This is a genomic window from Corynebacterium mendelii, assembly GCF_017307055.1.
Taxonomy (GTDB): Bacteria; Actinomycetota; Actinomycetes; order Mycobacteriales; family Mycobacteriaceae; genus Corynebacterium; species Corynebacterium mendelii.
This window is the reverse complement of sequence record NZ_JAFLEQ010000003.1, coordinates 87,725-181,729: the sequence shown is the minus strand read 5'-3', so window position 1 is coordinate 181,729 and position 94,005 is coordinate 87,725. Positions and strand designations below refer to the sequence as shown.

At 63.4% G+C, this 94,005-nt stretch carries 60 protein-coding genes and 1 CRISPR repeat array; of the genes, 16 read left to right on the top strand and 44 right to left on the bottom strand.

Going from position 1 to position 94,005, the window contains the following annotated elements; all coding sequences use genetic code 11:
- The 9 genes from JZY06_RS00760 to JZY06_RS00720 form a co-directional block, all read right to left on the bottom strand.
- On the bottom strand, nt 1-963 hold a 963-nt coding region (locus tag JZY06_RS00760; protein WP_207117572.1), incomplete at its 3' end, for a nucleotidyltransferase domain-containing protein.
- 39 nt (nt 964-1,002) lie between these two features.
- The gene (locus tag JZY06_RS00755; RefSeq protein WP_207117571.1) at nt 1,003-1,341 is read right to left on the bottom strand and encodes a P-II family nitrogen regulator; all 339 of its coding nucleotides are present in this window, start codon (nt 1,339-1,341) and stop codon (nt 1,003-1,005) included.
- 236 nt (nt 1,342-1,577) lie between these two features.
- Nucleotides 1,578-2,861 carry an ammonium transporter gene (locus JZY06_RS00750; RefSeq protein ID WP_242516488.1) on the bottom strand — a complete coding sequence of 428 codons (1,284 nt, stop codon included), beginning with the start codon at nt 2,859-2,861 and terminating at the stop codon, nt 1,578-1,580.
- A gap of 582 nt (nt 2,862-3,443) precedes the next feature.
- Nucleotides 3,444-5,057: a CRISPR direct-repeat array (repeat unit 28 nt; unit sequence GTATTCCCCGCGCGAGCGGGGCTGATCC).
- A gap of 58 nt (nt 5,058-5,115) precedes the next feature.
- A complete protein-coding gene (gene ftsY, locus JZY06_RS00745) occupies nt 5,116-7,491 on the bottom strand; it encodes a signal recognition particle-docking protein FtsY (RefSeq protein ID WP_377768958.1) in 2,376 nt (791 codons plus the stop codon).
- Between the two features lie 223 nt (nt 7,492-7,714).
- A complete protein-coding gene (locus JZY06_RS00740) occupies nt 7,715-11,575 on the bottom strand; it encodes a hypothetical protein (protein WP_207117569.1) in 3,861 nt (1,286 codons plus the stop codon).
- A 273-nt stretch (nt 11,576-11,848) separates the two neighbouring features.
- Entirely contained in the window at nt 11,849-12,601 is a 753-nt protein-coding gene (locus JZY06_RS00735; protein WP_207117568.1) for a TSUP family transporter, read from the bottom strand.
- Nucleotides 12,602-12,648: 47 nt separating this feature from the next.
- On the bottom strand, nt 12,649-12,960 hold the full coding sequence (locus tag JZY06_RS00730) for an acylphosphatase (protein WP_207117567.1): 312 nt from the start codon (nt 12,958-12,960) through the stop codon (nt 12,649-12,651).
- Between the two features lie 91 nt (nt 12,961-13,051).
- On the bottom strand, nt 13,052-16,537 hold the full coding sequence (smc, locus tag JZY06_RS00725; RefSeq protein ID WP_207117566.1) for a chromosome segregation protein SMC: 3,486 nt from the start codon (nt 16,535-16,537) through the stop codon (nt 13,052-13,054).
- A 117-nt stretch (nt 16,538-16,654) separates the two neighbouring features.
- The gene (locus tag JZY06_RS00720; protein ID WP_207117565.1) at nt 16,655-16,837 is read right to left on the bottom strand and encodes a hypothetical protein; all 183 of its coding nucleotides are present in this window, start codon (nt 16,835-16,837) and stop codon (nt 16,655-16,657) included.
- A 266-nt stretch (nt 16,838-17,103) separates the two neighbouring features.
- On the opposite strand from JZY06_RS00720, the gene JZY06_RS00715 reads away from it, so the two are divergent.
- The 5 genes from JZY06_RS00715 to JZY06_RS00695 all read left to right on the top strand — a co-directional run bounded on the left by JZY06_RS00715 (nt 17,104) and on the right by JZY06_RS00695 (nt 27,876).
- A complete protein-coding gene (locus tag JZY06_RS00715) occupies nt 17,104-20,052 on the top strand; it encodes a PD-(D/E)XK nuclease family protein (RefSeq protein ID WP_207117564.1) in 2,949 nt (982 codons plus the stop codon).
- Entirely contained in the window at nt 20,049-23,483 is a 3,435-nt protein-coding gene (locus JZY06_RS00710; protein WP_207117563.1) for a UvrD-helicase domain-containing protein, read from the top strand. The genes JZY06_RS00715 and JZY06_RS00710 overlap by 4 nt, the downstream gene beginning before the upstream one ends.
- Nucleotides 23,484-23,598: 115 nt before the next feature.
- Nucleotides 23,599-25,701, top strand: a complete 2,103-nt coding sequence (locus JZY06_RS00705) for a sigma factor-like helix-turn-helix DNA-binding protein (protein ID WP_207117562.1) — start codon at nt 23,599-23,601, stop codon at nt 25,699-25,701.
- Between the two features lie 168 nt (nt 25,702-25,869).
- On the top strand, nt 25,870-26,856 hold the full coding sequence (locus JZY06_RS00700) for a hypothetical protein (RefSeq protein ID WP_207117561.1): 987 nt from the start codon (nt 25,870-25,872) through the stop codon (nt 26,854-26,856).
- Nucleotides 26,857-27,189: 333 nt separating this feature from the next.
- Nucleotides 27,190-27,876, top strand: coding sequence for a DUF6796 family protein (locus JZY06_RS00695; protein ID WP_207117560.1), 687 nt, complete (start codon nt 27,190-27,192; stop codon nt 27,874-27,876).
- A 227-nt stretch (nt 27,877-28,103) separates the two neighbouring features.
- Here JZY06_RS00695 and JZY06_RS00690 read toward each other — a convergent pair whose 3' ends face one another.
- The 4 genes from JZY06_RS00690 to JZY06_RS00675 all read right to left on the bottom strand — a co-directional run bounded on the left by JZY06_RS00690 (nt 28,104) and on the right by JZY06_RS00675 (nt 31,584).
- A complete protein-coding gene (locus JZY06_RS00690) occupies nt 28,104-28,433 on the bottom strand; it encodes a Swt1 family HEPN domain-containing protein (RefSeq protein ID WP_255568394.1) in 330 nt (109 codons plus the stop codon).
- 558 nt (nt 28,434-28,991) lie between these two features.
- The gene (locus tag JZY06_RS00685) at nt 28,992-29,456 is read right to left on the bottom strand and encodes a type III secretion system chaperone family protein (RefSeq protein WP_207117558.1); all 465 of its coding nucleotides are present in this window, start codon (nt 29,454-29,456) and stop codon (nt 28,992-28,994) included.
- 83 nt (nt 29,457-29,539) lie between these two features.
- Nucleotides 29,540-31,150 (bottom strand): hypothetical protein, encoded by a 1,611-nt coding sequence (locus tag JZY06_RS00680; RefSeq protein ID WP_207117557.1) that lies wholly within the window; start codon nt 31,148-31,150, stop codon nt 29,540-29,542.
- The gene (locus tag JZY06_RS00675; protein ID WP_207117556.1) at nt 31,150-31,584 is read right to left on the bottom strand and encodes a YbjN domain-containing protein; all 435 of its coding nucleotides are present in this window, start codon (nt 31,582-31,584) and stop codon (nt 31,150-31,152) included. Before JZY06_RS00675 ends, JZY06_RS00680 begins: the two co-directional genes overlap by 1 nt.
- 772 nt (nt 31,585-32,356) lie before the next feature.
- On the opposite strand from JZY06_RS00675, the gene JZY06_RS00670 reads away from it, so the two are divergent.
- Entirely contained in the window at nt 32,357-33,388 is a 1,032-nt protein-coding gene (locus tag JZY06_RS00670; protein WP_207117555.1) for a DUF3427 domain-containing protein, read from the top strand.
- Between the two features lie 178 nt (nt 33,389-33,566).
- Here the strand turns inward: JZY06_RS00670 and JZY06_RS00665 are convergent, their stop codons facing one another.
- The 7 genes from JZY06_RS00665 to JZY06_RS00635 form a co-directional block, all read right to left on the bottom strand.
- Nucleotides 33,567-35,054, bottom strand: coding sequence for an alanine/glycine:cation symporter family protein (locus tag JZY06_RS00665; RefSeq protein WP_207117554.1), 1,488 nt, complete (start codon nt 35,052-35,054; stop codon nt 33,567-33,569).
- Nucleotides 35,055-35,204: 150 nt separating this feature from the next.
- Nucleotides 35,205-36,092: a bifunctional DNA-formamidopyrimidine glycosylase/DNA-(apurinic or apyrimidinic site) lyase gene (gene mutM / locus JZY06_RS00660; RefSeq protein WP_207117553.1), complete on the bottom strand. Its 888-nt coding sequence runs from the start codon at nt 36,090-36,092 to the stop codon at nt 35,205-35,207.
- A 101-nt stretch (nt 36,093-36,193) separates the two neighbouring features.
- Nucleotides 36,194-36,985 (bottom strand): ribonuclease III, encoded by a 792-nt coding sequence (rnc, locus tag JZY06_RS00655; protein ID WP_207117552.1) that lies wholly within the window; start codon nt 36,983-36,985, stop codon nt 36,194-36,196.
- Entirely contained in the window at nt 36,982-37,533 is a 552-nt protein-coding gene (locus tag JZY06_RS00650) for a YceD family protein (protein WP_207117551.1), read from the bottom strand. The genes rnc and JZY06_RS00650 overlap by 4 nt, the downstream gene beginning before the upstream one ends.
- Before the next feature lie 169 nt (nt 37,534-37,702).
- Nucleotides 37,703-38,524 (bottom strand): DivIVA domain-containing protein, encoded by an 822-nt coding sequence (locus JZY06_RS00645; RefSeq protein ID WP_207117550.1) that lies wholly within the window; start codon nt 38,522-38,524, stop codon nt 37,703-37,705.
- A 291-nt stretch (nt 38,525-38,815) separates the two neighbouring features.
- Complete coding sequence (gene gdhA, locus JZY06_RS00640) at nt 38,816-40,159, bottom strand: NADP-specific glutamate dehydrogenase (RefSeq protein ID WP_207117549.1); 1,344 nt, start codon at nt 40,157-40,159, stop codon at nt 38,816-38,818.
- A 305-nt stretch (nt 40,160-40,464) separates the two neighbouring features.
- Nucleotides 40,465-41,553 (bottom strand): esterase/lipase family protein, encoded by a 1,089-nt coding sequence (locus JZY06_RS00635; RefSeq protein WP_207117548.1) that lies wholly within the window; start codon nt 41,551-41,553, stop codon nt 40,465-40,467.
- A gap of 348 nt (nt 41,554-41,901) precedes the next feature.
- Here JZY06_RS00635 and JZY06_RS00630 point away from each other — a divergent pair, with 348 nt between their 5' ends.
- Nucleotides 41,902-43,023 (top strand): glycerate kinase, encoded by a 1,122-nt coding sequence (locus JZY06_RS00630; RefSeq protein WP_207117547.1) that lies wholly within the window; start codon nt 41,902-41,904, stop codon nt 43,021-43,023.
- Between the two features lie 69 nt (nt 43,024-43,092).
- On the opposite strand, the gene JZY06_RS00625 is transcribed toward JZY06_RS00630, so the two are convergent.
- On the bottom strand, nt 43,093-43,491 hold the full coding sequence (locus JZY06_RS00625) for a hypothetical protein (RefSeq protein ID WP_207117546.1): 399 nt from the start codon (nt 43,489-43,491) through the stop codon (nt 43,093-43,095).
- A 308-nt stretch (nt 43,492-43,799) separates the two neighbouring features.
- Here JZY06_RS00625 and JZY06_RS00620 point away from each other — a divergent pair, with 308 nt between their 5' ends.
- A complete protein-coding gene (locus tag JZY06_RS00620) occupies nt 43,800-45,155 on the top strand; it encodes a DUF4921 family protein (RefSeq protein ID WP_207117545.1) in 1,356 nt (451 codons plus the stop codon).
- Nucleotides 45,156-45,377: 222 nt separating this feature from the next.
- Here JZY06_RS00620 and JZY06_RS00615 read toward each other — a convergent pair whose 3' ends face one another.
- The 4 genes from JZY06_RS00615 to ilvA all read right to left on the bottom strand — a co-directional run bounded on the left by JZY06_RS00615 (nt 45,378) and on the right by ilvA (nt 50,490).
- The gene (locus tag JZY06_RS00615; RefSeq protein WP_207117544.1) at nt 45,378-46,172 is read right to left on the bottom strand and encodes a hypothetical protein; all 795 of its coding nucleotides are present in this window, start codon (nt 46,170-46,172) and stop codon (nt 45,378-45,380) included.
- 83 nt (nt 46,173-46,255) lie between these two features.
- Nucleotides 46,256-47,089, bottom strand: a complete 834-nt coding sequence (locus JZY06_RS00610) for a hypothetical protein (protein WP_207117543.1) — start codon at nt 47,087-47,089, stop codon at nt 46,256-46,258.
- 170 nt (nt 47,090-47,259) lie between these two features.
- Complete coding sequence (locus JZY06_RS00605; RefSeq protein ID WP_207117542.1) at nt 47,260-48,771, bottom strand: MFS transporter; 1,512 nt, start codon at nt 48,769-48,771, stop codon at nt 47,260-47,262.
- A 429-nt stretch (nt 48,772-49,200) separates the two neighbouring features.
- Nucleotides 49,201-50,490 carry a threonine ammonia-lyase IlvA gene (gene ilvA / locus JZY06_RS00600; RefSeq protein WP_207117541.1) on the bottom strand — a complete coding sequence of 430 codons (1,290 nt, stop codon included), beginning with the start codon at nt 50,488-50,490 and terminating at the stop codon, nt 49,201-49,203.
- A gap of 186 nt (nt 50,491-50,676) precedes the next feature.
- Between ilvA and JZY06_RS00595 the strand changes: the two genes are divergently transcribed.
- The 3 genes from JZY06_RS00595 to JZY06_RS00585 all read left to right on the top strand — a co-directional run bounded on the left by JZY06_RS00595 (nt 50,677) and on the right by JZY06_RS00585 (nt 55,606).
- Nucleotides 50,677-51,012: a hypothetical protein gene (locus JZY06_RS00595; RefSeq protein ID WP_207117540.1), complete on the top strand. Its 336-nt coding sequence runs from the start codon at nt 50,677-50,679 to the stop codon at nt 51,010-51,012.
- 1,078 nt (nt 51,013-52,090) lie between these two features.
- Complete coding sequence (locus JZY06_RS00590; RefSeq protein ID WP_207117539.1) at nt 52,091-53,995, top strand: choice-of-anchor I family protein; 1,905 nt, start codon at nt 52,091-52,093, stop codon at nt 53,993-53,995.
- 171 nt (nt 53,996-54,166) lie between these two features.
- On the top strand, nt 54,167-55,606 hold the full coding sequence (locus tag JZY06_RS00585; protein WP_207117538.1) for a GuaB1 family IMP dehydrogenase-related protein: 1,440 nt from the start codon (nt 54,167-54,169) through the stop codon (nt 55,604-55,606).
- 340 nt (nt 55,607-55,946) lie between these two features.
- On the opposite strand, the gene JZY06_RS00580 is transcribed toward JZY06_RS00585, so the two are convergent.
- From JZY06_RS00580 to dnaE, 6 genes are all read right to left on the bottom strand, one after another.
- Nucleotides 55,947-56,825 carry an isopeptide-forming domain-containing protein gene (locus JZY06_RS00580; protein ID WP_207117537.1) on the bottom strand — a complete coding sequence of 293 codons (879 nt, stop codon included), beginning with the start codon at nt 56,823-56,825 and terminating at the stop codon, nt 55,947-55,949.
- Nucleotides 56,826-56,971: 146 nt separating this feature from the next.
- The gene (locus tag JZY06_RS00575) at nt 56,972-57,967 is read right to left on the bottom strand and encodes a class C sortase (RefSeq protein WP_207117536.1); all 996 of its coding nucleotides are present in this window, start codon (nt 57,965-57,967) and stop codon (nt 56,972-56,974) included.
- Nucleotides 57,968-58,385: 418 nt separating this feature from the next.
- Nucleotides 58,386-60,029: a SpaH/EbpB family LPXTG-anchored major pilin gene (locus JZY06_RS00570; protein WP_207117535.1), complete on the bottom strand. Its 1,644-nt coding sequence runs from the start codon at nt 60,027-60,029 to the stop codon at nt 58,386-58,388.
- A gap of 108 nt (nt 60,030-60,137) precedes the next feature.
- The gene (locus tag JZY06_RS00565; protein WP_207117534.1) at nt 60,138-65,009 is read right to left on the bottom strand and encodes a prealbumin-like fold domain-containing protein; all 4,872 of its coding nucleotides are present in this window, start codon (nt 65,007-65,009) and stop codon (nt 60,138-60,140) included.
- Between the two features lie 124 nt (nt 65,010-65,133).
- Nucleotides 65,134-65,292 (bottom strand): hypothetical protein, encoded by a 159-nt coding sequence (locus JZY06_RS00560; protein ID WP_207117533.1) that lies wholly within the window; start codon nt 65,290-65,292, stop codon nt 65,134-65,136.
- Between the two features lie 424 nt (nt 65,293-65,716).
- Complete coding sequence (gene dnaE, locus JZY06_RS00555) at nt 65,717-69,274, bottom strand: DNA polymerase III subunit alpha (protein ID WP_207117532.1); 3,558 nt, start codon at nt 69,272-69,274, stop codon at nt 65,717-65,719.
- Between the two features lie 343 nt (nt 69,275-69,617).
- Here dnaE and rarD point away from each other — a divergent pair, with 343 nt between their 5' ends.
- Nucleotides 69,618-70,520 (top strand): EamA family transporter RarD, encoded by a 903-nt coding sequence (gene rarD / locus JZY06_RS00550; RefSeq protein ID WP_207117531.1) that lies wholly within the window; start codon nt 69,618-69,620, stop codon nt 70,518-70,520.
- 49 nt (nt 70,521-70,569) lie between these two features.
- Here rarD and JZY06_RS00545 read toward each other — a convergent pair whose 3' ends face one another.
- From JZY06_RS00545 to lspA, 3 genes are all read right to left on the bottom strand, one after another.
- A complete protein-coding gene (locus JZY06_RS00545) occupies nt 70,570-71,181 on the bottom strand; it encodes a hypothetical protein (protein ID WP_207117530.1) in 612 nt (203 codons plus the stop codon).
- A gap of 307 nt (nt 71,182-71,488) precedes the next feature.
- On the bottom strand, nt 71,489-72,367 hold the full coding sequence (locus tag JZY06_RS00540) for an RluA family pseudouridine synthase (RefSeq protein WP_207118290.1): 879 nt from the start codon (nt 72,365-72,367) through the stop codon (nt 71,489-71,491).
- A 44-nt stretch (nt 72,368-72,411) separates the two neighbouring features.
- Complete coding sequence (gene lspA, locus JZY06_RS00535; protein ID WP_207118289.1) at nt 72,412-72,903, bottom strand: signal peptidase II; 492 nt, start codon at nt 72,901-72,903, stop codon at nt 72,412-72,414.
- Nucleotides 72,904-73,054: 151 nt separating this feature from the next.
- Here lspA and JZY06_RS00530 point away from each other — a divergent pair, with 151 nt between their 5' ends.
- Nucleotides 73,055-74,176 (top strand): hypothetical protein, encoded by a 1,122-nt coding sequence (locus JZY06_RS00530; protein WP_207117529.1) that lies wholly within the window; start codon nt 73,055-73,057, stop codon nt 74,174-74,176.
- 141 nt (nt 74,177-74,317) lie between these two features.
- On the opposite strand, the gene JZY06_RS00525 is transcribed toward JZY06_RS00530, so the two are convergent.
- Nucleotides 74,318-75,001 carry a hypothetical protein gene (locus JZY06_RS00525; RefSeq protein WP_330616991.1) on the bottom strand — a complete coding sequence of 228 codons (684 nt, stop codon included), beginning with the start codon at nt 74,999-75,001 and terminating at the stop codon, nt 74,318-74,320.
- 487 nt (nt 75,002-75,488) lie between these two features.
- On the opposite strand from JZY06_RS00525, the gene JZY06_RS00520 reads away from it, so the two are divergent.
- Nucleotides 75,489-76,433, top strand: coding sequence for an asparaginase (locus JZY06_RS00520; RefSeq protein ID WP_207117528.1), 945 nt, complete (start codon nt 75,489-75,491; stop codon nt 76,431-76,433).
- A gap of 83 nt (nt 76,434-76,516) precedes the next feature.
- Here the strand turns inward: JZY06_RS00520 and JZY06_RS00515 are convergent, their stop codons facing one another.
- Both JZY06_RS00515 and JZY06_RS00510 read right to left on the bottom strand, forming a co-directional pair.
- Nucleotides 76,517-77,764: a hypothetical protein gene (locus JZY06_RS00515; RefSeq protein WP_207117527.1), complete on the bottom strand. Its 1,248-nt coding sequence runs from the start codon at nt 77,762-77,764 to the stop codon at nt 76,517-76,519.
- 460 nt (nt 77,765-78,224) lie between these two features.
- Entirely contained in the window at nt 78,225-79,631 is a 1,407-nt protein-coding gene (locus JZY06_RS00510; RefSeq protein ID WP_207117526.1) for a DNA polymerase IV, read from the bottom strand.
- Between the two features lie 113 nt (nt 79,632-79,744).
- On the opposite strand from JZY06_RS00510, the gene JZY06_RS00505 reads away from it, so the two are divergent.
- Nucleotides 79,745-80,755, top strand: coding sequence for a YeiH family protein (locus JZY06_RS00505; RefSeq protein WP_207117525.1), 1,011 nt, complete (start codon nt 79,745-79,747; stop codon nt 80,753-80,755).
- Between the two features lie 566 nt (nt 80,756-81,321).
- Here JZY06_RS00505 and JZY06_RS00500 read toward each other — a convergent pair.
- The 3 genes from JZY06_RS00500 to JZY06_RS12515 form a co-directional block, all read right to left on the bottom strand.
- Entirely contained in the window at nt 81,322-82,620 is a 1,299-nt protein-coding gene (locus JZY06_RS00500; RefSeq protein ID WP_207117524.1) for an ABC transporter permease, read from the bottom strand.
- A complete protein-coding gene (locus JZY06_RS00495) occupies nt 82,621-83,298 on the bottom strand; it encodes an ABC transporter ATP-binding protein (protein ID WP_207118287.1) in 678 nt (225 codons plus the stop codon). It abuts the gene before it with no gap.
- A gap of 92 nt (nt 83,299-83,390) precedes the next feature.
- Nucleotides 83,391-85,298: an efflux RND transporter periplasmic adaptor subunit gene (locus JZY06_RS12515; RefSeq protein WP_207117523.1), complete on the bottom strand. Its 1,908-nt coding sequence runs from the start codon at nt 85,296-85,298 to the stop codon at nt 83,391-83,393.
- A gap of 687 nt (nt 85,299-85,985) precedes the next feature.
- Here JZY06_RS12515 and JZY06_RS00485 point away from each other — a divergent pair.
- On the top strand, nt 85,986-87,722 hold the full coding sequence (locus tag JZY06_RS00485) for a hypothetical protein (protein WP_207117522.1): 1,737 nt from the start codon (nt 85,986-85,988) through the stop codon (nt 87,720-87,722).
- 184 nt (nt 87,723-87,906) lie between these two features.
- Here JZY06_RS00485 and ileS read toward each other — a convergent pair whose 3' ends face one another.
- The 4 genes from ileS to JZY06_RS00465 form a co-directional block, all read right to left on the bottom strand.
- On the bottom strand, nt 87,907-91,092 hold the full coding sequence (gene ileS, locus JZY06_RS00480) for an isoleucine--tRNA ligase (RefSeq protein WP_207117521.1): 3,186 nt from the start codon (nt 91,090-91,092) through the stop codon (nt 87,907-87,909).
- 422 nt (nt 91,093-91,514) lie between these two features.
- Entirely contained in the window at nt 91,515-91,733 is a 219-nt protein-coding gene (locus JZY06_RS00475) for a hypothetical protein (protein WP_207117520.1), read from the bottom strand.
- 237 nt (nt 91,734-91,970) lie between these two features.
- Entirely contained in the window at nt 91,971-92,960 is a 990-nt protein-coding gene (locus JZY06_RS00470) for a DivIVA domain-containing protein (protein ID WP_207117519.1), read from the bottom strand.
- A gap of 591 nt (nt 92,961-93,551) precedes the next feature.
- On the bottom strand, nt 93,552-93,845 hold the full coding sequence (locus JZY06_RS00465) for a YggT family protein (RefSeq protein ID WP_207117518.1): 294 nt from the start codon (nt 93,843-93,845) through the stop codon (nt 93,552-93,554).
- Between the last annotated feature and the right edge of the window lie 160 nt (nt 93,846-94,005).

The following is a 94,005-nucleotide window of genomic DNA, read 5'->3' as shown; positions in this document are numbered from 1 at the left end:
GATATCCGGGTCGACGTCACGGGCACGGGAATTTTTCGCTTCCGCCGGTATTTTGTCGGTGATGGTGACATATCCCCCGGCGTCGACGACACCGACATCCAGCCGCTGGCGGCGTTTGCCGGAAAACACCGATCCCCGCGGCAGCAGGCTGCGGGCGGTCAGCAGGCCCTGGGCGACCGCTTTGTCGATGTCCCGCCCCGCCTGGGCGATCGCCGCGGCCAACTCGTAGCGGTCGGCGTAGCCGAGCTGGCGGGCAATGTCGACGGCGAATTCCGGGTCGAGGATTTCCCGGGAGCGCCGGGTGGCCACATGCAGCAGGGTGCGCACATCCAGCAGCAGACGGCGTTGCCCGCTGAGATCGGGGGTGTCGCACAAATTGGCCAGCGACAAAGCGCGCAGGAACTCGTGGTCGCGCAGTCCCCCGCGGCCGTGTTTGATATCCGGCCTGGTCATGGTCACCAGTGATCCGCTGCGCGCCCAGCGGGCAATGGCAGTGTCGGTGACCTGCTGGAAATGTTTGGCGCAGTGCCGCCGCCAGGCGGCCAGCACCGCTGTGCGGGTGGCCGCGGTCAACGCTTTGTCACCGCTGATGTGCACCAGATCCAGCAGCGCGAAACCGGCGGTGGCGTCCTCGATGGTCACCGCCACCGCCTCCGCCGGGGTGCGCACCGAATGATCCACCCGCCACGGCCCGTCCCACAGGGCGTAGCCGACAGCCGCCAGCTGTTGATCACCCGATGCTGAGCGGGGGAAGTTCTCCGGGCGGATGAGCATGACATCAATGTCGGAATACGGTGTCATCTCCGCCCGGGCCAGCGAGCCGGTGGCGGCCAGGGCGCACCCGGGCGGAACCGTCACGGCGCGCACGAAATCCATCGCCGCAGCGACAGTGTGGCGGCGGATGTCGGCGGGGGCCGGTGCAGCGGTGTCACCGACAGGCTGTGTGCCGGATATGGGATCCACGGGAAGAAACCAGGCTCCTTGTGAAAAAAGGGGCCGCGGCTAGACGGCGCTCTCGCCGGATTCACCGGTGCGTACGCGCACCAGCTGCTCGACGGGGGTGACCCAGATTTTGCCGTCGCCGATTTTTCCGGTGCGGGCGGCGTTCATGATCGCGTCAACGACATCGGCGGTCGCATCGTCGCCGATAACAACCTCGACTTTGACTTTCGGCACGAAGTCGACGGCGTACTCGGCACCGCGGTAGACCTCGGTGTGGCCTTTCTGCTGGCCGAAGCCCTGGGTTTCGGTGACGGTCATCCCGTGCACGCCCAGCTGTTCGAGGGCTTCCTTGATGTCGGTGAGGGTGAAAGGTTTGACAATGGCGGTTACAAGTTTCATGGTGCTTTCCCTGGCCTAGAGCGCTCGGTGGTGATCTGTGTCGTGGTCATGGACGGTTGTGCGGCAACCCGGATGGACAACAACCCGGAAGGGTGACGGTGCTGCCGCCGCCCGGCGGCAGTGGTGGTTGCGTTGTCCAAGTCTATCGCCTTGCCGCGCCCCGCGAAGCCGATGCGATGGTGCAAGCCGCAGCCCGGCGGCCGCGGGGCGTCGCCGATGTTTTTGCCCATCTGCGGCTACCTGACATCGGCGCCGGCATGGTCGTAGGCGGTTTCGCCGTGCTGGGCAAAGTCGATGCCGTTGAACTCGTGCTCGCGGTCGATGCGCCAGCCGAGACCGGCTTTGATGGCGTAGGCGATGATCGCGGTGACAATGGCGGTGAACACCATCGCCACCACAGCGATCACAATCTGCACGACAGTCAGCTTCAGCCCGTACATCCCGCCGCCGGTGAACAGCCCCCTGTCGGTGGCGAACAATCCGATGGCCACCGTCCCCCACAGTCCGGCCATCAGGTGCACCCCCACCACATCCAGCGAGTCGTCGAATTTGAAGCGGTATTTGATCCCCACCCCCAACGCCGCCACCGCGCCACCGATCACACCGGCGGCAATGGAGGTCACCGGGGTCAAATCCCCGGCCGCCGGGGTGATGGTGACAAGACCGGCCACCACACCGGAAGCCGCGCCGAGAGAAGTGGCGTGACCGTCGCGCACACGCTCGACAATCAGCCAGCCGGCGGTGGCGGCGGCAGCGGCCACCGCGGTATTGACCCAGGCCAATGCAGCCAGGCCAGTGGCGCCGAAAGCGGAACCACCGTTGAAACCGGCCCAGCCGAACCACAGAAGCGACGCCCCGAGCATTGTCAGCGGAATGTTGTGGGGACGGTGCGGGGAACGCAGGAAACCATTGCGGTGGCCGACAATGTAGGCCAGCACCAGTGCGGCGGTTCCCGCTGAGATGTGGACAACCACACCACCGGCAAAGTCAATGGGATGAACAGCCGCGGAGACCTCACCGTGGACAGTGTCGGTACCGAACATCATCGCCGGAACGGAGCCTTCGGCGTGGCTGAGCAGCCCCCCGCCCCACACCATGTGGGCCAGCGGGAAGTAGGCGAAGGTGGCCCACAGTCCGGCGAAAACAAGCCAGGAGGCCCATTTGACACGTTCGGCCAGCGCCCCGGAGATCAACGCCACCGCAATAACGGCAAACGTCATCTGGAAGCCCACATCAAGAATCGTGGCATAACCGTTGGGGCCGATGGCGATCGAACCATCAGCGGCGAAAATGGTGTCTTTGAGTCCGAAATACTGGAAGGGATTGGCCACAATCCCGGCAATCGACTGATCACCGTAGCTCATCGACCACCCCCAGCCGACATAAATCATGATCACGACCATCAATGAGCCAAAGCTCATCATCATCATGTTCAGCACAGACTTCTGACGGGACATCCCGCCGTAGAAGAAGGCCAATGCCGGAGTCATCATCAAAACGGCTGCCGCTGAAAACAGCATCCAGGCGGTGTTGGCGGCGGATACACCCGCCGAATCGGCGGACGACTCCGCGAGAAGCAGGGTCTGGGCTACATGGGCTGTCACATCTGACATAGGAAACTCCGTCGATGAAGGAAAAAACGGACAAAAACAAAAATACCCGCAGACGATTCCCCCACCTCACTGTGACGGGAATTACGCTGCGGAAATTAACTATAGGTCAATAGAAAACAGTTTTTCTATTGACTGACAGGTTTACTCACAAATAACCCCCCATGGCCACCATTTACCAGGCAAATTGACGATCCGTCACAGGGTGACACCACCCCCGGCCGCAGGTGAAAACATCACCATCCCCCAAGGACGAGACATCAATTCCGCACCCACATCAACCGACCCCCGTTTCAGGGCAAAGTCCGTACACTGCTGCCCCACCCACCACACCCGAAACCCCGAGATCGGGCGAGGCCAGCATCTCCTCGGCCAGGACACCACAGATGATGTCTCCTCAACAGGAAAACTCCTGAAATGCGAAAAAACCTAACTCAGACTAAAGTGAAGTAAAACCGCATAGAGTAGCTGCATAATCCCAGCTTAAAAAGTGTATTCCCCGCGCGAGCGGGGCTGATCCGTCGGGTTTTTCCGGCGGGTTCGGGCCGGTTGAGTATTCCCCGCGCGAGCGGGGCTGATCCTTGATTCGGTTACGGGGCGTCAAAAGATCGGCAGTATTCCCCGCGCGAGCGGGGCTGATCCCGTGGACCGCCCCTGCCGCAGCCTTACACTCCGGTATTCCCCGCGCGAGCGGGGCTGATCCCCACACCCCGGCCCATCACCACCAAACCCGCGGGTATTCCCCGCGCGAGCGGGGCTGATCCGTTCGAGCATGGTGTTCCGAGCGGCGGGAGCGCGTATTCCCCGCGCGAGCGGGGCTGATCCGGAACCCCACATGGCTATCTACAATCGCCAGGCGTATGCCCCGCGCGAGCGGGGCTGATCCTCTTCACCGGTGCCTGGGACTGGATCAAAAATGGTATTCCCCGCGCGAGCGGGGCTGATCCCCAAATGGCCTGGGCTTTTCCGCTTGTCGGATTGTATTCCCCGCGCGAGCGGGGCTGATCCCGACGAACGTATTCTTCCGGTGCGGTCAGGTGGGTATTCCCCGCGCGAGCGGGGCTGATCCTGGAAGGTTTGAAAATGGAACTGACGGCAACAAGTATTCCCCGCGCGAGCGGGGCTGATCCTGAATAATCCGGCGGCGTTTCCTGCGGACTATTGTATTCCCCGCGCGAGCGGGGCTGATCCTGGGCGCAGAATGGCGCAAAACCACGAAACTATGTATTCCCCGCGCGAGCGGGGCTGATCCCCTAGGAAGAGAACCACGTTGCCGTCCCGGAGGGTATTCCCCGCGCGAGCGGGGCTGATCCCGACACCGTCACGGCGGGGCGGGCGCTCACTTTGTATTCCCCGCGCGAGCGGGGCTGATCCTTCATGGCACGCGAATGATGGTCGGCCACCGGTGTATTCCCCGCGCGAGCGGGGCTGATCCTGGGTGCACCCGATAGTGGTGAAAAAGGTTGCAGTATTCCCCGCGCGAGCGGGGCTGATCCTCGTTCAACCCCGGTGTGCGGAAGAACGAACTCGTATTCCCCGCGCGAGCGGGGCTGATCCTACCGATATCGCGGACGGAAAGGATTTGGGGGCGTATTCCCCGCGCGAGCGGGGCTGATCCGGGGTCGATCCAGCTTGCCGGGGCAGCGCAAATGTATTCCCCGCGCGAGCGGGGCTGATCCTGCATCGCGCACGCCCTCGGCTACGTCTTTGTAGTATTCCCCGCGCGAGCGGGGCTGATCCTAGCAGGCGGTCGCGTACCGGTGCCGGAGCGTAGTATTCCCCGCGCGAGCGGGGCTGATCCCTGGAAATAGTGCGCACCTCGGAGCCTTACACCGTATTCCCCGCGCGAGCGGGGCTGATCCCGTCAGCTCCATGTCCCGGCCTTCCAGCTTGTCGTATTCCCCGCGCGAGCGGGGCTGATCCGGGGGCCTTTGCGGTGTCACATCTGACCACCCCGTATTCCCCGCGCGAGCGGGGCTGATCCCTGGAAATAGTGCGCACCTCGGAGCCTTACACCGTATTCCCCGCGCGAGCGGGGCTGATCCCCGCGGTCGTGCGCCTGTGTCGTCGACCCCTGCGTATTCCCCGCGCGAGCGGGGATGATCGGAAAATCCCCGCTACCACAATCTTGTGGGTAGCGGGGATTTATTCGTTGAAGCGGGTTTTAACCGAGAAGCGCGTCCACGAAGGACTCGGGTTCAAACGGTGCCAGGTGGTCCGCGCCTTCGCCAAGGCCCACCAGTTTCACCGGGACTCCGAGCTCTTCCTGCACCTGGAAGACGATTCCGCCCTTGGCGGTGCCGTCGAGCTTGGTCAACACCACACCGGTGATGTCGACGACATCCCGGAAGATACGGGCCTGGTTGACTCCGTTCTGCCCGACAGTGGCATCCAGAACCAGCAGTACCTCGTCGACATGGGTCTTTTTCTCCACGACACGCTTGACTTTTCCGAGCTGGTCCATCAGCGAGGTGGAGGTGTGCAAACGGCCGGCGGTGTCGATGAGAACAACGTCAAGACCGTCTTCGACGCCTTTGGCCACGGCATCAAAGGCGACCGATGCAGGATCGGCGCCTTCTTCACCGCGGACGGTTTCAGCACCCACCCGGCGGCCCCAGGTATCGAGCTGATCGACGGCAGCGGCACGGAAGGTGTCGGCAGCCCCCAAAAGCACGGTGTGCCCCATAGAGACCAGCACGCGGGCCAGTTTGCCGGTGGTGGTGGTTTTACCGGTGCCATTGACACCGACCATCAAAATAACCGCGGGCTTGCCGTCATTGGGCATGGCCCTGATTGAGCGGTCCATTTCCGGTTTGCAGGCGTCGATGAGGGTTTCCCGCAGCATGGCACGGGCGTCGGCTTCAGAAGACACACCGCGCTCGGCGATGGTGTCGCGGAGTTTGTCCACCACGCGCATGGTGGTGGCGGTGCCCAGATCCGCCATCAGCAGGGTGTCCTCAATTTCCTCCCAGGCATCCTCGTCAAGGTCGCCCGCGGACAAAATACCCAGAACACCCTGACCGATCACGTTCTGGGAGCGGGCCAGCCGGCCCCGCAGCTTGCCCAGACGGCCCTTGGCCGGGGCAATGTCACCACGAGCCGCGGCCTGCGCTTCAGCCGCGGTTTGGGCCGCCGGGGTGGGGCCGACCGGGGCAGGTGTCTGCTGTTTGGCGTCGCCTGCTTTTTCCGCTGCTGCGGCTGCGGCGGCCGCGGCTTCCGTTGCTTCTGCTTCGGCTTCGGCCTGATCAGTTGTTTCCGGTTCGGCGGTGTCGTCTGTGGCAGCCGTCTGGCTGTCGACGGCAGTATCGGCGGCGGGGGTATCCGGTGTGTCGGCGCCGGATTCGGCTACTGGTTGTGCCTTGTCGGACTTAGCGTCGCCCTCGGCGTTCACCCGGTGGGGACGATCTCCTTCGGCGGCGTCATCGGTGTCAGCTGCCGGGGTGGTTTGGTTGGTGCCGTCTTGTCCGGCTTCCGCGTCCCCGGACACCTCGGTGTGGGGGTCTGCCTCGGCAGGCGGGGTTTTGTCCCCGGCCGGTTCCGGCGACTGCGGGGTGGTGAGGTCATCGTCAAGATGCAGCGTGCTCAGATCCGCGGTGAGTGGATCATTGTCGCGGCTGTCCGGTCCCGGGGTCTTTTTCGCCGGGGCCGGGTAGGAGCCGACGGACATGCCGCCTTTGTTGTGGGCCAGCTGGCTGAAGATCGATCCCGGTTCATCGTCGAGATCATCGACCGGGATTTCCGGTGCGGTCAACGGTGACTCGTCGCGGTCATCAGACTCATCGGCCTCGGTGACGGCGCTGTGGTAGCTGCTGGCCACCAGCGTGTCGTCTTTGTCTTCTTCTTCGCGTTGTTTTTTGCGGGCTTCCTCTTCGGCTTTGGCGCGGCGTTCGGCTTCGCGCTGCCGGATATTGGCCTCGGATTCGGCGGAACGACGCTCGATCTCCTCGTCGGTCAAATTACCCATCCCCAGGCGTGCCCGGGAGGGGGTGTGCTCACTGTCGCCGTCATCATTGCCGTTGTCCCCGGCAGTGTCATCGGCGGTGCCATCGTCCGGCGGGGTCGTTTCCGGTTTGGCGTGCCGTGCAGGTGCCGTGGCATCCTCCCCGGCGCCAATCGTGGTACTCGGGGTGGTCTGCCCACCGTGGGCGGCATGCCGGCCGGTGTCGGCTTCGGCGGTATCGGCTTCACGGCCGGTCCCGGCCGCTGTATCCGGAACCGCTGCAGCGGCAGCTGTGGTGCCCGCGGCGGCCGCCGCCGGTGCGTTGCTGTGGGGCTGTTTGACGGCCGGGGCGAAATTGAAACCACCGTGCGCCTGGTAGTTGCCGGATTTCTGCTCCTGCGTGAGTTGCTTTGTCTCACCCTGTTCCACAGCATCATCGTCGTCATCGCCGAAAGAGACCATTTTCGCTTTGCGGCGCTTCAGGCCGACGATAACCACGATCGCCAGAAGAAGAAGCACAAGCACCACCACGGCAGCAATCTGCCAGGTGGGGTTGGCCATGAATTGGTCGACGATGCCCTGCGAGTCGTTGGAGTCCATGGCAACTATGTTTGCACATTGTGCCCTGGCTTGGCACGGCGAACCCGCCTTCCGCTGTGACGGCGGGGGGCCTGGTCGTTACCACCTGCCGTTTTGATTCGACGGGCAGGGGACCGCACACCCCGTTCACCAGCAGATGAGCCGGTCAACGGGGTGGTGGCGGTATCCGGTGTGACGTGCCGGGAAGTGAACCAGGCAACATCATGCGGCCAGGGGTGATGTTTTACCCGGCGATACCCGGGTGCAGGCTGGCCAGCACCATGGCTTCCGCGGCGATGAGATCGCCGACCACCAGATCGGGGACCACATCCGCCAGGGCCGACCATCCGGCGGCAGCCTGGGTGAGCAGTTTCGACTTCTCCATTTTTCCGTGGGCGTGCAGCCGGGCTGCCAGTGCGAACACCAGGGACACCACCGGGGCCAGTGCCCAGATGTTTTTCTGCTCCCCGGTGTCGGTGTCGCCCAGTTTGTCGAAACGGACCCTCGCCGCCTGGTAGAGATGCCGGTTGGTCCCGCGCAGCGCCTTGAGCAGTTTCACCGCCGCGGTGATCAGCGTCCGGTCGGCCAGCATCCGCGACAGCTGCTCATTGCGGTTGAAGGTTTCAAACACCGCCAGGATGCGCGCCTCATCGTCCATGATCGGGCCGGGAACGATCTCCGCACGGTTGAAAAACATGTCCAGCAGGGCGTCCTGCTGGGCTTTGTCCATTCTGGCTATCGCCACGGTCTGCTGGTCGACACAGGCGGTTTCCAGGGTGTGGTCCCGGCCGGTGGCCAACGTTTCGATCAACCGCTTGCCCGCGGTGCGCTCCAGATGGTCGAGGACCTCCCGCCAGGCGTCGACGGCCTGACGGCGGGTGGCGGGAGTGGAAGCCCCGGCCCCGCCGTCGGTCCCGTCGTCTTCGGCCCCGGCCGCTTTGTCCCCGCCGCCGGATAATCCGTCGGTGGCCCCGTCGCCGAATTCCTCGCCACCGTCATCGGCGGCGCTGAACAGGCCGGGCAGGGCACCGAGTGCCACCAGGGTGCTGATCCAGGGGTTTTTGTGGTCGTCGGTGATATCGACCGGATCGTCGAAGGTGACTGTCACCAGTGAGGAGCTGATCAGCCTGCCGGGCAGGAGATTGACCGGCACCAGGGAATCGGACAGTCCCTTCAATGCTGCGGCCGGGTGGGCTTTCAGTGCCGTCAGCACCGCCTGCCGGGGATCAACAGGCACCGGCCCGGCGGTACTGTCACCGTCCGTGGCTGCTTGTCCGGCGTGGTCGTCGGGGTGTGCCGCGGCCTGGCCGGGAGTGACGGCCGGCTCACCGTGGGCTGCCGGGGTGAGCTGCCCGTCGGCGGTGGCGGGCAGTGATTCATAGACCTCCCACAGAACCGGCATGACCGCCGGATCGCCGGGCACCCGGTCACTGGCACCGGCCAAAAAGGCCGACAGCTGGTTCATTTCTTCCCGGCCCGCGGTGTAGTGGCCCGGCTGGGCGGCAAGAAATGCCGTCGGTCCGGGGACCAGGGGGGCGCGCAGATTGGTGAAGGGATCACCCGAGTGCGGCTGCACGGTCAACGGACCGGCCCCGGCGAAGACATCCGGAAGGCGGATGCGGCCATCAGCGTCGGCGACAAAGGTGCGGCCGAACTCCCAGGGCGCGGTGGCCGGCCACACCCAGCAGCCGGTGGGCCGGGCCGGGTCGGTGCCTTCCAGGGTGAGCACACCATCGCTGATGCTCGCCCCCGTGGCCAGCGGTTGGCCGCTGATCACCGCCAGGGTGACCGAGATTTTGTTGCCTGAGTTGGGGTCGGTCCATTCCGCTTCCAGCGATCCCCGGCCGGTGGCGGCGCAGGCCTGCACCAGCCGTTTCGTCGGCGCGGTGTAGGTGACGTCATTGACGGTGGAAAGAGTGACCGTGGCCAGCGGGGAGCCGTGGGCATTGCGCACCTGCACCCGGGGTGCGACCATCGATGTCGCGCAGCGGATACGCAGGACCGCCTCGCCGTCGATCTGCCCGGGGGACAAAAACATCCGGGAGGTGCGCCACATCGGCGGGGAGGTGACCACCGGCACGCTAAACAGCAATTTCGGCGGAATCCAGCGCACCGGCAGACTGTCACCGGAATCGGTGGATATCACCGACACCCCGGCCGGCTGGCCGGGGTCGACGGTGATGGTGCGCGGGGAGGCGGCAAAGGGTTTACCCCCGGCCGCAAGCGCCATCGCCGCCCGGGTCAGCCCACCTTCGGCGGGGATGCGGACCGACACTTCCCCGCCGCCGACTGACCCGGTGGCCACCAGGCCTTCCACAATGGCGTACTGGTGGCGGAACGATTCGTTGCGCGGGCCGCGCAGCCGCACCAAATATTCACCCACCCACGGGTCGTCGTAGGCCTCGGGGTCGAACACATCGAACAGTCCGCCCTCGGCCGGCACATCCAGCGGCTCCGGGTCGGAGATTTCCTCCCCCGCCTGCCCCGGTCCGGCATAGGCGGAAATCGACAGCCACCAGCGTTCATCGGTACCCGACAGGGTGGGCGGGAATTCGGCGACCAGGCTGTCCGGGTGGACGGCAAGACCGGAGGAACTCACCAGTCCGCCGGCCGCGGGTGTGGCGGAGGTGAACACCGCCCGGCGGCGGGCATCAATACAGCGGACCTGCGTGGCCGGCGACGGCTGGGTTCCGGCACGCACCACCTGGATGCCTTCCGCGGCGGAAACATCCACCGTGGAAACAACCCAGCCTTTCCAGCCCTTCAACTCCCGGGTGGACGAGACAGTGATGGACCGGCCCGTCACCGGATCGGTGATGGTGGCGTCATGGGGGTGGACCACCACCAGCTGCCGGTAGTGCAGGGAGGCTTTGTCGGTGATGTTGAAGCCTTTGGTGGTAAACAGCAGCACCGGGTCGTCGTTGTCGACCACCGGCAGCACCCAGTGGGCGTTGTTGGCGGTGTCGGTGACCGCGATCTCCCGCACCTGCTTGTCGACGGCCAAATCGAGGGCCTCCGAATAGGGTGAGCTTGATCCCCAGGCCGGCCCGGTCCGGTGGATGCGGGTGGTGCCGCCGACACTGACCCGCCAATGGATGTCGGAACCGTCTTCGGGCAGCAGCTGTTCGGGAAGCCGCAGGCACACTTTTTCCCGCACCGGGTCGAAAATGATCCGCGGCTCCCATTCCCGGGTGGCCACCCCCACAGCCCACGACCGGTGGGCGGTGCCTGCGGGGCGTTCCCGCAGTTCGGCGAAAGCCGCATTGAACACCAGGGCGGGCAGGGCGACATCGGTGTGGCTGATTTTACGCAGCCAGCAGACCGGATCGGCCACTGTTTCGGTGCGCAGCGCCATCAACCCGGCGATCAGCGGCTCATAAAATTCCGGGGCGTGGGCGGCGATTGTCTGTGAAACCGTCAGGTCGTGTCCGATATGCGGGTAGCAGTCGGCCTCGGGGTGGTCGGCCGGGCCGATGTAGTCGGCGGCCGCGCCACTGGCCAGCATCCCGACGACATCCCGGGCACTGTAGCTGCCCGCCCGGGCGGCCGACACATCGTCAATGGTGTGGATGTGGCCGCGGGGAACCTGCGCCACCTTCTCCCCCGACGCTTCGGCCAATCCGTCGAGCAGCTGCAGAATCCACGGGATTTCCCCGGCGGTGATCCCGGCGTGCAGCGCGAAGAGGCTGACCGGATCATCCAGCCCTTCCGGGGCGGTGAGACCGGTGGAGGCCACCAGATCAACCGCCGTGTTTTCCACCTCGGCAATAAATTCCGTGTCCTGTGAAATCCCCAGACCACCGGCCCATTCGGTGAAAAAACTGCGGCGGTCGATCATTCTGGCGGCCCGGCCGACCAGGGTCGCCACTGCCAGTGTCGGGGTGATGGCGAGCAGATCCTTCGCCCCGGCCCCGGCCGCCCGCTGCCGGGTGATGAAGGTGCCGTAGAAACGCTCGATGCGTTCAAGTTCGTCGTCGGTGAAGTCGAGGCAGCAGAACAACGACACCGTGGAGCATCCGTGCCCCAGTTTCAGTTCGGTTTCGCTGGCCCAGCCTAAAAGCGAGTCTGCGGGATCGGCAATTGGGTTGGCACCGCCGGTTGGCAAGGAACATGCACCGCCTTGGGGATTAGCACGAGTAGTTGATGCGGTTGTTTCCCACCGGCCCGCCTCACCGGGTTTCTCCCGGCGCGCCGGGCCACCGATTGCCGGGCGGGAACAACCGGAAAAGGCCAACCTAGCTGATGCGCAGGGCTGATGCCGGCTATCCGCGGCTGACCCGGGGCGTGAAAAACATCCGTTGCCACAGCATACCGGCGATCGGGTTCCGTATGGCGGCTTTGCGGTGCCGGGTTGTGCGGATCCCGGCGGACATCCCGGCTAGCCTGCGGCCACCGCCGCAGCCCCCTGTGCCACCACCGCCAGGGCACCGACGGCAGCCAGCAGCACCGTCACAGTGAACGCCCTGTTTTCGTCGACTTTTCCGGCGATCACGGTTCCCGCGGCCAGGCCGGTGACCATGCCGAGACTGCCGGTGACCCACACCCACCACGGGATGACCGACACATCAACCAGCCCCGCCCCGCCTTTGGCGGCCAGGGTGGCCAGCGTGGTCACCGTGAACACCGGCTGCAGCGACGCCACGAAACCGGGGCCTTTCCAGCCGGTGGCCTGCGCGTAGACGGTCAGCGGCGGCCCCGGCACACCGGCGACGGTGGCAGCCAGACCAGAAGCCGTCCCGGCGGTGATCGCCGCCCACCGGCTGCTGGTGGGTCTGATCCGGTTGCGTCCGACGGTGACCACCGCCAGGGCCGCCACCAGCACCACCCCGACGATGACCTGCAGCACAGCGGTGGGGGTGACGGTTATCAGCCAGGCCCCGGGAATGGTGGCAGCGGCTGCCCACGGGGCCAGAAGCGCCACTTTCGACCAGCTGATCTCCCGCCAGACCTGGCGGATCATCACCAGGTTGAACACCAGTCCGACCACGTTGAGCAGCACTATCCCGCCGACCGGCCCGAGAACCAGGCTCAAACCGGTGGCGGCCACCAGGCCGAAACCCAATCCAGTGACCCGCTGCACACCCGCCCCGAGCATCATCATGACGAACACGACGCAGGCGAGAACAATCATGTCGGCCAGCCTATCGGCTCATCCGGTTTTGCTCTGCCGGGTGCCGGTCAGCGTGCGACGAAACCGGTGGCGCCTTTCGGGCTGCCCCACGTGGTGAACACCTGCCCGACCCGCCCCGGCCTGCCGGCGGTCGACGGTTGCTGTGAAAGCAATTCCACCAGCCTTTCACACTGGGCGCGGGGTCCTTCCGCGGCAACGAGCACCCGCCCGTCGGCGTAGTTGGTGGCAGACCCCGACAGCCCGAGTTCCAGTGCCCGGCTTCTGGTCCACCAGCGAAAACCCACCCCCTGCACACGCCCGTGCACCCAGGCGGTCACGCGCACGACAGGACCTGGTTCGCCGTCACATTGGTCTGACATGGGGTTCTCCTTGTTTCAGGGCAGCGGCACAACAGCCGACGGCACTAAGGGTGGGCAGCTCACCCGGCGACGCGGCCGGGTCCCGGCGGACCTACTCATCTTTGGTCTCATCCGCGGGCGGATTCATCCGCTGGGAGATCACCCGGGTAACCCCGTCGCCGCGCATGGTCACCCCGTAGAGCACATTGGCCACTTCCATGGTGGGTTTCTGGTGGGTGATCACGATCAGCTGGGAGTCGTGGCGCAGCTGCTTGAGCAGGGCGATCAGGCGGCGCAGGTTGACGTCGTCGAGGGCGGCCTCCACTTCGTCGAGCACGTAGAAGGGACTGGGGCGGGCTTTGAAAATCGCCACCAGCATCGCCAGGGTGGTCAGGGATTTCTCCCCGCCGGACAGAAGTGTCAGGCGGGTGACTTTTTTGCCCGGCGGGCGGGCCTCCACCTCGATGCCGGTGGTGAGCATATCGTCCGGGTCGGTGAGCACCAGCCGTCCGGTACCGCCCGGGAAGAGGGTTTCGAACACGGCCGGGAATTCTTTTTCCACGTCCCGCCACGCGTCGGTGAACAGGGTGAGGATTTTCCCGTCGACTTCCTCGATCACCCCGCGCAGATCCGCCCGGGCCTGTTCCACATCGGCCAGCTGCCCGGCCAGGAAGGTGTAGCGCTCCTCGAGGGCTTTATACTCCTCCAGCGCCAACGGGTTGACTTTCCCCAGGGACGACAACGATTTCTCTGCCCGGGCCAGCCGCTGCTGTTCTTCTTCCCGGTCGAAATCTTCCGGCAGCCGGTGGCTGTCCAGCAGTGCCGCCGGCGGGATCCCCATCTGCGAGTGCACGGCCTGTTCGGCCTGTTCGAGGCGCACCGCGGCGGCGGAGGCCGCAAGGTCGGCCTTGTGCGCTGCCTCGGTCAGTCCGGCCAGCTGCTGGCGTTTGTAGCCCACCGCGGTTTTCACCCGGGCCTGTGAGTCACTGGCCTGTTTTTTCTCCTCCGCCAACCGGTCACGGCGCGTCGCCGCCCGGGCGGTGGCATCGGCGACCCGGTCCCCCAGCTTGAGGGCATGCCCGTGGACGGCCGCAGCCACCGCGGCATACTGCTTCCGGGCCTCCATGGCTTTGTCGTGGCGTGCTTTGGCCTGCGCTTCGGCTTGTGCCCGCCGCCGCAGACTGTCGCCGCGTCCTTTGATCTGCCCGGCGCGTTCCTCGGCGGTGCGCAACGCCAGGCGGGCTTCCACCTCCATGGCGGTGACTTGTTCGAGTTCCTGCTGCGCCCGTTCTTTGTCCCCGGTGTCCGGTTCATCCAGCTGGTCGGGATCGTCGGCTCTGGCCAGCCTGTCGAGGGTGTCGGCGAGTTCGGCGCGCAGTGCCTCCAGCTGCTCTCCGGCGCTGTCACGCCGCTGTGCGGCCCGGTCCCGTTCCGCTTCGGTGGCCCTGGCCTGGGCTGACAGCCGGTTGGCGTCCCGGGTCAACTGTTCGACGGTGATGTCGTGCTCCCGCAGCGCGGCGGTGGCCGAGGCCTGGTTGACCCGTGCTTCACCGGCGGCTGTCGCCGCACCTTCCAGGGTGCCCGACAGTGTGCCGAGTTCTTTTTCCGCCTGTGCCAGGTGTTTTTCCGCGTCCGCGATCTGCGCCCGGGTGGTCACCGGGTTGGTTGCGCCCTGCCCGATCTCCAGCCAGCCGTGGCCGCGCAGTGTGCCGGACAGATCCACTGCTTTCAGCCGCGGGTCGGCGGCCACAACAGCCTGGGCGATCTCCGGTGAATCAACCACCACCACATCGGCCAACAGCCGGGTGATCGGGGCGCTGATCCGGGCATCGATGTCGATGTGGTCGAGCAGCCAGCCGGCCCCGGCGGGAAGATCGGCGTCCAGCCGCCACCGCCCCCCGGTGGTGTCGCTAGTGGTTGCCACCACGGTGGTGCGGGCAATCCCGGTGTGGTCGATACCGTCAAGCTCCGGGATGTCGATTGCTCCGGCCAGGGCGCTGGCGTGGGTGCCCAGCGCTGCCGCGCAGGCGGTGGCGTAGCCGTCCTCGACGGTCATCAGCCCGGCCAGGTCGCGGTAGTCGCCGATCCCGGCCAGCACCTGTGCGGCGGGGGCTTTCGGCATCGTCGACGACAGTGTGTCAATCCTGGACGACAGCCGGGAGACATGACGCTCCAGGTCTTTTTCTTTCTCCCGCAATTGTTCCAGGCGGGCTTCGGCTTCGTCGGCTTCCTGGGTGGCCTGCCGGAGTCTCTCGGCCAGAGGTTCCCGGTTGCGGGTCGCCTGGGTGAGGTCATCGGCCGCGGTGACCGCCTCCAGGCCGGTCAGGCGCACCCGTTCATCGAAGTCGGCGACCGTGGTGGCCAGTGTTTCGGCGTCATGTTCCAGCCGGGCTATTTGGGCGCGCTGGGATTCTTCGGCGGCCAGAAGACGCACCACGCCTTCCCGCCGGTCGGCGATGGCCCGCAGGCGTCTGGACAGCTCCGCTTCGGCGTTGCGGGCGGCTTCTTTTTTCGCCTCGACACTGTCCCGAATCGATTCCAGTCGTTCGGCGGCGATGTCCACCTCTTCTTCCAGGCGCTCAAGCTCCGCGTCGGCCGCTGCTGCCCGGGCGGCCAGCTCCTCGGGATCTTCCCCGGTGAAAGCGGTGGCCTCCGACTGGTTTTTCGCCCGGTCCGCGGCAATGCGGGCCGTCGCCGAGACCCGTTCAGCCAGGGATGACAGGTCGAACCACAGTTTTTGGGAGGCGTCCGCCCGGGGGATGATCTCGGCGAGCGTGGTGGCGATGTCTTCTTCTTCCGCCTCCAGGCCGGCCAGGTCTTTTTCTGCCTGCGCCAGCTCGGCGGCACGCGCGGAGGCGGTCCGGCGCGCCGCGGCAGACTCTTCGGTCAAGTGCAAAAGCTTGTCGACGGCGAGGTTGGTTTTCGCTTCCCTGAGTTCTGCTTGCACGGTGGCGGCTTTCTGCGCCGCCTGCGCCTGCCGGGCCAGGGGTTTGAGCTGCTTTTTCAGCTCCGCGGTCAAATCCTCCAGCCGGTCCAGGTTGGCCTGCATGCCGACCAGTTTGCGCTGCGCTTTTTCTTTGCGCCGCTTGTGTTTGAGCACGCCTGCGGCCTCTTCGATGTAGGCGCGGCGTTCCTCGGGCCTGGACTGCAGAATCTCGGCCAGCCGACCCTGGCCGACAATAATGTGCATCTCCCGGCCGATACCGGAGTCGCTGAGCAGCTCCTGGATATCCATCAGCCGGGCCTTGGAGCCGTTGATCTCGTATTCACTGGCCCCGTCGCGGAACATCCGGCGGGTGATCGAGACCTCCGAATAGTCGATCGGCAGCGCCTGATCGGAGTTGTCGATGGTCAGCGTCACCTCTGCCCGGCCCAGCGCTTTGCGTGATCCCGCGCCGGCGAAGATCACGTCCTCCATCTTCCCGCCGCGCAGGGTTTTCGCCCCCTGCTCCCCCATCACCCAGGCCAGGGCATCAACCACATTCGATTTACCGGAGCCGTTGGGGCCGACGACACAGCAGATGCCCGGCTCGAATTTCAGGGTCGTCGCAGACGCGAAGGACTTGAATCCTTTCAGCGTCAACGATTTCAAATGCACCGGGGGATTTTAACATTTGCCGCCCACCCCGCACGGTGGTTGCCGCACCTTCCCGGCGCCCCCGGCATCACCGGCAGCGGCCATTACGGTGAGTGCTTCACCCCTGGGCCGGTGGTGTCAGGGGGTTTTGCCCTCGATCTGCTCGGTGAGACGCAGTAGTTTTTCATGCCCCTGCTGCATGATGGCGATGATCTTCCGGCCGCGTTCAACTTCGGCGGTCAACTCGGCGATGCGCCGGTCTTTGTCATCGATCTCCGCGGTTAAGCGACGGATTGTTTCTTTGTCGTCGGGTGTCGTCATGGTGGCTTGTGCTGTTGGTTGTCTTCCGGCTCCGGCGGGAAAAGCCCGCAGGGGGCCGCCGGTGGTTATCCCCCGGCAATATCCGGGGCGTCGCACACGGCAGGCCCTCCGGTTGGATGGTGTCCCCCCAAAATACCCCGGCGTCCCGGTGCTGCCCCACGCCCGCCCCGCCCGGAACCCGGCGCTGCGCCCGGGAACGCACAACACCCATGGACGGGGGCAGAGAACCGACACTGGTCTGGCAGCGGTTTTCTATTGTGGGTGGCATGAAAATTTTCTTCGGGTGGAATGCCGATGGTGCCCCCTGGTCAACCGATGCCTCGTTGGGCAAGATCACCTGCGGCCAGCGTCAACTGGCGGATCTTCTGGCCACACGACTGGGCCTGGCGGCTGCCTGTGCGGCCACCCCGCTGCGGATAGCCGCCTGGCAGAAAGCCATCGACTACACGGTCAACACCGTCAACCACCCGCACGCGGCCTGGTGCGCCCGGTCCTTCGAACTCGACCCGTGGTCGGTGGCCACAACCACGCTGAAGCTGCGTGATCTTTTGGTTGGTGCCGGCTGGTACCCGGACACCACCGCCGATGTGGGGGAACACTCCCCCCGGATTGCCGCGCTCACCGCCATTGAGAAGCATCTTCCGCAAGCCCTGGCCGGGCAGGCGGATACGGGCGCAACGGGTGAGGGCCATGATGCTGCCGCAGACCACCGGCCGCAGGAGACGACCGGCACGATCGCGGCGGATCCGACCCGCACCTCGATTGTGGGCCCGGCCGATGTGGTCCGCGACATTGACCGTGTGCTGGCCGAACTCGTCGACGCATCGGTGCCCTGGGACACCCAGATCGAACAGCTTGTCGTCGGCCAGCCGATTGCCGGCCTGCCGCCGATCTGGCAGCGGATCCTCGGCAACCTGGCCACGCTGGGTGTGCCGGTGACCGAGGAGACCGGCCCGGACAGCATCGGCGAGCTGACCATGGTGAAAACCAACACCGAGTGGGAGGCCGCCCGGCTGGTGGCCTCCCACTGCCGCCGCCTCACCGACCGGGACGGGCGCTACTGGCTGGTGGCCGGCAATGCCACCGACGTATTGGACGGGGCGTTGGCCGACCGGGGACTGGCCGCGACCGGGGTGCGCAACACTTCCGCCGACCGGGCTGTCGCCCAGCTGCTTCCGGTGTTCATCCGGGCGGTGCAGCAACCCGTCGACCCGGATCAGCTGATTGCTTTTCTCACCCTGGAACTGGGCACCGTGGACATCGAATCCGCCAACGGCGGGATGACCTCTGTTGCGCTGGCGGTTGTTCCCGGGCAGCTGAAAAGAAAACTGCTCACCGCCCTGCACCGGCAGCGCGGGATCGACACCCCCGCGTGGCGTGACGCGATCGCCGGGGAGATTCGCGACAGCGACGGCACGGTCACCGGCTCCCTGTGGGATGAGGCCACCGCCGGGCTGGCGGCAAGCCTGGATGATCTGGTGCGGAAAAACCCGCTGGAAGCAATCGACGGCAGTTTGGGTAAAACCGGGGGCGCCGGGGCGATCTACCGGTGCGCGGACATCAACCGGCGCCTGGCCTGGCTCGCCGCCCGGCTGAACAAGCTGTTTGTCTCCCCGACCTCCCGGCAGGCGGCGTCGGCGGTGGATACGGCCATGTCCGTGATCGGCATGCATGACACCCTCACCGCCCACCAGCTCGACCAGATCATCACCACTGTCGCCGACAGCCTCACCACCCCCTACGGGTTGACTGAGGCCAGCGACAATGCGGCGGTGTGCCACACCCCCGCCACCCTGGGCTGCGGCAGCGGCGAAGTTGTGTGGTGGCTGCCGCAGCATCCCCCGCAGCCGGTCACCGGGCGGCTGCGCACCGGTGAAAGGGCACTGCTGGCCGACAGGGGAATCCATCCCATCGACGGGGCGATCGCCCACACCGCAGCCATCGAATCCGATCTGGCGGCTCTGCGGCGGCGCGGCAAAGTCACCGCCGTGTTGGCGGACAACTTCGAGATCGCCAACTCGGCCCCGGATCCTTTGCTGTCCTATCTGGCGATGGATCTGAAAAAAGCCGCCGGCAACACCTCCGACTTCGACATCTACTTCGACTCGCTGGTCCACGACTTCACCACCCTGCCCGACGGCCGGGATCCGGTTGTCGCCGAGATGGTAAGCCCCGGTGATTACCAGCAGGTGGCACCGGTGGCTGTCACCCGCCGGGAGGGTATCGCCGTCAAACAGCTGCCCGCCGGTGACCGGTTCATCCCGGAGCGGCTGAGTTTCACCCAGATCGACACGTTGCTCAGCCACCCCCTCGATTGGCTGATCCGCTACCGCTTCGGGGTGCAGTCCGGCCCGGTCCGCGAGGGTAATCCGGACCTGCGCAGCATCGGCACCCTGGCGCACGCGGTGGTCGAGCGCATCGCCAACAACCAGGGCGTCAGCCCCGACAACCCGGTCACCCTGACCACCGACGCAGCCACCATCGCCGCGATCTTCGATGAACTGGTGCCGGTCTACTACGCCGATTTCGATCTGCCGGAAAACATGGTCACCCGGGAATCGGCACTCGGCTTCATCACCTCGTCGATCCTGACCCTGTTCGAGGCCTTCGCCGCCACCGGCACCAGGGTCACCGGCGTGGAAACACACTTCTCCACCCCGCTGACCACCATTGACACCGGCACCGGACACCAGCAGGTGTCGGTGTCCGGTTACCGCGACATGGATGTTGTCACCCCCGACGGGATCCCGGGGGTCATTGATTTGAAGTTCGCCCGCTACACGGGCAAATACAAAAAACTGATCAGCAACAACCAGGCCCTGCAGCTGGCGCTGTATTCCCACGCGGTGGCCCGCGAACATCCGGAAGTTGCGCCCGCGGCGCTGCCGACCGGGTACTTCCTGCTCAAACACGGCGAGTTCCACTCCCCCCACCCCCTGTTCGACGGGGCGCCCGGAAAAGGTTCGCCCGACAGCCTGCTCACCTGTGCGCGGGCCTCGGTCACCGAGGTTCTCACCAGCCTGGCCAACGGATACATCCACGACCACGGTGCGGAACTGTTGAGCAACCATCTTCTGCCGGACGGCACGGTGGACACGGGCGCCGCCGACGCACTGGCCGCCGACTTCACCGCACGGGGCTTCCACATCCCCACCTCATCCATCCGCTACGCGGACACCGCCTACCTGACCGGCATTACGGGAGACTTCTCATGAGCGAAAAATTCACGATCATCACCGCGTCGGCCGGATCGGGCAAAACCTACACAATCACCCACGACATGGGCGACCGCCTGGGCACCGGACAACTGGATCCCGGGCAGATCATCGCCACAACCTTCACCAAAGCAGCGGCCGCCGAAATGTCCGGCCGGGTGCGCCAGGTGCTGCTCGACCGGGGGATGCTCGAGCAGGCCCAGGCCATCGATACCGCGCTGATCGGCACCGTCAACAGCATCGCCGCGAGGATCCTCACCGACTACGCCATTGAAAGCGGGGTGAGCCCGGATGTGAAAACCCTCGACCCGGAGGCAGCCCGACGTGCCTTCAACACCGCCTGCGGCGACTACATCACCGGTGTATTCCGCAGCAACCGGGAGCTGTTCGCCCGCACCGGCATGCCGCTGACAGCCGACGAGGGCCCCCACGCCGACCGCTACTGCCTGATGCAGGCAATAAACCAGATTGTGCAGCTGGCCCGGGCTAACAACATCTCCGCCACCGCGCTGAAGAAAATGGGGGAAAACACCACCGCCGAATTCACCGCCACCATGGGCCAGTTGGCGGAGCAGACGGGCATCTCCCCCGCCGGCAACCGGTCGGCCAATGCCGGTTTCGCCGCGTCACTGGAGCAGCTGGCCTGCGAGGTGCGGGAAGAAGTCGCCGCTTTCCAGCGCGACAAAGAATCCACCGAGTTCATCGGGAACAGCAGAGCCATCAAAGGGGCCTTGGAGGATGCCGACAACTGCGACGGCCTGGCCGCCCGGATCCGTCAGCTGCGCGCCCCTCTGCCCTGGGGCGATTACGAGCGGGAAATCACGAAATTAAAGCTGCGGCGAGCCGCCGGGAACATCCGCGCACAGGCCGACCGGACTGCCGCCGTGTGGTCCAGCCGGGAGTTCCTCGACGACTACCGGCAGGTGATAACCACGGTATTTACCGCCGCCGCCGACTGCCTGCGGCTGTATTCCGAGTTCAAACGGGTGCTCGGCATGATCGACTACACCGACCAGGAGCAAGGCGCGCTCGAGCAGCTGCGCTGCAACAAACAGGTCCGCGACGACATCGCCGAAACCTACCGGCTGCTGGTGGTCGACGAATTCCAGGACACTTCCCCCCTGCAGCTGGCGCTGTTCCTCGAGATCGCCGATCTGGTCGACCACGTCGTGTGGGTGGGCGATCCCAAACAGTCGATCTACCGTTTCCGCGGTGCGGACGCGAAACTGATGAAAGCGGTCATCGACGCCATCCCGGCGAAAGACAAACAAACACGATCGCTGACACAGTCCCACCGTTCGCAACCTGATCTGGTCACGTTTTCCAACGAGTTGTTCTCCCGGGTGTTCGCCCACATGCCCGGCAAGGAGGTGCGGCTTGCCAACTCTGCGGAAGCTGAGGCCGACAAAGCCACCGACCCCGGGGAGATTGTTTTCCTCACCACCCTGGCCAGTAACGCGGAACAACGCAAAAAAGCCCTCGCCGAATTCATGGCCCGGGAGGAAAACCGGCGCCGTCGGGACAATCCGGATGCGCCGGATATCTCCTGCGCCGTGTTGGGGCGCACCAACGGGGAAACACCGGATGCCGAACTTGCCGCCGTCGGGCTGCCGGTGTCGGGGGAAACAACCGATCCCTTCGACACCCGGGAAGGCCAGCTTCTGCGGGCCGCGTTGACGGCCTTGGTCGACCCCACCGACACCCTGGCGATCATGGAATTGGTCGCCCACATTGACGGCCATCCCGCCCACGATGACTGGTTCGACCGGTTGGCGGCCATTGTCGCCGGGGACGCCCCCGACGGCGAGACCCACCGCGAGAAACTGCACCGCGACACCCGGGCCCGCCGGCAGCAGGTCCGCCGCTGGTTCGACACCGACGACGGCGGGGTATTCGCCGAGCTGCGGGCGGTCCGCGATCGTATCGGCGTGCTCAGCCTTGCCGAAGCGGTCAAAACCGTCGCCCGGGCCATCCGTCTCGACGAAACCATCGCCGGCTGGACCACCCCCGATGCCCGGCTGCGCACCCTCACCTCGATTGTCACCCTCGCCGAGGACTACGCCTCCACCTGCCAGGCGAAACGCAAACCGGCCACTCTCTCCGGCCTGGTGTCCCATTTCCACGACGATTTCAACCGGAAAAACGACCCGGATTCCGCCCCGCCGGTGACCACCGAAGCCGGGGCCATCAACACCGGCACCATCCACAAAGCCAAAGGGCTCGGCTGGGACGAGGTCTATTACCTGGCCACCGCCAAAGACAAGTTCTCCCCCTCCGGGCAGTGGGTCACCCAGGCACAGCAACTCGATCTGTCCGATCCCCTGGCGGGCCGGGAAATCCGCTTCTGGCCGCGGCTCCCCCTCACCGGGGCGACCACCCGGGCGTTGCAGGTGCTGCCGCCCCACCGTGAGCAGTACCTGGCCGATCTGGAGGAAAACCAGCGGGTGTCCTATGTGGCTGTCACCCGGGCGAAAAAGAAACTCGTCGTGGTCGTCGACGGGACACCGAGGAAAAAGAACAATATCTTCACCACCCCCTTCGATATCGCCGCCACCTGTGCCGCCGACGGTGAGGATGCCCCGGACACCCCCGGCGGGAAGATGTCCCTGGCTTTTGCCGATACCGTGCCCGACGCCGAAGAGGACATCCCGGATGCGCCGCTGACCATCACCGGCCCGGACGGACAGTCCACCACCCTGTCGGTGCGCCGGGTGTCGATAGCGCCGCCGGCCGACGACGCCTCGCGGACAGTGGTTGCCGAACGGGTGAAAAAGACCCCGGCGGGCAGCCGGGACAGCGGTGTGGTGCGGGCACCATCGGGTACCGGTGTGTCCTACCGTTTCGCCGCCAGCAGCACCCCGTCAACCCCACACCTGCAGGACACAGCCGGTATCAGCGTTTTCGCCGATCTGGGCGGCCGTTTGGTCGACAAGGGCGGCGCCGGATGGAACATGATCGGCAATGCCGTGCACGCCTATCTGGCCTGCCCCTACAGCGGACTGGACGAGACGATGCAGCACACTGTCGCCGCCCGGCTGATTGACGGCTACGGGGTGGCCGGAACCATCACCGCCCACACAGTCATCACCGCCGGCAGGCGCTGGTCGGAGTTTGTGCACACCACCTTCGCCGACCGCGGATACACCCGCCTGACAGAGGTTCCCTTCATGTGGCGAAACGACGCCGCACAGGTCGCCGAAGGGTGGATGGATGAGCTTGTCCGTCTCGGCGACGGCGATGGCACCGGTTTCGTGGTGGTCGACCACAAAACCTATCCCGGCCACGACCCGGTCGGGCATGTCCGGGACAACTATCTCGGGCAGATGGACGTCTACTGCCGCGCCATTGCGGAGACCACCGGGAAAAAACCGGAACAGATCCTCATCCACATGCCGTTGATCGGCAAGGTTCTGGCGGTCACCGGGCTGTAACGCCCCACCGGGCGCAGCGCCGCGGCCGGCCCCGCACCGGCTGCAGCGGACTGTGCCGGACGGCGGTGGAGCAGGACAGCACAGCGCAAACCACAGGGAGGATAAGGTCACCGTATTGAACGACAGCATCTGCCAGCACCCGGCCGATGATCAGGCGGGCAAGGACAACACGGGCGGGTTTTTCCGCTGGGACGACGACTTCGGTGATGACCCCTTCGTCTTCGACCGGGCCGCCGATATCCCCGATACCGGCCAGATTATGGTCGATCCGGATCTTTTCCCGTGGGCGGGACCGTGGTGCGGTCTCACCGACACCACCGGGCCGGTGGCCGCCGACCAGCTGGCCGGGCTGTGGTGCCGTCACCACGTCGGCCTGCCGCTGGAACGGCTGTCCCCGGCGGTGGCCGGGCTGATCGGCAGCGGGGTGGGTGAACCGGCCCCCGGCGGCGGCACCCGCCCGCTGGGCACCGGCCTGTTGGGCCGTGCGGCCACCGCCGGCGACTCCGTCGCCGCCATGGAAGCAGCCACTTTCGGCCCCAGCCTGGAAGTCGAGGCCCTGGTGTCCACCATCGTCGCCGCAGCAGGCGCAGCCCCCGCAACGGCTGCCCCGTGCAGTTACGATCAGGCGATCGCCCGGTTTGTTCTGTGGCTGCGTCTGCATGGCCGAGGCCCGGCCAGACCGTATCAGCCGGGCGGGCAGCTGACCGACCGGATCGGTGATCTGTGCTCCACCCTGCACTACGCCGACCCGGTGGCACAGATGGTCACGGCGACAGTCCAGTCACTGCCTGCCGCAGACGACCTCGACCACCGGGTCACCGACATCATCGCCCGACGACTGCAGGGCGCCACCCTGCAGGAGCTGGGGGATTGTTACGGACTCTCCCGGGAGCGAATCCGCCAGCTGGAGGCAACGTTTGTCACGCCCCTGACCAACAACCGCCATTTTTCCCGGCTGGTCGACACGCTGGTCTACAGCATCGACCCGGTGACCGCCATTGACCACCTGTGCGCCGCCGCCCCCGGCATCGACACCCCGCTGCCGGTGAGCCGGACAAGTCTTGTCGAGGTGATCCTGAAAACCACCGGCGCGCTGGAAACCACCGGTGATCTCATCCACCGGCCCGGCTTCCGCCAGCAGCTGGACGCTGCCGTCGACCAAGCCACCGACCCGGCGGGGACGGCACTTGTTGACGACTACGCCGCCGCCGCGGGACTGGACACAGCCTGCGTGCCCGCAGTGCTGGAGACCATGGGTATTGCCCACCTGATCATCGGCGACCGCATCGCCTTCCACGTCGCCAACCGGCAGGACCGGGTGGCCAGTGTGTTGCACATCACCGGAGAACCGATGACGATTGAGCAGCTGCTCGCCGCCACCGGTGACACCGGGAATCCACGGGGTTTCGCCAATGTCATGTACCCGGATGACAGGCTGGTCCGGCTCAGCAAAGACACCTGGGGCCTGGCCAGCTGGGGCCGTGAGGAATACACCACCATCGTCGATTTGATCGACCGGCGGGTCGGTGACGGCTCCTACCCCTACGACCGGATGGTTGAGGAACTCACCGGTTTCGGGGTGGCCCCCAGTGCGGTCTACCTCTACTGCCGCGGCTTCGATTTCACCGTCGAAAACGGCCGGGTCATCCGCCGCACAACCCCGGTGTCGGTCCACCAGCAGCCGGAGATGACCCCCGGGCTGTACCACATCGGCGACAGTTGGCTGCTGCGCGCGGAGGTCACCGCCGATCATCTGCGGGGTTCGGGTATCGGGTTGTCGACGGTGTTTGCCACCATCTACAACCTGTCGCCGCGCGGCAGCGTGGAGCTTGCCACACCACTCGGCGATGTCCAGACCCTGCGATGGAAGCAGCTATACAACACGCAATTGAGCACGATCCGCCGTTTTTTCACACTGCGCGGTTTGAAAGAAGGCGACCGCATGTGGCTGATTTTCGGCCCCGACAGCTTCGATGTGCAGCCATGCTCGCCGCGGCGGCCCGGATTGCAGGGATGGCCGGGAGTCCTCAACGACATGGGTGCGGATGCTGTGCCGCCCGGCCTTGGCCAGCATGCCGCCGCGGGAGACCACAATGAACTGGGCATCATCGCCGCAGCCATCGGCCTGGAGCACACAGCATCCCACAAGCAGGTGGTTGAACGCCTGAAACAGCGCGGCGAGGACCAGCTGGCGGCACGTGTCGACGAATTGGGGTGACCGGAGAACCGGACTGACATCCATTCCCGCCCCGTGTTGGGTGTGCCCGGTGCACGGGCGCCACGGTGGGGCGGTGGACCAAGCCGGGGTTCCCCCGCCCCGGACAGGCAGACGGTAGTGTGTGCCGTGACCGGACCCCGATGAAAAACATACAAAGGACCATCTGCCATGGACGAGCAGCCGCCCATCCCCGAAGGATTCGACCCGGAACGGGTATTCAGCGCCATCAAACAGGAAGCCAGGGCGCTGTCCCCTGCCGCGGATGTGAGCATCAACCATGACGCCACCGAGGCCGTGGTCTTCGCCGCCGGTCACCGCATGCAGTTTTTCTTTCAATCCCAGACACTGCTGTGTGTGGGGATGGTGCCGTCGACAAATCCGGAAAACATCGTCGACCAGGGGTTGGGCCTGGAATTCAGCCGGTCGTTGAACCTGCCCTACAACGGGTCGTTGACCGCCCAGAATGTTTTCCAGCTTCCCGACGGCAGCCTGGCCGCCGACCTTGATGGCATTGCTGTCGAGGATATCCAGGCCACCCGGTGTTTTTGCCTGCGGGCCCTTCCCCTGACCGTCCCGGTCACCGATGCCCACCTGAGGGCGGTGGTCAACCGTTTTTTCGTTGACGTCGCCGATGCAATCAAATTATCGGTGCAACAAACAGGATGGGCCTGCGACGAATTCACGCCCCTTGCCGGCGAGCAATTCGCGGGTGATCTCCTCGACACTGACGTGATCATGGGCATCGCCACGAAGCTGGGGCTTTCTTGCCACCTGGACGAACAATGGGGCCGCTACGAGATCGGTGGCGACGATACTGTGTCGGTGACCATTGACGAGGATCCTTCCGGACAGCTGCGGATCTGGTGCGAGATGACCACCGAATCCCCGCAGCACTTCCACGACGAGGACTACTACTTCAGCGTGCTGCTGGCGTTAAACGGCCTCCAGGGCCACTATCCGGCACTGCGGATGAGTCTGACCGAGGCCGTCGACTACACGGCCACCTTCCACATCGAAAGCGTGGTGGATATCCCCGCGGGAGAAGCCAACACCGACTTTCTGTCCGCGGCCATCACCGATGTCGTCAAGGCGGCGGAACAGTGTGACTCCGGGCTGGGCGCGATGATCCTGCGGGCAGGCGTCGAAGACGATTAGCCGGCCGCCGGTGCCATCCGGGCGCATGTGCCGCATCCATTACCGGACACCCGGATCCGGCGGGTGGACAAATCGGTGCCGGCACAGGCCGGAAAACACCCTGCTGTTTGACGCTGCGTCCGGTGCCGTGACCGCTTGCCGTCAACACCCCTGTCCCGCACACCCTGGTTGCACCGGGATTCCCGCCGCCACACGACCCGCCGGAGACCACCGGCCGTGCCGGGACGTGTCGGCAGGATTGCCCTTGACCGGGGTAGGACATCGACTCCCCGGCCAGCCGCAACACTGTAAACTGTGGCAAGCCTAGCCTTGTTCTGATCGGAGGGTCCCGTCATGTTCCACTTGTCCGCACTGTCGCTTCTTGTCGCCGCCATCTGTTGGACGATTGGGGATATGCTCATCGTCGGTTTCGCGAAACCGGACAAAAAACGGTTCGGTGGTTTCATCAAGACCATGGGCGATGATATTTACGCCTATCTTCTGCCCGGCTCTGAAAAACGCCTGCGCTGGGGGGCGCTCATCGCCAACTACTCGATCCCGTTGCTGCTGTTCGGCTGCTGGTCGCACTGGCTGCTGATGGGCAACACCACCGTGGGCCGGATAGGGGTGGTGCTGTTGGCTGTCGGCATCACGTTGTCCCCGCTGGCGCACGCGGCCTACTATCCGCTGGCCGCCACCGCGAAGCTGGCGTGGCAGGACTACCGGGACGGGGCCAACGAGACAGCATCGATGGTCACCGCCCGGGAGATGTTCGTGTTTTTGAAATTCAGCTGGTTCCCGGCGATTGCGTTGAGCTTCTGCGGCGGATTGCTGATCACCGTCTCGATCGCCGCCGGGTGGACTGTGTTTCCGCAGTGGATGTGTGTGTTCACCCCGACAGTTCTTCTGGTGCCGTGCATGCTGGCGACCCGCCTGCCTTATCCGGGTAAACCCCTGCTGGACGGCGCCATTTTCAATCTCGTGCTGCTTGTGTGGGCCGTGGCGCTGCTGATCGGCGGGGCGGTCTACGGTATCCGCTAGTCATCGGGTCCAGCCCCCGGCGGGCACCGGTGGCCGTTGGCACCAAGGCCGCGTCGCCGAATCAGGTGCGGTCTATTCCACTGATTTCCAGGGCACGGTCGATGTGTTTGGATGCCGATGCCGTCATTGCCGAAGGCGGTGTGATCGTTGTCCCAGGCATCATCATCAGGTTCGACCAGTTCGCTCTCACCTTCCTCGGCTGACGCTTCGGCAAAAACTGTCACCGACTACTCGGGAGGGGCCGACAACACCCCGCTGGCCGGCACCAGGGCGCGGAAGGCGCCGTCACGTATTTTCTCGGCGGCGGCTTTTCCTTCCCGGTCGCCGAAATGTTTCAGCAGCGTGACCACGGAATCAGCGGTACGGAAGGCTTCCAGCTCATCGAATGTGTCGTGGTGCGCCCAGCGGTTGCGTACCGTGCGCAGTTCGCTGCCCAATGACGAGACGATTGTGCCCCCGCCGGTGCTGAAAGGATAGCGGTAGCGCCCCAACGATTCGGTGATCATGCGCTGCTGCACCGACACATCAGTGCGGACGTAGTTGTCTTCATCCCGCAGGCGCCCCCGGTCGGCGTCACACGCTTTTTAAGCACCCGGGTCCAATCGACGGGCTGCCCCACTTTTTGGTTCATGACACGGCCGATAATGGGATCGAGTTGCCGCGCCAGCAGTTGAAGAACCTGATCGATTATTGCAGTAGCCGGACACTCACGGGTGGTCCTATTCCACATGATAGGTCCCCACCTTCTTACCCGACGGGGGGTGACTATGCCCCGGGGAACAGGCGGCACAGCGGGCGGAGACGCATATTTTTCCTGTCTTTTCACCGGTGTTGCCCAATAGGCAACCACGACAACGGCCCGGACACACCGGTCGGTGGATCTGCCGCCCTATCGGCGCCGGGGTGCGGCAGCCGGTGCCGTTTGCCCGTGGATCACACGGATCCGCCCCCGGTCTTTTCCGCTGGCCCAGGGGCTGAGGGGCGCGGTGACAAGCCCCATGGCGTATGTGGACGGGGTACCGTTTGTTTTTCCCGGCGGCCCGGACATGGACCCTGCCGGCTGGTTTCTGCGGCACGCGGGACGCCCCGGAACACCGGCTCGGGTCAGCTCCGGTTCACCGGGCCGATGGTCCGGTCGGGTCGCCGATGGCGTAGCGGACACAGTTGCGGTAGAAGTCGACGCAGGTCCGTACCGCCAGGCCAACGGCGTTTTCCAGCTGGTCGTCAGTCAGGCCCCGCCGGGAAACAACTTCCGAGCGGGAGGAGAAAATCACATGCCCCTCCTCTTCGTGGGTGATGTGGGCGGTACCGAAACGGTAGTTGCGGTTGATGGTGTTGACCCAGCCGATGACATCACGCAGATCAGTGTCGTTGGAGATGTCCAACCCCATGTAGGTCGCCACCGAACAGTAGTAGTCCCCGCGGAAGGTGATCTCCAGGTTCACTTCCTCGTAGCGGCCGATGAGCACATCATCGCCGTCGGTTTCCAGGGCGATACCCAGATCGCGGCAGGCGTCTGCCACGCGGTCCATCGTCACCGGTCCACGGTCTTTGTAGCGGACTGCTTTGGTTTCTGTCATGGCTTGTTTTCTTGCTTTCCGGGTCGAGGCTTGAGGTGAGGTTGTGCGGGCCGGTTGGTCGCGGTCACCGCTGCGCCGGGCGGCTAGTCCAGGCTCATCTCTTTCAGGTCCTCGAAGTTGTCCATGAAAATATCGAGGGCGTCGGCGGTCTGGTTGAACATCCGGCCGAGGGTTTCAAACAGCTGGTCATCGGCGATGCCTTCAGGCCAGAAGGAGGAGGCTTCGCTGGCCACCATCGGCACATCGTCGAGCACGATGATCGTCGCCAGCGAGGTGGTGTTGAGCTGGTTGGCTACCACCAGTGCCAGATCAACTTCATCCTCGCCCCCCAGCCTGGTTTTGCTCATGGCCGCAACCATCAGCGAGTTCGGCAGGTTGGCGGTGACCTGGTACCACATCGATTCCATCGGGCACCACAGGGACTGGTCGTTTTTGTCGTACTGGTAATCAATGCCGCGTTTTTTCAGCCATTCGATCACCCGTTCCGGGGTGACCGGCAGGTATTCGCAGGTTTCATTTCCCCAGGAGTCAACATCAAAGGCGTGGCTGTCGCGGAGCACGGACTCGTCCTCGTTGTCGTCGGTGGTCACTGTGTCCCGGCCGGTGGTTTTGTCGGCGGTGTCAGCGGGTCGTTTTTCCTCCCCGTCTGCCCCGGGGGCTTGTCCGGCATCTGTCTGACCGCTGGTGGCGGCCGCTTTCGCGGCTATGGCCGCCTTTTCTTTGTCGGCAGTATGCAGCCCGCCGGTGACAGCACCGGCTGCACCGGCAGCGGCACCGGCTGCACCAGCGGCGGCACCGGCGGCTGCGGTGGTGCGGGTTTTCTCCCTGGCGGCTTTGTCCCGGGCTTCCTGCTGACGGCGGGCAAGCTCAGCGGCTTCTTTTTCGGCTTTCTGCTTGGCCAGCCGGTTGGCTTCGGCTTTTTTCGCCGCGGCCCGCTCGGCGGCGGTGCGGGCTTCAGCCTCGGCTTTCTTGCGCTCGTCGGCGGCCCCGGCTTTTTCCTGTGTGCCGGATTCGCTCTGGGAGGTGGTGCCGTCGGCGGTGGCGTCCTGCCCGGCTGCCGGGGCGGAGGTGTTCCCGGTGGTGTCCGCGGCCTTTTTCCGGCCATCGTCGCCGGAGGTGGTATCGGTTTTCTTCCGGCTCGAATCATCGTCGCGGTGATTGCCGCCGGGTTGATCGTCATAGCCTGTCGGGGCCGGTTTCGACGCCGGTGCCGGAGCGTCGTCGGGTTGCTCGTCCTCCCCGGCGCCGTATTCGGTGTTGAAGCGGCGGGCGATGGTGCGGCAGGAACGGTAGATGGCGCGGAAGTGGTCGTCGAACTGGGCGTCGGTCATACCGTTTCTACCGGCGATGATCGGGCCGTCGACACACAGCAGCAGGCCTTCGCTGACCGTTTGAACACTGACTGACACATAGGGCCGGAGGTTCATTTCGTTGGCGAAGGTCAACAGTTCGGTGCGGCGGCGCAGCGGCAGTTCCTGGCCGACTGTCTGCATCCGCACCACCACCAGTTTCGGTGCCTGGCGACCGTCGAGCAGCACCGGCAGGCCGGCGATTTCACAGGAAGAGACTTCGTCATTGACCGACAACGGATCAAGATTCATCCGTTCGGCGGCGGCCTCCAGCCGGGAGACATCCAGGGGCGCACCCGTATCCTGCACCGGAGTGGCGTTGTTGTGCGGGGATGATTGCTGCATTAGTTGTTGTTCTCCTCACCGGTAGCCGCAGCGCATTCCGGGATCGTCCGGTCAAGGTAGTCGCCGACGGCTTTCGTCGACACGACCGCCTGGTTGAGGAAATCCCACAGCTGCTGGTCAGTCATCCCGGATGCCACCGGAATGTATTCGGCCGTGGTGATCCGGCCGTGATCATCATTGACGTTGACTGACGGGACCAGCCGCTGGCAGGAGATGCGGTTGGTGACCTCCAGCGCATAGAAGCGGTCGTCATTGGTCACCAATGATCCGGTCCACAGCCCGTCAACCATGAGCACGTCGTGGGAGAGGGTGACAAACACCCGCACTGACGGGAAAGGGAACGTACACGCCCCGTCCTCGTCGACGGTGTATCCGGGCAGTCGTGTGGCAAACCACTGCTCGATTCTCTTCTGGGTCACGGTCATGTTCGACATGGGGTTGAAGGCCTCATCACCTAGCGTTGGTCACATGCGTTTCACGCATGCCTGCTGCCGTGCGCGTCCGCGGATTGTTCACCGTAAAAGTTCACGTAAAAGTTCACGCAAAAGTTCACGGGAAACAGCGGACTCACACTTTAAACACAAGTTTATGTCACAACACCAGAGTTTTTAAGTAAATCCCGCATAATCGAACACCTTTTTCCTCTGTTGTCACACCACGGGCGCCACCACCGCGCAGCAGCAGCCGGCAACGGCTGATATCGCCGTTGCATCTGACCCGCATAAACCGCATCCCGGAGACAACTCACCCGTGGCCCGGCGGCGCGTTGGTCTTTTTCCGGTAACCACGACCGCACCACCGGTTGACCGACGCCGGATCAGGGCACGCCCGGACAGGTCGGCGGTTTGTCGCCCATTTTTCCCGTCTCCGCTGCACCCCGGAAGGTCCCCCACCCGTGCCTGTGCAGGTGCAGGTACAGGCATATTTCATCCCGCTAACCGGCCTGCATGGACGATCACGGTCCACACCCGTCACACCCCCGGTCCGGGTGGGCTTTCGGTTGCGGATCATGATACCCAGGGACAATTATGAAAGGTATCGATAACAGCCGCTGTGTCTTTTATTGTTTCCACTTCATAAATACCCCCCGTCCGGGGCAGCGCCCATCCGGGACGGTCGGAGTCCGGGTGGAACAAACCACAGCAGCTTGCCCGACTGACAATCCGCACCGCCGTTTCGCCCCACCACACCCCTCTTGTATCCACCATGTCCCACACTGTTGACCAGTCCCCCAACCGGCTTTCGACCCTGCTGGTGAAATACCGGCCGGAATCGCTGCGCGATTTCCTGCTGCGCACCGCCACCGGTGTCGAGGATCTCTACCGGCGAGACGGTGTGCTTGATGAGGATACGCCGGTTGACCTGCAGCCGGATTGCTGGACCACCTGGCGGCGGCGTACCGGTCTCAACCATGACGATTCAGCAGCCGATCGGCGTACCGAGGCTTTTCTTTTCCGGCGTCTCAGGCGTTTTCTGCATGTCGACGACCAGGACCGGGCCGATTCCTACTGTGCGGTGGCCACCGGGCAGGCCGCCTACCGGGACATGGATCCCCGGCAGCAGACCTTCGCGCGGATGCTGGTGACCGTCATTTACTATCCATTCCCCGGGGAATACGATGCGATTGCCTTCCCCGAAACCATTGACGGGGCGCTGGCCCAAATCCGCTCCTGCCCCGCCTTCGCCCGGGAGCTGGCCCAACTGTTCGCTTTCACCCTGCGCCGGGGACACCGGGTGAAAAAACCGGTATCCGGCGGCTTTGCAAACGGGGTGTTGCGCCTGCATGCGCAGTACCGCATCCAGGAACTCATCGCCGCGGTCTCCAAACAGTTGATCGGATTGGAAACCACCCGCCCGGAAGAAGAGGGCACCTACGATTTCATGGCCTCCCGGCTGACGTTGTTGGCGGCCACCTTGTCGGACAAAGGCGTGACCGCCGGCGGGGACCGCCACACTGTGGCGCTCAGCCCGAAAAAGATTGCCTGGACCGCCCCGAGTGGTTTCACCCTTGACTCACCCCGCGGGCAGATGTACCTCCACCACGACGACAACCGGCACACGATTTTTCTGGCGGTGCGCAAAAAATCCGCGCATTCCGGAATCCCGGCGGAATTCACCCTGTTGGGTCCCGCCCACTACAGCACCCACCGGGGAGAAGATGCGGTGGAGTTTGTCGCGCTGCTCGAGGACGCCATGCCCACCGAACTGTGCCAGCAGTGGCTGGCCTGCGGCTGCTGACTCGGCTTTCCCTCTCACCTGGGGCACGCGGTCGAGAAGGTTCGAGTCCCAGTCGTTTACGCCCGGGTTTTTCCTCCGCTGCCTGCTGCCCCAACGGCAAAGCCCCGCCGACGGCTCACGGCTGTCGGCGGGGCGGTTTTTCTGTTTACCCCCGCAGGGCTGGTGGTGTTCCGGCGGGTTATTTCACCCGGCGGTAGGAGATCAGACCGTATTGTTCGGGACGGTCGGTGATCGGGTCGTCACCGGTCCAGCACTCCATGTTCTGCCAGCCTCTCAGGTTCGGCAGATCATCACGGTGGAAGATCGGGTCGAGGCCTTCGGCTTTCTGTTTCGCGAAGTGTTTCAGCAGGGCGACAGCCACCCCGCCCAGCGGGATGATCGCGCACAGGTTGACAAACACCATCAGGCCGGAGAACACGTCGGCCAGCGCCCACACCAGCGGAACCGTACCCAGGGTTCCCAGGAACACGCAGATGACCACCAGTGCACGGAAGGAGTTCATCACGGTCTTGGAGCGGGTGAGGAACTCGATGTTGGATTCACCGTAGTAGTAGTTGCCGATCACCGAGGAAAACGCCAGGAACAAAATAACGATCGACAGGAAGTCGACACCCCATCCGCCGACGCTGGCGGCGAGGGATTCCTGGGTCAGGGACACGCCCTGATCGCTGGGCTGAAGATCCGGATTGGCCAGCAGAATAATGAAGGCGGTGACCGAGCAGACGATGATGGTGTCGAAGTAGACGCCGAGAGTCTGGATCAGGCCCTGTTTGGCCGGGTGGGACACCGAGGCGGTGGCCGCGGCGTTGGGGACCGAACCCATGCCGGCTTCGTTGGAGAACAGTCCGCGCTTGATGCCGGTCATGATGACGTGGCCGATAACGGCACCACCGAAGGAACGCAGTCCAAAGGCATGGGCCCAGATGCTGGCGATCATGCCGGGAATTTCGGCGATGTTGATCAGACACACGATCAACCCGAGAACAATGTAGGCCACCGCCATCAACGGCACCAGGACCTGGGTGACCGCGCCGATGCGCTGCACGCCACCGAAGATAATGGCACCGGTGAAAGCGGCCAGCACGACACCGACGATGATTTTCACGGTCATCGGGTTGGCGCCGGAAAACGAGGTGGTCATGGCGTCGGCAATCGAGTTCGACTGCACAGCGTTGAAGACGAACCCGTAGGTGAAGGTGATCGCCACCACGAAGATCACGGCCAGCCAGCGGAACTGCTGGCCCAGACCGCGGGTGATGTAGTAGGCGGGACCGCCGACGTAGGAATCTTTGTCACGGACTTTGTAGACCTGCGCCAGGGTGGATTCCACAAACGAGGTGGCCCCACCGATAATCGCCAGCGTCCACATCCAAAACACCGCCCCGGGACCACCGGTGGCAATCGCGATGGCCACACCGGCGACGTTGCCGGTGCCCACCCGCGAGGCCGCGGAGATCGTGAAGGCTTTGAAGGCGGAGATATTGTCGCGCCCGTCTTCCATCTGGGAGGGCTTTTCGACAATGGCTTTGAACATCTCGGGGATGTAGCGCAGCTGGACGAGGATGGTCGACCAACAGAAATACAGGCCAGCCAGGGTGAGGGCGAAGGGAATGACCAGCCACTCGTAGCCGCTGACGGCACCGACGAATTTTGTTACAGCTTCCATGAAGATGCAGTTTAGACCGCGTTAAGGCGCAACTTAAGCCATTCCGGTGCCGCCACCCCGCCTCCCCGGGGGTCTCCACCGGGTGTGCAGGGCTTATAGGTTTTATCACCATTCGGGGGTGGCCTCCCCCTATCCTGTGGGGGCTGGCGGTCAGTGCCGTTTCTGGCATACCGGGCAAAAGCTGCTGCCACGTCCGCCGACCACCGCGTGGGCCAGGGGTGTGCCGCACCGTAGACAGGGCTGCCCGGCCCGGCCGTAGGCGGTCAGGGAGCGGTCGAAATAGCCGGAGGAGCCGTTGACGTTGACGTAGAGATCATCGAAGCTGGTACCTCCCTGGGCGATGGCCGCCCCCATGACCGTTGCCGCCGATTGCAGCAGGCGTTCCAGGCGGGCCAGCGACAGCCGGTGGGCCGCCTGCTGCGGGTGGATGCCGGCGGCAAACAGCATCTCGTCGGCGTAGATGTTGCCGATACCGGAGACGATCTCCTGGTTGAGTAGCAGGGGTTTGATGGCGCTGCGGCGCTGTTTGAGTTTCTCCGCCACCGTCCGGGGCGAAAAACACTCCTCCATCGGGTCCGGGGCGATGTGGCTGATCATCGAGGGGATCAGCCGCCCGTCAGCCGGGATGAGGGTGTCGGTGTGCCAGTAGCCGAAGGTCCGTTGGTCGACAAACCACACCTGCCTGGCCTGCCCTGCACCGCCCGGCGCAGTCACAGTCATCCGCGCCCGCAGATGTGTCATGCCGGGGTCGGCCCGGTCCTCGGCTTGGCTGCGCGGTGGTTTGATCAGCATCTGCCCGCTCATGCCCAGGTGCACGACCAGGGCGCCGGAACCGTCGAGAACAAGCCACATGAATTTGCCGCGGCGTTCAACCGCGGTGATGGTTGTGTGGTCGATCGATTGGCTGATCGCCGCGGCACCGCCCGGGGTGCGGCGGGCGGTGCGGTGGTGGATGATCTCAGGGTGGGAGATGGTGCAGCCGGTGATGTGCTCGGCCAGTCCCCTTCTGATGGTTTCAACCTCGGGAAGCTCGGGCATGCCTGCCAGCATGGCATGCCGGGACCATCACCCGCCACTGACGGCGGTGTTCCCACGTGGGGGCAATGCACCTGTTCCCGGTGGCACTGCCCGGTGATAGGTCAGTGCCCGGCTTCGATGAATGCCTGGTGGGCTTCCACCAGGGCCTGGTTGGCCGAGCCGTCCGAGAGCACCGCATGCGCCTGCTGGGCTGCCTGCTGTTCAGCGGTTTTTTTGTTCGCTCCCACCCCGATGCCCAGTTTGATGCCGAGGATCGACACCGAGGCGGTGAAGGTGCGGTCGTGGTCGGGACCGGTCGAGGAGGCCTCGTAGACCGGCATCGGGTATTTGCGTTCCGCGGCGCGTTCCTGCAGGGAGGTTTTCCAGTCGGTGTTTCTGGAGGTGGAGGATGCTTTGGCGAGTTTTTCGCCGAACAGCCGCAAAATCACCTCCCGGGCGGTGTGGAAACCGTGCCTGCGGTAGATCGCGCCGAGGATCGCCTCGGTGGTGTCGGCGAGAATGGAATCTTTTTCCAGTCCCCCGGTCAGTATTTCCCCGCGGCCGAGCAGAATGTGCGGACCCAGCCCGATTTCGCGGGCGATGTCAGCCAGCCCGTAGCGGGAGACGATCGAGGCCCGCATTTTCGAGATATCCGATTCGGCTTTGTCCGGATAGGTGTCATACAGCGCGGCGGCCACCGACAGGCCCAGCACCGCGTCGCCCAAAAATTCCAGCCGCTCATTGTTGGGCAGGTTGCCGTTTTCGTTGGCGAAACTGCGGTGGGTCAATGCCAGCCGCAGCAGATCGTCGGGAAGCTCAACGCCGAGGTGCTGTCTGAGAGCGCTGTGGTCGACGGCACTGTAGGCCTGCTCCAGCGCCGCCTGGCCGGTCAGCCGCTGTTTTTTCCTGCTCACCTGAATTTCTCCAGTCCGGCCCACCGGGGATCCGGCAGATCATTGTCTTTGTCACCGCTGATTCCGTCGGCGACGGGGGCGGCCTGGGGGGAGTTGTCGCACTGCTGCCCGAAGTCGGCGCACACCGGGGAAAAGGGAAGCTCCAGCACGACGGTGTCAATGACGGACTGTTCCATGTCCACCGACTCGTCGACAATGAGTTTTTCCTCCGGATCAGTCTCGTCATCATCGTCAGCGGCTTGTTCACCGCCGATGGTGATGGTGCCGGGTTCGGTGAACACCTCATTGACGTCGAAGGATTTTTCGGCGTTGATCGGCGCCAGACACCGGCAGCATTGTCCGGTCATGGGTGCACTGACGGTGGCATCGACCATCACCGCCCCACCCAACGGGGTCAGTGTCGCTTCCACCGTGACCGCAGCCCCCTGTTCGACGGCAACCATGGCACCGCCGATACGGGTCGGGGCCGACCCGTGGTGGGTGCGGTGGACGGTCTCGGCATGCGAGGTCAGAAGCCCCTGGACATCAAAAACAAATGGTGAACTCATATCAACGGACAATCCTAGCCCTGCGGCAGCAAAAGGGCACGCCGGACCACCGGTCAGGCCGGCGGCCGGCGGTTAGGGCCACGCCGGGGGCCGTGTTCCGCCGGCGTGGCTGCTGCACCGGCTAACGCATCGATCGGGCGTGGCCTCAAGCCACCAGCAGGTGGGGTGTTTAGCGGCGGTCGCCGTCGCGGTCGCGGCGCGCCCGGTTTAAGGGGCGTTCGGTAAACTCGCTGTCGGCCGAGTAGCGCCTGCCGAACTCGCGGCCGCTCCTGTCGGCGGTGCGGCCGTAGCTTTCCCCGGATGCCCCGGCGCCGCGCCGCAGCGCGGAGCGGTCGCGGGTGACAATCCGCAGTGTGGCCGAGAGGGTTTCTTCGAATTCGGCCAGTTTCGAGTCGACGAATTCGTCGCACTGGCTGCGCAGGGACTCGGATTCGGCGTGGGCTTTGTCGACAATGCGGCGGGCTTCTTCGTTGGCGCGCTGCACAACCTCTGATTCAGAAACCAGGCGCTGCTGTTCGTTCAGGCCTTCCTCGACACTGCGCTCATAGGCGGCATTGCCCTTGCTGATCAGGCGTTCGGATTCTTCCGTGGCCCGGGCCACCATGTCATCGGCACGGCTTTGCGCCCCGACAACAATCCGGTCGGCCTCTTCTTTGGCCTCGTTGATCATGGTGGTCGCCGACAGGTTGGCTTCCTCGCTGATGGCATCGGCGTCCCGGCGGGCATCATCAACCAGCTGGGTGGCTTCGGCGGTGGCATCGGCCACCATGCGGTCAGCTTCCGCGGTGGCGGCATCCAGGATGTCCTCCTGCTTGTCGAGCACATCCTGCGCGTCGTCGAGTTCCTTGGGGATTTCGGTGCGGATGCGGTCCAGCAGGGCAAGGGTGTCATCCCTTTTGACAAGACAGTTCTGGCCGACCGGCATGCCGACCGCTCCCTCAACATTGTTGATCAGCTCGTCCAGTGCGGTGAAAACGTTGTACATCGTCATGGGTTCAAATCTATAAGGCCGGGACAACCCAACCCGGTAGGCCACACCGGCACAGGCGGCAAACTTCTTGTCCCGCCACCCCCTTCCGGTTCACCCGCACCGGGGCGGCTGGGCCGGAAGGCGGGAACAGACACAACAACACCACCTGCCGTCCGGCCGCGGGTAACAGGCGGTGCCGGAACAGCAAGTGGTGTTGTCGGTTGTTTTTCGGCTCATCCGGTCTGTCAAAACCCGCCGTCCGCACCGGGGCAGCCGCCCCGGTGCCGACAGTCAGCCGGTAACCGGGTGCGGTTAGACGACACCCTGGGCCAGCATGGCGTCGGCGACCTTTTTGAAGCCGGCGATGTTGGCGCCGATGACATAGTCACCCTCGTGGCCGTATTCCTTGGCGGTGTTGGCGCAGACCTTGAAGATGTTGGACATGATCTCGTGCAGACGCTTGTCGGTGTATTCGAAGGTCCAGGAGTCACGGCAGGCGTTTTGCTGCATCTCCAGTGCGGAGGTGGCCACACCACCGGCATTGGCGGCTTTACCGGGTCCGAAGTGGATGCCGCGCTCGCGGTAGACCTCAACGGCGTCGGCGGTGGAGGGCATGTTCGCACCTTCGGCAACGTACTTGCAGCCGTTGTCGGCGAGCTTGGTGGCATGTTCGCCGTTGAGCTCGTTCTGGGTGGCCGAGGGAAGGGCGATATCGCAGGGCAGGTCCCAAATCGAGCCGTCGGTGTGCAGGGTGGCACCCTCGACTTCGTCGACGTAGGCCGACACACGCTCGCGGCGGACTTCCTTGATGTCCTTGAGCTTGGCGACATCGACACCGCCCGGGGTTTCAACCCATGCGGAGGAGTCGGAGAAGGCGATCACGGTGCCGCCGAGTTCCTGCACCTTTTCAATGGCGTAGATGGCGACGTTGCCGGAACCGGAGACGATGACCTTCTTGCCGGTGAAGTCCTCACCGTGGGCGGCCAGCATTTCCTTGGTGAAGTACACCAGGCCGTAGCCGGTGGCTTCGGTGCGCACCAGCGAGCCGCCCCAGGTCAGGCCCTTGCCGGTGAGAACACCGGACTCGTGCTGGTTGGCCAGGCGCTTGTACTGGCCGAACAGGTAGCCGATCTCGCGGCCGCCGACGCCGATGTCACCGGCGGGCACGTCGCGGTACTCGCCGATGTGGCGGTGCAGCTCAGTCATGAACGACTGGCAGAAACGCATGATCTCCAGATCCGACTTGCCCTTGGGGTCGAAGTCGGAGCCGCCCTTGCCGCCGCCGATGGGCAGACCGGTCAGGGAGTTTTTGAAAATCTGCTCAAAGCCGAGGAACTTGATGATGCCGATGTTGACCGACGGGTGGAAGCGCAGGCCGCCCTTGTACGGGCCGAGCGCCGAGTTGAACTGGACGCGGAAGCCACGCTGGATGTGGACGACACCGTTGTCGTCGGTCCACGGCACGCGGAAAATGAGCTGGCGCTCCGGCTCACAGAGGCGTTCAATCAGGGCGTTATTGGTGTAGTGCGGATCCTTTTCGAGGATGATCTTCAGCGAATCGAGGACCTCGGCGACGGCCTGGTGGAACTCGTTCTCACCGGGGTTGCGCTTCAAAACGGTCTCGTAGTACTGGTTGACCTGCTCTTCAACAGACATGCAATCAATTTCCTTCTCGGGAATGCCTCCCGCGCGGGCTGTGCGGGCTTGGTGCCCGCCACCGGCGGTGTGGCGTTAAATGTGTGTGCGGACGTTCTCCGGCACCGTGACGGATGATCCGTCGGATGTCCGGGACAATCCCCACCGGCCCTGGGGTCTGGTCGACCGTGGGTGGTGGAGTTGTTGCTTCCGCTGCGGGAGCCGCGGATGGCTCCCGGGTGGTTGTGGCCGCCGTGCCGGATGCGGTTTCCGTATCCGTCGGCGGTGTACTGACCAGTGTCGGGACTCAATACCTATCACGCAACTTAAATTACTGTGGCATAAATCACAGGCGTGGGAATAAACCGGCCGTATCTGAGTTTCAGCAGGTTAACCACTATGGCCGAGTGGGCCGCAGCCGTCCCGGGAAATCTGTCCACACATCTGATTTGCCCCCGAAGTCCCCCCATTGACCAATTACGCAACAGGTATCTGGTCGCGTCAATAACTGTCGGGGAATAGGTCATGTCGATGTGTCCGATCGTCTCCCGCGGACACAGGTCGGTGATCACCAGTGACCGGGTTTTCGGGCCGTGCACCGGCTGGGTGGCCTGGTCGGGGATGTATTCGTCGTAGCGGGACTGGATGGTGACATAGGCCGGACCGGGGACAGTTTCACCGGGGCTGTTCACACGGGCCAGCAGCGGGGAGCCGGGAACCAGCTCAACCAGTGCCGGGTTGACGAGTTTTCCCCGCAGCGGCGGATAGACGTGTTCGATTGCTTTGGCCAGCGGCAGTAATCCGGCCAGCCCCCACAGGGTTGCGCCCCTGGTCGGGGAGGCCAGCAGCACCACCGTGTCGGTGGTCGCACCCCGGTCAATGGTGTTGACCCACATCCGGGCCAGCACCGCCCCCTGGGAATAACCCACCAGGGACACTGTGTCCGCCCCGCTGGTGGTGGTGGCGGCATTGATCAGCCGATCAAGTTCCCGCAGACTCTCCTCAAGGGGCTGGTGGCCGAAGCCGTCGGCCGGATCATCGGCCAGCCCCAGATCGGCGCCGAACACGCACCAGCCGTCATCGACCAGTGCCGTGGCCAGCGCCGAGTAGTCGGTGTAGACCGATCCGCCGGTGCCGTGGACGACAATCACCGCCGACGGCCGGTCGGCTGTCACCCGGCAGGCCGGGTCATTGACCCCGGCGGGAACCAGCGCCCGGCCGGGATCACCGTGGCGCAGATAGGCCAGTGCATCCGGGCCGCTGGGCTGGGCGGGTGCGGCTACGCCATTGGAGAGCACCTTTCCGCTTCCCGCCCCCCTGCCGGTGGCCACACCTGCAGGCAGGTCACCGGCGCTGCGGGCGGAGGGATCATTTTCCACCGGCGCGGAATCTGCCGCAGCGGCAGGTGGTGCCATCACCTGTCCCACGGCAGGTGGCTGGCAGGTGGCGGCCAAAAGCATCATCGCGGCTGCCGCCGGAAACACTCTGCGGGAAAACCATTTCCCGACAATTCCACACCCGGGCTTCACACCACCGGAATATAGCCGACGGGCCGGGACACCAGCACCCCCGCGCCTGTCCCCCACACACCGCTGCGGCGCCAACCACCCGCCACCCGGTGGCGCTGGCGGCCGGAAGGCGCGGCGGATTCTCTAGACTTGGGGTCTGTTGCCGGATACCGGATTGACGGGTGTCCGCCGCTGTTTTTTTTCACAGCCCCCGATCTTGAAACCCGCACCGCCCAACCCAGGAGGGTCTTTCCCATGGCGCACGCCGCTCAGCCCACGTTTGTCATCGCCCCCGACCGTTTCGCCGCCGTGTCCACCCACCGGGCCGGTGAGGCCCTGGCCGAGGGGGTCGACAAAGTGTATCCGGAAGCGAAAGTGACCGTGATCCCCATGGCGGCGGGTTGCGCCGGGACCGCCGGGTGTTTTTCCGGGGAACCCGTCACCGTGCAGACCACCACCGCCGCCGGCACCCTCACCGAGGCCGCCTATGTCTACGATGACGGGGCTTCCTCCGGTTTTCCGCAGGCGTTCATCGATGTTGCCGCGGCCAACGGCACCGCCGGAGTGGATACCGCCGAGACCTGTTTGACCGGTGACACCTACGGCACCGGGGTGCTGATTGCCGATGCGGTCAGCCGCGGCGCCCGGCGGATCACCATCTCCACCGGCGGGGCGGCCACCCTGGACGGCGGAACAGGTATCGCCACCGCCCTGGGCGCGGTACCGGTCGACCGGAAAGGAGCGAGCCTGGATCCGGGGGCCATCCATCTGGCCGAGATTGACCGTTTCGATGTCACCCAGCTCAACGCCGGTGCCGCCGGAGTCGAGTTCATGCTGCTCACCGACGATCAGCTGCCGCTGTGCGGCGATGATGGTGCGGCGGTGCGTCTGGGCGGGGCACTCGGGGCCACCGCACACCAGCAGCGCGAAATCGATGCGGGCCTGAAACAACTGGCGAGGGTGTGCGGGGTTGACCCCTCCGCCGCCGCAACCGGTGCCGGCGGCGGCATCGCGGTGTCACTGACCTGGCTGTCGGAGCTGGTGCACGGCCAGCCGCGGGTTCATTCCGGCAAAGCCGCCTGGGTGGTGGCTGCGGCCACCGGCCTGAAAGAACACATCGCAGACGCCGATATGGTGATCACCGCCGAGCACACCGTCGGCATGGACAGTTTCACCCACGGGGTCACCGGCGCGGTGGCCGGCCTGGCCCGCGGCGCCGGGGTGCCGGTGACTGTCGCCGCGGCCCACACATCCATTGACCTTCCCGGCGGGCTGTATCCGGTCACGGTCGCCGACACCGGCAACCCGGATGATCTCCGCAGCCGGCTGGTTGAAGCCGGTGCCGCCGCCGCCCGGCACTACCGGGACACACACTGATGAACGCCGGCCAGTGACAGCGACGGACCGTGCCACCGGCTGCGGGAAGGGCAAACATCCGGGAAATGATCACGGGCGGACGCTGACGGTCCACGGGTAGCGGGCGGGAAGCTCGAAATCTGTTTCCCGCTCGAGGCTGACCACATCGCGGGGAAGATCAGCCACCGGGGTGAGGATATGGGAGAGCACCATGGCCAGCTCATTGACCGAGCCGTTGACCTTGTCGGCGGTGACCACACAGCGGTAGACCGCCAGATCATCGGGCCGGTCGCCGTCATGGTCGGCCCGGTAGACCCGGCGCAGTTGGTCGACGACTCCACTGTCGGGGTGCGGGTGAAGATCAACGACTGCCGCAAGCCCCCGCGTTTTGCCCCTGTCGTTGAGAGCCTGCGCCGCCCGGGTGAAACGGTCGCGGACTGATTCGACCTCGGCCGGTGGAACAAGCATCGTGAACTCTATGGTCGCCATGCGCGACACAGTAGCCGGAATTCGCCCGCCACACCACCCCCGCCCCACCCGCACCCGGGGTACAGCCACCGGATGACACTGCCCGTTCATGTCCGGTATCGCCCCAGGACCCCAGACCGAGGCACCCCTTTTCACGGGCACCGGCAGCCCGCCCGGCGTGGTCAGCCCACCACCTGTTGCCGCCGGTGGGATCCGGAAGCCACAGACCGGGTGCGGGTGCCGCCGACGGCAGCCGCCGGAGACAACCACGGGAGCTTTACGGGACCTTTTTGGCGATGACGGCACACGGGCACATACCATTAGCAGCCATGAACTCACCTTTGCACACGCAACCGCATCCCCTGCACGAGATGGCCGACGGGACGATCAAACAGATCAACCCGTTCTCCGGAACGGAAGTCTGGACCGTGCCGGGCCGCGGCAACCGCCCCCTGTCGAACCCGGCCGCCAATCCGCAGCCTTTGAGCGAAAAAGACCACACCTCCTACTGCGCGTTCTGTTCGGACAATCTGCTGGCCACTCCCCCGGAAAAATCCCGCATGGTGCGCACCCCGGCCGGGGACTGGGAGATTCTTCCCGGTGTTCTGCCCGGTGAACTGAACGACACCACAGCCCAGTTCCGCCGGGTGCCGAACCTGTTCGAAATCGTCTCCTACGACTACTGGCGGGCCAACTACGGCTTCGAGATGGATGCCGAAACCTCCCAGCGGATGGCCACCTACCTTGACGATGACGCCGGCCGGGAACATGTGAAAAAGATCGTCGCCACCAGGCTGAAAGCCGCGGGCACCCCGGCGGACACGATCGCGGCCATGAGTGAGGCGGAGCTTCTGGAACGGGCCGGCGGCTATTTTGCCGGCGGACACGATGTCATCATCGGCCGCCGCCACTTCACCGACGGCGCCACACTCGACAACCAGCTGGCGTCGTCGGGCACCCTGACCCCGGATGAGCATGCCGCCCTGATCCGCTTCACCGTCGACTCCATGGCCGACCTGTACTACCGAAACCGCTACACACCGTATGTGGCGGTCTTCCAGAACTGGCTGAAACCCGCCGGCGCTTCCTTCGATCACCTGCACAAGCAGCTGGTGGCCATCGACGAGCGCGGGGTGACGGCCGACCAGGAAATCGACCGGTTGCGCAAAAACCCCAACATGTACAACGAGTGGGGGGTCAACTATGCGCACTACCACAACCTGATCATCGCCGAGAACGACCATGCCGTGGTCTTCGCCGGCATCGGCCACCGCTACCCGGCGCTGGAGGTGTACTCGAAATCAGCCACCGCCGAACCCTGGGAGCAGGACCGGGAAGAAATCGACGCCATGAGTGATCTGGTGCACGCCTGCCATGCCGCCGCGGGACCTGATGTGTCCTGCAACGAGGAATGGCACCACAAGCCGGTGGATCTTGATATGCCCATGCCGTGGCGCATCATCGTCAAGTGGAGGATTTCCACTCTGGCCGGTTTCGAGGGCGGCACCAAGATCTATCTCAACACGCTGTCCCCCTACAATGTGCGCGACCGCATTGTCGCCGCCATGTACCGGCTGCGGGATGAAGGGGCGATCAGCAAGGACATCCGGATCGCCACCGAATGCCAGCTTTCGCGCAACCCGCTGCTCTACAACCCGATGCTGGCCTTCAACAACCGGGTCTAACACGGTCGAAAAAAGCCACCCCACCGACTTATCCCCGCACCCCCTCCGGCGGTACACCTTGTACCGCCGGGGGGCGTGTTTTTTAGCGTTCCCCCCGTCTTCTCGTTGCCGCGGATTTGCTCTTTTTTCTCTTCCCGCCCCAGATCGTTTGGTCCTTCGGCCACAAATCTGGCCGAGGCAGACCAACCGGGCGCGTGACCGCAAAAAAGAGGGGTGTGGTTTTTACCGGTGCGGTGTGCCGGGCAGGGACAGGACAACTCCGGCCAGTAGGGCGCAGAACCCGATAATCCCCACCACAGCGGCGGTGCCGCCAAATACTGCTGCCGGGCTGCTCCCGGCGGTACTGGTGGCAGCCGGTATCTCCGCGGGGCGTACCGGCGGGCGGGAAGGGTTCCCGCAGTCCCGGTCGGCGGTGGCTTCAAGGGTCATGACCGGGCCGATCAGCGAATGCACCGAGGCAAACCTGTCCGGGGTACCCATCAGGGTGCCGCTGGTCATTGCCGTAAGGCTCGCCACTGTCACCGTGGACCGGTTGCTGGCCGCGGTGCTGAACGGTTCTGCCGGCTGGCCGGTGGCAATGGTGACACCGGTGGTGTCCCGCCTGTGTCCGGTGGCGGCCACCTGCCCCACCAGGCTGAGCTGTGCGCCGTCGACATGCACAACCAGATGATCGATAACCTGCTTTCGCTCGTCCGGCGCACCCTGTGGCGGCAGCCCGCCCGGCATATCACCCAACCGGTAGGCGGTGATGGTGCCGTCCAGCGGAAAAACTGCCGCATCGGTGGCAGTGGTCTTCGCGCCCTCACCAATGGTGAACCGCCACAGCGGCGGTGTGGGTGCAGCACCCGGGTCGAAAGGCGGCAGCCTCGGATCCGGGGCCACCGGCACCGCGTGGTAGCCGATGGTGACTTCACCGGTGTAGCCGACCACACAGTTATCTGCCGTGTTCCCGATTGGTCCCGTCGACCCGGTGGACTCTGCTGTGGCGGGGGTGATCTTGCCAATAGCACAAGACACAGGGCAGCCGCGGTCAGCACCGGCAGTAGCCGATGGGACCGGTCTGTGTCGGGCTACAACCGGAAGGCGGCAAGCGGGCCTCGTTAAGGTGCGAGTGCTCCGGCGAGCGCAGCCAGAAGGCCTGTACCTGCGGCCAGTACCGCAACAACAGCCAGTGGGGATACTGCTGCGGCCCGGCGGGATGAACCGCTTGCCTGATCACCGGTGCCGCCGGTTGTGTCCCTGTCTGTGCTGCCGGGGTGGTCACCGGTGTTACCGGTGCCGTTGCTGCAGGTTCCGGTGGTCAGTGTGAGGGTGAGGTAGCGGGCTTTGTTGTAGCCTTTGCTGTCCCCGTCAGGTGCTTGCCAGGACACCGGTTTCACCAGGTAGGTCACCGTCTGTTCGGGGTGATCGCCGGTGAAAACGGGGGCGGGGCCGTCTTTTTTTATCTCCCCCACGGCAAACCGTGTCTGGGTGGTGGAGTACCAGTGGTGGCCCGGCCCGTTCTGGAAATGGTGGTCGCCGAACATCGCCAGTGTGCCGCCGTCGATGTGCACGGTCACATTGTCGATGTAGTTGCCGATATCGTCGTGCAGCCGGATTTTGCCCTGTGCCGGATGATCGGCGGTGGCCTGCCGGTGCCTGAGCACAGCCTGTGTGGTCGATTCCACCCGGGTTGCTGCCGGATCAATGACCATCCGCTCCACCGCAGGGCCGGGGGCCGGTCGGCCGGCCCTACCCGGTGGTGACCCATGGTGTGCGGCCGTATCCGGGGTGGCTTTGTCCAGTGGCTGTGGAATGGAAAACCAGCCCGCATCAGAGGTGTAGTGGATGGCGGTGCCGCCGGCCACGCTCACACAGGGCGTGACCGGGGCAGGTTCGGCCGATACTGCCGCAGGCGACAGGGCGCCCAGCACCGCGGCTGTCACGGCCGCCACGGCCAGTAGCCGGCTGCGGCGGGATGGCCGGTTGTTTGTTTGCACTACTGCCCCCAATTGTGGCCGGGTGCTGCCGGAGCATTCCCGGCAGCACACTTCACTGTCACCGGCGAGTATGCCCCACCCACGCCCCACAATGTAGAGCTTCCGCTGTCTCAGGCCACCCCCGGCTATCCCACTGCCGGCCGGGCGGCACGGGCCGGAATCACCACCACCACCGCGGCAACGGCGACAGCTGTCACGGTTGCCGCAACCACACTGGCCACCAGAACACCTGTGGAAAACGCCTGGTCGGCGGCGGCTGCTGCCGCTGGTGACTCAGCCAGCCGGTGTGCTGTGGTCACCGATTCGCGGGCGGCTTCCGGCAGCAGCCCGGTTGCGTCAACCCCCATCCGGTAGACGGCGGCCACCACCGAACCCAGGATCGCGATGCCGAAAGCCCCACCCATTTCGTATCCGGTCTCCGACAGGGAGGCTGCTGCGGCTGCTTTGCCTTTCGGCGCGGTGGAGACAATGAAATAGTTGGTCACCGGATCAACGATCCCGCCGCCGATACTGGTGACCATCAACCCTATGGCCACCACCAGGGCGGTGTGCCCGGAGGCGGCAAACAGTCCCGCCCCGCAGGCGGCAAAGATGAGACATCCCAGGCAGGTGACGGTCATGCCGACCAGAATGAGGGTGCGGGGCCGGTATCTGGTCATCACTTTCCCGGTCGTCAAATTTCCGATCACCGCACACAACAGCCCCGGCGCCATGTGCAGGGCCGCGGATTCCGGCCCCAGCCCCAACACCACCTGCAGATACTGGCTGATGTAGAACAGCACACCCAGATAGATGAACATCTGCACGAAGTTGACGGCTATCACCGTCGACAGCGCCCGGTTGTGAAAAAGCTTCAGATCAATGAGCGGATGTTTCACCCGCAGCAGATGCCGCCTGGCGAGCCACCCTGCGGCCACCGCCACCACAGCGCAGGCCAACCCGGCAGGCGACAGGCCGTGGACGGTGAGACTTTTGACCGCGTACACCATGGAAAACAGCATCACCGCCGTGAGCACCGCGCCCGGCAGATCGAAACGTTCGGCCCGGTCAACCGGTGCTTCGGGAACCAGGACAGACACACCGACGGCAATGATCGCGCACAGCGGGACATTGATGAAAAACACACTCCCCCAATGGAAATGCTCCAGCAGTGCCCCGCCGATGATCGGGCCTGCCGCGGCACCGACCGCATAGACGGCAATCCACACCGACACCGCGAAAGATTTCTCTTTCTCGTCGTCGAACAGTTCCCCGATCAGGCTCAACGTGGCGGGCATGAGCATCGAGCCCGCCACCCCCTGGGCGGCCCGCCACACAATCAGCCACCCGGCGGTGGGCGCCAGCCCCGCCAGCACCGAGACGACCGCAAACACCATGGCCCCGGCGAGCAGTATTTTTTTCGGCCCCACCCGGTCCGACAGTGTCCCGGAGGTCACCAGAAAAGCGGCCACGCAAAAAGCATAGACGTCAACGATCCACAGCAGCTGGGTGGCGGTGGGGTCAAGATCACCGGTGATCGCCGGGACCGCCAGGTTGAGTACTGTCGCATCGACGGCCAGGACCGCCACGCCGACACTGAGCACCGCCAGCCCCCACCACCGGTGCGGCAGCGGCCGGGAGAGATCTGTCGTTGTCACAGAATGCGCCACGGTGTCCTTCCACCCCATCTCACTTGCCGCCGGTGGTGCGGTGCGGCTGAAAACTTTTTCTTTTCCCGCCCCCGCTCACACACTACCGCCGCGGATGCCCGACCGTCTGCACCGCTTGCGGATAAAAGCACCTGCCCGATCCCGCGGCGTCACCGGCATCCGGTTGGTGACGGGCGGAACAAGGGCAGTCACCACATCCCCCGGGGTTGTTCTTTCTCCCCCGCGGCACCCGACACGGCAGGCGCGCATCCGCGCCGCCGTCACCCAGGCGGTCACAGACACTGCCTTCGGGTGGTGCCAGCGGGAAACCTCGACATCCACCGCCGCCTGCAGAGCATGGGGGCCGGGGCTGCGGGGAAGGTAGTGGGTTGCTGCGGGTTTGCCGGCCCCGGCCCCTGCGGCGGGACGCGGCTGGTTTTAGGTGAGGAATTCGTATTCCGGGGTGCCGGGTTTGAGCTGCTGGCAGGAAATACGGGAGCTGTTCATCCGCTCGAGAAGACCGGGCAGGTCGGCGGCAGTGCCCAGCTGCAGGCCCACCAGTGCGGTTCCGGTTTCCCGGTTGTTGCGTTTGAGGTACTCGAACAGGGTGATGTCGTCGTTGGGGCCGAGGATTTTCTCCAGGAACATCCGCAACTGTCCGGGTTCCTGCGGGAAGTTGACCAAAAAGTAGTGTTTCAGCCCCCGGTGCACCAGGGAGCGTTCCATGATCTCGGCGTAGCGCAGCACATCGTTATTTCCCCCGGAGACAACGCACACCACAGTCTGCCCCGGTTTCGGGGTGCATTCGACCAAACCCGTCACCGACAGCGCCCCAGCGGGTTCGGCGATAATGCCCTCGTTTTGGTACAGGCCCAGCATTTCGGTGCACACCGCCCCTTCGGAGACGGTCATCATGTGCAGCCGACCACGGTTGGCGTCGATGATCCGGTAGGGAACCTCACCGATGCGTTTGACCGCCGCCCCGTCGACGAAGGGATCAACATTGTCCAGGGTGACAGGCCCATCGGCTTCCAACGCCGCCGTCATGGAGGCAGCACCGGCCGGTTCCACCCCGTAGACCGCGCAGCGCGGTGCCATATCCGCCAGATAACTGGTGATGCCGCTGATCAGCCCGCCGCCACCGACCGGCACATAGATGGCCCCGGCTGATTTTCCGATACTGGTCAGCTGGGCGAGTATTTCCGCGGCCACGGTTCCCTGGCCGATGACAGTGTCACGGGCATCGAAGGGTTCGACCACCGTGGCCCCGGTCTTGTCGGCATCGGCTTTCGCCGCAGCAGACGCCTCATCGAAGTTTCTTCCCGTCACCACCAGTTCCACTTTGTCCCCGCCGTGGACCCGGATGCGGTCGAGTTTCTGTTTCGGCGTCTGGTCGGGCACATAGATACGGCCCTCAATCCCCAGGGTGCGGCACACGTAGGCCACTCCCTGGGCGTGGTTGCCGGCGGAGGCCGCCACAATGCCCGCGGCCCGCTGGCTGTCGCTCAACTGGGCGACATTGTTGTAGGCACCGCGGATCTTGTAGGAGCGCACATCCTGCAGGTCTTCCCTTTTCAAGTAGACCTCCGCGCCGGTGGCCTCCGACAGCCGGGGGCAGTACTGCAGCGGTGTGGGCGCAATCACCGACGAAATCCGTGCTTGTGCGGCCTGAATATCGGCCGCGCGCACGGGGGGGAATACGGGCGTGGTCGCAGTGCTGGATTCCATGGACCAAAAGTGTAGACCGGCGGCGCTGTTGTTTTCACACCGCCACCGCACTGTGGACGGCACCACCACCGGCCGGCGGATTATTTTTTGCGGTGTCTGTCCGGTGCCTGTCTGGCCAACCGGACCCGCCGTAGGGTAGCTTCACCCGAAAAGACACACGACGCCTTTGGAAGGGAAACCGAAACCATGATCACGCAACGCACCGCAACCCGCCGCATCGCAGGGCTGCTGACCGCCGCATCGCTGGCTGTTGCAGGCACAGTCTGTCCGGCGGTGGCCACCGCCACCACCCAGCCGCCGGCCGCCACCGCCGACAACGCCACCACCAACAGTGACGGCTCATCGAATAACACCGCCGCCGACGGGGTGACCTCGGCGACCAAAGTTGTCGGCGGTGTCACCGTCGGCATGATCGCCACAGTGCTGGGTATTGCCGCCATTGCCGCCGCACTGGTGCACACCGTCCCCGGCCTGCCGCAGCAGCTGGGGGCCATGTTCGGCCCCGCTTTCCAGGGCAAGTAGAACCTTTTCCCTGCCGGCCAGAGGGGAAAGGGGCAACAACCACGCCGGGTGGGCTGTGTATTGAAAACACCTCACCCGGCGCGAGGACGGCTGTGATCGGCTACCGGGCAGACCACAGCACATGCGGCGGCCGGTTGGTGGCATTGGCCGGAACATCGGCCACCGTGATGTCTTTTTTCGCACCGCCACACCTGCGGCAGTCGGCTTGTCGGTGCCCGGCGGCGGAAGAAGCGGCCCTCACCCCGTGTCATGCTGATCCCCGGCCGGCGGCATTCCCGGGTGGGATCGACACGGTTTGTCTTGGCTGCTTGCCCGAAACCCGGTGCCGTTTTTGCTGGGCACCGGATCAGTGGAACCGGGCACACCACCCACTGAAGACCTGGGGCCGCAATGCTTCTGCGGCACCGGTGGCGCACGCCGTGCCAGGGCCGCCCGGCGCGTCACCGGTGGCAACGGCTGTAGTTGACAGCGCACAACCATGGCACGGACAGTCCGGGTTGGGGGGACAGACCTCATCTTCGTGTGGGTTTTTCGGGTCAACCGACACCATGGTCTGCAACCGGGGTGCCGGGAGATTGCCCGTACCCGGTCCCATGCCGCCCCTGGATGGCGGAGACCACTGCCGGAGATCACCCCGCCGGATGCGGCAAACAGCCAGGCAGGCCAACCCCTGAGACCTGTGCGTGTGTAGTCACTCTTTTTGTGACGATCCCCTCTCCAGGCTGCCCGCCCCTGTGACGGGTCATGCTGCCGCAGGCCGCAGGCATGCCCTACCCCATCGTTTTTCCGTGATGCACCCACCGGCACTCCTGCCCCAACCCCCGCCCATCCCGAAAAAGACCGCTGGGCAATTTTCCCCCTACCGGGCTGGTGCTTCGCCGACGTAGCTGTTCGATTCGCAACGCCTGCGGTGTTTTTGACGTTGTTTTTCCGCTTTTTTCATCTGCCGGTCATCGGCTGTGCACCCCTGTGACAGCCGGCCCCCGTAAGCAGGGTGATGCGGGTTGAGCGATGGCGCACCCATGCGCATTCACCCGCAGAATCAAAGCAGCAGCCGAGCATCCCACGGAGAGTGTCCATGTCCCCTCGTAACCGCAGCCGCACCCGCCTTGTTGCAGCAGTGACCGCCCTGGGGGTTACTGTCGCCACCACTGCCGCCGCCCCGCAGGCCACCGCTGACAGCGCCGCATACCCGATCACCGTCAACGCCGCCGGGGGAAGCGATGTCACCATGGTGCCTTTTTCCACCTACGACTCGGGGGTGACACAGCAGTCGGCCGCCGAAATCGCGGTGTACCACCCGGCGAGCAAGCATGCACTGATCACCAATGCGCAGTCAGCCACCGTCGATGTGGTCAGTCTGGCGGATCCGAACAAGCCGGTGAAACTCTATTCGCTGGCCATCGGCGATGGGGTCGACGTCAACTCCGTCGATGTGCGCGCCGACGGTCTGGCTGTGGTGGTCGCCAATCCGAAAGGCGACGCCAAAGCCACGCGGAAAGGAAAGGCCTATTTCTTCGATGGCGCGGCCGATACCGACAAGGGAGTGCTCGGCTCGGTCGAGCTGGGGTATCTGCCGGATATGGTGAAAATCTCGCCGGACGGACGGTTTGCCGTGGTGGCCAATGAGGGCGAACCCGCCGACGACAATTCCGTCGACCCGGAAGGGAGCGTATCGATTATCACGCTTGCCGACACGGTGACTGCCCCCGGGCAGGATCAGGTGCGTGAGGTGGCCTTTGACGCATACAACGACAATCCGCCGGCCGGTGTGCGGATCAGGCCCGGGTCGACTGCCGCCAAAGATTTCGAACCGGAATACGTCACCATTTCAGGCGGTACCGCCTATGTCGCTCTGCAGGAAAACAACGCCATCGCCGTCATCGACATTGACAACGCGGCAGTGACCAAGGTGTTCGGCCTGGGATATGTCGACTACCGCGAAGTGAAGACAGACTTCTCGGACAAAGACGAGACCTTCGAACTGAAAAACTGGCCGGTCAAGGGCCTGCCCATGCCTGACGGCATCACCAGCTTCACCAAGGACGGCACCACCTACATTGTCACCGCCAACGAGGGCGACGGCCGCGAGTACGGCAAAAAACCCAACAAGTACACCGATGAACAACGGGTGAAAAAACTCGATCTCTGCGACGATTTCGCGGACATGTCCGGCGAGGAAATCAAGGCCCTCACACAGGACACACAGCTGGGTCGGCTGAAAGTACTCACTGACATGGGCCGGGATGCCGACCGGGACTGCTACTCCGAACTCTATGCCTTCGGCGGCCGTGGTTTTTCGATCTACAACGCCTCCACCGGTGAGCGGGTGTTCAATTCCGGTTCCGAATTCGCTGAGGTGATCGCCAAGAACGGGGATCTGGCCACCATGCTTGACGGGTGGCGCAGCGACGATAAACTCTCCGAGCCGGAGGCCGCCGAAGTGGCCAGGGTCGGTGACCGCACCTTCGCCCTGATCGGTCTGGAACGCGCCTCCGGGGTGATGGTCTACGACATCACCGACCCGGCAGAAGCCTCTTTCCAGACTTTTGTCGCCAACTTCGATCCGACAAAAGATGTGGACGATCCCGGCGCCGGTGATTTTTCGCCCGAATCAGTGCACTTCATTCCGGCCAAGCTCTCCCCCACCGGGGCGGACATGGTGATGGTCGCAAATGAGTGGTCCGGAACCACCACCTTCTATTCTTTCAAAGTCTCCGGCACGGCACCGGCACCGGAACCCGAACCGGGTACCACAACCCCCGGTACCACACCGGATGACACCACCCCGTCGACCACCGGCCAGGGCAGCTCGAAGGACACCCGCACCGACAAGTCCGGCAGTGCCACCACCGGCGGGATCATCATCGCGGTTGCGGCGGTCCTGGCGGCAATCGCTGCGCTTGTGCCGCACCTTGCCCCGACCCTTCTTTCCGGTCTGCCCCGTCTTCCGCTGGCATTGGGCTGGCCGCCCATGAAGTAGAAACGCACGCCATACAACACAGCGGCTGCAGCTTCTGTAAGAAAATCCGCTACCGGCCGTGCCGGCACCACCCCTTTCACCCCATCTCCGGCCGGTGAAGGGGTGGTGTGATCGCCCGGGGGTCTTTAAGTGGTTCGGGGTTTGGGCTGCCGGTGCTCTATCGTTTGGGTCATGCGTTTTCTTTCCGATTCACCAGCCCCCTACAACCTGACCTACGACGATGTGTTCATGGTTCCTTCCCGCTCCAGCGTGGGAAGCCGCATGAACGTCGACCTGTCGACCAGTGATGGATCGGGCACCACCATTCCCCTGGTGGTGGCGAACATGACGGCGGTGGCTGGCCGCCGCATGGCGGAAACCACCGCCCGGCGCGGCGGAATCACCATTATTCCGCAGGACGTGCCGACCGATATTGTGGCCGACACCATCGGCCAGGTTAAAGCCGCATCGCTGTTCTTCGACACCCCGATCACCGTCAAACCCCATCACACGGCAGGCTATGCCAGGCATCTGCTGCCGAAGCGCTCCCACGGGGCGGCCGTGGTGCTCGACGGCGATAAGCCGGTGGGTCTGGTAACCGAAAAGGATCTCACGGGCGTCGACAACTTCACCCAGGTGCAGGCTTTGATGTCCATCGAGCTTTTGACCATCGGTGAGGACGCCACCCCGAAGCAGGCTTTCGACACTCTGGTGGCCCATTCCCGCAAACTTGCGCCGATTGTCGATGCGGACGGCAACCTGAAGGGCATTGTCACCCGCAAGGGGGCACTGCGTGCTTCTCTCTACACCCCGGCAGTCGATCAACAGGGCCGCCTGCGGGTCGGTGCCGCCATCGGCATCAACGGTGATCCGACCGGGCGGGCTGAAATCCTGGTCGAAGCGGGCGCCGATGTGCTGGTGGTGGACACCGCCCACGGCCACCAGCAGCAGATGCTTGAGGTGCTGGACAAAGTCGCATCCCTGGGGCTGGGGGTGCCGATCGTGGCCGGCAATGTGGTCACCGCCCAAGGCACAACCGATTTGATCAATGCCGGTGCCAATATCGCCAAAGTCGGCGTGGGGCCGGGTGCCATGTGCACCACCCGCATGCAAACCGGTGTGGGCCGCCCGCAGTTCAGTGCTGTTCTGGAATGCGCGGAAGCAGCCGGTAAGGTCGGCGGTCATGTGTGGGCTGACGGTGGGGTCCGCCACCCGCGCGATGTGGCCCTGGCGCTGGCTGCCGGTGCCTCGAATGTCATGATCGGATCCTGGTTCGCCGGAACCCTGGAATCCCCCGGTGATCTGCAGTTCGATGCCGACGGCCGGGCGTTCAAGGAATCCTTCGGCATGGCCAGCCGCCGGGCGGTGAAACACCGCAACCAGACCACGGAAGGTTTTGAACGCGCCCGCCGGGCCATGTTCGAGGAAGGTATCTCCACTTCCCGCATGTATGTCGACCCGGTGCGCCCGGGTGTGGAAGACCAGATCGACCGGATTGTCTCCGGGGTGAGAAGCTCGTTCACCTACGCCGGTGCCGATTCCATCGCCAGTTTCCAACAGCGCGCCACCGTCGGTGTGCAGTCTGCGGCAGGTTTTGCCGAAGGCCGCCCGGTTCCCACCAGCTGGGCCTGACCCCACAGCTGAACCCACCGTCCACTTACCCGGCAGCCACAACAGGTCCAGCCGGGTAGGACTGGAGCAGGCCCGTAGCGCCCTCTGCCCCGGGCCTGCTGATGGAAGCCACAGCCAAGGCAGAAGCCGCGGGTGCTGCCGTGCCCCACGCCCCCAGCACCCACGCAAGCGACAACAACAAGCAAGCCGCTGTCATCCCGGTACCGCACCGGGGTGACAGCGGCTTGTTCGTGATGTCAGCGGATTGAAGGCTTGTGGGTGGCCTTAGCGGCTTGTGCGTGGTCGTAGCGACTTGTACTGCCGTCTCTTCTGCTCAAGATTGCGTGTTGACGGGTGAAGGTCAACGCCTGCTGCGTTGTGACCGCCTGGTGGATGCGATCACCAACACACCGCCCAGCAGCATCACCAGAAGGCTCACGGCCATCACCGTGTCAACGGGACTGCCGGTGATCGCCAGGTTGGGCCGGGGTTTTTCCGGTTCCGGTTGCGGCGCCGGGGTGGGTGCGGGCGCCGGTGGTGGCGGGACACTTGCCCCGGACGACAGTGCGGGCAGCAGCGGAATGAGCCACACCAGGATCGGAATGGAGATCGCAGGGATCAAAAGCTCCGGGGGAAACAGCGGCGGTTGTTCTTCTTCCGGCGGGTAGGGCCTGGTGAAACCGACACCTTTGACGGCAACCTGCACCTGGTAGTTCCAGTCTTTGTCGCCGCCGACAGGAACGGTCACCACCATCGGATCTATTTCGAAGAAGCGGTGTTCATCGTCTTTCGGTGGGGTGACCTGAATGTAGTAGGCGCCAACCGGTAGCGGATCAATGATGGCCAGCCCGTTCGTTCCTGTTACCGCGTTGTAGCGGGTTCCGGTGGCAATGATCTCTTTATTGCCGAACGCATAGTCGCCCAGTTTCGACCAGGTGGACGGGTCGGTCAGATCGAGTCCCGGTATGCGGGTGGCCACCACTTGGTATCCGGCGGGTGAGCCCGGCAGGCGCCCATACTTGTCGGGGCCGTTGTAGGGGTTTTCGTGCTGGACAACAATGGTCAAACTGGCCGGATGGTCCGGGTCGATGGTGGCGACGTCCCGGCTGTCGGCAAATCCCTTGACGACTCCGTCAAAGGCGGCGTGGGCTGTCCCCTGGCCTGCCATGGTCAAGCCGAACAGTACACAAAGCGCCACAATGACAGCCGTTGTGCGGCGGCGAATGTCTGGTGCTGTCACTGGTCCGTCTTTCAGTCGTGGGTCACAGGTGGAAGCTGATGGCTGGTGGGTGGAGGGAAGGTGAAAGGCCCGGGAGAGAATGTTGCCATCCGCCGGAGATGACTCTGCCGCGGATATCCGCGTGTCGGATTCCGGTTGTGGTTGTGTCATCGGTGCTCCTTCCGGTCGGGGGCACTGCGTCTGGTCCGGGGTCCGGCCGACAGGTCAATACCGAAGTCGGTGACGGGAATTAGATCCTCGACGGGGATGCGCAGCTGTTCCCGTTTCTTGTAGGTCCGCAGCATGCTCACCACCCACCACACCAGGGCAATGATCACCAGGATTCCGGCGGCAAGCACCCACCACATCCACCACTGGACCGCGGGCCCACGGGTTTCGAAAGCGGCCTGCTCTTTCACTTCATCCAGTGGCACCCGGTGGGCGGTCACCAACAGCCGGTGGGTGTTGATGCCGTAGGGGGTGCAGGTGATCAGGGTCAGCAAATCCTCGCCGGGAACGGGGCGCAGATTCCCCGGTTCCGTGGGCAGCACCACCTGGAGTTGATCAATGACGTATTTGAGTTTCTGCCCGGCGGCCACAATGTAGATCGGATCCCCGGCGTGCACCCCTTTGAGGTTGTCGAACAAGGTGGCGTTCGCCAAACCCGAGTGTCCGGTGATCACCGTTCTGGTTGAATCCCCTCCGACCGGAAGATCGGAGCCGAACAGGTGCCCGGCACCACGCTGGAGTGCTTCCGGGGTGGTGCCGTGGTAGATCGGCAGATCGATGCGCTGTGACGGGATAATCACGCGCCCCATCGCCGGTTGTTGATTCAGTTGTTCGAGATACGTGTGGTACTCGGTGTTGTCCGGGGTCACACGCGCCAGCCAGGGATCCAGAATGGGCCCGTTGGTGTGGTGCGCGTTGTAGTACCGGGCATCTTCCAAAGCCTGGTTGATGACCTCCGGGGCGACGGCTTCCTCGAGTTTCGAGTATTCGGCCGCGACCCGCATCTGTTTGATGTTGTTCCACTGTGTGGCCACAGCGGGGTAGAGAAAAATCGACAAGCCAATGAGCACGACAAGGACCGGTCCGACCAGCGGATGTCCTGCTTTGCGCAGCCTGTGGATGCCGGAGGGCATCTCCACGGTTGTCTGTGTCATCGGTTGCTTTCAGCGTTAAGGAATGGATGGACAGGTTCGTCCCCGTCCCACAGCCTCTGCGGTGCGGGATGTCCGGATGACTACCGGGGACAAAGAGACAAAGGCACACAGCCACTGCCCTGCCACACGCCCTACAGGTGTCGAAGACACCACCGGGTGGTGAAAGCGGGTATGTGGTGGATGGCAACAGCCCCGGCCGTGCCCGGGTTGCGTCCTCTGTGTGATCGGCTGCATAAACAGCCGCTCACCAGGGGCGCAACCGGGACGGCCCAACATCATCCAACAATTTCTTCCGGTGGGGAAAAACGGGCTCTTCCCCACCCGACCGGGCGGCTTGCCCGATGGTGCAGTAGCCCGCAGGCCACCGCACCGGGCTGCTCACTCGGCACATGCGCGTGAACAGCCACCGGTCACAATGTCAGGCCCGGCGGGTGTTGCGGCGTGCGTACAGGAAACCTGCACCCATCACGGCAGCACCAAACGCGAGGATGGCTGCAATGCCTTTACCACCGGTCAACGGCAGCTCGGGCTGGGTGGACTTGACGTTCGGCACTTTCTTATAGATCGCCTTGGCGCCGTCGTCAATATCGACGGAATTATCGCCGGTGTAATCAGCGGAGGTGAGTTGCACCTCTACCGGTTTCGCGAGCAACTCGTATCCGTCGGGAGCCTGGGTCTCAACAAGACAGTAGGTCTTTTGGCTGCCGTTGTCGACCTCAGCATTGTCGGAGAAGTCGGTCACATGGATACCCTTGATGACGATGGTGCCATCATCCCCGGTGGTCCATGAATTCTCACCACCAACCGTGATCGCATCACCGTCGACGGCCAAATTGTTCGAGTCTCCGGTGCAGTAGTGCAGTTGGAATTGAGCACCTGTCAGCGGCTCGTTTTCGGCGCCTTCCTTGTGCTTCAGAACCTTGAGGTTTTTGAACTTTGTCTTGACCTCACTGCCGGGTGTTTCCGTATCGGAGTTGCTCCCATCGGTACGGGCAATCAACTTCGCCTCGTTGGTCAGTTCTGAAGCAGCGAAGTCATTTTTCACTGTGACATTGATCTTCGCGGTTACTTTCGGTGCCGTTTGACCGGAAAGTGAAGCATTCAGCTTCTGCAACCCTGTGCCCTTCAGGGTGATCGTCGTAGTGATCTTCGACGGTGAGCCATCTGGCCCAGCCTTGACGACATCGTAATCGGAGGCGCGCAATACCGTTCCACCGGGAAGCGTCACCGTTGAGACGACAATGCTATCCTCCGACTCAACGGCTTGACCATCGATTACGTCGACGATTTGATATTTGGTGACACTGCCGCCTGTCGGAACGTCCGATTTAATGGTGTAGTCGAGCGCCGAACCGGCCTGCTTGAGATTCCCGTTTTTTTCAGAATCCTTGACCTCTTTGTCAACGCTGACCGTGGAGTTCTTCGGGTAAACCTCGATATCGTAGTTCCAGCTATCGTGGTTTGCTCCCGTGGTCATCGGAACGAAAACGAGGAATGGTGCGGCAGGAACCAGACCGCCTTCGACGGCGGTTTCTTCGACCTTGTACACGCCCAGGGGAAGGTTCCCGAACGTGACAGTGGGATTGGTTGCTGTCGCCTGCTTCGCCTCAGAAACACCATTCGTACCAAAGCTGGTGTCAACAGCGGGGCTATCGACCGTCAGCTCGCGGGCGGCTTTGAAGCCGGCATTTGTAGTCAGATCAGCCTGCAACTTGGTGATTGTGAATGTGGCCGTCTGCCCCGTCTCGAGAGGCTTACCGGGAGGCGTCTGCAACTTAGTACCGGGATTATGGCTCTCCGGGGTTTCAGCCACTCCTTGACGCTTGTGGATCTTGATGCTGGCCTGTTCATTTTTGCTCGCGTCAATCAGCGAGGCCGGCTGCTCAGCCGCAACAGCAGGGCTGACAATCAACGGAACTGTTCCTGTGGCAGTACCAAGACCTATGACGGCGGCAATGGCGGCTGCCCGGCAGGAACGTTGAGTCCTGTTTAACATTCGTTCTTCCTTCACTTTGATGGGAACTGTTGGATGGTGCCGAAGTAATGTGGTTCTGGTTTCCACCGGCCACAATCCCTTCGGGGGCGGCGATCCTTTTACCTTCCGGTCTTCGGTTGTCCCGAATCCGGTGTCGGTGATCGCCGAGTCTGTGTTTCGTGTTGTGGTCACGGCCTAAGGACGGCCGGTTTTTTGAAGATCACTGGTGTTCTTTCTGGCCCAAGCGAACCCGAGAGTCATCAGCAGAGCCCCCAGTGCCAAGTACCAAGGAACACCAGGTCCACCCGATGCGGGCAGCTGACCTTGAACAACATCATTAATTTGCATTGAGACCCTCATCGAATCATCTGGCTGCGGGGTGGGAATTTGAACGATCGCCCCTTCTTCAACACCGGAGAGTTGGTATCCGGACCCGTTTTGCTTCGGTTCAATGGTGAACTGCACAGGTGCTGGGAGCAGACTGTATCCAGCTGGGGCGTGTGTTTCGACAAGGAAATAGATCCCAGGCTTCAAATTCTCGGCGACCAAGACTCCGGTGTTTTGGGGATCGGCCGTGAGAACGGCCTCGGCTTTGCTGTAATCAGGCGCGTAAGTGGTCGACTCAGAACCATCCTCGCTGGCCGTTGAGGGATAAACAGCAAATCCTGCCCCTTCGAGGGGCTGATAGTCAGGGCTCCCGGCCGCAGGGTCGTACCCCATTTTTTTCAGCACCAAAGTCGCATCTTCAGGTCGCGTGACCGGGATACAGGCTTCATCGTCGTCGAGGGGCCTCTCCGCAGTATCCACCGCATCCATCTTCACTTTGTTCCTGATGCCGGGAGTCTGGTCGGATGCACCGGGCTCCGCGTCGCATTTTCCGATTGTGCTCGCCCAGTTCTCACTGGTTTCAGTAACCGTCACTTTCACGGTGACCGTGAACGTTTGTTTCGCTCCGGGTGGCAAAATAACGTCACTAGCGATGACCGCACCGGTGCCGGTGAACTCCGATATCACAGGGGATTCGACGAAACCAGCAACCTCGACTTCACTATTCGTTGGATCAGGACTGTCTTGGACAACGGTGACTTCATCCACGGTGATGAATCGATTCGTGGGATTGAACTGATCGACGAGAACTCCCGTGTTTCCCTTGAGAGAATCGTCTTTGTTTTCAACCGAAATTGTGTAGACCAGAGTGGCTTTGCCGTCGGGGGTCGCCTGTACGGCGTTGCCGGGGCGTGGGTCCTTTGACACCACGAGTTTCGGCAACCGTGGCATCACGCAAGCGTCATTGTCACCCCGGGGATCCTCAGTATCTCCAATCCCCGGTATTTCAACATGGTTGAAAAGGCCCTTCTGAGGTGTTTTGACCCCGTCTTCCTCTGCACACTTCAGCTTATTCTCGTAGTTGGCACCTGTGAGGTTGTCGATCCCGGTGGTGCTCACCATTTTGATCTTGACTTCTTTCCCTTCGCTCGTCACCTTCTTGAACAAGCTTTTGGGAATGTTGTAGCCCTCTCCTTGCTGTTGTTTCGCCGCTTCAACCCACTCTCCGTCGTGGAAATAGCTCAAACCCGACACCTTGACACCTTCGGCCAACCGTGGGGTATCAATAACATCTTCAAAAAGATCGGAGCCCGCCTCGCTGGTGGACTTGACCTCCAACTTGTAGTAAGAGGTCAAGGTTGCAGTATTTCCGTTTACTTCCACCGTTGCGGGCGTTTCGTCGTCAACCGTCTTCTTCGAAGAGAACATCGGAACAGTCGGTGTCACGCATGCAGAGTTGTCCGCTCGTGGATCTTCAGTCTCATCCACTCCCTGGATCACCGCACTGTTGAACAGGCCTTTTTTAGCCGTGTTGTCCGAGCAGACCAAATTCGCTTTCGACGTGGAATCGGTGAAAGTACTCAACGGCGTCACTGTCACCAGTTTGACAGGCACCGAAGTACCTTCAGTGCCAACAGAGCCAAACCGAGCTTTCGGAATGATGTACCCGAACGGGGACTGATCTTGTGTCGTTTTCGTAGCCTTGGTCCAGTTTTCGTTGGAATCGCCAGTCGCATACTCCAGCGACTCGACCTCAACGCCTTCGGCCAGATCAGGGGTGTCTATGACATCGGCTGGCAGAGTCACAGCTGTTTTTTGATCAGACCTCACGATCACTGTGTAATAGGAGGTCATCCGGACCTTTGTCACATTGTTGTCCGAGAATCGCTCGACCGATGCGGTTTCCCTCCCTTCTTGAACCGTTTTTTGAAGGTTGAATTTGGGTGGAATCTGACCACTTACACAAGCACTGTTGTCTTCTTGGGGATCAGATGAGTCACTGACTTCCTCAATGCGCTCCTTGTTGATGAAACCCTTATTTTCTTTCCCGGCCTCGCATGTCAATCTCTCATCGGTGAGAGCTGCCGAGTCGTTCGCCTCCGCTTGGGCAGTAATCCGAATGAAAATCTCTTTGCCATCGGGGCCTACCTTCCCTATCGAATCGACTGGGATACGAATCTCGTTGTTATCCCCAGGTTTTAGGGTCTTCGCCTCTGTCACCGGCACAGGACTATCAACGCTGTAGGCGAACTCCTTCAGGGAGAAACCCTCGGGAAGCTTCGGTGTGTCAACAATCGGACCCGGCAGCTGCTGGCTCCCAGGCAGTTTCTTTGCAACCGATATCTTGTAGTAGACCACCACCTGGGCTTTTCCATCCGAAATATTTGTCACCGGCGCCTTTGGATCTGCTTCCACGGTTGCAGGATTCTGGTCTGCCAGGGCTTCTTTCTTGGAGCTAAAGGTCGGACATTCAGCGGTGCTTTGCAGCTGTTCGACCGGAATCTCGTTGTCCGAGTGGTCAAATCCCGAAATCGTGGAGGTGTTGGCCTCACAGGTGTGATCACTTTTCAGGACGCCTGTCACAACAAAGGTGTAGCTCTCGCCTACATCTAGGGAACCCCCCTGGCACTGAATCGCATAGCGCTGCTTTGCGTTGACACCACTGTTACAGACAGCGTTTTTCAACAGGGTGTCGGCGGTACCCGAATCGGATTCATCATCGTTCGAATCTGGAGAAGACCCACTGTCAGATGTATCCCCAGCCGAGCCTCCACCCGCAGAATCCGGATCGGCCGAATCTCCACCACTCTGATCATCGGGAAGGTCGGCGATGGTCGCCGACTGATACGCAGCAGGTAGGATATCGTTCATCCTGAAACCCGCGGCAGGACCGGTACCAGGGGCGTCAGAATTGCTGACCGTCACATGCCATACCGTTTCAGTCGAGTTATCAACGGTGCGCTGCTCGACGAAAGTTTTCGTCACGGACAAGTTCGGCCGACTCGTGCCCTGACATGAAGCACCATCGTTGGCATTGGTTTTGGGTCCTTTAACGGACCCTAATAGTTCGATTCCCAACGGGTTTGGCTGCTCTTGATCGCCGAAAACAACCCCCGGGGCCTCAGCCTCTGGGTTCTCAATTCTCAGGTGGACGATCCGGCCGTCATTGCGGCTGAATCCCAACGTCCCATCACCGTATGTCCAAGCGGCACCATAGTAGTGCGCCCCGGGATAAGACCCTTGACCCGTAACAAGTTTTGCCCCCGTATCGCTTCGTAGCCAGTCCAGAGCAATCCGGTCGATTTTGCCGAAATTCTCACTCTCTGGGTCAAGATTCACCCTTTCCAGCGTTGGTTTGGTGAACTCTGTATTCTGATTCATCAACCCGAAAGCGTATTTCGGATTATCTTTCGCAAACGTAAAGTCGTTTGAGCGAACCCTCGCATCCTGTGGATAATCGTTCGCTGATGGGGTTGTACCCAGCTTGAGGTTGACAGGAGTGACAACACCAGAATCCAAGTTAATGTTATAAAGGAGACCAGCTCCTCTTGCGGCCGCATTCCCTACCCAGTATTGCCCATCCGGAGTGAAGAAACCGGTGTTGATCACATTGTTGTCATTGGGATAAAAATTGTGCAGAGCGCCCAGATCTTGAATATTTCCGGTCTCTCGATTGATGGCAAGCAAGTGTGCAGCCGGGTAGGTTGCTGAGTCCTTGGTAGTTTGACTGACCGCGTAAATCAACCCATTTTTCGGGCTGAAGGCCGTTGCGTTGTAGTTCCAACCCGCAGGTTGCCCCACTTGGCCGAACGCGACTTTACCGATGCTCTGTTTATACAAGGTAATGGGTCTGCCCGGAATACCATGACTGTTGAAAATCGTTGAGACACTACACTCCGGTGCATAGTCAGCTGGAATAGTTGGCTGGGAAAGGTTCTCCGCGAACTTGCCGAAGATTTCCAGCTCTTGTTTTATCTGAGAAGCATCTTTCCATTCGTCCCTCCACGAGAATTCCATCGTGATGGTCGAGTCGGGTGACACGTAGAGGGGAACGGACTCCCAGTCCTCGTTATTGGAATTCTTATTGAACTGCACATCTAGGTACTCGCTGTAAGCATTGAGTTCAATCCACTCGGCGTAATGATACGGTTTCGGATTTTTGGGATTCGAATCTGGCGGATAAAGCCAAAACTTCCAGTTATCCCCCGCACCAGTGCCGGACTTCCAGATACCCGCGGAAGGTGAGTTCGTGTCCAGAAGAACATCCCCTTTCGGCCCCACAATCTTGAGCCGCATACAAACGCCACTGGGGTTCGCAGGGCACTTCGCCTCTTCTTCGATATGCTGGAAAACGGGACGCTCCGTCAACTTGTAGGTCAATTTGTCGATGGCGACTGGCCGACCCTGGTTAATCTTGAAAGTTGAGACGGTGTGTTTGTCACGCTTCCAGCCAGGGCCTTCGACCAACTCCACCTTTCCGGTGGAAGACAACAGAGGCTCACTGTTTACGGCCCGCTCACTGTTGAAAGCTGTCGGCACCGCAGCACGTTTGGTGCGCGACCGTTCAGGCGGGAAAACCATGTTTGACAGTGCCCCAACTGTTGGGGCGGTAGCAGCGCGATCACTTGTGGCTGGTGTTTCGTCCACCGATGGCACGGTCGTGACGGAATTACTGAGAATAGCGCTCCCCGTCTTTAATGCAGGCGATGGCGCTTCGATTTGGGAACCGGGGGCGTCCATCGGAGATGAAGTTCTCAGCGGGGATACCGCCGCCGACGATGGCGTGAGAACGGTTCGCGGTGACGATGTTTCCGCTACATCGTCAGCAGGATGCGGTGAGACGCTTGGTGTGGAAATCCCGGATTCAGAGGGGGGGGGGGATCGATTCCTCGGAATTCACAGTTGTCGGAACTGCCGTAACCGGGGTGGACATGGTGGCTCCGACCAGCGCAGCGACGGCACAGATGCCGGCGACGCCGACGATACGGCTCAACCTGCGGGGAGCCACTCGTTTCACAGTCATCCTGTCTACGTCCTTCAACTTTCAGACCCTGATCCACACCTGACACAGCGCATCTGCCGCACCCATCCCGGAGTAGGTCCGGGATAATGAACCTTGTGCGGTTTTCCACCCGTGAGTCACACTGGGCTCCTCCGGGTGGGATGGGACAGGCAATTCTTCGTGGAAAATGATGCGCCGTGGGGGCGTGACGGACAATGCCCGCCTTTTACCCCAACAACCTTCAGGGTATCTGTAAACCTGAAAGAGTTCAATGCCTCAGCCCCGCCAACAAGCGGGGCAACGACTATGACCGGTAAACCAAAAACCCTGCCCTGACCACTGGTTTTATCGTATTGCCAGAACTGTGACCTTGCTTAACGCTGTGAACGACGCAACGAACCCTGAGCGCCATTCACTATCCCTATACCTCATATCGGGTGGAAGCTCAGCCGAGAATCCCCGCCCCCATGGAGGCCTTCAGATCGCCCATCAATCCCGGGGTGCGGTCCACACGGTATTTCTCCGGCAGGATCATGGTGGCCGATTTTTCCCCGCACACCACATTGATGAAGACATCGGATTCGCCGGAGTTGCTTTCCAGCACTTCCCGCAAGGTTGCCAGAGTCTGCACCGAACATTGATGGGCCTGCAGGGTTAGCCGCAGCGGCGCGCCGGAGGCTGAACCGGTGCCCAGGTCGGCGAGTTTGAGATCAGAGCAAAACAGTGATTGCCGGTCGTCGCGCTTGGAGATCGTCGCTTTCGCCAGAATGATGTTGTCCTCGGCGATCACGCTGGCCACCATGGCGTAGACCTTGTTGAACACCAGCAGCTCGACGGAAGCGCCGTTGTGGTCTTCGATGGTGACAATCGCCCACGGGGAGCCGTCTTTTTTCGAAAAACGACGGTCAACCGAGGAGATGATGCCGCCGATGACCACATCCTGGCGGTCGCGCAATTCCCCGGACAGCACTGTGGTCAGTGCCGTATCGGTTTGTGAATCCAGGGCGGCGTCGAAACCGTCGAGCGGGTGACCGGAGACGTACAGGCCCAGCATTTCCCTTTCCAGGGCCAGTTCCTGTTTCCTGTCCCAGCTGTCCTCCGGGATGGTGATCGCGAACGCTTCGTCGATGTCGCTGCCTCCCCCGCCGAGATCGGCGAACAGGTCGAACTGTCCGCGGTCGGCGGCTTTCTTCGTCGGGATGACCGCATCGACGGCGTCTTCGAATACCAGCATGAGTCCTTTTCGGGAGTGCCCCATCGAGTCGAAAGCGCCTGCTTTGATCAGCGATTCGGTGACCCGCTTGGAGCATGCCGATGTTTCGATTTTGTCGAGATAGTCTGCGAAGTCTTTGTAGGGGCCTTTTTCTTCCCGGGTTTTCACGATCGAATCGACCACGTCCGCACCGACGTTGCGTACCGCACCCAGACCGAAGCGGATGTCCTCACCCACCGACTGGAAGGTCAGTGCTGATTCGTTGACATCCGGGGACAGCACCCTGATGCCCAAGTGCCGGCAGTCAGACAGGTAGATGGCGGATTTGTCTTTGTTGTCGGCCACCGAGGTCAACAGCGCCGCCATGTATTCCGAGGTGTAGTTGGCTTTCAGATACGCGGTCCAGAAGCTGACCAGACCGTAGCCGGCGGCGTGGGATTTGTTGAACGCGTAGGAGGCGAACGGTTCAATGGTGTCCCACAGGGCCTGGAAGGCCTGTTTGGAAAAGCCGTTGTCCTGCATGCCGCCCCAGAACTTTTCGTACTGCTCGGCCAGCACTTCGGGCTTCTTTTTGCCCATCGCCTTACGGAAGCCGTCGGCTTCACCGGCGGTGTAGTTGGCCACCTTCTGCGAGATCTTCATGATCTGCTCCTGGTAGACGATCAGGCCGTGGGTGTCTTCCAGAATTTCTCGCAGGGGTTCTTCCAGTTCCGGGTGGATGGGTGTGATGTCCTGGCGGCCGTTTTTGCGGTCCGCGTAGTCCCAGTGGGCGTTCATGCCCATCGGCCCGGGGCGGTAAAGGGCGAGAGCGGCCACAATATCGTCGAAGCGGGTTGGTTCCATGCGTTTGAGCAGCTCCCGCATGCCACCGGAGTCGAGCTGGAACACACCGAGCGTATCCCCGCGGCTGAGCAGTTCGTAGGTGGCGTCATCGACCACCGACAGGCCTTCCAGGTCGAGGTCTTCGCCGCGGTTTGATTTGATGTTGTCCAGGCAGTCACCGATGACGGTGAGGTTGCGCAGACCCAGAAAGTCCATCTTCAGCAGGCCGATGGCCTCACAGGCGGGATAGGGCCAGCCGGTGATGATCGCCCCGTCGGCGGCGCGTTTCCACATCGGGATGTAGTCGAGCAGCGGAACAGAGGCCATGATCACGGCACAGGCGTGTACACCGGCCTGGCGGACCACCCCTTCCAGACCCAGTGCCGTGTCATAGATTTTTTTCACGTCCGGGTTGGTTTCGATGAGGTTTCTCACCTCAGCGGCTTCCCCGTAGCGGGCATGGTTGGGGTCAATGATGCCCGCCAGCGGAATGTCTTTGGCCATGATCGCCGGCGGCAGTGCTTTGGTGATCTGGTCGGCAATCTGGTAGCCGGGCTGGCCGAACTGCACCCGGGCGGAGTCTTTGAGGGCCTGTTTGGTTTTCACCGTGCCGAAGGTGATCACCTGGGCGACTTTGTCCTCTCCCCAGGTATCGGCGGCATAGCGGATCATCTCGCCCCGCCGGCGGTCGTCGAAGTCGATGTCGATATCGGGGGCCGACGGGCGTTCCGGGTTGAGGAAGCGCTCGAACAGCAGTCCGTGTTCCATCGGGTCGATGTTGGTGATCGTCAGGGCATAGGCGACCAGGGATCCGGCGGCTGAACCGCGGCCCGGCCCGACCCGGATACCGACTTCACGGGCGTGTTTGATCAGGTCGGCCACCACCAGGAAGTAGGAGGGGTAGCCCTTGTTGTCGATGACCTCGATTTCGTAGTCGGCCCGGTCAACATAGTCCTGCGGCACCTGCCCGCCGTTGAAGCGGGCGACAAGTCCCTCTTTGACCTGGTGGCGAAGCCATTCGGTGGGTGTGTAGCCGTCGGGCACATCGGCAATCGGCATGCGGTCTTTACCCGGGTCGACCCACACTTCGCTGTAGTCCTGGACGCGTTCGGCGATCAGAAGAGTGTTGTCGCAGCCGCCGGGGGCCAGATCATCCCAGATGGCCCGCATCTGTTCCGCGGTTTTGATGTAGTAGCCGGAGCCGTCGAAACGGAAACGGTCCTCGTCCTGCAGGGTTTTTCCGGTCTGCACACACAGCAGGGCTTCGTGGGCCTGCGCCTGGGATTCCAGAACGTAGTGGCAGTCGTTGGTCACCAGCGGCGGGATATTGAGCTTTTTGCCGATTTCCAGCAGTTCGGCGCGGACCCGGCGTTCAATGTCGATGCCGTGGTCCATCAGCTCCAGGAAATAGTTGTCTTTGCCGTAAATCTCCTGCCATTTCGCCGCCGCAGCCAAAGCCTCGTCGAATTGGCCCAGTCGCAGCCTGGTTTGCACATCACCGGAAGGGCAGCCGGTGGTGGCGATGATCCCGGTGGAGTTTTCGGCGATCAGTTCGGCATCCATGCGGGGCCATTTGCCCAGCTGCCCCTCGTAGGAAGCCATCGATGACAGGTAGAAAAGGTTTTTCAGCCCCGTGGCGTTTTCGGCCACCATCGTCTGGTGCAGGTAGGCGCCGGAGGCTGAGACGTCATCGGATTTCTGGGAGGGTTCACCCCAGCGGACACGCTGTTTGTTGAAGCGGGATTCCGGTGCCATGTAGGCCTCGATGCCGATGATCGGTTTGACCCCGGCTTTGGTCATCGCATGGTAGAACGCGTCGGCGCCGAACATGTTGCCGTGGTCGGTCATACCGACCGCGGGCATGCCCTGCCGCTGGCATTCCTCCGCCAGAAGGTCCACTTTCGCCATGCCGTCAAGCATCGAATACTCGGTGTGGTTGTGGATGTGGACGAAAGAAGAGCCGCTCATGGTGTCGCATCCTATCGCTTCGGCGGCGGTTTCCTCCACCCGTACACCCGCTGAGGAAACCTCGTTTTACCTGCATTTTTCAACTCTTTACCGGGGTAAACCGGATTCGGCTGCCCCCTGGGGCGGGTGTGCCTTCTACAGGTCTTTTGCCCCCTGCTGCGGGCTGTCGGCCGCCTCCCCCACCCACCCCGGCAAAAAGATGCTATTAAATAGTTTGGGTTCCATTGGCGCTTTGTGCACCACAAGGGCACGGGCACCATCAGCGCCGGCACGCGTTACTGCCGACGTTTTTCCCGGCCGGCGCCCGGCTGATCCGCGCGGAGATCGGGTAGGGTGATCATCCGTGATTTTCGGTATCGCCGCCTACCTTTTGTGGGGCTTGTTCCCCGCCTATTTCCCGCTGCTGCTTCCGGCCGCCCCGGCAGAGATTCTCGCCCACCGGATTATCTGGACCGGGGTGTTTATGGCCGTGGTGTGCACCGCCAACGGGACAATGAGCAAACTGTGGGGGTTGACCGCCAGAACCTGGCTGGGGCTGTCGATGGCGGGGGTGTTCATCGCGGCGAACTGGCTGATCTATGTCATTGCCGTCAACACCGGCCATGTCGCCGAAGCCGCCTTCGGCTATTTCATGAACCCGCTGGTGGCCGTGATGCTGGGGATGGTGTTTCTGAAAGAAAAGCTCCGCCCCGCCCAACTGGTGGCGGTCGGTATCGCGGTGGTGGCTGTGGTGACCATGATGGTCATCGACGGCAATGCCCCGTGGATCGGGCTGGGGCTGGCGTTTTCTTTCGCCTTCTACGGGCTGATCAAAAAGAAAGTCGATGTTCCGGCCGGGGTGTCGCTGGTGGCCGAAACCATGGTGATGGCGCCGCTGGCACTGGGATATCTTGTTGTTTTGCAGTCACAGGGCACCAACACATTTACCACCCATGGGCCGGTGCACACCATGCTGCTGGTGTCCACCGGGGTGGTCACCGCCATTCCGCTGCTGCTGTTCGGGCTGGGCGCGAAATCGATTCCGCTGTCAACCATCGGCATGCTGCAGTACATGACCCCCACCATCCAGATGCTGTGGGCGGTGGTGGTGATGAGTGAACAGCTCACCCAAGTGCGCTGGCTGGGTTTTGCCATTATCTGGATATCGGTGGCCATCTACATCGGGGATCTGCTCAACCAGCAGCGCATCACCCGCCGCCGGAGACAGCGCGGCACACACCCGACTGCCACCACGCCCGCCCGGTAGCGGACACACCACTGGGCCGGAAACGCCCAGGGCCGCTGCTTTTGTCCTGCTAGCGGCCGGTAACCACCGGCTGCACCCCAAACAGCCCCCAGGCCGCATCCGGGGGAAGCACCTCCACGGCGAGAATCTCCGGGGAGGAGGCGGCCAGCTCACGCAGCTTGGTGCCGGTGTCACGCACCACCGCGCCCCGGATCCAGAAGTCACTGGATGCGGGGGGTGCGCCAACGGTACCGGCCATCCGTTTCAGGGCACGGTCAAACACCACTGCCCGGTTGTCCGGTTCCACCGGCTCAGGCAGGGCAATCGGCGCAGCGGCATCAACAATCAGGGCATTGACCCGGCCGATCCCCACGGATTCGAACACCGGTCCGGCTGCCGCGGTGGGCAGCGGATCGGTGAATGTGACCAGTGCGAAAGCTTTTTCGTCGGCGGGCGCCCGGTCAAGTGACTGTCCCGCCCGTGTGAGATAGCTGTCCATGGACTCGGAGGTGTTCCTGCCCAAACTGTCACCGTTGTAGGGGGCGGGCCGACCGGCCTGCTCCTGGTAGGAGGCCCAGGCAACCAGTGCCACCAGCACAATAATGCTGATGATCGCGACGATTTTGCGGAGCTGCTCGAAATCGAAGCGGCTGGTGGTGTCCTCGGGTCGTGTGTGGGTCACGGTGTGCGGGAAATCCTTCGGCTATCGGGGGGGTGGACAGGGCCGGGTGCTGCCAGCGGACCGGCTGGCCCGGCTGAGGTCCGCACAACGACGGGGAAAAACGACACGGGCGGACCATCTTCCCACCGACAGACACAACAGCGTCCCGCCACAAATTGTATGGTGCCGGGATGCAAAACAGGTGACAGCCGCGCTGAAAATTACCTGAAATCTTCCTGCCGTATCCGCCGGCGGGACACCTGGCCCGCACCGCGGTTCCCGGTGGCGGGCACCGCGGCGCCGGACCGGTGACGTCGCTGCCGCCCGCCTACCCGGCGCGCAGCACGTCGAGGGCATGCTGCAGATCATCCGGGTAGGGGGAGGTGATGGTCATCTCCCGGCCGTCAGCCGGATGCTCGAAGGTGAGTGAAGTGGCGTGCAGCCACTGGCGGTCAAGCCCCAACCGCTTGTTCAGTTTCTCCTCCGAGCCGTACATCGGATCCCCGCAGCAGGGATGGTGCAGGGCGGAAAAATGCACCCTGATCTGGTGTGTTCTTCCTGTTTCCAGGTGCACTTCAACCAAGGTTGCTTCCCGGAAAGCCTCCAGGGTGTCGTAGTGGGTGACCGCATGTTTGCCGCCCTCCACCACCGCAAACCGCCAGCCGTGGCCGGGGTGGCGGCCGATGGGGGCGTCAATGGTGCCGGTGGTCGGGTCGGGATGTCCCTGTACCAGGGCATGGTAGGTTTTGGTGACCGTACGGTATTTGAAAGCTCTTTTCAGCACCGTGTAGCCGCGCTCACTGGCGGCGACCACCATCACCCCGGAAGTGCCGACATCCAGCCGCTGCACGATGCCTTTTCTTTCCGGCGGACCGGAGGTGGATATCCGGAATCCGGCCGCCGCCAACCCCTGGGTGACGGTGGGGCCGTCCCAGCCGACAGTCGGATGGGCGGCCACGCCGACAGGTTTGTCCACCGCGATCACATCGTCATCCGAGTAGAGAATCCCCATGCCTTCCACGGGTTCGGCAACCGGGGTCGGCGCATCGACTTCCGGCAGGGTGATCGACAAAAAATCGTTGTCGGCCAGTTTCGCTGATTTCCCGGCGGGCACTCCCCCGATGAGCACATCACCGGCTTCGGCCAGCTCGGCGGCTTTTGACCGGGAGATCCCCAACAGTTTCGCAAGCCCCGCATCAACCCGCATGCCGACCAGGCCGTCGGGGACGGGCAGTTGACGTAGCGGACGGTTCACAGCTGCCCCCTGTCTTTGGCCGACGGCCGGTTGGATTGCGCTTCCCGGTAGCCGTCGGCGGCCACCGCCACAATGAACACGAACACCCCGACGCTGATGAACGAGTCGGCGATGTTGAAAATCGCGAAATTGCCGACACTGATGAAATCGACGACGTGGCCGACGAAAAATCCGGGGGCGCGGAACAACCGGTCGCCCAGATTGCCCAGGGCACCGCCGGCCACGCAGGCCAGTCCCACCGCGGACAGCGGGTCGGTGATCCTGCGGGAGACAAAGCCGAGGATGCCGACCGCGAAAGCAATCTGGATGCAGGTGAACAGCCAGGTGAGGTTTTCCCCCATCGAAAACGCGGCCCCCGAGTTGAAGGTCAGCCGGAACCGGAACCAGTCGCCTATCAGCGGCACCACCTCCCCGGGGGCCATGGACTGAAGGATGAAGTGTTTACTCACCTGGTCGGCGACGGCCGCACACACCGCGATCGCGCACATCGGTGCCAGATAGTGTCGGTTGGTTGTCTCCACGGCCCCTATTGTGTCCGGTTGCCCCGCCGGTGGGCAATCCGGGTCCCGGCACACCACCGGCGGGGGTGGCAGCCGGGCCGCTGGCAGGGTGATTTGTGCTGCCGGTAGATTATCCACCATGACACGCCGCCAGCACGTCGAACGCCGTTTCATCCGTCCGCGTCTTGTGGCGGCGACCGCCGCCGTGGCCGTGACGGCCGGTCTTGCCGCCTGCGGCAGCGGCAGCCCGTCCGACGGTTCCGGGGAAAGCGCCGCCACGGCCGCCACGGTGGCGGCCAGCCCGCCGAAAACCACGGTGCTTGATCCGGGTTCGGCCCCGTCGACCCTGCTGGCTTTCTCCCCCACCGCGCAAGAGCAGAACCTGCTGGTCGAGGTCACCGCCGGTTTCTCGCAGAATGTGCTGCCCGCAGGCTCAGCCGGGACCGCTCCGCAGGCCCCGCAGTCCACCGACACCATGTGGCTGACTCTCGACGGCGGGCAGGTGCCCGTCGACGGCGAGGATGCGGCGGGGATTGCCGCGGGCAGCAGCGGCGACGGGCTGCCCGCCCCCGACCGGCGCACCGATTTCACCGTCACCGGCATCGACTACACCGACGGCACCGGCACGGATCCGGTCTCGGCGGTGGGGTTCGGATTCGGTTCCGACACTGACGCCACCGGCCGGGTCTACCGGTGGCGGTTAAGCGCCCCGGATAATGCCACCACCGGTGCCCGGGCACTGGTGGAAGCCAAATTGCTGGCACTGGCCGGTATTCCGGTGATTTTTCCCGACCAGCCGATCGGCCGCGGGGCGGTGTGGACCACCTCCGCACCGCTGCCCGGGGATACCTCCATGCTGCAGGAGGTCACCTACACTCTCATCGACATCGACCAGCCCGACGGCACCGACCACCCGGTTGTCACCCTGGCCTTGGAGATTGACCGGCATCCGGCGCTGCGGGACATCCCCTACGATTCCGGGGCGCGGGCCGCCGCATTGAGCGTGCTGTCGGCGACCACCACCACCCGTGGCCAGCTGCGTGTCGATCTGTCCCGGCCCCTTCCGGCCACCGGTGAGATCAGCCTGACCACCAGGGTGATCTACGGGGCATCCACCACCGGCGAGACCGACCGGGACACCGGCGCCGCCGCCGGGGAGGACCCAAAAGCGCCGGGGCGGCCTGCGGCGGCCGATACTTGGGTGGTGCAGGACACCACCTTCACCATCGGTTTCAATCCGCCTGACGCCCCCGGCCACTAGACACGGCCCCGCCGGTGATCGCACCGGGACACAACGACATCCCCGGCCCGGATGATTTTTTGCCACACCCCCCACCACGCACCACGCCACCCTGCCCCGGATATCCGGGGCAGGGTGGCGGGAGAAAAAAGAAAACGGCACTCAGTTCTGCGGCGCGGCAGGCTGCTGGTCGGCCGGAACGGCAGCCGGATCCACCGGCTGCTGCGGTTGACCCTCCGGCTGCCCGGCCGCCGGGTCGGGGGCCGCGGTATTGACCGGCGGGGCCGCCGGATCGTTGCTGCACATGTCCGGGATTTGCGACGGATCCAGTCCGGCGTTGCTGACCAGGGTGCAGGCCCAGGACTGGGCGAGCTTCCAGTGGCCGTCCTCGAAAACGAATTCCACGTCGGTGGCCGTCTGCGGTTCACGGTCCGGCAGGGTGGCTTTGACCACTGTCAAAACACTGGTCGGGCTGTAGCCTTTGAGCACCGGGGGAACAACCACGAAGTTGGCGCCTGATTCCTGCTTCGACTGGGCCATCACATCAAACAGATCGGGGGCTTTCTCGCCGCCCTGGACGGTGAGAATCCGCTCCTCCAGCGGGGCACTCGAATCGGTGGCCAGTGCCAGAACATCATTGAGTTCATCCGGCGTGGGCATCGGCACCGAAGCAGTCGCACTGGTGGAACCGGCGGCGGCTGTCGATTCAACAGCTGCCGGTGACGCGGCGGTGGTGGCGGTGGAGTCGGTCGAATCATCCTCGCCGCTGCAGGCGGCCAGTCCGAAAACCAAAACGCCGGCCAGGCAGGCCGCACCAATCTTGGTGGGGTGGGTCGAAAAGGTCACGGTGTGCAAAAACTCCTTGTGGTGTTTGATTTTTGTGCTTCCGCCGCAGACTGCCCCGGCCCACGGTCGTGATACCTGCCGCAGCCATGGCCGCGGACACCGCGGGCACGGGACCGGATGACACATCCGGGACATGAGTTTTTTCCTGGAAAAACCCACCGGTGGAAGACGGTTGAAGGCACCCGAGCGGCAAATGACCGGAAAAAGTCATCCGCCGGAGCCCGTTTATCGTGACGATCGTACACGCCCCGGCACACCCCGGCGCCATCCCCTGTCGGGGAACACGGCGGGAAGTTAGAAACCTCACACCACCCACCCCTGTCGTCACACACCATCCACCGCCAGGCCGCCCCCATCTGCACAGCCGCCTCCACCGCGGGCTGGCGGCGGGTGTTTTCCCGCCCGCTCGGCTCCACACCCCACCCATTGTCTTTTTCCGCCGTGCCGGTGACCGGGCCCGGGCGGCGGCTGTGGCAGTGTTGTGCCCATGAGCAAGACCACCGATGACATCCCCCAGGCCCACATTGCCGTGATCACCACCGGCGGCACCATAGCGTGCACCGCCGATGACACCGGCGCACTGATTCCGACGGTGTCGGGCACCGCACTGGTCGACAAGATCGCCGCCCGCTGCCCGTCGGTGCGGTTCACCGTCACCGAGATCGACCGGCTGGATTCCTCGGCCATGGGGTTCGCCGATATCGACACGGTGGTCGCCGCGGTACACGAGGCTTTATCCGATGACACGGTCACCGGGGTGATTGTCACCCACGGCACCGACTCGATGGAGGAAACAGCCGTCGCCATCGATGTTTTCCACTCCGATGACCGCCCGGTGGTGATCACCGGTGCCCAAAAACCCTTCAACCATCCGCAGGCCGACGGCATATTCAACCTGCTGGATGCGGTCAATATTGTCGCCGCCCCCACAGCACAGGGCATCGGCGCGCTGATCGTGTTCGGCCGCGCCGTCCTGCCGGCCCGCGGGGCGGTGAAATGGCACACCACCGACGAACTGGCTTTCGCCACCAACGCCCCGGAGGAACCGGCCCGGCCCGACCCGCTGCCCGTGGCCGAACTCGCCGGCGTCACCGTCGATGTTATTTGCGCCAGCCCCGGCGATGACGGTCATCTGGTGCAGGCCGCCATCGCCAACGGGGCGCAGGGCCTGGTTGTGGAGGCTTTGGGCGGCGGCAATGTGGGTCCCGGCATGGGAAGGGCGATCGCCGACGCCCTGCACGACGGAATTCCGGTGGTCATCACCACCCGGGTTCCCCGCGGCGAGGTGCACGGAAGCTACGGCGGGGCCGGCGGCGGGGCCACATTGAAAGCAGCGGGCGCCATAGGATCACGCTATCTGCGCGCCGGGCAGGCACGGGTGCTTCTGGCCGCGGCCATTGCCGCCGGGGTCCATCCCGCAACCTTGTTCTAGGGGAACCAAAACCCCGCAGCTTGCCCCACCCCGGGTCAGACGGTGGTTGTGGGCGCCACACCAGTGCGGCCGGTGGCAACGGGTCAGGGGTGACCGCTATCCGGGTGGGGTTTTTCCGGCTGCGCGACAAGCTCGCCCAGAGCATCCTCCACCCGGCGGCGCAGCTGATGGTCAAGACCGGCCCCCCGGTCAAGCGCCAGGCGCAGATTGTTGGTGGCTTGCTTCCTGGCGGCTTCACCCCGGCCCTTTGCCGCCATCGCCAATCCCAGATGGGCATTGACCCGGGACTGCAGATCCAGCAGAGTGCCGTTGGTGCCGCTGGCCGGATTATCGGGTGTTTCCGCGTCCTCGATGGTCTGCAGGGCGATATCGCGGCTCAACGAATTCAACACGGTGAGATGTTCTTTGCGCAGGCTTGTGGCGATTGTCAGCTCCCACAGAAAAGCCCGCAGCCGGGCGGCCAGGGCGATGGTCGAGCCGACACCGAAACACAATTCGGCGCAGCTGACAGCCTCCCCCACCACAGCGCCCACGCCGCGGCGGTCCCGCGGGGAAGAATCGATGATGATGTCCAGACAATGCCCGACGGTGTCTTCCCACACCTGCTGGGGATCCCCCGGCCCGGGGTCGGAGGGATCCGGTGCCACAACAATGGTTCCGGCATAGGGGGCCACGGCATCGTCGTTGTCGTCGAAGGGGTATCCCAGGTCAAACACCGCCAGCGCCGACTGCGCCGCGGACAGGGCTTCAGCGGACAGGCCCGCCGACAGCCGCAGCCGGGTGATGTCGGTCAACATGCCCAGCACCACCGGCGAGTAGTCGCCGCGTTCAAGACACCCCGCCACCAGGTGTTCCAGTTCAAGCAGGGCCACGGCAGGACCCATCACGTTTTCCAGGGCCAGCGCATGGTTCAGGGATGCCCGTAAGGCGGCCCGGTGATCCAGGCGGCCCGGGTAGCGGTTGATCAGCTGCACGATTTCCTGCCGCACGAACAACTCGTCTTCTGTGATGCCGAGCAGCTTGTAGACCTCGGCCTGGCGGTGCAGACAGGTGAGAAGATCAGCCGAATCGGTGGCCATCCGTCCAGCATGACCCACCGACCAGGTCATCAGCGCCATGGCCTCTATGGCCAGCGGCGAGGAGGCGTCAGTGGATGGGTCGTGTTCGGCCAGAGCCAGTGCCAACCGGCCGGCCAACTGCCACACCACCGGCTCGTCGGGGCCGAGGGCGTCCCGGGCCCGGTCGAACACCGTCCTGAGCGCACCAATCTCGGCGGTGGCCTGGGTGAAATCCAGACACCGCCCGGTACGCTTTCCGGCTAGTTCTCCCATTGGACGCAAGCTCTCAATTCTCGTGGCGACATGCAGGGAACAAGTGCTGAGCCCCACCAATGAGCATACCTTGCGGATCAGGAAACGAGCAGTTGACAACACCTGCCGGACATATCCCCGGCTGCGGACTCCCCGCATGAAGGGACCTGTCCGCTACTGAACAACACCTGTCAACTCTGCTGCCCCAACAGGACAGGTCACGGCCCCGCACTCCGGTACAGTGCACCACACCTGAAGCGTGCGGACAGCCCGGTTGGCCACCCCAGCGGCGGCTCCCCCGAAAGAAGGGATACCAGGGTGCCGTGCCAGCCCCACCGGCCGGACGACACCCACTCGACGGCGGGTGGCACCACAGGCATCCGGCCCCGCATGCCGCTTCCGGTCCCTCCGGCCATGTCCCGGCGCCCCGGGACGCCACCGGAGAACCTCGCCTGCGGCGCTGCCGAGGGCAGCAGCTTTTTCAGCTTTCGTCTGATTCATCCCGCCGCTCCAACCAGTCCTGCCAGGCCAGCGAATCGAGCGGATCGGCCAGCCGGAGTTTTTCATCATCATCAGCGAAGGATTTCACCGGACCGGGTCCTGTCGCCCGGGTTTCAAAACGCACCGAGACCACCCCATGCCCGATACCCTGAATCCAGCCGTGGCCGAACTCCGGATGGAAGACATCATCGGTGGCGCGGAAACGGCTCTCCGGCTTCTCCACCTCACCCCAATCACCGGCTTGCGACACTTCCGCGGCCGGTCGGGAGGATCTGACCCCGGTTTCCCAGTCCGAGACCTGCGAGACAGTGGTGCGCTGCCGGTCGAGTTCCGGAAAAAGCACATCCTGCCGGGGTGTTTCCAGCCCCGAATACGACACTCCCACCAGCCTGAGGGCACCGGTGTCGCTGGGGGGCCGGATCAGTTCCCGGGCCAGAGCGGCCAGCGTCTGTTCATCCCGGGTCGCATACGGCAGTGTCTGGGAGCGGGAGGTGATTTTGAAATCGGTGGTTTTGATTTTCACCGTCACCGTTCTGGCACCCCGGCCGTCAGCCTCCAGCCGCTGAAAAGCACCGTGGGCGGCGCGGTCGACGGCAGCAGTCACCTGTGCCAGGGTGGTCAAATCCCGCCCGAAGGTGTGTTCCTGGGAGATTTGTTTGGCCACCGCCTTCGGTGCGACCGGCCGGTCATCGGTACCGCGGGCCAGTTTCCACAACCCCACCCCGACGGTGGGGCCGAGTACCAGCCGCACTTCTTTTTCACTCAATGCCGCGAAATCGGCGATGGTTTCAATACCGAGCTGGGCCAGTTTTTTCTCCGCCACCGGACCGATGCCCCACAGTTTGCGCACCGGCAGCGGATCGAGCATCTGGTGCTGTTTTTCCACCGGAATGACGCAACAGCCCGCGGGTTTGGCCACCCCGGATCCGATTTTCGCGTACTGTTTGCCGCTTCCGGCCCCAATCGAGCTGGGCAGGCCGGTTTCTTCGGCGATCAGGGCGCGCAGGTGGTCCGCCCATGCCCTCACCTTGTCGGGGCTTGCCCCTTTGAGACATTCGGGTTCCATGAACGCTTCATCAATCGACAGCTGTTCGATGACCCCGGCTTCCCGGCGCACCAGCTGGAAGACCCGTTTACTGGCCGCGGAGTAGACGGCTTTGCGGGGATGGACCACCACAGCTTTGAACCCGATCAGCTGCCGCGCCTGATAGACGGGCATGGCCGAATGGACCCCGTATCCCCGGGCCTCGTAGGAGGCACCCGCCACCACCCCCCGGCCGGTGACACCCCCGACCAAAACGGGCCGTCCGGCCAGGGTGGGACGGGTCAGCTGCTCACAGGAGGCGAAAAACGCGTCCATGTCTATGTGCAGCACCCAGCGTCTCATAACCGGAAAAAGTACCACACGTGTTAACACAGGTGTTCGATCTGTGGGCGCACGGCCGCCCCTTGTCCCCCGGGTGTTCCGGACCACACCAGCAAGGAGGTAAGTTTTAACCCGTGAGTCCCCTACGCCCCCTTGTACCGGGTCTTGTGTTGTGCGCGGCAGGTGCAGCCATCACCCTCGTCGTGTCCGCGGCAATACAGCATGCCACCGGCCTGTCCCTCGAGCTGCTGGTAGCGGTGATACTGGGAATTATTGCCGGTAATCTTGTCCGGGTGCCACGGGCAGCCGACGCTGGCGTGCTGTTTACCTCGAAGAAGCTGCTGCGCGTGGGTGTGGGTCTTCTGGGATTGTCTGTTCCGGCGGCGGAAATCCTGGATCTGGGCTGGATGCCGCTTGTCACTGTTGGTCTGGTCGTCACCATCGGTCTTCTGGCGGCGATTCCCCTCGGGCGGGCTTTCGGACTGACCCGGGAGCAGTCCCTGCTCATCGGCGCCGGGTGTTCCATCTGCGGGGCAGCCGCCATTGCCGCGGTGGAAGGTATCACCACCAGGAAGCGGCAGCATGAATTCATTACCGCCATCGCGGTGATTGTCCTTCTGGGAACACTCATGATTGGCGCCGGTCCTTTGGCCGCGCATCTTCTCGGCTGGGACAATATTTCAACAGGCGTGTTTCTCGGGGCGTCAACCCACGAAGTCAGCCAGGCCGTGGCAGCCGGACAAGTGGCGGGAGCCGCAGTTTTGCCGATCGCCGTCACCGTGAAACTGGCGCGGGTGCTGTGCCTGGGCCCCATGATGGCGCTGCTGGCCGTTGCTGAACGCCGGCATGTGAAAAGCTCCGCCCGGCCCGGGGACCCCGATGTGGTGTTGCCGCCGTTGATACCGGTGTTCGTGATTGGATTCGTCAGCCTGGTGCTGGTGCGCACTTTTGTGGCCGTCCCGGAACCGGTCATCGATGCCACAAGCTGGATACGCACCCTGTTGTTCAGTGCGGCCATGTTTGCCCAGGGGCTGGGGGTGACGGCAGCCACGATCACCACCGCCGGGCACAAACCCTTTGCCTTCGGCGGGATCCTGACTTTGGTGGTCATCGCCATATCCGCCACCGGTGCTGTACTGGTCTAGCCGGACGTCCATGGCCCATCCCCGGGGAACAATGTCTCCGCCGACAGCCGGGGTCCACCCGTGGAATCCCGCGGAAAGATCACGGACTTTTTCCGAAAAAACTCCGGGGGTCAGCGCCGGCAGGCCCCGGCGAAACAATTGGTGGACGAACGCGGTTGTGGGACAGTCGGCGAAAAAAGACCACCGGTCGGCCTATGGCCACCGCGGAGCACAACATAGCTGGTTCAGTGCGTGCAACGGGGCGGTGCCGAACCGGATCCGGTTGCAGGCCGAAAGCCCGCCCCCCAAGATTGAACGGTCCCGCACAGCGACAAACCCCATCCTGTTGTGTCCCGCACCAGAGTTTTCGTGCTCTGAGGACAAAGCCCGCAAAACCACGCCCGCAAAGCAACCGGGAGGGTTCCATCCCGGTGACAGGGTATGAGAGGTCTTGGCGGGGGTGTGCTGCGCCTCGTTGCCGTGTCACGCCCCTTTGCAAAACAGCAAAAGCCGGTGCAGGGACGGGCGGTTTTCACCGGGTAAAAACAGCGTCCCCGCACCGGTGACGGGCGGAAATGAACTTCGGGCTACTCGTAGCGCAGGGCATCCAGCGGGTTGAGTTTGGCCGCCTTGTTGGCCGGTGAATAGCCGAAGAACAAGCCGATCAGCAGACTGAACAGCAGCGAGACAATAACCCCGGCGATCGGCGGGAACACCACCTTGCCGATCAGTTTCGCCCCCAGCATGCCGAACACCCCGCCCAACAGCACGCCGATGATACCGCCGATCAGGCAGACGATCATCGATTCGATGACGAACTGCAGCCGGATGTCTTTGCGGCGCGCCCCGAGTGCTTTTCGGATACCGATCTCCCGGGTGCGTTCGGTGACGGTGACCAACATAATGTTCATCACCCCGATGCCGCCGACCAGAAGGGAGATCCCGGCGATGGCCGACAAGCCGATCGAGATGGTGGAAAACACTCCCCGAATCTGTGCGATGTCGGCGGAAAAATCGGTGACTTTGACCTGGTAGTCCGGATTGGCCTCATACTGCCGGTCCATGTAGTCCTGGACCTGCTGGCCCAGGGTTTTGGTGTCGGTTCCCTTCCCGGGGCGGATGGAAATCGACTGGTAGTTGGTGTTGCCTGGTTGCAGGGTGTCTTTGGCGGTGTACGGGGCAGTAATCGACGAGCGGGAAAAATCACCGAACGACATGCTGTCCTTCTTTTCTTTTTCCACACCGATAATCGCAAACGACACCGATACATTCGAGCCGTCGGACTGTACCGACAGCTGCTGGCCGATCGCGGCTTGCGCGTCACCGTCGAACAGTTCGTCCACCAGTTTCTGGCTGACCACCCCCACCCGGGAGGCACTGTCCATGTCCGCTTTTTCCAAAGGACGCCCCACCGAGACCGTGATGTCATTGGCCCGCATGTAGTCCGGGCCGGCGAAACGGATCATCGCCGAGGTTTCCGGATCCAGTTTCAGCCCCGGGGTGGCGGTCACCGGGTAGCTGTTGTTGCCGGAAAACTGGATGGCGTCGATACGGTCGCCGAAATGCTTGCGGATTTCCTCGATCATCGCCGGGCTGATCGCATCCCGGTCGGGAACCGGGCTGTAGCTGTAGCTGCCGAACATATTGTCCTCGGCGGCTTTTTCCTTCTCATTCGGGTCGGGGCGGGCCTCCACGGCCACCTGCAGGTCATTGATGCCGGCGGTATTGAAATCACCGAAAATACGGGCCTGCAGCGACGCCCCCAGCGTCAGAATCGTCACCACCGAGGCGATACCGACGATCACGCCCAAAAGAGTCAGGAAACTGCGCAGCTTGTTCGCCCACAGGCTGGCCAACGCCAGGGATGTTGATTCGCTCCAGTTCATCTATCCCACCGCCTGGGAGGAGTCGACGAAACGGCCGTCGACCATGTGCATGGTTTTCTGGCATTCGTCGGCAAGGTCCGGGTTGTGGGTGATGAACACAATCGACACACCCTTGTTTTCGTGCAGGTCATGGAACATGTCCATGATCATCCGGCCGGTGGCTGAATCCAGTGCACCGGTCGGCTCATCGGCCAGCAGCAGGTTCGGGTGGTTGGCCAGCGCCCGGGCGACCGCCACCCGCTGTTTCTGGCCACCGGACAACTGATTGGGCTGGTGGTTCATCCGGTCGGCCATGCCGACCATCTCCAGCAGTTCCTCGGCGCGTTCCCGCCGCTGCTTTTTCGACACTCCGGCATACATCATCGGCATTTCGACGTTTTTCCTGGCGTTGATGCGCCCGATCAGGTTGAAGTTCTGGAACACGAAACCGATGTTCTGCGAGCGGTAGCGGGCCAGCTCATCATCGTCGACATCGAGCACATCAGTGCCCTGAAACAGGTAGCTTCCGGCATTCGGCCTGTCCAGCAGCCCGATGATGTTCATCAGTGTTGATTTACCGGAGCCCGACGCCCCGACGATCGCGGTGAAATCCCCCTCATCCATGACGAAGTCGACGCCGGGAATGACCACCAGTTCTTCGGGGGTGCCGGTATTGAAACTGCGGACAATACCGTGCATCTGCACCAGGTGGTTCCCCGCTGGTTGCCGCGACGACGGTGTGTCCGGCAGCACCGGGGCCCCGTCGGGGGACAGTGCGTGCTCTGACACGTCTACTCCCCTTCCTTTTCAACCTTGTTGCCCGCGGAATCGGAGTCTTCCTCGTCGCCGGTCCCGGATTGTGGACCGTCCCCGCCCGGCATGGGGCTGTCGTTGATGTCCACGCTCTGGCCGACCATGTCACGACGGCTGGACGCATTGCTGATGATCCGGTCACCGGATTTCAGATCCCCGCCCGTGACCGCCACCGAGAAGTCGTTTTCGGTGCCGACCTCGACCTTGACCCGCTCGATGACATTGTTGTCGCCGATACGCAGCACTTCCTTGGAGGTTGGCCCGTCAATGACCGCTCCGCGGGGCACCACCAGGGTGTTCTCGACTTTGTCGAGGGTGATCTCGGCCTTGGCTGAGCCACCGATCTTCAGCCCCTCGGTGTTGCCGGTGACGGTGATCTCAATCGGGAACATCGGCGGTTCGGCACTGGTTCCACCGGTTGACGGCCCCTTGGCGTCGGCGGCGGCAGCCTGCCCGATCTTTTCCGATACCGGGCTGATGAAGCTGACTTCACCGGTGAATTCCGCATCGCCGGTGGCACGGGTGGTAAAACGCACCGGGTTTCCGATCTTGAGCTTGGGCACTTCGTTTTCCCGCACCGATGTCTTGATCACCAGGGTCGAATCATCGGCGATGGTGACAACCGGCCCTTGGGCGGGTGCTCCTTCTTTGCCCGACACCACAGTCACCAGTCCCGGAAATGGTGCCCGAATCTCGTTGGAGTCAATGTCGTCGCGGAGTTTCTGCACCGAGGACTGTGCCTGGTTGCCCGCAGAATCGAGAGTGCGCTGCGCGTCGGCGACAGCATCGGCGGCCTGCTGCAGCTGCTGCTCGGACTGCAGTTTCGCCGCTTCCAGCGACACCGCGGCATCTGTTTTCGCCTCGAAGGCGCGAGCGACACCACGCTGGGCGTCCGCCAGCTCACGGTCAAGCTGACGCAAACCGAGTTCGAAGCTCTTTTGCTGGTCAGCCAGCGACTGGATGGAAGTATTCAACCCGCTGAGCGCTTCCACGCTGCCCAGGTGCGCGTTGACCTGCCCTTCATCGATTCCCAGGGGGGTCTGCTCGCGCTTGGCCTCAATGCCCTGTTCAAGTGCGGTGACTTTGGCTTCCAGGGCCTTTTTCTCGGCACCGTCGGCCTCGGCCATCTTTTCTTTCAGGCTGCCGATTTCAGCCCGGTCGGCCGCAATGTCGCGGGCGCGTTCGGCGGACTGGGCGATAGCGGTGACCGATCCGATTCCAGAGCGCACCACCGACAAAGAGGCGCTGAGCACCTGACTGCGGGACTGTTCCAGGGCCAGCTGCTGGGAACGCAGCTGCTCATTCAACCCGTCGCGGCGGTCGTTGAGTTTTTGTTCGTAGGCGCGCTGCGCATCATCGTAGGCCTGGTCGGCCTGGCGGACAGCAGCCTGCGCGCCATTGAGCGATCCATCCAAACCACGGTCAACCAGTTGCTTCTGGTCCCGGTAGGCCTGCTGGGCTTTTTCGACCGCGGATTGGGCGGACAGCACCGAATCGGCCTGCCGGGCAACCTGGTCGTTGAGTTCCTGGCGCAGATCCTTGACATCGACGGTGGCCAGCAGATCATTGCTGTTGACCCGCTGACCCACCTTGACCGCAATAGAGGAAATCGGGCCGGTCAATGTGGTGGTCAGCGATTCGGTTTTCGCCGCGTCCACCGTGCCGGACACCTGCAGGGTGGTTGAAATCTCGCCGATTTCAGCCACTGTGTAGTCGGAAGAAGCCAAGACGGAGTCATCTTCCTTGCCGCCGCGGAAAGCGAAGAATCCGGCGATCAGTGCAGCAATAACAATCACCGCCACCACGGCGGTGATAATCCACAGCTTCTTTTTGCGTTTTTTGCTCTTTTTGCTCTTTGGTGCCTTATTCGTCGTATCAGCGGCCACAGCTACAGTGCTCCTTGCAGTTTGTTCACCGGGGATGGCGATCTGGCCGGTGAAAAAGTGAATTCTGATGCGTGCAGAAAAGATTCACCGCCACCTGCTGTCGGTGGCCGGTGCATGTCCACTGGAAATAAAAAAACAGCGGACAGCCCTCACACTGTGAGGGCACCCACCACGGACGAGTCTAGACGATTGCGGGTAAGGACACCACCCCTTGCCTGTGAGACTGGCAGGTGAACCTCACACACACCCTGTGAGCTGGACTGATAGCCTAGCGCCGCCCGGCTGTGGGCAACCTCCGGCAGGACCGGATGACGCACTGTTTCCCACACCCTCCCCCACCCTGATGTGCCCCTGCAATTCCCTTGACCGGACACCGCATCTGTTGTTGGGTTTCATTGTTGTTAATGACTTCAGGTGGTGGTTGCCGGCGTCCACGCCCCGCCCCACACCCCGGGGCGCCGGTAGTTGCCCGGTTGTCCCCCACCCTGCGGCGGGCACGTAGGGTTGATGTTGGTGGCGGCCCCGCAGCCAGGAACCCGGCTGGTTTTTCAGCAGTGCTTTCCACCGGCTGCCGTGGCCCCGGCACTGCCGCCGCCCGGCAGCCGACCACAGCTGCGGTGGTGTGGACCAGCCGGCCGGTGCCGCCGGATACAGCAGAAATTTTTTGTGCCAGAAAGCGTAGACGAGATGTCGAGCACACCCTCCGGCGACGGTGGTTTCATTCCGTCGCAGACAACGGACGCAGATATTCCCGCTCTTTTTTCCGCGGTGCTCACCGGTGCGGACAGCGGACGGGTTGATCCGGCGTTTTTCGCCCTGGTCGATATGCTGGTCGGCCGGGTCGGTATCGGCGAGCAGCCCACCGCCGCCGCACTGGTGGCCGAGGCCCGGGCCGCCGATCACCCGAGGGCGCTCGACTGCGCCGGGGCCATGATCGAAGCCATGGGGTTTTTCACCGCCCCCACCATGGCTGACACGGTTCCGGACATTTTCGCCGACTGGCCTGATCTCAGCCCGGCCGCACCGGGGCACGACTGGCTGAAAGTGTGGCGGTTCCATGCGGCCGAAAACAATGCCGATACCTCCCACGACGACAGCCTGATTGAACTGTGCGCGGCAGAAGACGAGGTCATCGATCTTGTCCGCCACCGGACGGGCGACGGTGACGGCATTGTTCCGGTTCTCGCCTGGATTGTGCTGCGGGCCGACAGGGACGAGCACCTGTGCGCCGGGGTCCTTGCCGAACTGCTTGAGCATGAGGACACGTTTATCGGCCGCTATCTGGCGACTGTCTGTGATCTGCTGGTCTTGGCCGGCCCGGATCCGACTGCACAACCCTATTTGGGCGATGACTACTGTTCGCGGGCATCAACCACGGTGGGGGCGCGGTATCTGGACATGGCCGCCGAATGCAAGCAGGTGGGGCGGTTGTCGGCAGCGGAAACCCGGCTGCATGTCCAGGCCACCACACATCTGGAACACACCGATTCACTGGCGGCGTCCGGGGCGTGGATGCACCTGTCGCAGTGGGCCCGGGCGACAGGCAATGATCTGGTGGAGTTGAAAACCTGCTACCGGGCGGCGGAAACCCTCGGATCGGTGTCCTCGCCGAAGGAGAAAATCGCCGCCTGTGAGCGTTTCATCGCCCTGTGCGAGGAAAAAACCGGGCTGATGTCCCAACTGGTCACCGAGAATTTTTCCTGGAAAATCCATGACCTATCCTCGGCGACCTGCCGGCCGGGCAGCAGTGTCTCGAAAAGAATCGACGCCCTTTCCCGGTCGATGCCCCAACGCAGTCCTTTTACCTCCGGGACGATTCCGGAAAAAATGTTTCCGTCTCTGGCGCAGGCAGCTGACCCCGCTGTCGACACCAGCGGCACCATCGCGCCGCTCACGCTCGGGCACCTGAGGATGGTGGCGCAAACCATCTTCGACAACCACTTCAACGCCTGTATTTCTGCCGCGGTCACCTCGTCAATGTGGCAGAACAATCCCGACGACGATGCCCATGCCCTGGCCATGGACTATCTCGTGCGGGCTGAAAGAATGCTCACCCATCCGCTCAGCCCCACCGATGACGAGTGCTTCAGCCGGGCCACCATCACCCGGGCCCGCGCGGTGGTCAATGCCCGCTCCCGACGGTGGGGTGCGGCCGCGGATGAATTCTGGCGGTTTTTCTCCGAGGAATCGGCTGAACCGAAAACCAGTGTGCAGCATGTCACCGCCCTGCTGGAGATTATGCGCATCGTCAAAGAACACGATGAAGTGCCCCACTGGCGGGGGGTGCGCGCGGCCGCGGAACTTGCCGAAGTGATCAATCTGCTTCCCGAGGCCGCCAACTGTGACCCGTCCACACCGGAAAAGGAAGTCGTCGATCTGCTGGCTTTCTACGGCATCGACACCACCATCGACCACTTCGGCTGACACCGCCTCTTCCCCTCTCGGCGGCTCCCGCCCGGCACAGGCAGTGGTGTCGCACAAACACCGGTGGTGTCCCCACCGGCTCAGCGCGGGGCTCCGGGAGAGCAAAAACCACCCCGCCACCGGGGCGCGAGACAGGGTCTGTCTGCCCGGTGGCGGGGTGGTCGTGCGGGAAAAACGAAAGCCGCTAGGCAAGCTTCTCGACGGTGGCGGTGACATCACCGGCGACCGCGTGAACCTCACCGTCGAGGTCGTCGCAGGTCACCGTGAGGGTGCGTGCCAGCACTTCACCGGCGATCCGGTCCCGGTGGGTAGTGGCCCACTCCAGTTTGTCTTCCGGCACCGACACGGTGGCGGTGATCCTGTCGGACACCTCGAATCCCGAGGCCTTGCGGGCGTCCTGCAGGCCGCGGATGACATCGTTGGCCCAGCCTTCGGCTTCCAGCTCCTCGGTCAGTTTCAAATCCAGCACCACCAGTCCGCCGACACCTTCGACCTGGGCGGTCGAGTCCGGATCGGCGGCCTTGAGCCGTTCGGTGAACTCCCCGGGTTTCAGTTCAATGCCGTCGGCGATGACGGTGTCGCCGTCACGGGTGTAGTTGCCGGCTTTGACGGCCCTGATGACTTTCTGCACATCCCCGCCCAGCCGCGGGCCTGCCACACGGGCTTCAACGGCAACCTCGAAACGGCCCACCGAATCCACATCGTCGGTCAGACGTACCTGTTTGACGTTGATCTCGTCGGCGATGATGTCGGTGAACGGCTCCAGCTGCGCCGAATCCGGCAGCGCCACAGTCAGCGCATTCAACGGCAGGCGGTTGCGCAGCTTGTGGGACTTGCGCACCGAACTTGCCGCCGAGCACACCGCACGCACGGTGTCCATGGCATCCACCAGCCGGTCATCCTCGGGGAACGCTTCGGCTTCCGGCCAATCGGCCAGGTGGACCGAACGCTCACCGGTCAACGCCGAATGGATGACTTCCGTGATCATCGGCAGCAGCGGGGCGGCCACCTTGGTCAAGGTGACCAGCACCGTGTACAGGGTGTTGAACGCCTCGGGGTGTTTATCATCCCCGGCCCAGAAGCGGTCGCGGGAACGGCGCACATACCAGTTGGTCAACGCGTCACAGAACCAGCGCACCTCATCGCAGGCTTTGGCCACATTGGTGTCATCCAGAGCGACGGTCACATCGGCGACCAGACGGTGCAGTTTCGCCAGAATGTAGCGGTCAAGCACATGGGTGCTGGAGGTATCGAAGGTGGCCGGTTTCGACGAGTACAGCTGCAGGAAGGTGTAGGCGTTCCACATCGGCAGCAGCGCCTGGCGCACCCCTTCACGGATGCCCTGCTCGGTGACAATCAGGTTGCCGCCGCGCAGGATCGGCGAACTCATCAAAAACCAGCGCATCGCATCTGAGCCGTCACGGTCGAAGACCTCGTTGACGTTCGGGTAGTTGCCCTTCGACTTCGACATTTTCAGCCCGTCGTCGCCCAAGACAATGCCGTGGGCGACACACTTTTTGAAGGCCGGCTTGTCGAACAGTGCGGTCGACATCACGTGCAGGGTGTAGAACCAGCCGCGGGACTGGCCGGAGTATTCCACAATGAAGTCGGCCGGCCAGTGGGTTTCCACCCAATCGGTGTTTTCGAACGGGTAGTGCTTTTGGGCGAAACTCATGGACCCGGATTCGAACCAGCAGTCGAGGACTTCCGGCACCCGGCGCATCATCGATTTGCCTGTCGGATCATCCGGGTTGGGGCGCACCAGCTCGTCGATGTGCGGGCGGTGCAGGGACTTCGGTTTCTCGCCGAAATCGCGCTCGAGTTCTTCCAGGGAGCCGTAGACATCCACCCGCGGATACTCGTCGTTGTCGGAGACCCACACCGGAATCGGTGAACCCCAGTAGCGGTTGCGGGAGATATTCCAGTCGCGCGCACCTTCCAGCCACTTGCCGAACTGGCCGTCGCGAATGTGGTCGGGCATCCATTCGATCTCGTTGTGGTTCAGTTCCACCATGCGGTCGCGGAACTTGGTCACGGCCACAAACCAGCTGGGCAGCGCCATGTAGATCAGCGGTTCGCCGGAACGCCACGAATGCGGGTAGGAGTGCTCGATGGTCTGGTGGCGCAGCACCCGCTTTTTCGCCTTCAAATCCTTGATGATCGGTTTGTTGGCGTCGAAGACCAGCAGGCCTTCATAGTCGGGTACCTGGGAGGTGAATTTGCCGTCCATGTCAACCGGTATGACAACCTCGATGCCGTTGTGCTGGCAGACGGTCATGTCGTCTTCACCGAAAGCCGGGGCCTGGTGGACGATACCGGTACCGTCTTCGACGGTGACATAGTCGGCGCCGACGATCTGGAAGCCGTTGGTGACGGGGAAGAACTCGAAGATCGGCTGGTAGGTGAAACCGACCAGGTCGCTGCCGGTGAAGGTGGCCACGATCTCATGGTCCTCGCCCAGTTCCTTGGCGTAAGCCGGCACCCGGGCCTCGCCCATGAGCAGGATATCGCCGGCGAATTCCTCGATGCCCTTCTCCCCGACTTTGACCGCCACGTAAGACACATTCGGGTTCACCGCCAGTGCCGCGTTCGACGGCAGGGTCCACGGGGTGGTGGTCCAGGCGATGGCTTTCGCCTCTGCCAGCCACGGGTTGTCGGCCAGGGTTTGTTCCGCCCGGCTGCCAGGCAGCGTGCCGGTGATCGGCATGGTGACCGTCAGGGTGGGATCCTGGCGCATTTTGTAGGAGTCATCCAGGCGGGTTTCCTGGTTCGACAGCGGGGTGTGCTCGGCCCAGGAGTAGGGCAAAACCCTGAAGCCCTGGTAGATCAGGCCCTTGTCGTAGAGGGTTTTAAAGGCCCACATCACCGATTCCATGAAACCGGGGTCCATGGTTTTGTAGCCGCCCTCAAAATCGACCCAGCGGGCCTGGCGGGTGACGTAGTCCTCCCATTCGGAGGCGTACTTCAAAACAGAGGAGGCGCAGTAGTCGTTGAATTTCTCCAGGCCCATCGCCTCGACTTCGCCTTTGTCTTTGATGCCGAGTTGTTTTTCGGCTTCCAGTTCGGCGGGCAGGCCGTGGCAGTCCCAGCCGAAAACGCGGTCGACTTTTTTGCCGCGCATTGTCTGGTAGCGGGGGATGATGTCTTTGACGTAGCCGGTCAGCAGGTGGCCGTAGTGCGGCAGACCGTTGGCGAAGGGCGGGCCGTCATAGAAAACGTATTCGTCGCAGCCCTCGCGGTTGTCGATGGAAGCCCGGAACGTCTGGTCGTTTTTCCAGAATTCAAGGACCTGTCGCTCCATGTCGGGGAAACGGCTCGATCCCCCGGAGAGGTCTTTTTTGGGGTAGACACCGCCAACTGGTGCGTTCATGGGTGTTCTCAGCGTCGCTTTCTTTGTGATCGGACAATAAAGATGGGGGAAGTGGAAAAAAGATGGTGCCGGGACGCACACCCCACGGATTGTTTGAAAAAAACAATCCGGCCTGGGTCACGCGGTACCACCCGGCTTGGGTCAGGCCGGACATCCTGCGTCCGGCAGACCCCTCTTCATTGCGATCAGGAACGGTGACGGGTTCCACCCGGTCCGGTTCTACTGGGTTTTTTAAAAAAACCGTTCTTCCGGACTGGCTCCCCGGTGATTGCCGGATCATGGCCGTGTGAAAAAAGACAGTTGTGAAGTTGTTGTGTGGGGGCTCCGGTGTGGTGCCGCACCAACGATGGAGAGTATAGCGCACCGGTGCCGGCAACCGGCCGCGGGAACGCGGGGCGCCCGGTCGGCAGCGGTGGTGCCGGCTAGCCGCCGGCGGGATCATCCGGGCTGTCGGTACCGGCCGTGGGCGGCTGCGGGATGTGGTTGTCCCGGCTTTTGTTCCGGCAGTCCCACACAAACAGCACCAGTCCGCTGATGCTGACTGTCACCAGCAGCACAAAGGTGGTTGTCGCCGGGGCGATGACACTTGCCACCAGCAGCATGAATCCGGCGATGGCGCAGACAATGGCACCGATGAGCATGACAGGTGTGCGCCTTTCAGTATCGACAACAAGGAAAAAACCCGCCGCACCGGCAGTTGTCCGATCTTCTCGGGCCGGGACGGGGGCGGCGGTTGGTGGACAAAACAGCACAATGTGCACACGTCAAACCGCGCCGGCACGGATGAGTGCTTCCCCTTCAACCGGGGAGGAAGCTTTGTCCGTGCCGACGCGTGGCAGAGCAATTCGGATGCACCTAAGCCGGGGCCGGTGTCCTTGCTAGGAGTTCGACTGGGCCTCGTCTTCGATGTTGCCGCTGGACAGCTCGTTGAGCTTGTCTTCCAGGAAGGCACGCAGCCGGGTGCGGTATTCGCGTTCGAAGCTGCGCAGTTCCGCGATCCGGGTTTCCAGGGCCTGGTGCTGTTTCTGCACGGTGGCCATGATCTCGGTGTGCTTGCGCTCGGCGTCGGCCTGCAGGGCGTTGGCCTTGTCGGTGGCCTGCCGGACGGTCCGTTCGGCCTGCGCATCGGCTTCCGCGATCTTCGAGTGGGCTTCGTTGACGAAACGCTCGGCTTCCTCGTTGGCCTCGGTGAGCCTGCGGGCGGCCTTCTGGTTGGCTTCGCGCAGCATCTTGTCGGAGCGCTCGCGGGCCTCGGTCAGCTGTGTTTCCGACGTGGTCTTGGCCTCGGTGCGCATACGCTCGGCATCGCGGTGCGCCTCGGTGCGGAGCTGGGTGGCCTTGGCTTCGGCGTCGTCGATGGTTTTCTTGGCCGTGCTGCGGGCGTCGTCGACGAGTTTCTTGGCTTCTTCCTCGGCGTCGTTGGTCAGCCGTTCGGCCATCTGGTTGGCCAGATCCAGGACACGTGCCGCCTTCATGGTGGTGTCGGATTCGGTATCACCCGACGACTTGCCCGCAGAGGACTCGCCGGCCGCTTCGGCCCGCTTGGTGGCTTCGGCGGCTTCCTGGCGGGCCTGCTCGGCTTCCCGGTGGGCCTTCTCGGCACGCTGGTTGGCTTCGGCGAGTTGGCGTTCGTATTCGGCGGCCACCTCCTTGCGGGCAGCCTCAAGGTCCGCGGCAGAAGCACCCCCGGCGACACCGCCGCCGGTTTTCACCTGGTGGCGCAGAGTCTCGTTTTCCTCGCTCAGCTGCGCAATGGTGTCTTCAACCAGGTCGAGAAACTGGTCGACTTCGTCTTCGTTGTAACCGCGCTTCCCGATCGGCGGCTTGCTGAAAGCGACATTATGCACATCGGCTTGGGTCAGCGTCATGGAGGATCCCTTCGTGGTAAGTGCGGTCGGTCGACCTGTCATCAGTCCGCGGCTTTTGCCCCGCCAACCTGGGTAAAACCGGCGGACCCCTGGGGGCCGCCCGTTTTGTTGCAATGATGCCTTCGGGGTGAAAGTTACCGCTGCACCTTGAGGCAGACGCGACGAAAACGTTTTGCTGTTTATTTTACGACGTTATATGCCGACAGTGTAGCGGAACGGCGAAAGACCGTGGGGCAGCCCGTCGAGACGAACGGGGGTTATTCTACCCCGGCTTCCACCGATTTTCCCGCCCCGCCCCGCGTATCAGGGATTATCACCCGAAGCGGCGGGGACGTCGTCGCGCCCGGGTGCGCGTTTTTGTGTGGCCGCATCGGCGCACCCGATATGTTTGCCCACCCCACCCACCCGGGTGAGACGGCCAGGCGTGCAACCGCGTCGCCCATTCCCACCGCCGCCGCATCCGGTCCTTGGGGGGCGGGCGGGATGGTGCATGAACGACCGGCAGCCGGATGCTGCGGCAGGAAAAAGCACCCGTGCGCACGGTGTGCGCACGGGTGCCGTGAAACTTGTCGGCGGGACGGACCGCCGCCCTCAGCCCGGGAAGTACACGCCGATGGCCCAGGTTAGAAGCTGCAGCCCGAAAAACAGCACCAGAACGCTGACATCCAGGGCAATATTGCCCAGTTTCAGTGGCGGAATGACCCGCCTCAGGGCCCGCAGCGGCGGGTCAGTGAGCACAAACAGTGGCTCGGCGATAATGGAAAACCACCGCGGCGGCTGGAAGTTGCGGGAAAAAGACCCGATCATCTCGATGATGATCCGCGCAATAAGCACATAGACGTAAACCGAGATCGCGATCAGCAGGACAGCTTTCAAAATGGACACGCGACACACACTAGCCGAAAACCCCGGCGCCGCGCCCGTCCGTGACACCGCGCGGCGGCGTGCGCGACCGTCAGTGCGGGAACAAACCACTCCCGGCAGCCGGTGGCAGTTGCCGCTGCCACAGCCCTGGGCCGACGCTACCGGCGGCAACGGCGTGCAG

Excerpts from the sequence above, each read along its gene's own strand:
- JZY06_RS00675 (WP_207117556.1), bottom strand. The coding sequence starts at position 31,584 with ATGTCGAACATGACCGTGACCCAGAAGAGAATCGAGCAGTGGTTTGCC.
- JZY06_RS00695 (WP_207117560.1), top strand. The coding sequence starts at position 27,190 with ATGTTCCACTTGTCCGCACTGTCGCTTCTTGTCGCCGCCATCTGTTGG.
- JZY06_RS00750 (WP_242516488.1), bottom strand. The coding sequence starts at position 2,861 with ATGCTGTTTTCAGCGGCAGCCGTTTTGATGATGACTCCGGCATTGGCC.
- JZY06_RS00680 (WP_207117557.1), bottom strand. The coding sequence starts at position 31,150 with ATGCAGCAATCATCCCCGCACAACAACGCCACTCCGGTGCAGGATACG.
- JZY06_RS00620 (WP_207117545.1), top strand. The coding sequence starts at position 43,800 with ATGAACTCACCTTTGCACACGCAACCGCATCCCCTGCACGAGATGGCC.
- JZY06_RS00500 (WP_207117524.1), bottom strand. The coding sequence starts at position 82,620 with ATGAACTGGAGCGAATCAACATCCCTGGCGTTGGCCAGCCTGTGGGCG.
- JZY06_RS00595 (WP_207117540.1), top strand. The coding sequence starts at position 50,677 with ATGATCACGCAACGCACCGCAACCCGCCGCATCGCAGGGCTGCTGACC.
- JZY06_RS00720 (WP_207117565.1), bottom strand. The coding sequence starts at position 16,837 with ATGACGACACCCGACGACAAAGAAACAATCCGTCGCTTAACCGCGGAG.
- JZY06_RS00650 (WP_207117551.1), bottom strand. The coding sequence starts at position 37,533 with ATGAGTTCACCATTTGTTTTTGATGTCCAGGGGCTTCTGACCTCGCAT.
- ileS (WP_207117521.1), bottom strand. The coding sequence starts at position 91,092 with ATGAACGCACCAGTTGGCGGTGTCTACCCCAAAAAAGACCTCTCCGGG.
- gdhA (WP_207117549.1), bottom strand. The coding sequence starts at position 40,159 with ATGTCTGTTGAAGAGCAGGTCAACCAGTACTACGAGACCGTTTTGAAG.
- dnaE (WP_207117532.1), bottom strand. The coding sequence starts at position 69,274 with ATGAGCGGCTCTTCTTTCGTCCACATCCACAACCACACCGAGTATTCG.
- JZY06_RS00470 (WP_207117519.1), bottom strand. The coding sequence starts at position 92,960 with ATGACGCTGACCCAAGCCGATGTGCATAATGTCGCTTTCAGCAAGCCG.
- JZY06_RS00715 (WP_207117564.1), top strand. The coding sequence starts at position 17,104 with ATGAAAATTTTCTTCGGGTGGAATGCCGATGGTGCCCCCTGGTCAACC.
- JZY06_RS00645 (WP_207117550.1), bottom strand. The coding sequence starts at position 38,524 with ATGACGATGTACAACGTTTTCACCGCACTGGACGAGCTGATCAACAAT.
- ftsY (WP_377768958.1), bottom strand. The coding sequence starts at position 7,491 with ATGGACTCCAACGACTCGCAGGGCATCGTCGACCAATTCATGGCCAAC.
- JZY06_RS00685 (WP_207117558.1), bottom strand. The coding sequence starts at position 29,456 with ATGACAGAAACCAAAGCAGTCCGCTACAAAGACCGTGGACCGGTGACG.
- JZY06_RS00730 (WP_207117567.1), bottom strand. The coding sequence starts at position 12,960 with ATGTCAGACCAATGTGACGGCGAACCAGGTCCTGTCGTGCGCGTGACC.
- JZY06_RS00700 (WP_207117561.1), top strand. The coding sequence starts at position 25,870 with ATGGACGAGCAGCCGCCCATCCCCGAAGGATTCGACCCGGAACGGGTA.
- JZY06_RS00495 (WP_207118287.1), bottom strand. The coding sequence starts at position 83,298 with ATGCACGGTATTGTCCGCAGTTTCAATACCGGCACCCCCGAAGAACTG.
- JZY06_RS00485 (WP_207117522.1), top strand. The coding sequence starts at position 85,986 with ATGTCGAGCACACCCTCCGGCGACGGTGGTTTCATTCCGTCGCAGACA.
- JZY06_RS00560 (WP_207117533.1), bottom strand. The coding sequence starts at position 65,292 with ATGACTGTGAAACGAGTGGCTCCCCGCAGGTTGAGCCGTATCGTCGGC.
- lspA (WP_207118289.1), bottom strand. The coding sequence starts at position 72,903 with ATGTGCGCGATCGCGGTGTGTGCGGCCGTCGCCGACCAGGTGAGTAAA.
- ilvA (WP_207117541.1), bottom strand. The coding sequence starts at position 50,490 with ATGGAATCCAGCACTGCGACCACGCCCGTATTCCCCCCCGTGCGCGCG.
- JZY06_RS00510 (WP_207117526.1), bottom strand. The coding sequence starts at position 79,631 with ATGAGACGCTGGGTGCTGCACATAGACATGGACGCGTTTTTCGCCTCC.
- JZY06_RS00625 (WP_207117546.1), bottom strand. The coding sequence starts at position 43,491 with ATGGCGACCATAGAGTTCACGATGCTTGTTCCACCGGCCGAGGTCGAA.
- JZY06_RS00515 (WP_207117527.1), bottom strand. The coding sequence starts at position 77,764 with ATGGGAGAACTAGCCGGAAAGCGTACCGGGCGGTGTCTGGATTTCACC.
- JZY06_RS00590 (WP_207117539.1), top strand. The coding sequence starts at position 52,091 with ATGTCCCCTCGTAACCGCAGCCGCACCCGCCTTGTTGCAGCAGTGACC.
- JZY06_RS00530 (WP_207117529.1), top strand. The coding sequence starts at position 73,055 with ATGACACGCCGCCAGCACGTCGAACGCCGTTTCATCCGTCCGCGTCTT.
- JZY06_RS00670 (WP_207117555.1), top strand. The coding sequence starts at position 32,357 with ATGTCCCACACTGTTGACCAGTCCCCCAACCGGCTTTCGACCCTGCTG.
- JZY06_RS00710 (WP_207117563.1), top strand. The coding sequence starts at position 20,049 with ATGAGCGAAAAATTCACGATCATCACCGCGTCGGCCGGATCGGGCAAA.
- JZY06_RS00475 (WP_207117520.1), bottom strand. The coding sequence starts at position 91,733 with ATGCTCATCGGTGCCATTGTCTGCGCCATCGCCGGATTCATGCTGCTG.
- JZY06_RS00585 (WP_207117538.1), top strand. The coding sequence starts at position 54,167 with ATGCGTTTTCTTTCCGATTCACCAGCCCCCTACAACCTGACCTACGAC.
- JZY06_RS00540 (WP_207118290.1), bottom strand. The coding sequence starts at position 72,367 with ATGCGGGTTGATGCGGGGCTTGCGAAACTGTTGGGGATCTCCCGGTCA.
- JZY06_RS00520 (WP_207117528.1), top strand. The coding sequence starts at position 75,489 with ATGAGCAAGACCACCGATGACATCCCCCAGGCCCACATTGCCGTGATC.
- JZY06_RS00575 (WP_207117536.1), bottom strand. The coding sequence starts at position 57,967 with ATGACACAGACAACCGTGGAGATGCCCTCCGGCATCCACAGGCTGCGC.
- JZY06_RS00635 (WP_207117548.1), bottom strand. The coding sequence starts at position 41,553 with ATGGCACCACCTGCCGCTGCGGCAGATTCCGCGCCGGTGGAAAATGAT.
- JZY06_RS00565 (WP_207117534.1), bottom strand. The coding sequence starts at position 65,009 with ATGGACGCCCCCGGTTCCCAAATCGAAGCGCCATCGCCTGCATTAAAG.
- JZY06_RS00665 (WP_207117554.1), bottom strand. The coding sequence starts at position 35,054 with ATGGAAGCTGTAACAAAATTCGTCGGTGCCGTCAGCGGCTACGAGTGG.
- mutM (WP_207117553.1), bottom strand. The coding sequence starts at position 36,092 with ATGCCCGAGCTTCCCGAGGTTGAAACCATCAGAAGGGGACTGGCCGAG.
- JZY06_RS00735 (WP_207117568.1), bottom strand. The coding sequence starts at position 12,601 with ATGATTGTTCTCGCCTGCGTCGTGTTCGTCATGATGATGCTCGGGGCG.
- JZY06_RS00630 (WP_207117547.1), top strand. The coding sequence starts at position 41,902 with ATGGCGCACGCCGCTCAGCCCACGTTTGTCATCGCCCCCGACCGTTTC.
- JZY06_RS00755 (WP_207117571.1), bottom strand. The coding sequence starts at position 1,341 with ATGAAACTTGTAACCGCCATTGTCAAACCTTTCACCCTCACCGACATC.